The 115343-nt window shown below is 66.9% G+C and carries 105 protein-coding genes, 1 tRNA gene and 1 riboswitch (2 of these 107 cut by a window edge); of the genes, 58 read left to right on the plus strand and 48 right to left on the minus strand.

All coding sequences use genetic code 11. The annotated features are described in order from the left end of the window. On the plus strand, positions 1-208 hold the end of the coding sequence (locus IDF66_RS22630; protein ID WP_190268721.1) for a TPR repeat region-containing protein. It extends 2240 nt beyond the left edge of the window; only the last 208 of its 2448 coding nucleotides appear in the window; its start codon lies off the left edge, out of view; its stop codon occupies positions 206-208. After that, positions 205-1026 carry a hypothetical protein gene (locus IDF66_RS22635; protein ID WP_190268722.1) on the plus strand — a complete coding sequence of 274 codons (822 nt, stop codon included), beginning with the start codon at positions 205-207 and terminating at the stop codon, positions 1024-1026. Before IDF66_RS22630 ends, IDF66_RS22635 begins: the two co-directional genes overlap by 4 nt. A gap of 959 nt (positions 1027-1985) precedes the next feature. Here the strand turns inward: IDF66_RS22635 and IDF66_RS22640 are convergent. The 4 genes from IDF66_RS22640 to IDF66_RS22655 are packed head-to-tail and all read right to left on the minus strand — an operon-like array spanning position 1986 to position 4452. Next, a complete protein-coding gene (locus IDF66_RS22640) occupies positions 1986-2849 on the minus strand; it encodes a lipase family alpha/beta hydrolase (protein ID WP_190268723.1) in 864 nt (287 codons plus the stop codon). A 40-nt stretch (positions 2850-2889) separates the two neighbouring features. Further along, positions 2890-3321, minus strand: a complete 432-nt coding sequence (locus tag IDF66_RS22645; protein WP_164310456.1) for a VOC family protein — start codon at positions 3319-3321, stop codon at positions 2890-2892. Positions 3322-3381: 60 nt separating this feature from the next. Continuing rightward, complete coding sequence (locus IDF66_RS22650) at positions 3382-3837, minus strand: helix-turn-helix domain-containing protein (protein ID WP_190268724.1); 456 nt, start codon at positions 3835-3837, stop codon at positions 3382-3384. 18 nt (positions 3838-3855) lie between these two features. Then, positions 3856-4452 carry an ASCH domain-containing protein gene (locus tag IDF66_RS22655; protein ID WP_190268725.1) on the minus strand — a complete coding sequence of 199 codons (597 nt, stop codon included), beginning with the start codon at positions 4450-4452 and terminating at the stop codon, positions 3856-3858. A gap of 47 nt (positions 4453-4499) precedes the next feature. Here IDF66_RS22655 and IDF66_RS22660 point away from each other — a divergent pair, with 47 nt between their 5' ends. Further along, complete coding sequence (locus tag IDF66_RS22660) at positions 4500-5168, plus strand: VOC family protein (protein ID WP_190268726.1); 669 nt, start codon at positions 4500-4502, stop codon at positions 5166-5168. Between the two features lie 60 nt (positions 5169-5228). Here the strand turns inward: IDF66_RS22660 and IDF66_RS22665 are convergent, their stop codons facing one another. Next, positions 5229-6458 (minus strand): NAD(P)-dependent malic enzyme, encoded by a 1230-nt coding sequence (locus IDF66_RS22665; protein WP_317628822.1) that lies wholly within the window; start codon positions 6456-6458, stop codon positions 5229-5231. A 248-nt stretch (positions 6459-6706) separates the two neighbouring features. Between IDF66_RS22665 and IDF66_RS22670 the strand changes: the two genes are divergently transcribed. The 3 genes from IDF66_RS22670 (at position 6707) to IDF66_RS22680 (ending at position 10743) form a co-directional block, all read left to right on the plus strand. Further along, complete coding sequence (locus IDF66_RS22670) at positions 6707-7360, plus strand: GntR family transcriptional regulator (protein ID WP_164311097.1); 654 nt, start codon at positions 6707-6709, stop codon at positions 7358-7360. Further along, the gene (locus IDF66_RS22675) at positions 7357-8604 is read left to right on the plus strand and encodes an MFS transporter (protein ID WP_387998307.1); all 1248 of its coding nucleotides are present in this window, start codon (positions 7357-7359) and stop codon (positions 8602-8604) included. The genes IDF66_RS22670 and IDF66_RS22675 overlap by 4 nt, the downstream gene beginning before the upstream one ends. A gap of 72 nt (positions 8605-8676) precedes the next feature. Next, complete coding sequence (locus IDF66_RS22680; RefSeq protein WP_190268727.1) at positions 8677-10743, plus strand: DUF6541 family protein; 2067 nt, start codon at positions 8677-8679, stop codon at positions 10741-10743. Here IDF66_RS22680 and galE read toward each other — a convergent pair. Then, positions 10728-11747, minus strand: a complete 1020-nt coding sequence (galE, locus tag IDF66_RS22685; protein WP_190268728.1) for a UDP-glucose 4-epimerase GalE — start codon at positions 11745-11747, stop codon at positions 10728-10730. The two genes, IDF66_RS22680 and galE, sit on opposite strands and share 16 nt — an antisense overlap. A gap of 85 nt (positions 11748-11832) precedes the next feature. On the opposite strand from galE, the gene IDF66_RS22690 reads away from it, so the two are divergent. Further along, positions 11833-12747, plus strand: coding sequence for an alpha/beta hydrolase (locus IDF66_RS22690; protein ID WP_317628823.1), 915 nt, complete (start codon positions 11833-11835; stop codon positions 12745-12747). Here IDF66_RS22690 and rfbB read toward each other — a convergent pair. Then, positions 12737-13741: a dTDP-glucose 4,6-dehydratase gene (gene rfbB / locus IDF66_RS22695; RefSeq protein ID WP_190268730.1), complete on the minus strand. Its 1005-nt coding sequence runs from the start codon at positions 13739-13741 to the stop codon at positions 12737-12739. The genes IDF66_RS22690 and rfbB overlap by 11 nt on opposite strands. A gap of 54 nt (positions 13742-13795) precedes the next feature. Between rfbB and rfbA the strand changes: the two genes are divergently transcribed. Both rfbA and IDF66_RS22705 read left to right on the plus strand, forming a co-directional pair. Continuing rightward, positions 13796-14671 (plus strand): glucose-1-phosphate thymidylyltransferase RfbA, encoded by an 876-nt coding sequence (gene rfbA, locus IDF66_RS22700; protein ID WP_190268731.1) that lies wholly within the window; start codon positions 13796-13798, stop codon positions 14669-14671. Continuing rightward, positions 14672-15304 (plus strand): dTDP-4-dehydrorhamnose 3,5-epimerase family protein, encoded by a 633-nt coding sequence (locus IDF66_RS22705; RefSeq protein WP_190268732.1) that lies wholly within the window; start codon positions 14672-14674, stop codon positions 15302-15304. A 5-nt stretch (positions 15305-15309) separates the two neighbouring features. Here IDF66_RS22705 and IDF66_RS22710 read toward each other — a convergent pair whose 3' ends face one another. Both IDF66_RS22710 and IDF66_RS22715 read right to left on the minus strand, forming a co-directional pair. Next, complete coding sequence (locus IDF66_RS22710) at positions 15310-15651, minus strand: DUF2304 domain-containing protein (RefSeq protein ID WP_190268733.1); 342 nt, start codon at positions 15649-15651, stop codon at positions 15310-15312. A gap of 55 nt (positions 15652-15706) precedes the next feature. Next, a complete protein-coding gene (locus IDF66_RS22715) occupies positions 15707-16411 on the minus strand; it encodes a glycosyltransferase family 2 protein (RefSeq protein ID WP_190268734.1) in 705 nt (234 codons plus the stop codon). A gap of 51 nt (positions 16412-16462) precedes the next feature. Here IDF66_RS22715 and IDF66_RS22720 point away from each other — a divergent pair, with 51 nt between their 5' ends. Next, positions 16463-17335, plus strand: a complete 873-nt coding sequence (locus IDF66_RS22720) for a glycosyltransferase family 2 protein (protein WP_190268735.1) — start codon at positions 16463-16465, stop codon at positions 17333-17335. Here the strand turns inward: IDF66_RS22720 and IDF66_RS22725 are convergent. Both IDF66_RS22725 and IDF66_RS22730 read right to left on the minus strand, forming a co-directional pair. After that, positions 17278-18555 carry a lipopolysaccharide biosynthesis protein gene (locus tag IDF66_RS22725; protein WP_190268736.1) on the minus strand — a complete coding sequence of 426 codons (1278 nt, stop codon included), beginning with the start codon at positions 18553-18555 and terminating at the stop codon, positions 17278-17280. The genes IDF66_RS22720 and IDF66_RS22725 overlap by 58 nt on opposite strands. A 25-nt stretch (positions 18556-18580) precedes the next feature. Beyond that, positions 18581-19936 carry a M1 family metallopeptidase gene (locus IDF66_RS22730; RefSeq protein ID WP_190268737.1) on the minus strand — a complete coding sequence of 452 codons (1356 nt, stop codon included), beginning with the start codon at positions 19934-19936 and terminating at the stop codon, positions 18581-18583. 240 nt (positions 19937-20176) lie between these two features. Between IDF66_RS22730 and IDF66_RS22735 the strand changes: the two genes are divergently transcribed. Beyond that, positions 20177-20602, plus strand: a complete 426-nt coding sequence (locus tag IDF66_RS22735) for a DoxX family protein (protein WP_164310472.1) — start codon at positions 20177-20179, stop codon at positions 20600-20602. A gap of 55 nt (positions 20603-20657) precedes the next feature. On the opposite strand, the gene IDF66_RS22740 is transcribed toward IDF66_RS22735, so the two are convergent. Further along, positions 20658-24545 (minus strand): Pls/PosA family non-ribosomal peptide synthetase, encoded by a 3888-nt coding sequence (locus IDF66_RS22740; protein ID WP_190268738.1) that lies wholly within the window; start codon positions 24543-24545, stop codon positions 20658-20660. A 249-nt stretch (positions 24546-24794) separates the two neighbouring features. On the opposite strand from IDF66_RS22740, the gene IDF66_RS22745 reads away from it, so the two are divergent. From IDF66_RS22745 to IDF66_RS22760, 4 genes are read left to right on the plus strand one after another with little or no spacing between them, the layout of a single operon-like run. Beyond that, positions 24795-25769 carry an alpha/beta hydrolase gene (locus IDF66_RS22745; protein WP_190268739.1) on the plus strand — a complete coding sequence of 325 codons (975 nt, stop codon included), beginning with the start codon at positions 24795-24797 and terminating at the stop codon, positions 25767-25769. Then, a complete protein-coding gene (locus IDF66_RS22750; protein ID WP_190268740.1) occupies positions 25714-26127 on the plus strand; it encodes a YidH family protein in 414 nt (137 codons plus the stop codon). Before IDF66_RS22745 ends, IDF66_RS22750 begins: the two co-directional genes overlap by 56 nt. A gap of 15 nt (positions 26128-26142) precedes the next feature. After that, a complete protein-coding gene (locus IDF66_RS22755; protein WP_190268741.1) occupies positions 26143-26388 on the plus strand; it encodes a hypothetical protein in 246 nt (81 codons plus the stop codon). A 7-nt stretch (positions 26389-26395) separates the two neighbouring features. Further along, positions 26396-26857 carry a TIGR03668 family PPOX class F420-dependent oxidoreductase gene (locus IDF66_RS22760; protein ID WP_190268742.1) on the plus strand — a complete coding sequence of 154 codons (462 nt, stop codon included), beginning with the start codon at positions 26396-26398 and terminating at the stop codon, positions 26855-26857. Between the two features lie 44 nt (positions 26858-26901). Here IDF66_RS22760 and IDF66_RS22765 read toward each other — a convergent pair whose 3' ends face one another. Beyond that, positions 26902-28806 (minus strand): ABC transporter ATP-binding protein, encoded by a 1905-nt coding sequence (locus IDF66_RS22765; RefSeq protein ID WP_190268743.1) that lies wholly within the window; start codon positions 28804-28806, stop codon positions 26902-26904. 160 nt (positions 28807-28966) lie between these two features. On the opposite strand from IDF66_RS22765, the gene fgd reads away from it, so the two are divergent. Continuing rightward, positions 28967-29983, plus strand: coding sequence for a glucose-6-phosphate dehydrogenase (coenzyme-F420) (gene fgd, locus IDF66_RS22770; protein ID WP_164310477.1), 1017 nt, complete (start codon positions 28967-28969; stop codon positions 29981-29983). A gap of 6 nt (positions 29984-29989) precedes the next feature. Here fgd and IDF66_RS22775 read toward each other — a convergent pair whose 3' ends face one another. Next, on the minus strand, positions 29990-30868 hold the full coding sequence (locus IDF66_RS22775; RefSeq protein ID WP_190268744.1) for a LysR family transcriptional regulator: 879 nt from the start codon (positions 30866-30868) through the stop codon (positions 29990-29992). Between the two features lie 82 nt (positions 30869-30950). Between IDF66_RS22775 and IDF66_RS22780 the strand changes: the two genes are divergently transcribed. The 6 genes from IDF66_RS22780 (at position 30951) to IDF66_RS22805 (ending at position 38255) form a co-directional block, all read left to right on the plus strand. Then, positions 30951-31910, plus strand: a complete 960-nt coding sequence (locus tag IDF66_RS22780; protein WP_190268745.1) for a DMT family transporter — start codon at positions 30951-30953, stop codon at positions 31908-31910. A gap of 30 nt (positions 31911-31940) precedes the next feature. After that, the gene (locus IDF66_RS22785; protein WP_190268746.1) at positions 31941-32573 is read left to right on the plus strand and encodes a hypothetical protein; all 633 of its coding nucleotides are present in this window, start codon (positions 31941-31943) and stop codon (positions 32571-32573) included. A 54-nt stretch (positions 32574-32627) separates the two neighbouring features. Further along, the gene (locus IDF66_RS22790) at positions 32628-33176 is read left to right on the plus strand and encodes a TetR/AcrR family transcriptional regulator (protein ID WP_190268747.1); all 549 of its coding nucleotides are present in this window, start codon (positions 32628-32630) and stop codon (positions 33174-33176) included. Between the two features lie 91 nt (positions 33177-33267). Further along, positions 33268-34914 (plus strand): FAD-binding oxidoreductase, encoded by a 1647-nt coding sequence (locus IDF66_RS22795; protein ID WP_190268748.1) that lies wholly within the window; start codon positions 33268-33270, stop codon positions 34912-34914. Between the two features lie 28 nt (positions 34915-34942). Then, positions 34943-37048, plus strand: coding sequence for a phosphate acetyltransferase (gene pta / locus IDF66_RS22800; protein WP_190268749.1), 2106 nt, complete (start codon positions 34943-34945; stop codon positions 37046-37048). Then, positions 37041-38255, plus strand: coding sequence for an acetate kinase (locus tag IDF66_RS22805; protein ID WP_190268750.1), 1215 nt, complete (start codon positions 37041-37043; stop codon positions 38253-38255). The genes pta and IDF66_RS22805 overlap by 8 nt, the downstream gene beginning before the upstream one ends. A 21-nt stretch (positions 38256-38276) precedes the next feature. On the opposite strand, the gene IDF66_RS22810 is transcribed toward IDF66_RS22805, so the two are convergent. From IDF66_RS22810 to IDF66_RS22820, 3 genes are read right to left on the minus strand one after another with little or no spacing between them, the layout of a single operon-like run. Beyond that, complete coding sequence (locus tag IDF66_RS22810) at positions 38277-40901, minus strand: serine/threonine-protein kinase (RefSeq protein WP_190268751.1); 2625 nt, start codon at positions 40899-40901, stop codon at positions 38277-38279. Positions 40902-40920: 19 nt separating this feature from the next. Then, positions 40921-41952: a glutamate ABC transporter substrate-binding protein gene (locus IDF66_RS22815; protein ID WP_190268752.1), complete on the minus strand. Its 1032-nt coding sequence runs from the start codon at positions 41950-41952 to the stop codon at positions 40921-40923. After that, the gene (locus tag IDF66_RS22820; RefSeq protein WP_190268753.1) at positions 41949-43394 is read right to left on the minus strand and encodes a hypothetical protein; all 1446 of its coding nucleotides are present in this window, start codon (positions 43392-43394) and stop codon (positions 41949-41951) included. Before IDF66_RS22820 ends, IDF66_RS22815 begins: the two co-directional genes overlap by 4 nt. A 348-nt stretch (positions 43395-43742) precedes the next feature. On the opposite strand from IDF66_RS22820, the gene IDF66_RS22825 reads away from it, so the two are divergent. Beyond that, positions 43743-44225: an NUDIX hydrolase gene (locus IDF66_RS22825; RefSeq protein WP_164310488.1), complete on the plus strand. Its 483-nt coding sequence runs from the start codon at positions 43743-43745 to the stop codon at positions 44223-44225. Here the strand turns inward: IDF66_RS22825 and IDF66_RS22830 are convergent. Then, on the minus strand, positions 44200-44607 hold the full coding sequence (locus IDF66_RS22830; protein ID WP_190268754.1) for a hypothetical protein: 408 nt from the start codon (positions 44605-44607) through the stop codon (positions 44200-44202). The genes IDF66_RS22825 and IDF66_RS22830 overlap by 26 nt on opposite strands. A gap of 312 nt (positions 44608-44919) precedes the next feature. Next, the gene (gene thiE / locus IDF66_RS22835) at positions 44920-45600 is read right to left on the minus strand and encodes a thiamine phosphate synthase (protein ID WP_317628824.1); all 681 of its coding nucleotides are present in this window, start codon (positions 45598-45600) and stop codon (positions 44920-44922) included. Positions 45601-45619: 19 nt separating this feature from the next. Continuing rightward, a riboswitch (TPP riboswitch) is annotated at positions 45620-45733 on the plus strand. On the opposite strand from thiE, the gene thiO reads away from it, so the two are divergent. The 3 genes from thiO (at position 45702) to thiG (ending at position 47786) form a co-directional block, all read left to right on the plus strand. Then, positions 45702-46817 (plus strand): glycine oxidase ThiO, encoded by a 1116-nt coding sequence (gene thiO / locus IDF66_RS22840; protein WP_190268755.1) that lies wholly within the window; start codon positions 45702-45704, stop codon positions 46815-46817. It overlaps the preceding riboswitch by 32 nt. Further along, positions 46814-47011 (plus strand): sulfur carrier protein ThiS, encoded by a 198-nt coding sequence (thiS, locus tag IDF66_RS22845; RefSeq protein WP_164310492.1) that lies wholly within the window; start codon positions 46814-46816, stop codon positions 47009-47011. Before thiO ends, thiS begins: the two co-directional genes overlap by 4 nt. A 13-nt stretch (positions 47012-47024) precedes the next feature. After that, entirely contained in the window at positions 47025-47786 is a 762-nt protein-coding gene (gene thiG, locus IDF66_RS22850; protein WP_190268890.1) for a thiazole synthase, read from the plus strand. A gap of 22 nt (positions 47787-47808) precedes the next feature. On the opposite strand, the gene IDF66_RS22855 is transcribed toward thiG, so the two are convergent. Next, on the minus strand, positions 47809-48099 hold the full coding sequence (locus tag IDF66_RS22855) for a DUF1330 domain-containing protein (RefSeq protein ID WP_164310493.1): 291 nt from the start codon (positions 48097-48099) through the stop codon (positions 47809-47811). A 69-nt stretch (positions 48100-48168) separates the two neighbouring features. On the opposite strand from IDF66_RS22855, the gene IDF66_RS22860 reads away from it, so the two are divergent. The 6 genes from IDF66_RS22860 (at position 48169) to IDF66_RS22885 (ending at position 57837) form a co-directional block, all read left to right on the plus strand. Continuing rightward, positions 48169-49131, plus strand: a complete 963-nt coding sequence (locus IDF66_RS22860; RefSeq protein ID WP_190268756.1) for an ABC transporter ATP-binding protein — start codon at positions 48169-48171, stop codon at positions 49129-49131. Further along, positions 49128-49880 carry an ABC transporter permease gene (locus tag IDF66_RS22865; protein ID WP_190268757.1) on the plus strand — a complete coding sequence of 251 codons (753 nt, stop codon included), beginning with the start codon at positions 49128-49130 and terminating at the stop codon, positions 49878-49880. The genes IDF66_RS22860 and IDF66_RS22865 overlap by 4 nt, the downstream gene beginning before the upstream one ends. A gap of 49 nt (positions 49881-49929) precedes the next feature. Next, positions 49930-52545, plus strand: a complete 2616-nt coding sequence (locus IDF66_RS22870; protein ID WP_190268758.1) for a LuxR C-terminal-related transcriptional regulator — start codon at positions 49930-49932, stop codon at positions 52543-52545. A 113-nt stretch (positions 52546-52658) separates the two neighbouring features. Beyond that, entirely contained in the window at positions 52659-54908 is a 2250-nt protein-coding gene (locus tag IDF66_RS22875; protein WP_317628826.1) for a glycerol-3-phosphate 1-O-acyltransferase, read from the plus strand. Next, entirely contained in the window at positions 54905-56389 is a 1485-nt protein-coding gene (locus tag IDF66_RS22880) for an HAD-IB family hydrolase (RefSeq protein WP_190268759.1), read from the plus strand. Before IDF66_RS22875 ends, IDF66_RS22880 begins: the two co-directional genes overlap by 4 nt. 41 nt (positions 56390-56430) lie before the next feature. After that, positions 56431-57837 carry a wax ester/triacylglycerol synthase domain-containing protein gene (locus tag IDF66_RS22885; RefSeq protein WP_190268892.1) on the plus strand — a complete coding sequence of 469 codons (1407 nt, stop codon included), beginning with the start codon at positions 56431-56433 and terminating at the stop codon, positions 57835-57837. Here IDF66_RS22885 and IDF66_RS22890 read toward each other — a convergent pair. Both IDF66_RS22890 and IDF66_RS22895 read right to left on the minus strand, forming a co-directional pair. Next, positions 57830-58522: a phosphoribosyltransferase gene (locus IDF66_RS22890; RefSeq protein ID WP_190268760.1), complete on the minus strand. Its 693-nt coding sequence runs from the start codon at positions 58520-58522 to the stop codon at positions 57830-57832. The genes IDF66_RS22885 and IDF66_RS22890 overlap by 8 nt on opposite strands. Further along, positions 58522-58974 carry a nuclear transport factor 2 family protein gene (locus IDF66_RS22895; RefSeq protein ID WP_190268761.1) on the minus strand — a complete coding sequence of 151 codons (453 nt, stop codon included), beginning with the start codon at positions 58972-58974 and terminating at the stop codon, positions 58522-58524. The genes IDF66_RS22890 and IDF66_RS22895 overlap by 1 nt, the downstream gene beginning before the upstream one ends. 81 nt (positions 58975-59055) lie before the next feature. Between IDF66_RS22895 and IDF66_RS22900 the strand changes: the two genes are divergently transcribed. Then, positions 59056-59940: an SCO6745 family protein gene (locus tag IDF66_RS22900; RefSeq protein WP_190268762.1), complete on the plus strand. Its 885-nt coding sequence runs from the start codon at positions 59056-59058 to the stop codon at positions 59938-59940. Between the two features lie 20 nt (positions 59941-59960). Here IDF66_RS22900 and IDF66_RS22905 read toward each other — a convergent pair whose 3' ends face one another. Continuing rightward, positions 59961-61034, minus strand: coding sequence for an EamA/RhaT family transporter (locus tag IDF66_RS22905; protein ID WP_164310501.1), 1074 nt, complete (start codon positions 61032-61034; stop codon positions 59961-59963). Positions 61035-61267: 233 nt separating this feature from the next. Here IDF66_RS22905 and IDF66_RS22910 point away from each other — a divergent pair, with 233 nt between their 5' ends. Next, entirely contained in the window at positions 61268-62365 is a 1098-nt protein-coding gene (locus IDF66_RS22910; RefSeq protein ID WP_387999197.1) for an ATP-grasp domain-containing protein, read from the plus strand. 14 nt (positions 62366-62379) lie between these two features. On the opposite strand, the gene IDF66_RS22915 is transcribed toward IDF66_RS22910, so the two are convergent. Together IDF66_RS22915 and IDF66_RS22920 are read right to left on the minus strand one after the other, a co-directional pair. Further along, a complete protein-coding gene (locus IDF66_RS22915; RefSeq protein WP_190268763.1) occupies positions 62380-63789 on the minus strand; it encodes an amidohydrolase family protein in 1410 nt (469 codons plus the stop codon). A gap of 45 nt (positions 63790-63834) precedes the next feature. After that, positions 63835-65523, minus strand: coding sequence for a SulP family inorganic anion transporter (locus IDF66_RS22920; RefSeq protein WP_317628827.1), 1689 nt, complete (start codon positions 65521-65523; stop codon positions 63835-63837). Positions 65524-65675: 152 nt separating this feature from the next. Between IDF66_RS22920 and IDF66_RS22925 the strand changes: the two genes are divergently transcribed. Together IDF66_RS22925 and IDF66_RS22930 are read left to right on the plus strand one after the other, a co-directional pair. After that, entirely contained in the window at positions 65676-66329 is a 654-nt protein-coding gene (locus tag IDF66_RS22925) for a GAP family protein (protein ID WP_190268764.1), read from the plus strand. A 173-nt stretch (positions 66330-66502) separates the two neighbouring features. Then, positions 66503-67438 (plus strand): hypothetical protein, encoded by a 936-nt coding sequence (locus IDF66_RS22930; protein WP_190268765.1) that lies wholly within the window; start codon positions 66503-66505, stop codon positions 67436-67438. 55 nt (positions 67439-67493) lie between these two features. On the opposite strand, the gene IDF66_RS22935 is transcribed toward IDF66_RS22930, so the two are convergent. From IDF66_RS22935 to IDF66_RS22955, 5 genes are all read right to left on the minus strand, one after another. Then, a complete protein-coding gene (locus IDF66_RS22935; RefSeq protein ID WP_190268766.1) occupies positions 67494-69392 on the minus strand; it encodes an alkyl/aryl-sulfatase in 1899 nt (632 codons plus the stop codon). Between the two features lie 114 nt (positions 69393-69506). Continuing rightward, positions 69507-70508: a TIGR00341 family protein gene (locus IDF66_RS22940; protein ID WP_190268767.1), complete on the minus strand. Its 1002-nt coding sequence runs from the start codon at positions 70506-70508 to the stop codon at positions 69507-69509. A gap of 105 nt (positions 70509-70613) precedes the next feature. Beyond that, positions 70614-72536: a glycosyltransferase gene (locus IDF66_RS22945; protein ID WP_190268768.1), complete on the minus strand. Its 1923-nt coding sequence runs from the start codon at positions 72534-72536 to the stop codon at positions 70614-70616. Continuing rightward, a complete protein-coding gene (locus IDF66_RS22950) occupies positions 72533-74446 on the minus strand; it encodes a hypothetical protein (RefSeq protein ID WP_190268769.1) in 1914 nt (637 codons plus the stop codon). Before IDF66_RS22950 ends, IDF66_RS22945 begins: the two co-directional genes overlap by 4 nt. Then, positions 74443-75639, minus strand: coding sequence for an NAD-dependent epimerase/dehydratase family protein (locus tag IDF66_RS22955; RefSeq protein WP_190268770.1), 1197 nt, complete (start codon positions 75637-75639; stop codon positions 74443-74445). The genes IDF66_RS22950 and IDF66_RS22955 overlap by 4 nt, the downstream gene beginning before the upstream one ends. A 416-nt stretch (positions 75640-76055) precedes the next feature. Between IDF66_RS22955 and IDF66_RS22960 the strand changes: the two genes are divergently transcribed. The 5 genes from IDF66_RS22960 to IDF66_RS22980 all read left to right on the plus strand — a co-directional run bounded on the left by IDF66_RS22960 (position 76056) and on the right by IDF66_RS22980 (position 81786). Then, the gene (locus IDF66_RS22960) at positions 76056-77318 is read left to right on the plus strand and encodes an ABC transporter substrate-binding protein (RefSeq protein WP_190268771.1); all 1263 of its coding nucleotides are present in this window, start codon (positions 76056-76058) and stop codon (positions 77316-77318) included. Between the two features lie 111 nt (positions 77319-77429). Beyond that, a complete protein-coding gene (locus tag IDF66_RS22965; RefSeq protein WP_190268772.1) occupies positions 77430-79442 on the plus strand; it encodes an ABC transporter permease in 2013 nt (670 codons plus the stop codon). Next, a complete protein-coding gene (locus tag IDF66_RS22970; RefSeq protein WP_190268773.1) occupies positions 79435-80322 on the plus strand; it encodes an ABC transporter ATP-binding protein in 888 nt (295 codons plus the stop codon). The genes IDF66_RS22965 and IDF66_RS22970 overlap by 8 nt, the downstream gene beginning before the upstream one ends. After that, a complete protein-coding gene (locus IDF66_RS22975; protein ID WP_190268774.1) occupies positions 80319-81041 on the plus strand; it encodes an ABC transporter ATP-binding protein in 723 nt (240 codons plus the stop codon). The genes IDF66_RS22970 and IDF66_RS22975 overlap by 4 nt, the downstream gene beginning before the upstream one ends. 73 nt (positions 81042-81114) lie before the next feature. Continuing rightward, entirely contained in the window at positions 81115-81786 is a 672-nt protein-coding gene (locus IDF66_RS22980) for a TetR/AcrR family transcriptional regulator (RefSeq protein WP_190268775.1), read from the plus strand. Positions 81787-81795: 9 nt separating this feature from the next. On the opposite strand, the gene IDF66_RS22985 is transcribed toward IDF66_RS22980, so the two are convergent. From IDF66_RS22985 to IDF66_RS22995, 3 genes are read right to left on the minus strand one after another with little or no spacing between them, the layout of a single operon-like run. Then, positions 81796-82677, minus strand: coding sequence for an LLM class flavin-dependent oxidoreductase (locus IDF66_RS22985; protein ID WP_190268895.1), 882 nt, complete (start codon positions 82675-82677; stop codon positions 81796-81798). 27 nt (positions 82678-82704) lie between these two features. Then, on the minus strand, positions 82705-83910 hold the full coding sequence (locus tag IDF66_RS22990; RefSeq protein ID WP_190268776.1) for a DNA adenine methylase: 1206 nt from the start codon (positions 83908-83910) through the stop codon (positions 82705-82707). A gap of 40 nt (positions 83911-83950) precedes the next feature. Beyond that, positions 83951-85399 carry an MFS transporter gene (locus IDF66_RS22995; RefSeq protein ID WP_190268777.1) on the minus strand — a complete coding sequence of 483 codons (1449 nt, stop codon included), beginning with the start codon at positions 85397-85399 and terminating at the stop codon, positions 83951-83953. Between the two features lie 79 nt (positions 85400-85478). Here IDF66_RS22995 and IDF66_RS23000 point away from each other — a divergent pair, with 79 nt between their 5' ends. The 6 genes from IDF66_RS23000 (at position 85479) to IDF66_RS23025 (ending at position 89890) form a co-directional block, all read left to right on the plus strand. After that, complete coding sequence (locus IDF66_RS23000; protein ID WP_190268778.1) at positions 85479-86156, plus strand: TetR family transcriptional regulator; 678 nt, start codon at positions 85479-85481, stop codon at positions 86154-86156. A 250-nt stretch (positions 86157-86406) separates the two neighbouring features. Continuing rightward, positions 86407-86607, plus strand: coding sequence for a hypothetical protein (locus IDF66_RS23005; protein WP_164310523.1), 201 nt, complete (start codon positions 86407-86409; stop codon positions 86605-86607). Then, positions 86604-88019, plus strand: coding sequence for an amidase (locus IDF66_RS23010; RefSeq protein ID WP_190268779.1), 1416 nt, complete (start codon positions 86604-86606; stop codon positions 88017-88019). The genes IDF66_RS23005 and IDF66_RS23010 overlap by 4 nt, the downstream gene beginning before the upstream one ends. Positions 88020-88114: 95 nt before the next feature. Further along, entirely contained in the window at positions 88115-88867 is a 753-nt protein-coding gene (locus IDF66_RS23015; protein WP_190268780.1) for a GntR family transcriptional regulator, read from the plus strand. A 49-nt stretch (positions 88868-88916) separates the two neighbouring features. After that, positions 88917-89387 (plus strand): nuclear transport factor 2 family protein, encoded by a 471-nt coding sequence (locus tag IDF66_RS23020; protein WP_190268781.1) that lies wholly within the window; start codon positions 88917-88919, stop codon positions 89385-89387. Between the two features lie 17 nt (positions 89388-89404). Next, a complete protein-coding gene (locus IDF66_RS23025) occupies positions 89405-89890 on the plus strand; it encodes a DinB family protein (protein WP_190268782.1) in 486 nt (161 codons plus the stop codon). A gap of 18 nt (positions 89891-89908) precedes the next feature. Here IDF66_RS23025 and IDF66_RS23030 read toward each other — a convergent pair whose 3' ends face one another. The 6 genes from IDF66_RS23030 to IDF66_RS23055 form a co-directional block, all read right to left on the minus strand. After that, the gene (locus IDF66_RS23030; protein WP_190268783.1) at positions 89909-91510 is read right to left on the minus strand and encodes an FMN-binding glutamate synthase family protein; all 1602 of its coding nucleotides are present in this window, start codon (positions 91508-91510) and stop codon (positions 89909-89911) included. After that, on the minus strand, positions 91507-92547 hold the full coding sequence (locus tag IDF66_RS23035; RefSeq protein ID WP_190268784.1) for an NAD(P)-dependent alcohol dehydrogenase: 1041 nt from the start codon (positions 92545-92547) through the stop codon (positions 91507-91509). Before IDF66_RS23035 ends, IDF66_RS23030 begins: the two co-directional genes overlap by 4 nt. 143 nt (positions 92548-92690) lie before the next feature. Further along, complete coding sequence (locus tag IDF66_RS23040) at positions 92691-95339, minus strand: MFS transporter (RefSeq protein WP_190268785.1); 2649 nt, start codon at positions 95337-95339, stop codon at positions 92691-92693. Positions 95340-95353: 14 nt separating this feature from the next. Beyond that, positions 95354-96175 carry a YceI family protein gene (locus IDF66_RS23045; protein ID WP_190268786.1) on the minus strand — a complete coding sequence of 274 codons (822 nt, stop codon included), beginning with the start codon at positions 96173-96175 and terminating at the stop codon, positions 95354-95356. After that, a complete protein-coding gene (locus IDF66_RS23050; protein WP_164310532.1) occupies positions 96172-97008 on the minus strand; it encodes a carboxypeptidase-like regulatory domain-containing protein in 837 nt (278 codons plus the stop codon). Before IDF66_RS23050 ends, IDF66_RS23045 begins: the two co-directional genes overlap by 4 nt. After that, a complete protein-coding gene (locus tag IDF66_RS23055; protein WP_190268787.1) occupies positions 97008-97523 on the minus strand; it encodes a MarR family winged helix-turn-helix transcriptional regulator in 516 nt (171 codons plus the stop codon). The genes IDF66_RS23050 and IDF66_RS23055 overlap by 1 nt, the downstream gene beginning before the upstream one ends. A 264-nt stretch (positions 97524-97787) precedes the next feature. Between IDF66_RS23055 and IDF66_RS23060 the strand changes: the two genes are divergently transcribed. Together IDF66_RS23060 and IDF66_RS23065 are read left to right on the plus strand one after the other, a co-directional pair. After that, entirely contained in the window at positions 97788-98030 is a 243-nt protein-coding gene (locus IDF66_RS23060) for a three-helix bundle dimerization domain-containing protein (RefSeq protein WP_164310534.1), read from the plus strand. 35 nt (positions 98031-98065) lie between these two features. Continuing rightward, entirely contained in the window at positions 98066-98203 is a 138-nt protein-coding gene (locus IDF66_RS23065) for a hypothetical protein (RefSeq protein WP_190268788.1), read from the plus strand. 60 nt (positions 98204-98263) lie between these two features. Here the strand turns inward: IDF66_RS23065 and IDF66_RS23070 are convergent, their stop codons facing one another. Next, entirely contained in the window at positions 98264-99190 is a 927-nt protein-coding gene (locus IDF66_RS23070) for an NAD-dependent epimerase/dehydratase family protein (protein ID WP_190268789.1), read from the minus strand. 83 nt (positions 99191-99273) lie between these two features. Between IDF66_RS23070 and ppk2 the strand changes: the two genes are divergently transcribed. Further along, a complete protein-coding gene (ppk2, locus tag IDF66_RS23075) occupies positions 99274-100155 on the plus strand; it encodes a polyphosphate kinase 2 (RefSeq protein WP_396264280.1) in 882 nt (293 codons plus the stop codon). Between the two features lie 70 nt (positions 100156-100225). Here ppk2 and IDF66_RS23080 read toward each other — a convergent pair whose 3' ends face one another. The 3 genes from IDF66_RS23080 to IDF66_RS23090 form a co-directional block, all read right to left on the minus strand. After that, entirely contained in the window at positions 100226-100840 is a 615-nt protein-coding gene (locus tag IDF66_RS23080; RefSeq protein ID WP_190268790.1) for a pyridine nucleotide-disulfide oxidoreductase, read from the minus strand. Between the two features lie 134 nt (positions 100841-100974). Further along, complete coding sequence (locus IDF66_RS23085; protein ID WP_190268791.1) at positions 100975-101526, minus strand: pyridoxamine 5'-phosphate oxidase family protein; 552 nt, start codon at positions 101524-101526, stop codon at positions 100975-100977. Positions 101527-101606: 80 nt separating this feature from the next. Then, positions 101607-102776 carry an alpha-hydroxy-acid oxidizing protein gene (locus IDF66_RS23090; RefSeq protein WP_190268792.1) on the minus strand — a complete coding sequence of 390 codons (1170 nt, stop codon included), beginning with the start codon at positions 102774-102776 and terminating at the stop codon, positions 101607-101609. A gap of 211 nt (positions 102777-102987) precedes the next feature. Here IDF66_RS23090 and IDF66_RS23095 point away from each other — a divergent pair, with 211 nt between their 5' ends. After that, on the plus strand, positions 102988-103644 hold the full coding sequence (locus IDF66_RS23095; RefSeq protein WP_190268793.1) for a PadR family transcriptional regulator: 657 nt from the start codon (positions 102988-102990) through the stop codon (positions 103642-103644). Positions 103645-103800: 156 nt separating this feature from the next. Continuing rightward, positions 103801-104985: an FAD-dependent oxidoreductase gene (locus IDF66_RS23100; protein ID WP_190268794.1), complete on the plus strand. Its 1185-nt coding sequence runs from the start codon at positions 103801-103803 to the stop codon at positions 104983-104985. Positions 104986-105024: 39 nt separating this feature from the next. Here IDF66_RS23100 and IDF66_RS23105 read toward each other — a convergent pair whose 3' ends face one another. After that, the gene (locus IDF66_RS23105) at positions 105025-105549 is read right to left on the minus strand and encodes a DoxX family protein (RefSeq protein WP_164310539.1); all 525 of its coding nucleotides are present in this window, start codon (positions 105547-105549) and stop codon (positions 105025-105027) included. 185 nt (positions 105550-105734) lie between these two features. On the opposite strand from IDF66_RS23105, the gene IDF66_RS23110 reads away from it, so the two are divergent. Then, positions 105735-106208, plus strand: a complete 474-nt coding sequence (locus IDF66_RS23110; RefSeq protein WP_317628828.1) for a hypothetical protein — start codon at positions 105735-105737, stop codon at positions 106206-106208. A 63-nt stretch (positions 106209-106271) separates the two neighbouring features. Here IDF66_RS23110 and IDF66_RS23115 read toward each other — a convergent pair. Beyond that, a tRNA-Gly gene (locus IDF66_RS23115) sits at positions 106272-106345 on the minus strand. A 194-nt stretch (positions 106346-106539) separates the two neighbouring features. Here IDF66_RS23115 and IDF66_RS23120 point away from each other — a divergent pair. Next, a complete protein-coding gene (locus IDF66_RS23120) occupies positions 106540-107613 on the plus strand; it encodes a hypothetical protein (protein WP_190268795.1) in 1074 nt (357 codons plus the stop codon). A 23-nt stretch (positions 107614-107636) separates the two neighbouring features. On the opposite strand, the gene IDF66_RS23125 is transcribed toward IDF66_RS23120, so the two are convergent. Continuing rightward, a complete protein-coding gene (locus IDF66_RS23125) occupies positions 107637-109013 on the minus strand; it encodes a hypothetical protein (RefSeq protein WP_317628829.1) in 1377 nt (458 codons plus the stop codon). 249 nt (positions 109014-109262) lie between these two features. Between IDF66_RS23125 and dcd the strand changes: the two genes are divergently transcribed. The 3 genes from dcd (at position 109263) to IDF66_RS23140 (ending at position 112804) form a co-directional block, all read left to right on the plus strand. Then, the gene (gene dcd, locus IDF66_RS23130) at positions 109263-109838 is read left to right on the plus strand and encodes a dCTP deaminase (protein WP_164310543.1); all 576 of its coding nucleotides are present in this window, start codon (positions 109263-109265) and stop codon (positions 109836-109838) included. Between the two features lie 154 nt (positions 109839-109992). Then, on the plus strand, positions 109993-111408 hold the full coding sequence (locus IDF66_RS23135) for a UDP-glucose dehydrogenase family protein (RefSeq protein ID WP_190268796.1): 1416 nt from the start codon (positions 109993-109995) through the stop codon (positions 111406-111408). A 64-nt stretch (positions 111409-111472) separates the two neighbouring features. Continuing rightward, positions 111473-112804: a hypothetical protein gene (locus tag IDF66_RS23140; protein ID WP_190268797.1), complete on the plus strand. Its 1332-nt coding sequence runs from the start codon at positions 111473-111475 to the stop codon at positions 112802-112804. Position 112805: 1 nt separating this feature from the next. Here IDF66_RS23140 and IDF66_RS23145 read toward each other — a convergent pair whose 3' ends face one another. Both IDF66_RS23145 and IDF66_RS23150 read right to left on the minus strand, forming a co-directional pair. Further along, complete coding sequence (locus IDF66_RS23145) at positions 112806-113576, minus strand: MerR family transcriptional regulator (protein WP_164310546.1); 771 nt, start codon at positions 113574-113576, stop codon at positions 112806-112808. A 35-nt stretch (positions 113577-113611) separates the two neighbouring features. Next, a complete protein-coding gene (locus tag IDF66_RS23150) occupies positions 113612-114187 on the minus strand; it encodes a TetR/AcrR family transcriptional regulator (RefSeq protein ID WP_190268798.1) in 576 nt (191 codons plus the stop codon). Positions 114188-114280: 93 nt separating this feature from the next. Here IDF66_RS23150 and IDF66_RS23155 point away from each other — a divergent pair, with 93 nt between their 5' ends. Then, positions 114281-115343: the 5' portion of an MFS transporter gene (locus tag IDF66_RS23155; RefSeq protein ID WP_190268799.1), read on the plus strand. It continues 515 nt past the right edge of the window; only the first 1063 of its 1578 coding nucleotides appear in the window; it begins with the start codon at positions 114281-114283; the stop codon falls past the right edge of the window.

A 115343-nucleotide genomic window follows, 5' to 3' on the forward strand; every position in this document is an offset into this window, starting at 1 on the left:
GGGCGTGGTCCTCGACCAGAACAATCCAGACCATGGCGAGGGGTCGACTATCGGTAGTGATCAGCTGGCGGTCTACCTGAACGAGCAACTTAGGGCCGGAGGGCTCGAGCTGGGCGATTACGACTCGACGTACCTGGCGAGGGCCGGAAATGACAATGATGCTATCGACTACAATTCTTACAAGCGAGATCTGTTGGGTGACAAGTGAAGAAGATGCTTCATGTTTTTCTGTCAGCGGCGGCCTTGTTGGCGGCGTGTGGTACCGATGGCGGTGAAGAAGCTTCTGCGCCATCCTCGTCGGCATCTGCTGATTTGGTGTCGGACTACACTTTTCCACCCGGATTCGGTTCGATGACGACCGTGTGGCAGGCCGCGCCCGGGCTGGATCTTGCTGGTACGCAGGCCACTCTGGTGCGGGCGTATTTCGAGTCGCAGTTCATCGCGGAATGGAGCCGAGCGTCGGCGGCCTTTCCTGGTTTCGTTGAGTTTCAGGCGGCCAGTGGGCACAACATAGCCGAGAGCACGCCTGAGCGAGATCACTTGTGGGGAGGAACTCGACGGTTGTTGCTCAGGTCGGAATCCATATCGGGCGACGAGTTTCGCGCATCGATCTGTGACGATCGTGGGGGGCTCTATCTGAAGGACCGCGTCGGCAACGGTGAGGCATCGAGTGCCTCAAGTGACAAACCGGGCGAGACTCAGCGAACGTACATGCAGCCTGCAGCGTCATGGTACGTGGTGGTTCGACGTAACGGTGAGCCGTCGAAATGGCCGGCAAAGGTCGACATCGGCCAGGCGCGAGCGCCGAATTGGAACGTGTTCCACGGCTGGGGACTCGTGGAGCGGGGCTTCGACGCGCCGTGGAAGTCGGACACCGACTGTGGTCGATGGGCGCAGCAGAACTACCCGGGTGTAGTCGCCCCGGATAAGCCTCTGCAACGCATTTATCCCAACGGGTTCCCCGATCCCGACTTTCAGCCGACGCTCGAGCAGTCACCGGGATGGACGCGTGTTGGACAGCCGTGACCGAGGCAGTCATCCGGGATAGTCATCCCCACTGGGCACCGTCACTACGACGGGACGTATCGCGCGAACGCGGGGAATGACAACGACGCCCTGGATTACAACGCGTACAAGAAGGATCTGCTGGGTGAGGAATGAAGTGTAAGTCGCTGTTTCTCGTGGTTCTTGCTGTCATGTTGGCGGCGTGTGGCGGGCAGGACGAACGACGCCCATCAACGACGTCAGTGACAGTCGATCCCGTGTCCGGCTATAGGTTTCCATCGAGCCTAGGCTCGATGACGACACTGTGGCAGGCGGAGCCAGAGCTCAGCCTGACCGATAGAAATTCCACGGTGGTTCGGGCCTTCTTCGAGTCGCTGTTCATCGCGGAGTGGAGTCGCACGGTAGACGCCTTCCCGGGGTTCGCTGACCTCATTGCCGCAAGTGACACCCGGGTGTCCGAGACCGATCCGGACCGTGATCACCCTTGGAGCGGTACACGGCGGCTGCTCCTCAGGTCGGTGGCCGTGAGCGGCGACGAGGTGCGGGCCGTCGTGTGTGACGACCGTTCTGGCATGTATTTGCAGTCGCAGGCCCGTACGCCGAACGTTGTGCCTGACTCATCGTCATATCTGTACGGACCCGGTGGTCACCGCTATATGGAGAGCGCAATGACGTGGTACGTGGTCATGCGTAAGGCCGGCGACCCTGCCAAGTGGCCACGGAAGGTTGACGAGGGCTCGTCCCGGGCGCCGAATTGGAATGCTTTCGCGGGCTGGAAGTTGGTCGATCGGGGTTTCGACGCGCCGTGGCAACCCGGGACCACGTGTGACAAGTGGGCACAGCAGAATTATCCGGGCGTGATTGATCCAGGACCACCCGCCAAACGCATGTATCCCAACGGATTCCCTGACCCGGCCTTCCAGCCGACACTCGAGCAGTCTCCGGGGTGGACGCGTGTCGGACAGCCCTGACCGAGACCGTCAGCCCGGATAGTCATCCCCACAGGGGACCGTCACGCGGTGGGCTGGATCGAGACCGTTGCGGACCAGCGCTGCGACGGTGGGGGAGAAGGCCATCCCGAGATGCCCGATCTCGGATCTCGGGCACACGTCCTGGACCCGGGTGTTGGTGACGTTGGGTCCCGCGGTCATCAGCGAGTTCTGCCACGGCGTGACGATCTCGTCGTGGACGGTTGCCAGGTTGAGATAGTGGATGTTCGGGTGGCGCGGTCCCCAGTCGTTCTCGCCGGGTTGGCGCGCGGCGGCGGGCAGGCGGTCGGTGATGTTGCTGGTTCGGGAGTAGCCGCGGTTCGGGGCGGACAGGCCGATGATGGTGTCGATCTGTGCCGCCCTCCCGGGCAGCTGACTGACGAGTTGCGCGATCGCGCCGCCCTGAGAGTGCCCGACGAAGTCGACCCGGCGCGCGTGCGTCGCCGCCAGCACACGGTCGACGAGCGCGGCGACCTGTCGGGCGGACCGGTTCTTGTCGCCGAGCCCGCCGACGTTGCCGCTCCAACTCGTCAGGCCGTAGGTCATGCTGAACACGCAGTACCCGGCATTCGCCAGAGTCGGCGCGAGATAGGCGAGGTTGGCGTCCTGATTCAGTGCCGTGCCGTGCAGGAGGATCACCGGGTCGCGGCCCGAACGATCACGACAATCGAAGCGGTTCGAGCCGGCCGGCGAGGTGGTGGCAGGTCTGGTGAAACCGGTGGCGACGGCCTGATTGACGTCGGTGGTCACCGGAAACGGTGCGGCCGACGCAATCCCTCCGAATGCGGTGGTGAGAGCCGTCGCGATGACCGCGAGGCCGCCGAAGAGTCCGAACCGCGTGAGCGTGCGCTGCATGTGGTCATTCTGCCCCGGCGGGCCTCATCGGTGCGGCAGATCAGGCGGAGGCCAGATCCGGCGCGAGTTGGGTGAGCCGGACACTGTTGCCCGACGGATCACGGAAACCCGCGTCGATCCCATAGGGCCGCTGCTCCGGCGTCTCGGTGAACTCGACGCCTCGCGCAGCGAGCTCCTCATAGGAGGCCTGGCAGTCCTCGGTGGTGAGGAAGACGGTGCCGGCGAATCCCTTGGCGGTGAGTGCGGCGATCTCCTCCTGCGTACCCGCGTCGATCATGGGTGGACCGGGGATGGCCATCAGCACGATGGAGACGTCGTCCTGCCCGGGCGGTCCGACGGTGAGCCAACGGAAGTCGCCCATCTCCTCGAAGCTGACGTCCTGCCGGATCTCCATACCCACTCTGCGTGTCCAGAAATCGAGCGCCTGGTCTTGGTCGTGCACCCAAAGTTGGGCGCTGGCAACGCGAATCATGATGATCACCGTTCCTTGTCGGGGTTCTCGTGGATCGGGTGGTGTTCGGTGATCCTCACGTTATGAGCCCGCGTCCTCCGGGGTCTTCTTCCGGTGTGCTGTCTTCGGTCTGCGCGTCGTCGGTGCCGGCCTGCCGTAGATGCGCATCACACAGGTGGGCACCGGGACATGGGCCTTCGCGGGTGGGAACGATGACCGGTAGGCGGTTGGCGGTCTGCCGAAGGCCTTCGCGAAGCTGGTCGTGAAGGATCCGACGCTCGACAACCCGACCGACATGCAGATGTCGGCCACCGATCGGTCGGTGTTGCGCAGCATGGCGGCCGCGCGCTCGAGCCGACGGGTCTGGAGGTACGCGTGCGGAGATTCTCCGAACGTCGCAGCGAAGGCGCGTGTGAAGTGTGCCCGCGACAGGCCGGCCGCCGCGGCCATCGCGTCGACGGTCAGCGGCTCGGCGAAGCGGGCATCGACGAGATCCTTGGCCCGCAGCAGATGGCGAGCCGGAGGCGGGCTGGGCATGTGTCGATTATGCGCCGACTAGTGCCCGCGCACGTGAATTGTGTCGATGCGGTCCAACAGCGCCCGACCCCGTGGCGACAGCTCGTATCCGACATCGAGGCTGTTGGTCAGGCCGAGCTTCTTCAGCTTTCGCACGTCGAGTTTGAAATCAGGCCGCTCCCTGCCTAATTCGGTTGCCAGTTCGGTCGAGACGACGGCAGGCCGCCGTGCGATGACATCCAGGGTTGCACGCGTCCACGGCCCGTGCGACGACCGCGCGTCGAGCCGGGCCAGTCGGGTCAGCAGATCGTCGATGTCGTCGTCGGACAGGGCGTCGTCCTCGCGCAACGCGATGCGCGGATCGGGCCCCGCCCATCGCAGACCGACGCGGAAGATCGGATCGTCATTCGCTCGCAGCTTGCCGATGGCCTTCGCCGGCGAGTCGAATCCCGCGCGGCGCGCGTCGTCGTCGGTGATGTCGTCGGCGCGGATCTGCGCCACCGACACGATCTCGACGACGCCTGCCGAGCTGACAAACGTTGACCCGACCGTGACACGCGGGACTTTCCATCGCCGAAAGGCCAGGTCGATGGTGCCGTCTGCCACGCCTTGCGCCGTGGTGGCGGGAAGGAGCACGGTCACCAGGGTACCCAGGAGCGCGAACCGGTCGTAGTGTCGGAGACATGACCGGATCCAGTGGAACCCCAGTCAGTGCCGCGGCCGCAACCGAGGCGATCTCCGACCCGTGGCGGGTGCTGGCCGACACCCTGTACGCGGCGTACAAGACGGGCGGCATGGTCAAAGGTGGTGAGTTCGTCTCGGCGATCATCGATGCCGCCGAGGCGGTGCAGCATCATCCTGACGTCGAGTTACGTTATGGCTCAGTTCATCTCGCCTTGACGACGCACAGTGCGAACGCACTCACCGAGGCGGACGTCGCATTGGCGAACACGATCTCCGCGATCGCCGCCGACCTCGGCATCGAGCCGCTGTCTGCGCCGCCTGCCCGCTTCGAACTCGGCATCGACGTACTCGACATCTCGGCGGTCAAGCCGTTCTGGAAGGCTGTCCTCGGATACCGGGACGAACCCGAGGAGACGTCGGTCGACCTCGCCGACCCGGCGGGCATCCTGCCGGGCGTCTGGTTCCAGCAGATGGACGAGCCGCGGCCGCAGCGCAATCGCGTCCACGTGGACCTCTGGGTCCCGCACGACGTCGTCGAGGACCGCATCGCGGCCGCCATCGACGCGGGCGGGTCGCTCGTCACCGACGAGTTCGCCCCCGAGTGGTGGGTGCTCGCCGATCCGGAGGGCAACGAGATCTGCCTGTGCACCTGGCAGAACCGCGACTGACGCCGATTCCGTAGCAGTAACACGCGCCCACCGCGCATCACTGCTACGAAACCGGTTGGCTCAGGCGACGCCTTCGGCGTGCGCAGCGGCGGCCACCGCGGCCGCGACCGCCGGTGCGACCCGCTGATCGAGCGGGCTCGGGACGATCCGGTCCGGCCGGATGTCGTCTGCGGCGACCGAGAAGATCGCTTCTGCTGCAGCAAGTTTCATGCGTTCGGTGATACGTCGTGCGCCGGCGTCGAGCGCACCCGCGAACACGCCGGGGAAGGCGAGCACGTTGTTGATCTGATTCGGGAAGTCGCTGCGACCGGTCGCGACGATCGAGGCATGCTTCGCGGCCACGGTGGGATGGATCTCCGGGTCCGGGTTCGACAACGCGAACACGATCGCGTTGTCGGCCATCGAGGCGATCAGCGATTCGTCGATCTTGCCCGCCGAGACGCCGAGGAAGACGTCGGCGCCTGCCAATGCCTCCGCGGGGCCACCGCCGAGGCTTCGCGGGTTGGTGCGCTCGGCGAGTTCCTGCTTGATCTCGTTCAGGTCGTCGCGGTGGAAGCTGACGATGCCCTTGGAGTCCAGCACCACGACGTCGGTGACGCCCGCGTGGTCGAGGATGTTCGCACAGGCCACGCCCGCGGCGCCTGCGCCGGAGATGACCACCTTGAGGTCGCGGAGATCGCGGTTCTGCTGGGCCATCGCACCCTTGAGGGCGGCGAGTACGACGATCGCGGTGCCGTGCTGGTCGTCGTGCATGACCGGGCAGTCGAGGGCCTCGATGACGCGCCGTTCGATCTCGAAGCAGCGCGGCGCGGAGATGTCCTCGAGGTTGACCGCGCCGAAGCTCGGCCGCAGACGGATCAGGGTCTCGACGATTTCGTCGGGGTCCTTGGTGTCCAGCACGATCGGGATCGAGTTGAGGCCAGCGAACGTGCGGAAGAGTGCGGACTTGCCCTCCATCACCGGCAATGAGGCCCGCGGGCCGATGTCACCGAGGCCGAGCACCGCGGTGCCGTCGCTGACCACCGCCACGAGTCGGTCGGTCCAGGTGTACTTGTCCACCAGGTGGGCTTGGTTGTCGATGGCCCGTGACACCTGTGCCACGCCGGGTGTGTAGGCGATCGACAGATCCCGCTGGGTGTCGATCGGGGACCGCAACTCCACCGAGAGTTTGCCGCCGACATGAGCCATGAAGATCTCTTCGTCGGTGATGGGCACATCGTCGATCGACGGCTCGTTGAACGGAGCTTTGGTCTGCCGATCGGTCGGTGCGTTGTCTGCCGTGCTGGCCACTGTTCCTCCTGCGTAACCCGCGTCATCGATGAGGCGGGTAGACGGTGGCGCCACATCGGCGGGGCGCCCGAATAACCTCGTCGGTCTCGATCGCATCTGGCCGGTTGGCCCATCAGATGCCGCGACCGCCGCGTCCGGATAACGCAACAACCTGGGCGCGGAACCCGCTCAGTGTCCCACCGTCTCGACGACCGGATCAAGGTGCCCCCCGAATGATCGCTCGGGCCGATAAGATACAACTTGTGTCTATGTTGAATGCCACCCCTGAATCGGCTGCTGAGCGCGTATATCGCGAGGTCAAGGGTCAAATTCTCACAAACGAGATCGCCGGCGGTGAGCTCATCAGCGAGGGCGATGTGGCCTCTCGCTGCGCGGTGAGTCGTACTCCGGTCCGTGAGGCATTCCTGCGCCTGGAGGCCGAGGGATGGATGCGTCTGTACCCCAAGCGCGGCGCGCTCGTGATCCCCATCGGAGAGCGTGAAGCGCGCGACGTGGTGGAGGCGCGAACCCTCCTCGAGGGGCACGCCGTGCGGTCGGTCGTGGGAGATGATGCGGTTCGCGGTTCGCTCACGGCACGGCTCGCGGCGAATCTGGTCGCCCACCGTGCGGCGGACCCGGCCGACATCGCCGAGTTCTCCCGGCTCGACGCCGAGTTCCACCAGCTGATCGTGGCCGCGGGCGACAACCCCTTGCTCGCCGACTTCTTCGTCGGCCTCGGGGAGCGGCACCGGCGGATGACCACGGCGAGCGTGCACCGGGACACGGGCGTCGCCGCCCGGATCCTGTCCGACCACGGTGAACTGCTGGCCGCCATCGAAGCGGGTGACGCCGAGGCCTTCGCGACCGCCCTGGGCGCGCATCTGGCAGGCGTCCACGACATCAGGTCGGGGGAACGCTCATGAGTGTCGATGCCATCGATCGCCACACCACCGCGACTGCGATGAGAAGTGGTCGCTGGATGGCGGTCTCCGCGGCCGTGTTCGCCGCGGCGTGGGGCGGCAACGAGTTCACGCCGCTGCTGGTGATGTACCGGCAGAACGGGGGCCTGTCCGACGTCGCGGTGGACAGCCTGCTGTTCACCTATGTGCTCGGGATCGTGCCTGCCCTGGTGATCGGCGGTCCACTGTCGGACCGGCTCGGTCGCCGGCCGTTGATGTTGCCTGCGCCGATCTTCGCGGCGCTGGGCTCGGTGCTGCTGGCGATCGGTCCGCACTCGTTTGCGCTGCTGAGTGTCGGGCGGGTGGCCAGCGGCGTGGCGCTCGGCCTGTCGATGGCGGTCGGCGGCAGTTGGATCGCCGAGATCAGTGCCCGCGACGGATCGGGTGCGCCGGCAGGGGCACGCCGGGCGGCCATGAGTCTCACGGCGGGATTCGGTGTGGGTGCGGGGCTCGCCGGTGTGCTGGCCCAGTGGGGGCCGTGGCCGACGGTCACGCCGTACGCGGTCAACATCGCGGTCGCCGTCGCAGCCCTGCTGTGGTTGTCGGGCAGTCCAGAGACCCGCCCCCGCCAGGAGCACCCGGGCAGGCTGCTCGACGACCTGAAGATCCCCGGGATCGCCGACCGCCGATTACTGCTCGTGGTGCTGCCCGTCGCGCCCTGGGTGTTCGGCGCGTGCGCGTCGGCGTATGCGGTGATCCCGGCGCTGATGACCGCGCACACCTCCGGCGCGCCGATCGCCTTCGCTGCGCTCTGTTGCGTGCTGGGACTCGCGGCCGGCTTCGGTATCCAGTCCGTGGGCCGCCGCATCGACGACCCGCACGGGGTGCGCGGCGTGGTTCTCGCCTTGATGGTGCTCGCCGTTGGCATGGCACTGGCCGCGGCCGCCGCCGCGATGCTGACGATCTGGCTCTCGCTCCTGGCCGCCGCGGTGCTGGGTTGTGGGTACGGCATGGCGATGATCTCCGGGCTGCTCGAGGTCCAGCGGATTGCCGGTCCCGACAACCTCGCCGGACTCACGGCAGTGTTCTATGGCGTCACCTATCTCGGCTTCGCGGTGCCGGCCGTGCTCGCGTGGACGTCGCAGACCTTCGGGTCGGTCACCTACCCGATGATGTTCGGCGTCGGGGTGGTGGCGGCGGTGGCCTGCCTGGTGATCGTCGCTCTCGCGCATCGCGCCGATCGGGCACGCGACGTCGCGACGAGCTGATCCGCCGGGACCCACCTCATACACCGACCGGTAACCTCATCGTGGTTCTTCGGGCACGGGAGGTTGCGGGCGATGTTGCTGGGCGCGTGGGTCACCGTCGTGACAGCATTTGTGCTGGTGGTGCCCGGGGCGCTGGTCGGACGTCGGATGACGTTGCCGTGGCCGGTCGCGATCGCGGCGGGTCCGCCGATCACCTTCGCGATCGTCAGCCTCTTCACCGTCCTCTACTCGGCCATCGGGTTCGAATGGAACGCGGTGACGGCCCTGGTGGCGCTGGTGATCACCCTGCTCGTCGGTTGGGCGTACGCGGCGCTCCTGCGCACCCGACGGCTACGTGTTCTGGCACCGGCCGAGCCGTCCGGCGACGACCCGCCGCTGACCCGTCGAGCGACGCTGCCACTGATCGGCGGGGCCGTGATCGGCGGGGCGGTCATCGCGATCACCTGTATCCGTCCGCTCGTCAAGACCGCCTTCGCCGGTCTGGGCAACATCTCGCAGGTGTGGGACTCGCTGTGGCATGCGAGTTCGCTGCGGTGGATTCACGAGACCGGCGTCGGGTCGGCGCTGCGCATGGGCGAGTTGATGAACTACGACACCCATGGTTTCAACTACTACCCGAACACCTGGCATGCCCTCGGCGCCGTGCTCTTCCCGCTGACCGGGGCTGACCCGGTCGAGCTCTACAACACGTATTCGCCTGCGGCCCTGGCCATCACGGTGCCATTCGGGGTGGCTTCCCTCGCGTACTGGCTGGCCCGCCATCGTTTCGACACGAACCGTTCGGCGGTGCTCGCCGGCACCGCGGCCGCGGTCTCGGCGCTGTTCCCGTCGCTGCCCTACGTCGAGATCCAGTTGACCTCGGTGCCGAATGCGGTCGGGGTGTCGATCGCGCCGGTCGCCGCCATCCTGATCATCAGTGCGGTGCGTGACCGGCGGCGAGTGCTGCCGGCAGCACTCGCTCTCGCCGGGGTCACCGCGACCCATCCGTCCGGCCTCATCCTGGCGGTCGTCCTCGTCGTGCTCTGGTGGCTCTGTGAAGGACTGTGGCGACCCGCGTACGGGCGGTTGGCCGACCTGACGACCCTGGTGGCGACCGGACTCGTGACGCTGGTGGGCATCGCACCCGTGATGGCCGGCACGATCAAGGTGTCCGACACCAACGAACTGCCCTTCTTCGACTTCCGCGAGGAACACGTCAGTGTGTTCAACGCGCTCGGACAGGCGGCGTTCAACGGCACGATCCCGCTGCAGGATCACTACCCGATCTGGGGTCTGATCGTCCTCACGCTGATCGGACTCGGCGTGCTGGTGTGGATGCGGTGCTGGGCCGGACTCGCCGCCTGGCTGGTCTTCGTTCTGGTGACCGCCAACTCGGTGGTCGCACTCGGCCCGCTGACCTATCCGCTCGGCGCCATCGGCGGCTACTTCTACAACTCCCCGCACCGGTTGACCTTTGTGGTCGCGATGCTCTCGGCGGCCGCGGCGGGGATCGCCGTGGGTTCGATCGCGCTCGGGGCGGTCCGACTGGTGTCGCGGGGCCTCTCGCCCGCACCGACGTCGGTGCCGCCGCGATCAGCGCGCTGGCTGGCGCCCACCGCGGTGGTGGTGTTGTTGCTGGTCGTCGCCGGGGCCGGGGTGTGGCGATACCCGTCGGACGCGCAGATCGCGTCGAAGCAGCGGGACGGCAAGTACGTCGGGCCCGACGACCTCGTGGCGTATCACTGGCTCGAACGGCAACCGGGAGTCCGCGACACGCTGGTCATGAACAATCTCGACCAGGGGACCGGCTGGATCTATCCGGTCACGGGCCTCACGCCGATGTTCCCGTTCTACCGCGCCAACGAGTTCTCCCAGCGTCAGCGTGACCTGTATTGGGGGGTGTCCCAGATCGGTGCCGATCCGCATGTCGATCAGATCGTCCGGGACATGAACGTGCACTATCTGATCGACAGTCCGCCCAGCTACTGGCCGTTCCAGAACGGTGTGCCCGACCCGGAACACGGTGTGCAGGGCGACCCGTTCCTGGCATTGCGCGAGCACGGTGCGCCGGGTCTGACGCCGGTCTTCCGCCGCGGCAACGTGACGATCTACCGCGTGAACGACTCGGTGTTCGCGGGCGCCGGTCAGGCGTCCGGGTAACCGTTCGGGTTCTTCGACTGCCAGCGCCAGGTGTCGGCGCACATGTCATCGATGGTCTTGGTGGCATACCAGCCCAGCTCGGAGTTGGCCCTCGACGGATCGGCGTACGACGCGGCGATGTCACCTGCGCGCCGGGGCGCGATCTCGTATGGGATCGGCCTGCCGCTCGCACGTTCGAAGGCCTTGATCACCTCGAGGACCGAAACGCCCTGACCGGTACCGAGGTTCCAGATCGACATCGGCGTGGTGCCCGCGCTGATCCGATCCAGGGCGGCGACGTGCCCGGCGGCGAGATCATCGACGTGGATGTAGTCGCGGACCCCCGTGCCGTCGGGGGTGTCGTAGTCGTCGCCGAACACCGACAGTTTCTCCCGGCGTCCCACGGCGACCTGCGCGACGAACGGCATCAGGTTGTTCGGGATGCCGCTCGGGTCCTCCCCGATGTCGCCGCTGACGTGTGCACCGACCGGGTTGAAATAGCGCAGTGCGGCGATCCGCAACCGGTCGTCGCTCGCGGCGACGTCGGTGAGGACCTGCTCGATCATCACCTTGGTCCAGCCGTACGGGTTGGTCGCCGACGTCGGCAGGTCCTCGGTCATCGGGAGTCGCGGTTCGGCGCCGTACACGGTGGCCGACGACGAGAACACCAGCGTGCGCACATCGTGTCGTCGCATCGCGCGTAGCAGTGAGAACGTGCTGTCGAGGTTGTTCTGGTAGTAGTCGAGCGGCTTGGCCACCGACTCGCCGACCGCCTTGAAGCCGGCGAAATGGATGACCGCGTCGATCGTCTCGTTGGCGAACAGATGCTCGGTCTTGTCGACGTCGGTGAGGTCGAAGGAATGGACCGGGACCGATGTGCCGGTGAGGGCCTCCAGCCTGCCGACGACGGTGGGCTTGGCGTTGCTGAAGTCGTCGACGACGACCACATCGTGGCCTGCCTCGACGAGACGGATGACCGTGTGCGAGCCGATGTAGCCGGCGCCGCCGCTGACGAGTACGCGCATGGGACCACGGTATGCAATCGGCCTGGGCGTTCGCTCCGGGGATGCTGTGTTGTCGCGCTCATCGTCTCGGGATACCGTCGGCGTTGTGTCGCGGCGAGACGTGGAATTCAGATCGGGCGGCGTGGGGGATCTCTGCCGGGGATGGTTGTACCTGCCCGACGCGGCGACCCCTGCACCGGTCATCGTGATGGCGCACGGGCTCGGGGCGGTCAAGGAGATGCGACTCGACGCTTTTGCCGAACGGTTCACCGACGCCGGATATGCATGTCTCGTGTTCGACTACCGTCACTTCGGTGCCAGCGACGGTTCGCCGCGTCAACTGCTGTCGATCCGGCGCCAGCTGGCCGACTGGGCTGCGGCGATCGCCCACGCACGCTCGATCCCCGATGTCGACGGCCGGCGCGTGGTCCTGTGGGGCACGTCATTCGGCGGTGGTCATGCGATGGCGGCCGGCGCCCGGGACGGCGACGTGGCCGCGATCATCGCGCAATGCCCGTTCACCAGCGGTATCGCGTCGACGCTGGCTCTGCATCCCATCTCGGCGATCAAGGTGACCGCCCGCGGTGTCGTGGATCTGGCAGGGGCGATGATAGGTCGCGCGCCCGTGACTGTCGGGCTGGCGGGGGAGGCAGGCGACGCCGCATTGATGACTGCGCCGGATGTGATCCCCGGTTACCTCCCGCTGGTCCCGGATGGCCATCCGTTCAGCAACCGGGTCGCCGCCCGGGTCGGGCTCGCCATCGCTCTGCACCACCCGGGGAGATCGCTGGAGCGGATCACCTGCCCGGTTCTGGTCTGTGTGTGCGACGACGACACGGTCGCGCCGCCCCGCCCGACGGTGCGTTACGCCCGTCGCGGCCCGACCACACGGCTGATCCGTTACCCGGAAGGGCATTTCGACATCTATGTCGGGGATGCTTTCGAGGAGGTCGTCGCCGATCAGGTCGACTTCCTCGATCGGGTGGTGCCGCTCGATGCCTGGGACGCGTCTAGCCGATGACCTTCTCGGTGGCGGCGTAGCCCTGTTCGACGGCCTGTTTGTTCGGCTGCCACCAGTCGGCGTTGTCGCGGTACCAGTCGATGGTGGCGGAGATGCCCGCTGAGAAGTCCACATACTGTGGGCGCCAGCCGAGTTCGGTGCGCAGGCGGGTGGAGTCGATGGCGTAGCGGCGGTCGTGGCCTGGCCGATCGGTGACGAAGTCGAACGCGTCGGCGGGTTGCCCGAGCAGTTCCAGCACGGTCTCCACGACGGTGCGGTTGTTCACCTCGCCGTCGGCGCCGATCAGGTAGGTCTCGCCGATCTCACCCTTGTCGATGATGGTCCAGACGGCGTCGTTGTGGTCGTCGACGTGAATCCAGTCGCGCACGTTGAGTCCGTCGCCGTAGAGCTTGGGCCGCACGCCCGAGAGCACGTTGGTGATCTGGCGGGGGATGAACTTCTCGATGTGCTGATACGGGCCGTAGTTGTTCGAGCAGTTGGAGATCGTCGCGGCCAGCCCGAACGACCGGACCCAGGCCCGCACCAACAGATCGCTGCCCGCCTTGGTGGAGCTGTAGGGACTCGACGGGTTGTAGGCGGTGGTCTCGGTGAACCGGGTCGGATCGTCGAGGTCGAGATCGCCGTACACCTCGTCGGTGCTGATGTGGTGATACCTCACGCCGTGACGGCGGACTGCTTCGAGCAGGCTGTAGGTGCCGACCAGGTTGGTCTGGACGAATGCCGACGGGTCGGCGAGTGAGTTGTCGTTGTGGGATTCGGCGGCGAAGTGCACCACCAGATCGGTGGCCGCCACCAGGTCGTCGACCAGGTCGGCGTCGGCGATGTCGCCCTTGACGAGGTCGATGCGATCGGACACCGACGCCAGGGTGGCCGGGTTGGCGGCGTAGGTCAGCTTGTCGAGCACCGTGATCGCGGCGTCGGGGCGCTGCTCGAGGGTCCGCAGCACGAAATTGGCGCCGATGAATCCGGCACCCCCGGTGACCAGGACCCGCATGGACTACCCCTTTCGCTGACGCCGATCAGCCTACCGTCGCCTAGTCTGAGGGTCATGCGCGGAATCATTCTCGCCGGCGGTACCGGGACCCGTCTGCACCCGATCACGCAGGGCGTCAGCAAGCAGTTGGTGCCCGTCTACGACAAGCCGATGATCTACTACCCGCTGTCGACGCTCATGCTGGCCGGAATTCGCGACATCCTCATCATCACCACCCCGCAGGACAGCGACGCGTTCCACGGGTTGCTCGGCAATGGCGAACAGTTCGGCATCTCCATCAGCTATGTCACGCAGCCGTCGCCGGACGGACTCGCTCAGGCCTTCGTCCTCGGTGCCGATCACATCGGAGACGACTCGGTGGCACTCGTGCTGGGCGACAACATCTTCTACGGCCCAGGTCTGGGGAGCCAACTACAGGGCTTCGAGAACGTCGACGGTGGAGCGATTTTCGCCTACTGGGTGGCAGATCCGACCGCATACGGCGTCGTCGACTTCGACTCCGGCGGCCGAGCGGTCGCCTTGCAGGAGAAACCCGAACATCCGCGGTCCAATTACGCCGTGCCCGGACTGTACTTCTACGACAACGACGTCGTGGAGATCGCCCGCAACCTGAAGCCCAGTGCCCGTGGGGAATACGAGATCACCGACATCAACGCGCACTACCTCGATCGCGGTGCGCTCGCGGTGAAGGTGCTGCCGCGCGGGACCGCGTGGCTCGACACCGGTACGTTCGACTCGCTGCTCGACGCCGGCAACTTCGTCCGCACCGTCGAGCAGCGGCAGGGACTCAAGATCGCCGTGCCCGAGGAGATCGCCTGGCGTCGGGGATTCATCGACGACGAGGATCTGCGTGCGCGTGCGGAGAAGCTCCGCAAGTCGGGTTACGGAAATTACCTGCTCGAACTGCTGGACCGTGGAAAGGGATTCTGAATGAAGCTGCGGCCACTGTCCATCGACGGTGCATGGGAACTCACACCTGTCCAGCACGGTGACGCCCGGGGGCTGTTCGCGGAGGTGTTCAAGGGTGATCTGCTCGAGGAGGCCATCGGTCACCGGCTCGACCTCGCACAGGTGAACCTCTCGGTGTCGGCGGCGGGCGTGCTGCGCGGTGTCCATTTCGCCGATGTGCCGCCCGGGCAGGCCAAGTACGTCACCTGCGCATCGGGTGCCATCCTCGACGTCATCGTCGACATCCGGGTCGGGTCACCCACGTTCGGCACCTACGACGCCGTGCTGCTCGACGACGTGGACCGTCGCGCGGTGTACCTGTCCGAGGGGCTCGGCCACGCATTCTGCTCGCTCGCCGACGGTTCCACCGTCACCTACCTCTGCTCGACCGGTTACAACCCGGCCGGTGAGCATGGCATCAACCCGCTCGATCCGGAACTCGGCATCGAGTGGCCGACCGCCGCACGCGACGGTTCGCGGCTGAATTACGAACTGTCCGAGAAGGACACGGCCGCGCCGGGTCTCTCGGCCGCCCGTGAGGGCGGGCTGCTGCCGGAATATGCCGACGTGACCGCCTATCTGCGGTCGTTGGCTACCGATCCGTCGCTCGGGTAGTCGCCTCAGGCGTCGTTCTGCTTCTCCGCGTTCTGCAACGCGATCGCCCGGGCGAGCCGTGCGTACCGGATCTCCAACTCGCGGAACCGGAGGTAGGTGGCCACCGTCGTGAACGCGAACGCGATCACCAGGCAGTACAACACGAGGTCGGTGCCGCGGCCGACGCCCACCCAGCCGGCCACGGCCGTGATGTCGTTGGGTCGCAGCATCGCGTAGATCCCGAACACCACGAACGCCACGAAGAGCAGCTTCACACCTGCCGAGGCGCGGGCGTTGCCACGGTTGGTGATGAAGTACCAGACCAGGCCCAGGGCGGCGGCCACCAAGAGTATCTGGATGATGATCATCGGTTGTCTCCCAACGGTTCTCGGCGCTCCAGTTGTCTCCGGTGCCGCAGTTGTCTCAGCGCCGCATGCGGCCGTGCAGCAGGCCGTCGGCCACGATGTTCACGCCGTTGATCAGGGACTGTCCCTTCGCGCGCGAATAGTCGGTGTAGAGGATGGTGACCGGTTGCTCGGTGACCCGCCAGTTGTAGTGGTCGATGAGGGCGACGAACTCGGATGCGTGACTCATCCCGCCCATCATCAGGTCGAGCTGGTCGGCCACGGTCCGGTTGAATGCCCGTAATCCGTTGTGGGCATCGGTGAGTCCGAGACGTCGAGTACGCGGGCTGAGGAACACGATGGTGCGCAACGCCATTCGCCGAAGGGGCGGGACCGATTCGCTGCGTCCCTCGGCGAATCGGGTACCGACGACGATGTCGACCGGCTCGGTGCGGAGACGTTCGATCATGGCGACCACGTCGTCGACCCGGTGCTGTCCGTCGGCGTCGAAGGTGACGAAGAAGCGCGCGCCCGGCTGCACACGCGCGTACTCGACGCCGGTCTGGATCGCGGCGCCCTGGCCGAGGTTGACCGGATGCCGCACCAGACGGGCGCCTGCAGCGACGATCTCGTCGGCGGAGTCGTCCTTGCTGCCGTCGTCGACACAGACGATGTTGGGAAAGACCCGCGCGGCGTCGGCCGCCACCTTCCGGATCACCTGCGCCTCGTTGTAGACGGGTATCACCAGCCACACGTCATCGTTGCTGGTGGAACCGGAGGCCATGTGGGTAACCCTAGCCGAGGTGTGGGCGCATCCCGGCACTAGTCTGGTCGCGTGCCGATCGACGTGATGATGCCCTTCTACGGCGACGTCGCGCAGTTTCGGCAGGCCGTCACCAGCGTCCTGGACCAGCGTGCCGGCGATCTCCGGCTGGTGGTGATCGACGACTGTTACCCGGATCCCGAGCCGCGTGAATGGTTGACGTCACTGGCGGATCCACGGGTCCAGTACCTGCGCAATGAGACCAATCTCGGAGTGAACGGCAACTTTCGCCGCTGCGTCGAGTTGGTGGAGGCCGATCACTTCGTGGTGATGGGTTGCGACGACGTGATGCTGCCCGACTATCTCGGCACCGTGCGCGCGCTCGCCGACGACCACCCCGATGCCGCGGTGGTGGCGCCCGGGGTCGAGGTGATCGACGACCGCGGCGAGGTGGTGCGCCCGCTCGGCGACCGGATCAAGGGGTTTCTCACGCCCAGGGCCGCCGCGGACGGGTCGGCGAGGGTGCTGGCCGGCGAGGCCATGGCGACCAGCCTCTATCACGGCAACTGGACCTATTTCCCTTCTCTGCTGTGGCGCACCGAACCGGTGCGCGACGTCGGGTTCCGTCCCGGACTGGAGATCGTCCTCGACCTCGCACTATTGGTGGATCTGGCCGCGACCGGTGGTTCGCTGGTCCACGACTCGACGGTGGTGTTCCGCTACCGGCGCCACGAGGCCTCGGTGAGTTCCCTGCAGGCGGTCGACGGGAGGCGGTTCGCCGAGGAGAACGCCTTCTTCGCCGCCGAGGCACGACGATGCGCCGAGCTCGGGTGGCAGCGCGCCGCACGTGCCGCACGTCTCCATGCGACGTCGCGGCTGAATCACCTTCAGTCGCGCGTGCTGGCCGCCGCCGGGACGCTGCGCCGGGCGAATGCGACACCGTGAACCAGCATCCCCACGACGGGACCGCCGACCAGGGCGATCGCGACCCGGCCCTCGACCCCGAGCGGTAACAGCAGCAGTCCGATCGACGCCAGGGTGGCGACCCACCACCCGGCCGCGTACCAGCGGTGTGAGCCGACCGCGATGGCCGCAGCGCCGGTCACCGTGAGCAGGGCGAGCGCGGTCGCGCCGAGTGTGAACGCGGCCAGCGTGGCGCCCGACAGCTGGAAATCCGCACCGAACACGGTGGTCAACAGCCACGGTCCGAGCAGCCATGCGGCTGCCGACCCCACCACGCCGATTGCTGCGACCACCGCGGCAGGCGTGCGCAGGGCGGCCATCAGGTGCCCTCGGCCGTCGACGAACCGGGTGATCAGCACGCCCTGAAAGCTGTTCAGCGGCACCAGGAGGGGCGCCCTGGTGAGTGTCACGGCCAGCACCACCGCACCCACGGTGGCGGTGTCGGCGTCGTCGCGGCCGGTGGCGTTGATCAGGACGGGGAAACCCATCACCAGCACGGCGCTCGCGGCGGCGGCCGCCATCGCGGTGAGCGTGTTGGTGGTGAAGCGCCCGGGCGCGACGTCGCCGCGCAGGCCTACCGCGCGTCGGGCCGCGGGAGAGGTGAGCAGGACGACCATCCACGACACGGACCCGATCACCGTGATCACCAGGAACGCCGTGACGTCGCCGCCGAGGGTCACCGCGACGACCGCGCCGACCAGCCGGACCAGTGCATCGACGGAGAGCAGCACCGCGAACGGCCCCCAGGCGAGTGCTCCCGAGAGTGCACCCGCGAGATGTGCGTAGACCGCGAACGACGCGACCCCGACGGAGAGCAGGAGCACCGATGGCCAGCGCTCCTCGGTGAAGACCTGACCACTCCACAGCGGGGATGTCGCGGCGACGGCAGCCGCCAGGACGAGCCCGACCATGGTGTTGATCAGCCACGGGCGGGCGCGGAGCGCGCCGTCGTCGGCGGTGTGGCCGCGGTGGGAATCGAGGGCAGCCCGCACGGTACGGGTCGTCTCCTGCAACTGGCCGTTCTGGGTGCCGGTGACCATGCCGTAGGCCGCCCAGAAGACCGCGAAGACGGCGTAGCCCGCGGCGCCGAGGTGGCGGGCGGCGAGCAGCAACACCAGATATCCGGAGGCCGCGGCGATCAGCGTGGCGATGGTGACCCGCCCGATGGTGCCGCGCACCGCCTGCTGTTCTACGTCGGACATGGGGGTTCCACGGGCGGTCTCCGTTTCAGGACGGCCCGGGAAAGGCCGGGAGCGCAGCGGTGAACAGCCACTCGTCCCAGAGCGGCCCGAGCGACATCGTCGAGTAGTTCGCGGCCAGCGCGATGAAGTCCTCGGTGGTCGCCGACCCATACCGGTACTTGTCGGTCCAGCGGCGCAGGAGCGCGAAGAAATTGCCGTCGCCGATGCTCAGGCGCAGTGCGTGCAACGTCAGTGCGCCGCGTTTGTAGACCCAGTCGTCGAACATGTGGCGCGGGCCGGGGTCGGCGAGGGTCGCCCGGACCGGGTGCGCGGCGAGTTTGTCGTAGTAGATCCGTGCCCACTCGGCGGCACTCCGGCCGCCGGACCGCTGACTCCAGAGCCACTCGGCATAACAGGCGAATCCCTCGTGCAGCCAGATGTCGCGCCATCGCGTCAGGGTCACCGAGTTCCCGAACCACTGATGGGCGAGCTCGTGTGCGACCAGTCGCTCGGCGTGGCGGCTGCCGTCGCAGTGGTTGGCGCCGAAGATCGAGAAGCTCTGCGCCTCGATGGGGATGTCGAGCTCGTCGTCGGTGATCACCACGGTGTAGACGGGAAACGGGTAGGGCCCGAACATCTCGACGAATGCCTCGACCATCTCGATCTGGCGGCCGAAGTCGACCTCGAGGTTTCGCATCAGTCGCGGCGGCAGAACTGCCTCGACCGGAACGGGCTTGGTGGCCAGCGTCTTCTTCTTGTACATCCCGATCTGGACGGATGCGAGATACGTCGCCATCGGTTCCACCTGCTGGTAGACCCAGGTGGTCTGTGCTGCGCGGCTCCGCTTGGACTCGAGGACGCCGTTGGCGAGCGCGAAGTAGGGGCTGTCGGTGGTGATCGAGAACCGGTACGGCGCCTTGGCGTTGGGATGGTCGTCGCAGGGAAACCACGACCCGGCGCCATTGGGCTGATTGGCGCACAGAGCACCGTCGGTGAGCTCCTCCCAGCCGACCTCGCCCCATGGTCCGCGGATGGGCCGCGGCGATCCGGAGTAGCGGATCACGATGGTCAACGCTCCGCCGGGCGGGATCGGGGACTCGGGAGTGATCGTGAGTTTCCGATTCCGGTGACTGTGGCGCGCGCGCTTCCCGTCGATCGTCACACGCGACACCGACATCGACGACGCGAGGTCGAGGGTGAACCTACGCAGGTGGATGAACGAGGTCGCGGTGAGTGTCGCGATGCCTGCCAGGCGGTTCGGCGACACCTTGTACTCGAGTTCGAGGTCGTAGCGCGAGATCCGGTAACCGAGGTTGCCGTTGTCGGGCAGATAGGGGTCGAGGGCATCGAGTGGAGCGCCGAGGAGGGGTTGTCGCGGACCCTTGCTCGACTTACCCGGCACTGACGCTCCTGCCTGATCGATACACACCCCGGGCACGCGTTCACCTGAGATGATCCGGTGGATGGATGCGCCGCACGATGTGCGAGTTGCGGCGCGTATGTCCCGCGTCGGCGGTGAGCCGTCGCGGACACTTAGGTTACCTGTCGCACCCGAGGTACACGCGGCGGTGGCGATCGTGAGAAGGTTGGCTGCACAAGCGGACTAGAGTCCGGTTGCCTGGGTCGGGACGAAAGGGAGATCATGTTCGGCGTACGTAGTGTGACGTTCTTCTTGGCACGGCTGATTCTCGGCTACATCTTCATCATGCACGGCTGGCAGAAGCTCCACACCAACGGAATCAGCAATGTGGAGAAGAGCTTCGACGGGATGGGCATCCCGGCTCCCGACCTCGCCGCGCAGTACGCGACCTGGGTCGAATTCGTCGGTGGCATCCTGCTCATCCTGGGTCTGCTGCTGCCGTTGGTGTCGATCCTGCTGATCGCTGACATGATCGGTGCGATCGCGTACGCACACTGGGACCACGGCTTCTGGAGCACCGACGGTGGGTACGAGCTGCCGCTCGCGCTGATCGCCGCTCTCCTCGCCGTCGGGTTTGCCCAGTCGGGTCATGCCGCGGCCGATCACTATGTGTTCCGGCGACGTCGCCGGGCTGCCGTCGTCGACTGATCGTCCCCGTTGATCGAGTAGGCACCGAGCGCGGCGAGGCGCCGTATCGAGATCCCTAACCGCTCCACGGCGCGATCGGATTCCCCTGCCAGCGGGTGTGGGCCGGGACCACGTCGCCGCGCATCACGAGCGAGGCGGGGCCGACGGTGGCGGCCTCGCCGAGGCCTGCCGCCGGCAGTGCGACGCAATGCGGGCCCAACGTCGAGCCCGCTTCCAGGGTGACCCGGTCGATGGCCATCACCCGATCGTGGAAGAGATGGGTCTGCACCACGCAGCCGCGCTGCACGGTCGCGCCGTCGCCGAGCGTCACGAGATCGGCTTCGGGCAGCCAGTAGGTCTCACACCAGACCCCCTTGCCGATGCGTGCGCCCAGCATGCGCAGCCACAGATTGAGGATCGGGGTTCCGGTGGCGGCGTTGGCGAACCAGGGCGCCGCGACCGTCTCAACGAAGGCGTCGGAGAGTTCGTTACGCCACACGAACGAGCTCCAGAGTGGGTGCTCGGACACCCGAATGCGTCCGACGACCAGCCACTTCGCCGCAGCCGCGATGCAGCAGGCGGCCGCGCCGGCCACCAGCAGCAGCAACCCGCTCACGAGAGCGGCCACCCAGTAGTGAGTGTGCTGGGCGACGTATTGCAGGCCGAGCAGCATGAACAGTCCGAGGCCGAACGACACCATCACCGGGATGATGCGCAATGTCTCGACCACCGCACGCGCGACCTTGAGCCGGCTCGACGGATCGAATGTGCGCGAGGTGTCGGTGGAGGCCGCCGTGCGCCGTAGCCGGACCGGCGGGCTGCCCAGCCAGCTCGACCCCGACTTCGCGCGGTCCGGGGTGGCCGAGAGCACCGCGACGAGACTGTTCTTCGGCACCTTGCGGCCGGGGCCGGTCATCCCCGAGTTGCCCAGGAACGACCGCTTGCCGATCTTGGCCTCGTCGATGTGCATCCAGCCGCCGCCGAGTTCGTAGGACGCCACCATGGTGTCGTCGGCGAGGAACGCGCCGTCGCCGATGGTGGTGAACTTCGGCAGCACCAGTGCGGTGGAGATCTCGGTGCCCGCGCCGACCGTGACACCGAGGAGCCGGAACCACCACGGCGTCAACAGGCTCGCGTAGAGCGGGAACAGGTAGGTGCGTGCGGCATCGAGGAGACGCTCGGTCATCCACACCTGCCAGCCGACGCGCGAGCGGACCGGGTGATAGCCCTTCGACAGGCCGATCGACAGCAGCCGGACGAGCACGGCGGTGATCACCGCGAACACCAGCAGGCTGGTCACGGTCGCCGCCGGCAACAGGATCAGGCAGCGCAGTCCGACGTCGTGCAGCCGGTCGGCGTGGATGGCCCAGGAGCCCATCACCGCGAGTCCGGCCGCGAGCGCGATCAGGGGGATCGCGGCCAGCAGCAGCGACGACACCCCGTAGATGGAGACCCACGCACTCCCGCGCGGTGGCCGGTGATCCGGCCACGGGTGATCGGCCTTGCGGACCTTTACCGCGGGTGAGCCCGCCCAATGTTGGCCGGCCTTGACCCGGCCGCGGACCGCCGACCCGGGCGCGACCTCGGCGTCGCGGCCGATCACCGCACCGGGCAACAGCGTCGACCGTGCGCCCACCGATGCACCACGCTTGATGACGATCTCCCCGATGTGCACGACATCACCGTCGATCCACCATCCGGTGATGTCGACCTCCGGTTCGACCGACGCGCCCTCTCCGATGGTGAGAAAACCGGTCACCGGCGGAATGGTGTGCATGTCGACGCCGTGTCCGATCTTCGCCCCGAGTGCTCGGGCCAGGTAGATCATCCAGGGCGCACCCGACAGGTTCGACGCGCCGCTCGCCTCGAGCAGCCGTTCGGCGACCCACAGTCGGAGATGGGTGCTGCCACCGCGCGGGTAGCTGCCCGGGGCGACCCCGGCGAGCAGTAGCCGGGCACCGGTCGCGGCGATCACCATGCGTCCGGGCGGGGTGATGAACAGCAGGAAGGCGACCAGCAGCACCCACCAGTTCACGTGAACCATCCACGGGACATAGCGGTCGGTGCGGTCGACCACCTCGACGGCAATGTTGTTCACCACGCCCAACCAGGTCGCCCACTGCAGGCCGGTCAGGGTGGTCAGCGGCACCGACAGGGCGATCTGCGCGAGACCGGCGCTGCGCGGGGTCGGCGTGACGTCTCGCGGCGTGACCACGGTCGACGGTTTGCGCCCGTCGAGCATCTCGGCGAGCGACCCCAGCCGGGGATGGTCATAGAGATCGGCGACGGTGATGTCGGGGTAGCGGGTCCGCAGCGCGGTGACCAGCTGTGCGGCAGCGAGTGAACCACCACCCTCGGTGAAGAAGTCGGCCTGCGGGTTGTTCACCACCACGCCGAGTACGTCGGTCCAGCATTTCGCGACCCACTCTTCGGTCTCGCTGAGTTCCTCGGCGTCGTCGGGCGACTCGGTGCCGGGCAGCGGCCACGGGAGTGCGTTTCGGTCGACCTTGCCCGAGGTGCGCGTCGGCAACTCGGGCACGAGTGCGAGCCGCGGGACCATCGGCGCTGGCAGCTGTTCGGCGAGCGTGGCATGTGCAGTGGCGACATCGAAGTCCGGATTCGGGGACACCAGATAGCCGACCAGGAGACTGTTGCCCGCGGCCGACTTCCGGACCGCCGCCGCGGCGCCGCTCACCCCCGGGAGTTGTTGCAGCGCATTGTCGATCTCGCCCAGCTCGATGCGACGGCCACCGACCTTGACCTGATCGTCGGCGCGTCCCATGAACAAGAGGCCTGCCGGATCGAGACGGACGAGGTCGCCGCTGCGGTAGGCGCGGTCCCAGCCGAGAGTCGGCATGGGAGCGTACTTCTCGGCGTCCTTGGCCGCATCGAGATAGCGCGCGAGGCCCACACCGCCGATGACGAGTTCACCGACGGCCCCCTCGGCGACGGGTTGTCCATCGGTATCGACCACCGCGAGATCCCAACCCGGGAGCGGCAACCCGATCCGGACGGGCCCCGCGCCGTCCAGCGGTGCCGCGCACGCGACGACGGTTGCCTCGGTGGGCCCGTACGTGTTCCACACCTCCCGGCCCTCGACGGCGAGCCGTTCGGCCAGTTCCGGCGGACATGCCTCACCACCGAAGATCAACAGCCGCACCGCTTCCAGGGCGACCGGCGGCCACAGCGACGCGAGCGTCGGAACCGTCGACACCACGTTGATGTCGTGCTGTACGAGCCACGGTCCGAGGTCCATGCCGCTGCGTACCAACGATCGCGGTGCCGGGACGAGACAGGCGCCGTGGCGCCACGCCAGCCACATCTCCTCGCAGGACGCGTCGAACGCGACCGACAGCCCGGCCAGCACGCGGTCGCCTGGACCCAGTGGCTCGTCGACGAGGAACATGCGCGCCTCGGCGTCCACGAATGCCGCGGCATTGCGATGGGTCACCGCGACACCCTTGGGCGTTCCGGTGGAACCCGAGGTGAAGATGATCCAGGCGTCGTCGGTCACCGTCGGGCGCGATGCCAGCGGGGACGGCTCGATTCGGGCGTCCGCGGGTCCCTCGAGCGCCCGGATTCCGGCCGCACCGACGATCGCGTCCACGTGTGCCTCGCCGAACACCAATTCCGCTCGCTCGTCCGGATCGTCGGCATCGACAGGGACATAGGCCGCCCCGGCATACAGGGTGGCCAGGATGGTCACGTACAGATCTCGGCTTCCCGACGGCATGCGGATCCCGACACGCCCGCCTCGTCGGACACCTGCCGCGTACAGACGCTCGGCTCCGCGTCGCACGACCGCGAGGAGCTGGGAGTAGGTGAGAGACAGCTCACCGTCGTCGATCGCGGCGGCGTCGGGGAAGTCCCTGGCAGTCTGATCCAGGACATCACAGAGGGTGCGCGGTGCGCTGGCCTGCGAAGACAGCAGGAACTGGGACGGGATCACCACTGCTACCACCATCGTTTCGGCACGAAGCGAGAAATATACTCGATCGACACGACCGCTGTCTGTGACCTGAGTGAACAATCGGTGGCGCGCATCTCGGTGTCTCCGCACGGTGAGGTTGCCCGCGAATCCCCGCGAATTGCAGGCCACACCCGAGCTGACGGGTGTAGTTTTCGCACTGATGTATCTCAGCACGTTCCGAGTTCCGGTGTGTCGAGCATCCGCCTCCGCATGTTCAGCGTCACTGGCCGAGGAGGCACGAGCATGCCGATAGTTCACCACCGCAAACCCAGCCTCCTGTCGTATCCGCTCTGGATCGGCGCGCGGACCCTGCTCCGACCCACGTTGTCGTTGTGGCCGCTCAACACGGCGGGAATGGCGGGACTGTTCCTGATCGACCGCGCGATCGCGGTCGGGCCGAAGCCCCGAGGTGTGGTCCGCGAGCAGATGACCCTCGCGGACCGGCCGGTCGAGCTGATCATGCCGTCCGGGCCATCAGGCCGCGACTCCGAGACCGCGATCCTCTACCTGCACGGTGGCGCCTTCCTGGTGTGCGGACTCGGTACCCATCGGTCGATCGCGAGCCGGCTGTCGAGCGCCTGCGAACTCCCCGTCTTCTCCGTCGAGTACCGCCAGCTGCCATCGGTCGGCGTGGGGACGTCGGTGTCGGATGCGCTGGAGGCCTACCGCGAACTCGTCGGCGAGCGCGGATATCGGCGTGTGATCGTCGCCGGTGACTCCGCGGGAGGTTTTCTCGCCGGGAAGGTGGTCGAGGCCGCGGCGCGCGAGGGGCTGCCCCGACCGACCGCGTTCATCGGTGTCTCGCCGCTGCTCGACCTCGACGTCGGGACCAATCCCGATCGTTCCAGCCGCTCCGACGCGTACATCCCGAAGAGCAAGATGGCGCAGCTCGCGCAACTGTTCGGCCGTGGGCCGATCCCGTTCTCGGGCATTCGTCGCATCCCGGCGATCGCCGACTCGGAATTCCCGCCGACCGCGATCATCACCGCCGAGGGCGAGATGCTCGAGGCCGATGTGATCGAGTTGATCGAGAAGCTCGACGACGCGGGTGTCGACGCCGTCGGCCACAGCTATTCTTGGCAGGTGCATGCGTTTCCGGTGCTCACCACACGTCATCCGGAGACGGTGCACGCGATCGAGGTGATCTCCGCATTCGTTGCCCATGCAATCCGAGAGGCCAAGGACGCTGACCACCGAAAGGACCAACGGGCCGGCTGAGTCCGAGTCCGACGAACCGCCGGCCACGCCCGGAGCGATCGACGCCCGGTTCTCGCTGGCCGCCGAACGCACGGTGCTGGCCTGGGTACGCACGTCCCTGGGTTTCATGGCCGCCGGGGTCGCCGTCGTCTATGTCTCCGACGACATCGCGCATCCGCTGGTGGAGGCCGCGCTCGGACTCGTGATGGTTGGCCTGGGTTGCGCGATCGCCCTGTTGGGTGCCTGGCGGTGGCGCCGCACGATGGCTGTTCTCCGCGACGGGGGCGAGATGCCGGGGCCGTCGCATGTGGTGTTCCTCGTCGTTGCGATAGTGGTGATTGCCGTGGCGATCGCCGTGGTGATCCTGATTCAGACCTGACGTGAGTGAGCTGCGATGATCAACAATGACTTCCAACGAGGGGCCCTGGGCTTCTCCCGCGGGATGACCATCGTCGGCTCGGTGATCCTGATGGTCTGCGTGGCTCTGCTGACCGTGAACTGGTGGCGTGAAGGTCGCTGGCTGTGGGTGGTGATCGGGATTGCGATCGTGGTGGTCAACATCGGCTTGATCTACTTGCAGTTCCGCCGCCGCAAGCTGACACCGCCCGCGCGGCCGAACGCCACCGATCCCGACGACTGAACGTTCGGTGAGCTCCGCTCGGGAACGGTTCGGCGCGGCCCGGGTGGCCCGGCTGGCCACCGTGGGTGAGGCGGCCGAGGGAACCGGGGCTGATACATCAGGGTCAGGGGCAACAGGGACCGCGCCGCATCTGGTACCCATCGTCTTCGCGCTCGCTCCCGACGCCGATGTCGTCTACTCGTGCGTCGACCACAAGCCGAAACGGACCCGCCGTCTGCGCAGGCTCGCGAACATCACCGCGAATCCCGCGGTCTCGCTGCTCGTGGATCACTACGCAGACGACTGGACCGCGCTGTGGTGGGTCCGCGTCGACGGGCTGGCCGACGTGGTCGATGCCGATACGGCGACGGGGGTAGCCGCGATCGACCTTCTCTCCGAGAAGTATCCGCAATATCGCACCCGGCGACCGGACGGCCCGGTCATCGTGGTTCGTGACCTGGTGTGGCACGAATGGGCCGCCCGGCCCTGAAGGGTTCTGTCCTGAAAAGTTCTGCCCTGAAGAGTTCTCGGCGATCAGGCCGTCAATTCCTCGTCACAGACGTTCAGTTGGGGCTTTTCGGCGAACTGCGTGCGGTAGAGCTCGGCGTAGCGACCGTTGCGCGCAAGCAGGGTCGCGTGGTCGCCGCGTTCGACGATCCGGCCGTGCTCCAGGACGGCGATCTCGTCGGCGGCGCGGATGGTCGACAGCCGATGCGCGATGACGAGGGACGTACGCCCGACCAACGCCTCGGAGAGTGCTTCCTGCACAGCTGCTTCCGACGTCGAGTCGAGATGGGCGGTCGCCTCGTCGAGGATCACCACCGACGGCTGGGCCAGCAGGAGCCGGGCGATGGTCAGACGCTGCCGTTCGCCGCCGGACAGCCGATATCCCCGCTCCCCGACGACGGTCTCGAGGCCGTCCGGCAGTGACGCGACCAGATCGTCGAGACGCGCCCGTCGCAGCGCGTCCCAGATCCGTTCCTCGGATGCCGCTGGATCGGCGAGCGCCAGGTTGGCCCGCACCGTGTCGTGGAACAGATGTCCGTCCTGCGTCACGAGTCCGACTGTCCGATGGACCGAGGCGCTCTGGAGATCACGGAGATCGACACCGTTCAGCGCGATGGCGCCTGCGTCGACGTCGTAGAGGCGGGTGGCCAGGTTGGCGATGGTCGACTTGCCGGCACCCGAACTGCCGACGAGCGCCGTCATCGTCCCGGCCGGGACCTCGAGGTCGATGTTGTGCAGGACCGTCGAACCGCCCCGGTTGTCCAGTTGCGCAACCTCTTCCAGCGATGCCAGCGACACCTTGTCCGCAGATGGGTAGGCGAAGGACACGTCGTCGAAGCGGACGGTGACCGGGCCGTTCGGAACGGGCCGCGCATCCGGCTTGTCGGCGATCAGTGGTTCGAGGTCGAGCACCTCGAAGACACGCTCGAAACTGACCAGGGCACTCATGATCTCGAGGCGCGCGTTGGCCAGCGCGGTCAGTGGCGCGTACATCCGCGTGAGCAGGAGGGCCAGCGAGACGACGGCACCGGCGGACAGGTGACCGCCGACCGCGAGCCACCCGCCGAGCCCGTAGACGAGCGCCAGCGCGAGGGCCGACACGAGCGTGAGAGCCGTCATGAAGTAGGCCTGCAGCATCGCACGGCGAACCCCGATGTCGCGCACGCGATCCGCGCGGTCGGCGAACTCGGTCGATTCGATGTCGGGGCGACCGAAGAGCTTGACCAGGGTGGCGCCCGGTGCCGAGAACCGCTCGGTCATCTGCGTCGACATCCGCGCGTTGTACTCCGCGGCCTCGCGGGAGAGGGACGCCATCCGCTTGCCCATCCGGCGCGCCGGGATCACGAACACCGGTAGCAGTACCAGGGCGAGCAGTGTCACCTGCCAGCTGATCGCGATCATCACGCCCAGCGTCAGGACCAGTGTCACCGCATTCGACACCACGCCGGACAGCGTGTCGCTGAATGCCCGCTGCGCTCCGATCACGTCGTTGTTGAGACGGCTCACCAGTGCGCCGGTCCGCGTTCGGGTGAAGAACGCGACCGGCATCTTCTGCACGTGGTCGAACACGGAGCGGCGCAGATCGAGGATCAGCCCTTCGCCGATGTTGGCGGAGAACCAGCGCGTCCCGATGCCCGCCGCCGCCTCGATGACGGCGATGAGCGCGATGACCAATGCGAGTCCCGCGATCGCACCACCGCTGCCGCCGCCGGTGATGAGGTTGACCACCCGTCCGGCCAGCAGTGGCGTCACCACCGTCAACAATGCGGTCAGCACCGACAGTCCGAGGAATACCGCGATCCGGCGCCGATGGGGCCTCGCGAACCTGGCGATGCGTCGCAGCGTGGTGCCCCGCTCGCCCCGCAGGTTCCGTGCCTCCGGCGCGTTCATCGATTTGTACATGGTGTCCCAGCCCACCGATTCCATGCTCATGACGACCACAGTAGAACCTCAAGTTCACTTGAAGTCCAATCGATGCTCACACGACCGGTGGCAGCGCGACCCACCGCGCTGAGTACGTTGGAACAGAGTGATCGATCGGTGAGGAGTCCGCGCGCTCGACAAGCCGCGGCCGTCAGGAGCGAGGTAACACGTGGCAGCAGAACTCAAGCTCGGTTTCAAGGCGTCGGCGGAGCAGTTCGATCCGCGTGAGCTGGTGGAGATCGCGGTGGCCGCCGAGGAGCACGGCATGGACTCGGTCGCGGTGAGCGATCATTTCCAGCCGTGGCGGCACAACGGCGGGCACGCCCCGTTCTCGCTGGCCTGGATGGCGGCGGTGGGGGAGCGGACCAAGCGGGTGCAGATCGGGACGTCGGTGATGACCCCGACGTTCCGCTACAACCCGGCGGTGATCGCGCAGGCCTTCGCCTCGATGGGCTGCCTGTATCCGGGACGCATCATGCTGGGCGTCGGCACGGGGGAGGCCCTCAACGAATACGCGACCGGCTTCCAGGGCGAATGGCCAGAGTTCAAGGAGCGCTTCGCCCGGCTGCGTGAGTCGATCAAGCTCATGCGCGAACTGTGGACCGGCGAGGAGGTCGACTTCGACGGCGAGTACTACAAGACGCAGGGCGCGTACATGTACGACGTGCCCGAGAAGCCGATCCCGGTCTACGTCGCCGCGGGTGGTCCGGTGGTGGCGCGGTACGCCGGACGAGCCGGGGACGGTTTCATCTGCACCTCGGGCAAGGGCGCCGATCTCTATCAGGAGAAGCTGATCCCGGCGGTCAAGGAGGGTGCCGAGAAGGCCGAACGCGACTTCGACGCCATCGACCGGATGATCGAGATCAAGATCTCCTATGATCCGAATCCCGAACTGGCGCTGGAGAACACCCGGTTCTGGGCGCCGCTGTCGCTGACCGCAGAGCAGAAGCACAGCGTCAATTCGTCAACCGAGATGGAACGACTGGCCGACGAACTGCCCATCGAGCAGGTCGCCAAACGCTGGATCGTTGCGTCCGATCCCGACGAGGCGGTGGAGAAGGTGAAGTTCTACACCGATTGCGGCCTCAACCACCTGGTGTTCCATGCGCCCGGCCACGATCAGCGCCGCTTCCTGGAGAACTTCGAGAAGGACCTCGCGCCCCGACTGCGCAAACTGTCGGCCTGAGCGGGCTCAGACGGCCGACCGCAGCAGTCCGACGACGCGGTCGGCCGCCTGACTACCCGCGACCCGATGATGACGCCGCATCCAGATCGCGCGGGTCGGGGTGGGGTCTTCGATCGGCAGCGCGACCACCTCGTCAGGCAATCCGACGAGGGCGAGCTCCGGCACGACTGTGAGCCCGACGCCCGCCGCGACGAAACGGATCGCGGTCGGATAGTCCTGCGTCTGCACGCCGAAGTCGGGGGTGAAGCCGATGGCGGTGCATGCATCGAGCAGCGCCTGCCGGCACGGCCCGCGGGCGATGTCGTTGTCCACCCACGACCGCGTGGCGAGCTCGCCGAGGGTGACCCGGCCGGCGGCGGCGAGTGGCGAATCCGAGTGCACCACAGCGTAGTACGGCTCGGTGACGAGGTGCTCACACTCGTAGCCGCCCAACGTCGAGCTCGCCGCGCCGTCCACATACACCTCGACGTCGGGTCCGGGCGGGGAGTCCTCCGCGAGTTCGACGAGACGCAGGTCGAGTCGGATGTCGGGGAACTCCCGGGTGATGGTGGCGACGATCGGGGGAATCCACGTGGTCCCCGCCGACGCGAAGTAGCTCACCGAGAGGCGCCCCGCCCGCCCCTGACGGAGGTCACCGACGATTCCGTCGAGTCGTGCGAGGTGGTCGAACACGGCTGCGGATTCCTCGGCGAGGATCAGCCCGTCTTGCGTCGGCAGCACCCCGCGACCATCGCGTTCCACCAGTGCCAGGCCGGTCTCGCGCTGCAATGCCGAGATGTGCTGGCTCACCGCAGACGACGTGTACCCCAGTGCCCGGGCCGCGCCGCCGATCGACCCCTCGGCGACGACGGCCCGGAAGACGCGGAGACGGTGAGGATCGACCATGGGTAGAAGCTACAGCAGCGCTTAACTGTCCACAACGAATAGTCGCTTGTGCTAATTACTTCATCCGGCGATGCTGGTCTTCATGCTGACGCGCACCTCCGATCCGATTCATCGATCGGCAATCGCCGCAACCGTCACAGTGGTGCTGTGGGCATCGGCCTTCGTGGTGATCCGCGACCTCGGGCCGGCCTTCTCGCCTGGCTCGATGGCGTTCTTACGTCTGCTGTTCGGTGTCGTGGCGCTGACGGTCGTACTCGTCGTCGCGCGGCGTCGGCCTGCGAGTCGGGCCCGGACCGGACCCCGATGGCCACGCGGCCGGGCCCTACGGCTCGTCATCGCCTACGGTGTCGCGTGGTTCGGCGCCTACAGCGTGGTGCTGAACTGGGCCGAGCAACACCTCGACGCAGGCACCGCGGCCCTTCTCGTCAACCTCGCGCCGATCATCGTCGCCGTGTACGCCGGATTCTTCCTCGGGGAGGGGTTCTCGCGGACGTTGGTGATCGGGATCGTCATCTCGTTCAGCGGGGTCGTGCTGATCACCGTCGGCGGCGACGGTGCCCATGCCGACTGGCTCGGACTGGCGTTGGGGGTCGTCACCGCCGTCCTCTACGCCGCAGGCGTCCTGTTGCAGAAGGTGGCCCTGCGCGCCGTCGACGCCGTGACCGCCACCTGGCTGGGTGCGGTGGCCGGCCTGGTCGCCACGCTGCCCTTCGCCCCGACCGCGATGCGCGAGCTGGCCGCGGCCGATCCCGGGCAGGTCGGGGCGATCATCTACCTCGGCGTCGGGCCGACCGCGATCGCCTTCACCACCTGGGCCTACGCGCTGGCGCGCACCGACGCGGGCAGGCTCGCGGCAACGACACTCGCGGTGCCGGCGATCGTGATCCTGATGTCGTGGTGGTTCCTCGGCGAACTCCCGCCCGCCATCCGGATCGTCGGGGGCGTCCTGTGTCTGGCCGGGGTGGCCATCGGTCGGGGACTGGTGCGTTTTCGGCCGCGGACCTCCGACGACGAGGTGCAGGCACCTGCCCGAACGGGCTAGTGTTGACCCACGTCGTCGAGGAGCGAACGTATGCGAAAACTTGTCGTGCTGATCACCGCAGGCGGACTCGTCGCCGCGGGTGGTGGCCTCACCATGCTCATCGTGGACCCGTCGCCCTCGTCGGCCGCTCCAACCGTCACCAGGTCCTCGTGCGGACCGTTCCAGGGCTCCGGGCCCGCACCCGACTGTGGCGTCCGTGTATCCGACCGCACGGTGCATGTCGACTTGCGCAACAACGGGATTCGTCCGGTGCCGGTGATCTGCACGCTGGGTCGCGTCGGGCCGCAACCACCCACCGCCGCCACCACACTGGGGCCGGGACAGCGCGGCGTGCTGAGCGCAACGTCGGCGGTGCCGGGTGCACAGTCCTATGTGGTGGACTGCCAGAGCGCGGTGCCCGTCGGCAGAGAGGTCGCGCGTCGCGCCGTCGTCACCGCGACCTTCGCCTCACCCGATCGCGCGATACCCAAGCGGTCGACCTCCACACGACCGCGACCGTCGGTACGTCCCCGATCGACCGTGACGCCCACGGCGACGTCGAAGCGGATCCCGACCGTCACCCGGTCGCGTCCTGTCCTGCCCCGTCCCCTCCTGCCCCGTCCGCACACGCCGACCACCACCACTCCGACCACCACCACCACCACGCCTCCGCCGGCCGGCTGATCGGGGCGTGCGGCAGGCCGTGCCTGCTCCGTACGTCGGATACCGTTGACAGCCATGGATCGTGACCGGATGGTGGACGTCGGGGTGGCCGTGGTGTCACGCTTCGGTGCCAAGGCGCTGAGCCTGACGTCGGTGGCCCGACAGGCAGGCGTGGCACGGGCAACCGCCTACCGGATGTTCGGCGGCAAGGACGCCCTCATCGCGGCGATCGTCGAGCGTGAGGTGGCCACCCTGCGCGTCAAGTTGCGTGACTGGGCCGGCGCCGAACCCGATGCGGCCGGCAAGGTGCGGGCGCAGATCCTCAACGTGCTGCCCTACATCCGCGAACACGAAGCGCTGCAGTATGTGCTGCGCAACGAGCCCGAAGAGATCGTGCGCGCCCTGGTGGCCACGAAGGACGCGGGTGGGCCGACCCTGATCCACCAGATCGTCGCGGAAACCCTCCCCGACCTCCAACCGGAGATCGGCGATCAGCTGTACCCGAACCCTGCGGGAGCGGCCGAGTTCCTCGTGCGCACCATCTATTCGTTGATGCTCATCCCGGACAGTGCTCTGTCCGATGAGGAGATCGCGGCCCTCGTCGTGCGTGCGATCGTCAGGTGAGTCGGCCGGCGGCCTGCCATCAGTGCAGTGCCAGTCACCGCCCAGTGACAGTTAGGGTGAATGTGTAACGATCCCGAGGAGGGCGGCCGCCATGAAGATCCACGCCGATTCACCACGTACCGACGAGACCGCCCTGCCGGTCGTGCATCTGCGCAGGCCACGGTGGGGTGACCCGGAGACGCCTGGCGAATTGCCTACGGCCGCGGCGGCCCTGGTCGGCGCCGAGGGCAGCGAGCAGGGGGAAGACCAGCAGCGGGGAGTGGCGCCCGACGACGTCGTGCTCGCCGAGCCGGTGATCCCGGCGGCAGCCCGCTCGGCTCTCGTGGAGGCCCTCGGCGTCCACCGTGTGACCGACGATCACCGGGCCCGCATCGACCACACCCGTGGCTACTCGACTCCCGACATCCTGGCGCTGCGCAGTGGCGACGCCGGCGATGCGCCCGATCTCGTCGTCAGCCCGGGATCGCACGACGACGTACTCCGCATCCTCGAGATCTGCGCGGTCCATCACGTCGCGGTGGTGCCGTTCACCGGCGGCACATCGGTGGTCGGTGGACTCGCACCGGATCGCACCGGGTTCGCCGGCGTCGTCAGTGTGGATCTCACCCGGCTCGACGGTCTGGTCGAGATCGACGAGATCTCTCGCACCGCGACGCTGCAGGCTGGGCTGCGCGGGGTCCGTGCGGAGGAGTTGTTGCGCGCCAAGGGATACACGCTCGGTCACTTTCCGCAGTCCTACGCCGGTGCCGGGATCGGTGGCTACGCGGCGACCCGGTCGGCCGGTCAGTCCTCGGCCGGATACGGCCGATTCGACGAGATCGTCGAGGGGCTGACGCTGGCCACACCACGCGGGACCGTGACGGTCGGCACAGCCCCCAGATCGGCCGCCGGTCCTGATCTGCGCCAGCTCTTCCTCGGCTCCGAGGGGGCGTTCGGCATCATCACCGAGGTCACCGTGCGCGTCCGGCCCGCTCCCGAACACCGGGTGTTCGAGGGTTGGCGGTTCGACGACTTCGACTCGGGCTCCGACGCCTTGCGCGCGCTCGCACAGGACGGGCCGATGCCCACCGTGCTTCGGCTGTCCGACGAGACGGAGACCGCGATCAACCTCGCCGACCCGGATGGTGCGGGCGCCGATGACGATGCGACTGCTCAGGGTGGCTGCCTGGTGGTGGTCGGATACGAGGGGCACCGGGAAGAGGTGGAGGCTCGGCGAACCACGACCGGACGGGTGCTTGCACAGGCCGGCGGCCTGGCCCTGGGCACCGGCCCCGGGGAGGCGTGGCGCACCGGCCGCTTCCGGGCCCCCTACCTGCGCGATCCGCTCCTCGACGCAGGCGTCCTGGTGGAGACCCTCGAGACCGTCACCTACTGGTCGCGACTGACCGACCTCAAGGCCGCCGTCACCGCCGCGCTGACCGACACCCTCACCGAGGCGGGGACACCGCCGCTGGTGATGTGCCACATCAGCCACGTCTATCCGGCCGGGGCATCGCTGTACTTCACGGTGGTCTGCCCGCAGGCCGACGATCCCATCGCCCAGTGGTCGGCGGCGAAGATCGCGGCCAACGATGCGATCCGGACCACCGGTGCGAGCATCACTCACCATCACGCGGTGGGCCGCAACCATCGTGCGGCCTACCACGACGAGATCGGTGAGCTCGCGCTCGCGGCACTGCGTGCGGTCAAGCAGACGCTCGATCCGGAGGGTGTCTGCAATCCCGGCATCCTGCTCTGAATCGCCGGCGGCCGATAGGCTGGCGGACATGGGTGCAGACACCGGCACGTCGAACAGCATCTACATCGCGTCCGCGGAGGGCGACACGGGCAAGTCCACGATCGCACTGGGCCTGCTGGCCCTGCTGTCGGCGACCGGCGGGCGCGTCGGGGTCTTCCGCCCCATCTCGCGGGCTGCCGCGGGCGAACGCGATTACATCCTCGACCTCCTGATCGACCATGCCTCGGTCGATCTGCCGTACGAGGACTGCATCGGCGTGACCTACGAACAGGTTCACGCGGATCCGGAAGCCGCCATCGGTGAGATCGTCGCGCGCTTCCACGCCGTCGAGGCCCGCTGTGACACGGTCCTGGTGATCGGGTCGGACTACACCGACGTCGGCAACCCTTCCGAGCTGAGTTTCAATGCGCGCATCGCGGCCAACCTGTCGGCGCCGATCATCCTGGCCATCAAGGCAACCGGGCGGAGCGCGACCGAACTCCATGGACTCGCGGATCTGCTCCTCACCGAGATCTCGGCAGTGCACGCCACCACGGCCGCCATCGTCGTCAACCGGTGTGAGCCCGAGTTGATGGTGGTGATCGGCAAGGAGGTGGAGAAGACGGGCACGCCGACCTGGTGTCTGCCGGAGGCCCCGGTCCTGTTCGCGCCGACCATGGCCGAGCTGAAGGATGCGCTCGGCGCCGAGATGTACAGCGGCGACGAGGAACTCCTCGAGCGGGAGGCACTCAAGGTCATGGTCGGCGGTATGACGGTCGAGCACATCCTCGAGCGTCTGACCGACGGGACGGTGGTCATCACCCCGGCCGATCGCTCCGACGTGCTGCTCGCGTTGGTCAATGCCAATACCGCGCAGGGTTTTCCCCGGCTGTCAGGAATCATCCTCAATGGTGGACTGCGCCCGCATCCGATGATCCAGGCACTGGTGAGCGGACTGAGGCCGACGTTGCCGATCATCTCGTGCGAGCAGGGTACCTACGAGACGGCCCGAACCGCGGCCCACACCCGCGGTCGGGTCGCGGTCGGGTCGGCACGCAAGATCGAGGCCGCGCTCGCATTGATGGAAGAACACATCGCACCCGAGGCGGTGATGAAGGTCCTCGACGTCCGTTCTCCGTCGGTGGTCACCCCGCAGATGTTCGAATACAGCCTGGTGGCGCAGGCCCGCGCGGAGCGCAAACACATCGTGCTCCCGGAGGGGGAGGAGGATCGTATCCTGCGGGCGGCAGGCAGACTGCTGCGCCGCGGGGTCGCGCGCCTCACACTGCTCGGTGACGAGGACGTCGTGCGCACGCGCGCACAGGAACTCGCGCTCGACATCGAGGGCGTGGACGTGATCGACCCGGCGAGCTCCGATCGGCTCGACGAGTTCGCCGCGATCTACACCGACCTGCGCAAGCACAAGGGGATGGACCTCGAGCGTGCCGTCGAGACCATGCGCGACGTCTCGTATTTCGGCACCATGATGGTGCACACCGGACTCGCCGACGGGATGGTCTCCGGTGCGGTGCACACCACCGCGCACACCATCCGCCCGTCCTTCGAGATCATCAAGACCAGCCCCGGGGTATCGACGGTGTCGAGCGTCTTCTTCATGTGTCTCGCCGATCAGGTGCTGGCCTACGGCGACTGTGCCGTGGTCCCCGACCCCACCGCCGAGCAGTTGGCCGACATCGCGATCTCGTCCGCGCAGACCGCCGAGCAGTTCGGCATCGACGCCCGGGTGGCGATGCTGTCCTATTCGACGGGGCAGTCCGGCTCCGGCGCCGACGTCGACAAGGTGCGCGTCGCCACCGATCTGGTTCGTGAACGGTCGCCGGAGATCTTGGTGGAAGGGCCGATTCAGTACGACGCGGCCGTCGAGCCGAGCGTCGCTGCCACCAAGATGCCGGATTCGCCGGTGGCCGGCAAGGCGACGGTGCTGATCTTTCCCGACCTCAACACCGGCAACAACACCTACAAGGCCGTGCAGCGCAGCGCGAACGCGATCGCGATCGGACCGGTCCTGCAGGGACTCAACAAACCGATCAACGATCTGTCGCGGGGTGCGCTGGTCTCCGACATCGTCAACACGGTCGCGATCACCGCCATCCAGGCCCAACAGACGCCGACGCCCGGGAGCAACGATGAGTGATCCGAAGTCTGCCGAAGGTGCGGTGCTGGCTCTCAACGCCGGCTCGTCGTCACTCAAATACCAACTGCTGCATCCGGATACCGAAGACGTGCTGGCGGACGGCATCGCGGAGCGGATCGGTGAGCACGACTCGTCGATCACCCACGAACAGGGCGGCGAATCGGTGACCGAGGTGCGGGCGTTGCCCGACCATCGGGCGGCGGTGGAGTCGGCGATGGCATTCTTCGCCGACCGCGGAACGGATCTCGCCACGGTCGGCCTGCGTGCCGTCGGTCATCGCGTCGTCCACGGCGGACGGATCTTTCATCAGCCGACCCTGGTCACCACCGAGGTGATCTCGGAGATCCGTCGGATCTCGACCCTTGCGCCGCTGCACAATCCGGCGAATCTGATCGGCATCGAGGCGGTGCGGGCGTTGCTTCCCGAGGTCCCCTCGGTGGCCGTGTTCGACACCGCGTTCTTCCACTCGCTGCCCGATGCCGCGGCCACCTACGCGATCGACCGCGGCGTCGCCAGCATGCATGCCATCCGCCGCTACGGTTTTCACGGCACCAGTCACGAGTTCGTGTCCGGTCAGGTCGCGGAGTTCCTCGGGCGCCCGGTCGGCGAGGTCAACCAGATCGTGCTCCACCTCGGCAACGGCGCCTCGGCTTCGGCCATCGCCGGCGGCAGGCCCGTCGACACCTCGATGGGTATGACCCCGTTGGAGGGGCTCGTGATGGGCACCCGCAGTGGTGACATCGATCCCGGCATCGTGATGCATCTGAACCGGGTGGCGAAACTCGGTGTGGACCAGATCGATACGTTGTTGAACAAGCAGTCGGGGCTCAAAGGACTGTGCGGTGAGAACGACTTCCGGACGATCACGGAGAAGATCGAGGCAGGCGATGCCGGGGCACGCAAGGCCTACGATGTCTACATCCACCGGCTGCGCCGCTACATCGGCGCCTACATGATCGAACTCGGCCGGGTCGACGCGATCACGTTCACGGCGGGGGTTGGGGAGAACGCCGCGGGCGTGCGGGCGGACGCGCTGGCGAATCTCCAGAACTACGGCATCGTCATCGATGATGAGCGAAACGCGCTGCGTGGCAGGTATGCCCGCCGGATCTCCGCCGACGAGAGCACGATTGACGTGCTCGTGGTGCCGACCAACGAGGAGCTGGCGATCGCGCGGCAGTCGGCGGAGGTCGTCGCGCAGCTCTAGTCCCGACCACCCGTCTGCCGATCAGAAAAGCGTGTCGGGCCGTACGTAATTCGCCAGATCGATCAGCATGAACCGATGATCCCGGTTGACACGCGTCTGCCTCGCCAGCCCGCGTAGGCAGCGTTCGGTACCGGCGCGCAATCCCGGCTCGGTGAACGGGTACCCGAGCAGCACGGTCGGCTGCAGGTCCGGGTCCATGTCCGGGTTCTCGTGGACCCAGCCGAGTGCGGTGCCGAGCACGATGAGCAGCAGGCGCTGTTTGCGGGGCTCGCTGTCGGGCATCACCCCGACCCGTCGGGCCGCCTCGACGATGTGTTCGCGGGTGATGGTACTCATCGGCCTTCCGTGGACCAGCGCGAGTACCGCTGTTGCGCGGGCGGTGTTGAAATGCCTGCTCGTCGGAGGTACCTCGTCCAGGGGCTCGATCGCCTCGTCCACCTTGCCCGCGGCGACCGCCAGGCGGGCGAGACCGAATGCAGCGGTGACGATCGCGTGATCGGTCAGCCACAGGTCGTGGTAGTGGTGCGCGGCGATGTCGAACAACTCGGTGATTCGCCTGCCGTGCTGGTCCGACGACGAGTTCTCGTCGGAGAACCATCGTCCGATGAGTTCGGCCGTCCCCGCGACGGCGAGCTTGGGTGCCACCTCGCCGGGCATCGCCTGCAGTACATCGCTGAATCGTTCGTAGGCCAGCTCGGGCTCGTCGTTCATCAGCGCACAGATCGCCATGTACCACTGCATGCGCCACGAATCGCCGTGGTGTGCCGAGACATCACGCAGCAACTCGAGTGCGGTGTCGACGTCGTCGAGCTCGAGATGGGCGCGCGCCTCGGCGAGGTCGATCTCCAGTGACGGATGAGGATTCTCGGTCGGCCTGCCAAGGAGTGAGGTGAAGCCGTCGGCGCGTGCCGCATGGATCGAGTCGAGAGTCTGGCGCGGATCCGACAGCGCGGCCGAGGTCAGCAGTCCGGCAGCAGGATCGAGCGGATTCACCAGTGGTAGTGGAAGGGCACGTGCGATGTCGACGGGATCGTAGAACGCGGCCTGATCGGGATCGAAGAAACCGTCGACGGGCGCCAGCATCAGGTCGGTGCCGAAAGTGGATCGCTGCGGGGTGAACACCGTCGAGAGGGACGGGCGGGGGACGCCGGTGTGCACTGCGACGATCTCGCGGAGGACGTTGAGGACCTGCGTGGTCATCTCATCCGTCGAGGCGAAGCGCTCGGCCGGATCGGTGGCCGTGGCCCGTTGCAGCAGAAGATAATACGACGGGTTGTCGGCCAGCACCGCGCTGTCCTCCGGTGACGGCAGACCGTCGAGGTAGCGGCCGTCGGCCTTGGGCAGGTCAAGCGTGAGGGCGGCCAGGGTGCGGCCGATGCTGTAGATGTCGGTGGCGATCTGTGGGCCGGTCTTGACGATCTCGGGTGCCTGGAACCCGGGTGTGCCGTAGAGGTGGCCATAGCCGTTGATGGGGGAGACCGCGCCCAGGTCGATGAGTTTCACCTCGTCGCTGCCGACCATGATGTTCTCCGGCTTGACGTCGTTGTAGACCAGTCCGACCGAATGCAGATATCCCACGGCGGGCAGGACTTCCAGCATGTAGGCCATGGCGATCTCGACGGGCAGCAGGTGGTCGTCGTCATTCTCGCCGCCGGGCGACACCTCGGCGACGTGGTCGGTGTCCGTCGGCCCGCTCGTCGGCCCGCTGAAGCGGCGCTGCGATGCGCTGATGCTCCGGGAACTGCCCTCGTCGGTGGTCATCTGCTTGAGCGTCTGGCCGCCGATGTACTCCATCACGATGTAGCCGAAGCGATCCCCGTACTCGTTCACATGCTCGACGAAGTTGTAGATCTTGACGATGCCGGGGTGGTTCACCGACGCCAGGAACTGCCGTTCGGCGACGGCCACCGCCTGGGCCTCGGAATCCGATGAGTTCAACAGGCCCTTGAGGACCACCGGTCGGTCCGAGACGTTGCGGTCGACGGCGAGGTAGATCCAGCCGAGTCCACCGTGCGCGATCGCGCCGGTGATCTCGTACTGGTCGGCAACCAGGGTTCCGCGGGCGAGTCCCGGGACGAAGGAATAGCGCGAACCGCAATGCGGGCACTCCCCGGTGAGGTCGCCCTTGCCCGGTCCTGCACTGCGCCCCACCGGCTTTCCGCACCGCCAGCAGAATCGTTTGCGTTCGGCGATGACCGGATGGGTGAGCACCGCGTCGGCGGGCTCGATGTCGGTGATCTTGGGCAGTTCGACGAGACCGCTGCCGAGCCGGCGGTCGTGCACCATCGACCGGTTGCGGGGGATGAGGCGCCGGGACGAACCGAACGCCGCGATCCCCTCGTCGGGCATGGTCGGTCTCGACGGTCCGGAGACCCGATCGGTCGGGGTGTTGCCCGAGTCCGGCGCCGCCGCCTGCGTGCCGACGTCGAGGTCGGCGAGGTCGGCGGCCTGGGTCCCGACATCGAGGTCGTCGCGAGAGGCGGCCACCGTGCCGACGTCGAGCTCGTCGCGGCTCGCGGCCTGGGTCCCCACGTCGAGATCGTCGTCGAGCAGCTCGTCGCGACCGACCGCCTGCGTGCCCAGGTCGACCTCTCCCGCCTCGTCGGCGGGAGTTGCTGTGTAGGTGCGCTTCTGGTGCTCGCTCATCTCGCAGTCACTCGTCGGGTCAGTCGCGGTACACGGGTTGAGGCGGTCCGTTGCCCGGACCCAGGATGGACAGCCAGTGATCGTACATCTGCTGCCAGCGACCGCTGACGCGCAGTTCGTTCAACACACCGTTGACGAAGCGCACCATGTCGTCCTGGCCTTTGGGGATGCCGACGCCGTAGTACTCCTCGCCGAGGCTCGGGCCGACCAGTTGCACCCACGGGTCCTGTTCGGCGAGACCGGCGAGGATGGCGTCGTCGGTCGTGGTCGCGTCCACCTGACCCTGCTGCATCATCACCAGGCAGTCCGCCCAGGTCGTGGTTGTGACCATCCTGGCTCGGGGCTGGATTGCCTGGATACGGCCGATCGAGGTGGCCCCGCGCGCGGAGCAGACCCGTTTGCCCGCCAGCGCGGCCGGACCGTCGATGCCGGACGTCCGGGTGGACAGAATGCGTTGGGAGGCAATGTAGTACGGGCTGGAGAACGCGACGTCGTCGACCCGGTCACAGGTGATGCTCATGGTTTTCACCACCACGTCGACGCTGTGGTCGATGAGGGCCTGGGTGCGCTCTGCGGAGCTCAGCACGCGGTACTCGATCGTGTTGGGATCGTCGAAGATCGCCTGGGCAATCGCCCGGGCGATGTCGACGTCGAATCCCTGCACGTCACCGGTGAGCGGATCGCGGAAACTGAAAAGGTTGCTCCCGATGTCGAGTCCGACGATCAGGCGTCCACGACCGAGGATGTCGGCCATGGTGGTGCGCTGGGGCATCTGCGCCGGTACCGGCATCGGACCGGGCCGCAGGCTGGCCGTCGCATCGCAGGTCTCGGAGTTCGGTGCGGGCTCGCGGGCGGCATCGGTCTCCGCGCCGGGCGGAGTCGGTTGCACACCGAAGGCGACCGGTGGCGGCGACGGAGGCGCCGGAAAGCGCACACAGCCGGTGGCGGCGACGCAGACGAACAACACGACCACCACGGCCCGCACCCATCGCACGCGATATCTGCCGATCGCGTCGGCGTGGCGGTTCGCGGGTGCGCCCCGGCACGTCATCGGTACTCCCGGATACGTGGGATGAGTCCGACGATCACGGCGACTCCGGCGAACAGGGTCAGCAGCAGGATGCCGGTGCCGGTGTATCCGAGCACCCGCTGTGCGGTGTTGATGTCGTCGCGGAAGGAGAGCCGCGTGGTGGTGATCGTGTCGACCAGCGCCCGATCCAGATCGCCGTAGGCCTGGGCCGTCGAATTGGGTCCGTCGCCCACGGTCATCACGCGGGCGCGGGCGAAATTGCCTGAACTCATCTGCGAGCGGACCTGCGCGTCGAGTTCCTTCCAACGGGCCAGGACGTAGTTGGCGTTGTAGAGCTGCCCCGCCGATACCGCGCTCGAGTCGTCGCGATCCTTGCCCAACTGGTCGAGGGTGCGCCCGATGTTCGTGGTCGCGTCGGTGAAGGTGCGGTCCAGATCGTCCTGATCGCCACGTCGCACCAGCGACAGGGTTTCCGCGGATCTGGCCTGCTGGGTCATGATGCGTGCCGACGTGAGGTCGCGCAGGGGATCGGCGCCGTCGATGCGCGCGTTGTTGGTCGCGGCGACCGACATGAGACCCGACGCCAACAACCAGACCGTGCCCACGATCACCGCGATGAGGGCGGCGAGTACCCCGATGTTGAATCGGCGACGGGTCCGTCTCTGGAGGTAGCGGCTGGTCGCGACGAGTCCGACGATGAGCACGATGAGCGCGGCGTACACACCCCACGGCGGGACGGTCAGTGTGCTCTGCGGATCGGCAATCGACCGGGAGCGGCGTTCGTAGAGTCGCTGCGCGGCGGGCAGGATCTTGTCCTGCATCATCGTCGAGGCCTGCCCCAGATAGGAGGAGCCCACCGGGTTGCCGAGCCGGTTGTTGGTACGCGCGGTCTCGATGAGTCCGCTGTATGCCGGGATGTTGATGGCCAGGGTCCTCAGGTCCGTGTTGGACTCCCGCTGGACGGTGGCGCTCTCGGAATCGGCGAGGTCGTGGGTGGTGCCTGCGGCCGTTATCAACGACGACGACGCCGTGGCCAGCGCATCGGAGTAGCGCGTGCGGAGTTCGGGGGATTCCAGCCCGCCCGAGATGAACGCCGAGTTCGCTGCGGCGTCGGCGATCGACAGCGAGCTGTAGAGGACCTGCGAGGCCTCCGCGAGCGGCTCGGTGCGGTCGATCATCTCCTGCAGCGTCTGGGTGCGCTTCTCCAAGGTGTTGGATGCGTACAGTCCGGCGGTCAGACAGGCGAGGGCCAGGATCACCAGGATCAGGATGAGCTTGCCGGGGCTGGTGACCGCATAGTGTCGCAAAGTGGTCAGCGGCGACTGCGCGCGCTGACGCGCGGCGGCGACCAGATCCCGTCGGTCTGCGAGGACCTGCCGTATCGGTGGGGCAGAAGAAGTGGGTCGGATGGTCCGGCCCGCGCGGGTGAGCGCGGTCCGCATGTGCGAGACGTCGCCGGTCACCTCACGGTCCTTCCGAATTCTCCACGATTCCGGCGTCGCTTTCCGCTAGTGCCGGGCATGCCGGCGTTGGGCTCACAGTCTCCACCTTGTGTGTCGCACCGGGCAGCGCACGCGTTTCAGGTACCGGGATTCCCGGTATCGGCGACGATTCCCTCCCGGTCGGGATCGGTGTTCCTCACCGGTTTCAACCCTAGTCCTCGTCGTCGCGCCCGGCTCGACTTGAGCGGCCGTGTCCCGAGGTCGTCGAGATGCCGATCCGCGCCGGCTTTCCCTGGCCTGTGTCGCGCAACTCACATACCGTGGGGAGGGTCTGGGTCACTGGGCGGGAAACCGACGGCAGGAGGCAGGGTGCGCGGAGACGGCGACGGATGGGTGATCGATCCGGACGGTTCGCGCTACTGGGGGCGCCACGGGGCGGCCGGATTGCTGTTGCGGGCACCTCTGCCCGACGGTTCCACGGCGATCCTGCTGCAGCACCGCGCGGTGTGGTCCCATCAGGGCGGGACGTGGGGGCTCCCCGGCGGCGCGCGTGATTCGCACGAGAGCGCGATCGACACGGCCGTCCGCGAGGCGCATGAGGAGGCCGGTGTGGGCGGAGACGACCTGCACGTGGTCGCCGCACTCGTCACCCATCAGGCGCCGAGTGGCTGGACATACACCACGGTCATCGCGGATATCGACGAGCCGGTGCGAACCGTGGCCAATTTCGAGTCCGCCGAATTGCGCTGGGTTCCCGAGAACGACGTGGCGGAACTGCCGCTGCACCCGGCGTTCGGGAACGCGTGGCCGGGACTGCGAGAACGTATCAGCGCTCTCGACCCCCAGAGCTGACACCTCCAGAGCTGATCGGGTCCCGCAGCCGGTTGGCCCCGGCGATCAGAGCGTTCACGTTGGCCTCGTCACCCGTGTTGCCGTCGCCGTAGGCCCAGCACTGCCGGTCGTCGGACTCACACAGCAGGAATGTCGTCACCGTGCCGCCGACCTCGCGTTGGTGGAGGCTGACGATCTGGATCGGCGCTCCGATGTCGTGGAGCATCGACGTCATCGCACCGATCGGTCCGACCGCGCTGGCCTGCAGCGACATGATCCGGCCGGCCAAGGCGATGGTCGCGTGACAGGTGACCATGTCATCACGTCCGGTCTCGATGCGCAGCGAGCCCAGCCGGATGGCGCCGGTGGGTGCGTATCGGTCGGAGAAACCTTGCCACGTCATGTCGGCTGCCTCCTCACGCATGCCTCGGGGCAGGGCGCATCCGAATCGGCGAGCGAACGGGTCGGGCGCGAACGGATCGACTGCCTCACACGAACAGGGTTGCTGAGAAAGATGAAGGCTGTGCATCTCGTGTCTACGTTTCGGTCGAAGGAAAAGTGACCGACGAGCAGAGAGCGCAACGACCCCGCAGCGGGGGGTCGGTCGATCAGACCCCGCTGCGGCGGGTTACGAGAATGCTCTTCATGCACACCATGATGTCGACCACGATAGACCCGCCCGCCGGGGCGCGGCAACCGGCTTTCGGGTCGTTCGTCAGCGGGTGAGCGTGGTCCGGAGCTGCGCCGCAGCGTCCCGGGCGTCGTCGGCGGCGGTGATCGCACGGACGACCACGACGCGATCCGCGCCGGCCGCCCGGACCTCGGACAGTCGAGCGGTGTCGATGCCGCCGATCGCGAACCACGGTTTGGGTGGATCGACGTCCGCCGCTGCCCGAACGAGATCGAGTCCGGGTGCGGCCCGGCCCGGTTTGGTCGGCGTCGGCCAGCACGGCCCGACACAGAAATAGTCGACGTCGTCGTCGACGACCGCGGCCCGCATCTGGGCGTCGTCGTGGCTGGACAGCCCGACGACGACGTCGGGGCCGACGATCTGTCTGGCGCGGGCGGCGGGCAGATCGCCCTGACCGACGTGCAGCACGTCGGCATCGGCGAGGGTGGCGACGTCGGCGCGATCGTTGACGGCGAGCAGCGCGTCGTGCCGACGTGTCAGCTCGCGGAGCCGGGCGAGGATCTCGAGTTCCTCGCGGGCCTCCAGCGTGCCGAACCGCGCCGCACCGGGCGATCCCTTGTCGCGGAGCTGCACGATGTCGACACCGCCGGCCAGGGCTGCGGAGACGAACTCGATCAGATCGCCACGTTCGCGCCGGGCGTCGGTGCACAGATACACCCGGGCCGATGACAGGCGGTCGGATCTCGGGCCTCGAGTCGGTGTCACGGACGCAACGGTAGGCTAGGCGTCGAGACACGGGAGCCCGGGGTACGACGGGCTGAGAGTGCGGGCCGAACCCCCGCTGACCGTTTGACCTGATCCGGGTAATGCCGGCGAAGGAAGGATGTCACCCTGTGAGTATCGCCCGACCTCGCCCGACCCTCGCCGTCGTCGGTGGCGGCGTCATCGGGCTGACGAGTGCGCTCGCCGCGGTCGACGCAGGCCACCGGGTCACGGTCCACGATGCGGGCACCGCCGATCGCGCGGCCTGGGTGGCTGCAGGCATGCTCGGCTCCCTCGGCGAGGGTCACCCCGGCGAGGACGACCTGCTCGCTCTGTCTGCGGCATCGGTGAGGCGCTGGCCGGATCTGGTGGCACGTCTGGGCGATCCGACGGTGATGGCCGCCACCGAGTCGTTGTTCGTGGCGGCGTCGTCGGCAGATGCCGAGTATCTCGCGAACCTCGCCGAGTTCGTCTGGTCTCGCGCGCCCCGCTCGCAGGATGATCTGCGGCGGGTCGACCTCGCCGAGATCCGTCGACGCGAACCGGGACTGAGCTCACGCCTGCACAGCGGATACCTGGTGGTCGGGGAGGGCGCGGTGGACAATCGCAGGCTGCTGACCCGACTTCGCGACGCCCTCGTCGGGGCGGGAGTGCATTTCGTCGACGAGCGAGTGGGCGATCTCGACGACGTCGACGCCGACCAGATCCTCGTGGCCGCAGGCCTGGGCACACGCTCGCTGGTCCCCGACGTGGCACTCCACGCCGCGAAGGGCGAGATCCTGCGGCTGCGTCGGACACGATGGTCGGTGGCCCAGCCCGCCCGTGTGATCCGCGCCCGGATGCATGGTCGGCAGGTCTATCTCGTACCCCGCGACGACGGGATCGTCGTCGGCGCAACCCAATACGAGCCGCTCGACGAGAGTGATGCGGCGCCCGAGGTCGGTGGTGTGAGCGACCTGCTCGCCGATGCCGTCGACCTGATGCCCGGTTTGCGCACCTACCGACTCGTCGAGGCCGCCGCGGGTCTGCGGCCCGGTACCGCCGACGGGCTGCCGATCATCCGGCGCGTCGACGACCGGGTGGTCGTGGCGACCGGGCACGGTCGCAACGGAATCCTGTTGGCGCCCTATACCGCCGACAAGGTTCTCGAGCTGCTGACGGACGGATGGGTCGCTGCAGGCGAACTCAGCAGCACCACGGAAGGAGTGGAGCCATCATGACGATTGTCGTCAACGGCGAGGCGACCGATCTCGCACCCGACGCATCGATCGGGGATCTGGTCGCGAAACTGGGTCTCCCCGATCGCGGGATCGCGGTCGCGATCGACGGCGAGGTGGTTCCTCGTGGACGGTGGGATCAGACGCTGCACGACGAGGCGAGCGTGGAGATCGTGACGGCGGTGCAGGGTGGATAGCCCGATCGCCGCCATGGCCGATGCCCCGTTGCGGATCGCCGACCGCGAGTTGACGTCACGCCTGATCATGGGGACCGGCGGGGCCGCCAATCTCGCTGTGCTGGAGCGGGCTCTGGTGGCATCGGGGACCGAGTTGACCACCGTGGCCCTGCGGCGGGTGAGTCCCGAATCCCGGACCGGGATGGTCGAGATGCTCCGACGTCTGGACATCGCGATCCTGCCCAACACCGCCGGCTGTCACACGACCGCCGAGGCGGTGCTGACCGCGCAACTCGCGCGGGAGGCCGTCGAAACGCATTGGGTGAAGCTCGAAGTGGTGGCCGACGAGCGCACACTGCTGCCCGATCCGATCGAATTGATCGATGCGGCAAGGGCTCTCGTCGACGACGGGTTCGCAGTGCTGGCCTACACCAACGATGACCCGGTCCTCGCCGCGCGACTGCAGGATCTCGGGGTGGCCGCCGTCATGCCGCTGGGCTCGCCGATCGGAACCGGCCTCGGCATCGCGAATCCCCACAACATCGAGATGATCGTCGAGGCGGCGCAGGTTCCGGTGGTACTCGACGCCGGTATCGGCACCGCGAGCGACGCCGCACTGGCGATGGAACTCGGTTGTGACGCCGTGCTCCTCGCGTCGGCGGTCACCCGCGCCGACGACCCGGAGCGGATGGCAGCCGCGATGCGGCATGCGGTGATCGCCGGACGGTATGCCGCCGGTGCGGGCCGGATGCCCAAGCGGTTCTGGGCGCAGGCGTCCTCGCCGGCGCGGATGTAGCTCGTCGATCGCGCCCGGGGCGTCAGGCGGACTCGACCCGCCACATCTGCGTTCGCGCGACGCACCTGTCGCGACGCCGGGCCATCGCCTGCCGGCGTGAATCCTGCATGTAGGAGTCGAATGCCGCCTCGTCGGCGAACTCGATGATCTGCGTCTCGAGCGGATGGTCGGCATCCCCGTCGACGTTGCGTAGGCGGGTGAGCACGCGACCCCGGTGCTCGTCGACCAATCGCAGGACATCGTCCTCGTAGGCGTGCAATTCCGACTCGTGGCCGGTGACCGGCCAGAGCAGCACTGTGAACGTCGTCGGCATGGGCACACCCTATGACGACAGGCGGTGTGGAGTGCGCCCGGTGAGTGCGGAGATGTCTATGGTCGAGGTGTGCTGACAGTCGAGAAGCTGACCAAGGACTTCGGGCGGACGCGTGCCGTCGACGATCTGTCCTTCCACGTCCGGCCCGGGGTGGTGACAGGGTTCCTCGGCCCGAACGGGGCGGGCAAATCCACGACGATGCGCATGATGCTCGGACTGGATCGACCGACCTCGGGGACCGCGACCATCGATGGTCGCCCGTATCGCGAACTCGACCATCCGCTGCGACAGGTCGGTGCGCTGCTCGACGCCGGATGGGTGCACCCCAATCGCAGCGCCAGGTCGCATCTGCGCTGGATGGCGGCCTCCAGCAGCATCCCGGCGCGCCGGGTCGACGAGGTGATCGAGATGGTCGGCCTCACATCGGTCGCCACCAAACGCGCGGGCGGATTCTCGCTCGGGATGAAGCAACGGCTCGGACTCGCCGGTGCCCTGCTCGGCGACCCGCACACACTGCTGTTCGACGAGCCGGTCAACGGATTGGATCCGGAGGGCATCGTCTGGATTCGCAACTTCATGCGGCATCTGGCCGGGCAGGGCCGCACCGTCCTGGTGTCGAGCCACCTCCTCACCGAGATGTCGCTGACCGCCGACCATCTGGTGGTGATCGGCCAGGGACGACTGATCGCCGACTGCTCGGTCGGCGAGTTCACCAGCCGTGCGTCGAGCAGTGTGCGGGTACGAAGCCCTCGACTGCCGGACCTGCACCGGGTGCTCGCCGAGGCAGGTCTGAACGTCGTGCCCCTCACCGCATCCGACGGCCGCCCGGCGCTGACCGTCGCCGATGTCACCACCGACCAGGTGGGTGATCTCGCGGGTCAGGCCGGGATCGCGTTGCACGAGCTCACCGGCACGAGTGCATCGCTCGAAGAGGTCTTCATGTCGATGACCGCCGGCGCGGTCCAGTATCAGGGCGGCGGCCCTCCCGCCGGGCCCGGAATCGACCCGCGAACCCAGGGAGGCCCGCGATGATCGCCGCGATGAACGCCGAACGCATCAAGCTGACGTCGACGCGGTCGCCGTACTGGTGCATCGCCGTGGTCGTCGTGCTCGCGGTCGCCGTCGCCGCGCTCACCGGGGCGACCTCGACGGCGCCGTTGGGACCGTCGCCGGGCGAGTCCGCATGGACCGCGCTGATCGGCCTGAACGCCTTCGGCGTGCTCGTGCTGATGATCATGGCCGTGCTGGCGGTGACCAGCGAGTACCGGTTCGGCACCATCCGGACCACCTTCCAGGCGATCCCGAAGCGATCCACCGTCCTGCTCGCCAAGGCCGGTGTGTTCGGTGCGCTCGCCGTGGCGGTCACGCTGGTGCTCGCGGTTGTCGGCATCTTCTTGGTGCGTGGCCTCGCCGGTTCGTCGAGCGGCATCGAACTCGGCGATCCCGGCGTGGTGCGGCAGATCTGGGGTACCCCGGTGATCGCCGCGCTCTATGTCCTGATCGGACTCGGGGTCGGCGCCATCGTCCGGCACACGGCAGGGGCGATCGTGATCGTGCTGATCTGGAATCTGGCCCTCGAGTCGATCCTGTCCATCCTGCCCAAGGTGGGTGAGCACATCGCGCCGTTCCTGCCGTTCGCCAACGGTTCCCGCTTCCTGAACGAGGGCGCCGGTGACACCCAATACCACTGGAACATCTACGGATCGCTGATCTACTTCGCCGTCTTCGCGGTCATCGTCTTCATGATCGGCATCGTGATGACCGAGCGCCGCGACGCATAGCGATCGAATCGCGGTGTCGTCGACCGGGCAATGCGACTAAAATCCCCACATGTCCTCGAACTGGCCTCTGGTCGAGCGCGAGAAAGAGTTCCGCATCATCGAATCCGCGCTACGCGGTGAGACGACTGCGTGCGGAGTCGTGCTCACCGGCGATTCGGGGGTCGGCAAGACGACGCTGGCACGTCACGTCACGGCCGCACTCGACGGCGGCGTGCGGTGGGTCGCGGGGACCGAGTCGGCCAGGAGCATCCCGCTCGGGGTGTTCGCACACCTGGTGGGACCGGCGACGACCAGCGATCCGGTGACGTATCTGGCCGCGGCGCGGGAATCCCTGCTCGCCGACGGGAACGTCGTGATCGGTGTGGACGACGCCCACCTCCTCGACGAGCTGTCGGCGACCCTGCTGCACCAGCTCGCCATCGACCGCGCGGTGCACATCGTCGCGACGGTCCGCAGCGGCGAGGCGGTGCCGGATGCGGTGACCTCGCTGTGGAAGGACAACCACCTCACGCGGATCACGTTGTCGCCATTCACCAAACAGCAGAGCGTCGAGCTCATCGAATCGGTTCTGGGCGGGCAGCTCGAGGGGCTGTCGGCTGACCTCATGTGGGAGGCGTCGGGTGGTAACGCGCTGTTCCTGCGGCATCTCGTCGAGGGTGCCCGGCAGGCCGACACGCTCCGCCAGGTGAACGGTGTGTGGCAGTTGCGCGGCCGGGCCGCGATCACCTCGGAGCTCGCGTCGTTACTGGAGAGCCGCATCGAACAGCTCGACGACGAGGTGCTGAATGTGCTGAAGTACCTTGCCCTCTGCGAACCGCTGGACATCGAGATCCTCTCCGAGCTGGCCGGTGAGGAGGCCGTCGAGGAGTCCGAGATCGCCGGTCTGGTCCGTATCGCGCGGGATGGCCGCAGCCTGCAGGTCCGCTACAACCATCCGCTGTTCGGCGAGGTCATCCGGCACCGGCTCGGGCTGGTGTCGTCGCGACGACTGCGCGGGCGACTGGTCAAGGCCCTGCGTGCGAAGGGTGCGGAGAGTCCCGCGGAACGCATCCGGCTCGCCGACCTCGCCCTGGAAAGCGACGTTGGCGTCGATCCGGAACTGATGAGCGCGGCCGCGCGCGACGCCCTCGGATTCGCCAACGCCCCGCTCGGCGAGCGGTTCGCACGTGCCGCTGCGGCCGAGGGGAAGGGAGGTGTCGGGGCGGCCGAACCGCTCGCCCGGGCACTGATGTGGCAGGGGTATGCCGAAGAGGCGGAAGAGGTGCTGGCCGCCTTCCGCCCGACGGAGCTCAGCGAGTTGGAGCTGGTGCTCTGGGGCGGAATGCGATTCGGCAATCTCTTCTGGGCACTCGGTGATGCCGATCGCGCCGATCCGGTGCTGGACATGTTGCGCGAGAAGGTGACCGACCCCAATCTTTCGCTGGTGGTCAAGGGATATGCCTCGGCGCGTGCGGTGTTCGGCAATCGAATCGACGATGCGATCGCACTGTCCGACGACGTCCTCGGTTCGCCGAACCCATCCCCATGGGCGGTGGAGTGGGCGGTCTTCGGCGGGGGTCTCTCGCGCGCACTGTCGGGTCGCGGTGACGAGGTCGCCGAACTCGCCGCGCGGGCGCGTACCGCGGAGACGACGACCGACGGATTGCTCAGGTTCCCAACCGGTTTGGGCGAGATCCTGGCACTGACGCTCACCGGCCGGCTGGACGAGGCCGATGCCCGGGCGCAGCGGTATGTCGCGTTCTCGAACGTCGGTCAGTATCTGGGCTGGGGGATGGCGGGCATCCTGGTGTCGGTGGTGGAACTGGCGCGCGGCGACAGCCGCGCGGTGGCCCGGCGTATGGAGCAGACCCTGGCGACCCTCGACAGCGGCCGCGCCGCCGAATCCTGGAACTATCCGGCACAGTTCTATCTCGTCCAGGCGCTCAGCGCAGCCGGTCGCATCGAGCGGGCCGAACGCGCATTACGTAGGGCGCAGGACAGATTCGGCCGGCACATCGCGGTGTTCGGCCCGATGCTCGCCATCGCGAAGTCGTGGCAGGAGGCGGCCGCGGGCACGGTGTCGGTGGCGGCGCAGACCGCGGCCGGGGCGGCCGCCTCGGCGCAGGAGTCCGGGCAATACGCGATCGAGGCCGAGGCACTCCACTCGGCAGCCCGTTTCGGTGACTCCTCGGGTGCGCAACGTCTGCGGGAGCTGGCCGACCAGATCGACGGGCAGCTCACCGGGCTCTATGCGCGGCATGCGGAGGCACTGGCATCCGGCGACGCCGTCGAACTCGATCTCTGCGCAACCGAACTCGAAGAGGCCGGTATGCGGCTGTCGGCGGCCGACGCGGCCGCCCAGGCGAGTGTCCTGCACGAGGCAGCCGGTCACCGCGCGGCGACGGTCGCCTCGGCGGCGGTGGCCAATCGCCTCGCCGCGGAGTGTGGCGGTCTGCGGACGCCCGCGCTGGTCGAGGCGGCGCAGCCACTTCCGTTGACCACCCGCGAGCGCGAGATCGCCAATCTGGTGGCCGCGGGACTGTCCAACAAGGAGATCGCCGGGCGCCTGACGGTATCGGTGCGGACGGTCGAGGGACACATCTATCGGGCCTGCACGAAACTCGACGTCGCCGACCGGTCCGAGATCGCCGCCCTGCTGCTCAAGGCGAATGCGGGCACCACCTGAGCACGGTCTGGGCTCTGTCTCGTCGAACCCGTCATGGGTGGGTCGATCTGGGGCCACAATGAGCGCAACCGGTCCGGATCGTCGGGCTCGGGAGGCGCGAGAGGTGGTAAGTCGTGGGCGACTCGTTGGTGCTCGCGGAGGTGCGCACGGCATGTGAGCTGCAGGCGGTGCGGGAATGGGCGGCGACCACCCATCCCGACGCCCCCGTGCGGGCACTGCGTGAGGTGGTCGCCGACGACCTGGACCCCGACACCGAGCTGATCCCCGCGCGTGCTGTCTGGCTGCCCGCGGTGCGGCAGGGGGAGCGTCGGGTGTCACTGGCGGACGTGCTGGTGCTCTCCAACCCTCGGCGGCCCATGGCGCTGCGGCAGAAGACCATCAAGAACAGGCGACCCGATCGGCTGCGCGTGGTGCAGGGGGAACCGGCGACGGTTGCCGAACTGCGTGCGCGCTACGTCAACGAGTTGGCCGAGGGGGAACCGTTCACCGCGTTCGTGTCGGTGCAGGCGTCGCTGTCGGCCGAGCGCGCCGAGCGTCAGATCGTCGGTGACCGGTACAAGGTGCCGAGGCTGGTCGCCGAACAGATCAGCTCGTCGGCTCGCTTCCAGGCCAAGGCTGCCAAACTCGCGGCCGAACTCGGTCGCCCGGCCGCGGCGGTGGTGCAGGAGGCGACCGACAAGATGTCGAACTTCGTCGCCACCCAGAGTCGTCTGATGGACGACGTCTTCTCGTCGGTCTTCAGCAACCTGCATGAACGGACCTGGACGGTGTCGGTCGACCTCGACACGTTGAACCGCCTGCGCACCATGAACAAGTCGCACGGTCTCGTGTTCCTGCCGTCGCACCGCTCCTACGTCGACCCACTGGTGCTCGCCGAGGTCCTGCGCGGTCACGACTTCCCGCCGAATCTCGTCCTGGGCGGCAACAACCTGTCGTTCTGGCCGGTCGGGCCCATCGCCCGCCGGGCGGGGATGATCTTCATCCGTCGCAAGTTCGGCGGCGATCCCGTCTACAAGTTCGCGATGCGGTCCTACCTGTCGTTCATCGTGGAGAAACGGTTCAACCTCGAGTGGTACATCGAGGGGGGCCGCAGCCGGACGGGAAAGCTCCGCAAACCGATGCTCGGTCTGCTCGCGTACGTGGTGGATGCGGTCGAGCAACTCGAGGACTCCGACGTGATGGTGGTGCCGACCTCGATCGTCTACGACCAGCTGCACGAGATCGGCGCAATGGCGGCCGAATCCGCGGGCGGCACCAAGAAGCCGGAGGGCATCACCTGGCTGCTGAAGTACGCGAAGGCACAGCGCAGTTACCTCGGGGAGGCGCGGGTCCGCTTCGGAGAACCGTTCTCGCTGCGGCAGGCGCTGCGCGAGGCAGGCGAGGGCCGGGCCAGACTGGACAAGGTCGCGTTCAAGGTGATGGACGAGATCAATGCCGCCACACCGATCTCGGCGACCTCGCTCGCCGGCTTCGCGATCCTCGGTGCACGCGATCGCGCGTACACCGCGGCGGAGATCGAGGCGATCCTCGCGCCGTTGCTGGACTACATCGATCAGCGGGAGCTGCCCGGACCGGATCCGGCGCTGTGCCGCGGCGTCGGTCTGCGGCGCACGCTACGGGAGCTCACCGACGCCGGGGTGCTGACCGCCTATGACGGCGGCACCGACACGGTCTGGTCGATCGCCCCCGGCAACCATGCCGTCGCCGCCTACTACCGGAACGGGGCGCTGCATCATTTCGTCGATCGGGCGATCGTCGAGCTGGGATTGCTGGCCACTGCCGAAGGGGACCTCAATGTCGGCGAGGGTGGATTGCTGCCGGCCGCTCAGCAGGAGGCCCTGCGGATCCGGGATCTGCTGAAGTTCGAGTTCTTCTTCCCGACCAAGGACGTCTTCCTGCATCGGCTCGGAGCCGAGCTCGATCTGGTCGCGCCCGGGTGGCGTGAGGTGTCGCCGACGCCGGAATGGACCGATCGGGTGCTGCACGACCATGCCGGCGCCCTGTTCGCGCGCCGCACCCTGCAGCCGTTCTTCGACGCCCAGCTGGTGGTGGCCGAACGGCTCGTCTGCCTCGGCGATGCATCGCTCGGCAAGGATCAGGTGCTCGCCGACTGCCTCGGCCTCGGCAGGCAACTGTCGCTGCAGGGCATCGTGCGCAGCAAGGACTCGGTCTCGACGGAGCTGTATGACGCGGCATATCAGCTGGCCGACAACCGGGGACTCGTCCCCGACGACGGCACCGGTCCCGGTGACACCGACCTCGCGACCGCTCGGCAGAAGTGGCTCGACGAGGTGCGCTCGATGCGCGAACGGTTGCGGCGGATCGCGTGGATCGAGGCCGAGCAGGCGGGATTGCTGAGATGAGCACGGTCGCGGACCGGCTGCGGGAGATCCGAGCGGCGCCGACCGGGAAGACGATCGGTGCGTTCTTCGATTACGACGGCACCCTCATCGATGGCTTCTCCGCGAGCGCGATCACGCGGGCCCGGGTGAAGAGTCTCGAATTCGGCCTCGGCGAACTCGGCAGCTTCCTGCTGATCGCGCTGCGCGGGGTGAAGTCCGAGCAGGACTATGCCGAAGTGCTGGAGGCGACCAGACCGACGTTCGCAGGCAAGACCTATGCCGAGATGCTCGCGTTCGGTGACGATCTGTTCCGACACGAGACCGCCTCGCATCTGCGTCCGCAGATGTGGCAGTTGCTGCGGGCGCATCGCGAGATGGGCCATCGGATCGTCATCGCGTCCTCGGCCACCCGCTTCCAGATCGACCCGATCGCCCGTGAGATCGAGGCCGACCACGCACTGGCGACCGACGTCGAGGTGGTCGACGGGGTGCTCACCGGCGAGATCCTCGGGCGGCCGCTGTGGGGCCCTGGTAAGGCCGCCGCCGTGCGTGCATTGGCGCGCGAACACCAGATGGACCTCGACGCGTCGTTCGCCTACAGCGACGGCAACGAGGACATCCCCTACCTGGAGTCGGTCGGTCATCCGGCGGCGGTGTCACCCCGGTACGGCCTGCGCGCGGAGGCCCAGGCGCGGGGCTGGCCGATTCTCGACCTGCGCAACCCGAGCCACAACCGGTTGGCGATGGCGGCGCGGACGGGCGCGTTCTACGGCTCCTTCATCGGGTCGGCGGCGCTCGGAGCCGCGGGCGGCCTCGTTCGCCGGGATCCGAATGTGCTCGTGGAGACGGCCATCCCGGCCGGGAACGATCTCGGACTGCGCATTGCCGGCGTCGGTGTGCGCATCCTGGACGGCGCCGAGTACCTGACGTCGAACCGCCCGTGCGTGTTCGTGTTCAACCATCAGTCCAAACTCGACCTGCCCGTGATCATCCATCTGGTCCGCCGTGACGCGACGGGTGTCGCCAAGAAAGAGGTCAAGCGGGTGCCGGTGCTGGGGCAGATCCTCGACGCGGCGGGCCTGGTCTTCATCGACCGGGCCGACGCAGGCAAGGCGATCGAGCAGATGCAGCCCGCGGTCCGCAAACTCCGCGACGAGGGTGTGTCGCTGGTGGTCGCGCCGGAGGGCACCCGGTCGTCGACGCCGCGGATCGGGCCGTTCAAGAAGGGGCCGTTCCACATCGCGATGCAGGCGGGTGTGCCGGTGGTGCCGGTGGTGCTGCGCAACACCGGTGAATTGATGTGGCGGGGTTCGCAATTGATCAAACCCGGCACGGTGGAGGTCAAGGTGTTGCCGCCGGTCGACACGTCGCAGTGGCGGCCGGAGGACGCAGGCGAGCATGCCGATGAGGTCCGGCAGATGTTCGTCGCGGCGCTGGCCGACTGGCCGGTCGAATCGTTCGAGGACGGTCGGATGACCCGAGCCGCGGGAGTGTGGGAGTGAGCAGCAGCGACCAGCCACTGGACTGGGCCAACGAGCCACACATGAGCCCGGTCGATGCCCTGATGTGGCGGGGGGACACCGATCGTCGTCTGCGCGGCACCATCAGCATGCTGGAAATCTATGACTGCGTACCGGATTGGGAGCGGTTGCTCGCCGCGCACGAGTGGGGCAGTCGGATGGCACCGCGCTTTCGGCAGCGCGTCGTCGACTCTCCGCTGCGCACCGGCACCCCGAGTTGGGCGGTGGACCCCGACTTCGACTTGCACTACCACCTCCGGCATATCCGCCTCGCAGGCGACGGCTCGATGCGCGAGCTCCTCTCGGCGTGTGAGCAGCTGGCGATGACCGCACTCGACCCGGCCCGCCCGCCATGGGAGGGCACGCTGATCGAGGGGCTGCCCGACGGGCGGTCGGCCTACTTCCTCAAGGCCCATCACGCACTCACCGACGGCCTGGGGGCGATCCTCGGTCTGGCACAGTTGCATTCGACGTCGCGCGATCCGATCCCCGGCAAGCCGCAGCCGCCCAGTCCCGAGCCGGTGAACATCTCGGCGCTCGACGTGGTCGGCCGCCAGCTCGGCGAGGAGGTGCAACGACTCCCGCACAGAGTCGACACCGCCATGCGCGGGATGCGTGCGCTGACCCGACCGACGAAGGCGCTGAGCGACGTCCTGCGGTACGGACGATCGGTGCCGCGAGTGGCCGGCCTGGTGTCTCCGCCGGGGTCGCCGCTGCTCGCCGCGCGGAGTATCTCGTGGAGGTTCAGTGCCTTCGAGGTCCCGTTCGCCGACCTGAAAGCCGCAGGCGCGACCGCTCGGGCGTCGGTCAACGACGTCTATCTCGCCGGGCTGATCGGCGGTTTCCGGCTCTATCACGAGAAGCTGGGTCAGCCGGTCGATGCGATCCCGGTGGCCATCCCGATCTCAGTACGCAGGCCCGAGGATCCGGCAGGCGGGAACCGGATCGCCGTCGGACGCATGGCCGGTCCGGTGGGTATCGCCGATCCGTTCGAGCGGGTGCTCACCATCCGCGAACAGGTCCGCGCCGCGCGGACCGAACCCGCCGTGGACATCTTCAACACGCTCGGGTCGGTCCTCGCCTGGCTGCCGGGCCAGGTCCTCGCTCAGTTCAGCGGTGCGACAACACAAAACGACCTGCAGGCCAGCAACGTGCCGGGCATTCCCTGGGACACCTACGTCGCCGGGGCGAAGGTGGAACGCATGTTCCCGTTCGGGCCGCTGCCCGGGTGCGCGGTGATGGCCACCATGATCACCCACAACGGCACGGCCTGCCTGGGGCTCAATCACGATGCCGCCTCGATCACCGAGCCGGAGCTCTTCGCCGAGTGCCTCGTCGACGGGTTCAACGAGGTCATCGCTCTCGGCGCGGAAAAAGATTCCGGTGCAACAGAATCGGTTGATCCAGTGCTGATGCGGCGCGTCATCTGAGCCGGAGGCAGCGCGTGACCTCGTCGTCGCCGACCTGATGGAAATCGCGATACGACAACCCGACGGCGTGAAAGGGTTCCGGAGAGCTCACACACACCACGGCGTCGACGGCCGGGTCGGCGGTGAAGCGCCGGATCGCGTCGTCGGGTGCCGTCGGCACCGCGATGACGACGGCACCGGCACCTGACGCGCCCACGGCACGTAGAGCCACCGCCATCGTCGATCCGGTCGCCATCCCGTCGTCGACGAGGATCACCGTCTTACCCTCGACGACCACGGGTTCGGCACCTTCGCGATAGCGATGCTCGCGGTCGATGCGGATGGCCTCCTCGCGGTCGACCACCTCCTGGAACTGTTCGGGTGAGACACCGAGTCGGCGGGGGACATCGTCGTTGACGATGACCTGCCCCGCCGCCAGGGCGCCCATCGCGAACTCGGGCTGACCGGGCGCGCCGAGTTTGCGGACCACCAGCGCGTCGAGTGAGGCACCGAGGGCATCGGCCACCACCCGGGCCACCGGCACACCGCCGCGTGCCAGACCCAGCACGACGATGCGGTCGTGTGGCTGGCCCTCGTTCGAACCGGACGGGATAGGTGCAGTCGGTATCGGCGCGCTGTGAAGTCGTTCGACGAGAGCTCGACCGGCGGCCTGCCGATCGGCGAAGACCTCTGCGCGCCGTGACATCAGTCGATCCGGATCGCGGGGCCGACGTCCAGAGCGAAGCTCGGAACGTCGTCGAGGCTCATCTTGGCCTCGTAGGTGCGGTCATAGCCGGTCCCGCAGATCCGCCAGCCCTCATCGGTGCGGCGGTAGCGGTCGTCGTAGAACGCGGCGCCGATGAGCATGAACTTGAAATCCGGCACGATGACCCGGTCCTGCAGGTACCAGCGTCCGGTGGCCTCGTCGCCCTCCACGTCGATCTCGGGGTGGGCGACGCGGTGCTCGGTGATCACCGCGGGTCCTACCGATTCGCGCATGAAGCCGACCAGCTCATCACGGGTGGTGAACTTGAGGCTGCTGCCGTAGTCGCCGGTGACATCGGGTGTGAGGGTGCCTTCGAACACCTCCCAGTTCTTCGTGTCCAGTGCACGGAGGTAGCGGTACTTGAGCTGCTTGATCGCCTCGAGATCATCCATGGTTCAACATCTACCCGACTTGCCGCCCAAGACCTACTGAATCGGTTGACAGGGGTACTCAGTGGCCGCGAGTGTGGACCGATGACCTCGATCGCCGATGAGACCGCCAACCAGACCGCCCGCAAGGCCTACGAGAGCATCGAGCCGTTTCACGTTCTCGCGTACTTCAACCGCGGCCTGCGCGCGGCGCAGGAGGACACCGGCCTCGACGGCCACGGCTTCTACGTCGGCGCCCGCGCCGCTCCGATGGGCGAGTGCCATGCGTCGGTCGTGACGTCGTCGTTCTACAACTTCGCATCCGACCTGATCACCACGAGTTGGGATGCCGCCCGCGCGGTCGGACTCGAGAAGGTCGCGGCGCGGCGCGTGCAGATGCTCGACGAGCAGCTGCGCGCGATCCTGGGTGATCGGATCGGCGACGCCGAGATCGTCGAGCTGACCAACCGCTATCGCGAACTCGCCGACGGGCTGCCGTTCGGTGGCCGTCCGCTGGCATCCGCCTGGGCCGCGGCCACTCCGCCCGACGAGCCGCATGTCGCGCTGTGGCACGCGATCGCCGTTCTCCGGGAATGGCGCGGCGACAACCACATCGCGGTGCTGGTCAACCACGACCTCGATGCCCTGGACGCGGTGATCTTCCATGAGGCCGAGCTGCCGGACCCGACGATCCGTCGGCGGACGCTCGGCCGCAAGCTCATCCAGCTGACTCGCGGGTGGTCGGACGACGACTGGGATGCCTCCGTGGACCGGCTGATCGGACGTGGCCTGGCGACCCGGGTGGAATCGGGCGAGCGACTGACCGACGCCGGCCTCGACGTCTATCGCGCGATCGAGGACGAGACCGATGCCATCACCGCCCAGGCCTGGGCGAAGCCCGGTGTCGACGAACTCCTGCAACGGACGCGACCGTATGTGAAGGCCGTGATCGACGCGGGAGTGCTACCGGGTACCCGCAAGAAGGACTGAGGTCGCCACGGCGGCAGCCGTCAGTGTGACGCGTCCTCCGACGGCCCCTCGGAGTCGTCGGAGGATCGGCTGCGGCGACTCGACCGCGACGTCGACGACCATCCGAACAGATCGGACCCGTAGAACCCGGTGTCGATCTCGCCGGTGTCGGCGCCGGACGAATCGATGCGTCCGCGCCGCCATCCGCCCTTCAGCGGTGGCGCCTCGCCGAAATGATCGGGGTCGCCGGAGCCGTACCAGGCGACGAGCACCGCTCCGATGACGGCGCCGATGAAGCCGACGATGGCCAGCCACCCGAGTCCGGGCTTGGCCGTGTCGTTGAGGAACAGCACACCGACGAGGCTCGGGCCGGCCGTCTCGCCGACGACCAGGACTGCCGTCACCCCGTTCACCGCACCCACCTGCAAAGCGACCGTCTGGACGAAGAAGCCGACGGCGCCTGCGACCGCGATGGTCCAGGCGGCCGGGTCGGTGAGCAGCGTCACGAGATGGAACGGTGCGACGCCGTCGAGGACGCGGACCGCGATCGCGATCATGCCGAACAGTAGTCCCGCGGTGGCGCCGCCGACGATGGCCGCGTGCCTGCCGAGCCGGTACACGCCGAACAGTGCGATCGCGCAGAGTCCCAGGGTCGCGACGAACAGTTCCCAATGGAAGACGGCGCTCTCGCCGCCGCCCGTGTGGTGCTCGGCCGACATGCCGAGCAGGCACAGCGACAGCACGACCAGCCAGATGGCGATCCAGTCGCGGGTGTGCAGCGCGATGTTCAGCATGATGGTGCCGAGCAGGGCGGTGATCACGAGATTTGCCGACACGATGGTCTGGGAGAGGAACAGCGGGAGGAATCGCGCGGCCAGCGCGCCACCGGCGAATCCGATGATCACCATCATCGTGCCGAGGATGAAGGAGGGATCGACGAAGGTGGACATCGTCGATTGCAGTGAGGGACCGCCGACCGCGTTGGTCTGGTTCTCCTCGGTGCCCTCGTCACGGGCGGTCGTCGCCACCCGGCGCGCGCCCAGCGCGCGTAGTACCGTGGACATCCCGTAGGCGACAGCGGCGAGGCAAGCGGCGATGATGCCGATCACGAACATCAGAAAACCCCGCCTCTCTCGCCTGTCTCTTCGGGTCAACCCGGCGTAACAGCATTCTGCAACGTTTGCCGACGACCGACTATTCCTTTTCGGCAGGTCTCGTCCGGGCCGATGGATCAGCCTATCGGCCCTCTCCTAGACTCGATGCGGTGGGCACTGTGGGGACTTCCGGACAAAAGCACGTTCTGATCACTTTCGGGCGGTCGTTCCTGACTCTCGAGCTGACCCGGCTGATGTCCGCGGCGGGACATCGGGTGACCATCGTCGACAGCATCCCGGTGGGTGTGACCAGGTTCTCTCACGGGGCGGACGCCTTTCACCGCGTGCCTGCACCCAAGTTCGAGCCGCGGGCGTACTGCCACGCACTCGCGCAGATCGTCGTCGACGAAAAGGTTGACATGGTCATCCCGATCCACGAGGAGACCGACATCCTCTCGATGATGGTCGACATCTTCCCGCCCGATTGCGAATTGTTCCTGTCCGATTTCGAGACCGAGAACAGCCTCCACAACAAGTTCGAGTTCCAGGAGCTTCTCGTCGCCCGCGGGATTCCGGCGCTGAAATACGCTCAGGTCCGCGGTCCCGACGACCTCGCGGCGCTCGATTTCGACGCACCGTTCGCCCTCAAGGAGTGCTACTCGCGGGGATCGCAGAAGGTCCACAAGGTCACCCCGGGTGACCCGATGGACTGGGTCGAGTTCGACCCGATCAACCCGTGGCTGGCGCAGGAATGGCTCTCCGGAACCAACTACTGCACCTACTCGATCTGCCGTGACGGCCAGATCAACGCCCACGCCACCTATCCGGTGGATTATGCGATCGGTGGGAGTTCGTGCCTGAACTTCAAGTCGGTTCAGCATGATGCGATCTTCGATTGGATCTCGAAGTTCGTGCGGGACATGAACTTCACCGGTCAGGTCGGGTTCGACTTCATCGAGGATCCGGAACGTGGGCTGTTCTGCATCGAGTGCAACCCACGGGCGACCAGCGGCATCATGATGTTCGGTCCGGAGGACGGCGTCGACCGCGCATTCTTCGGGACCAACGACGAGATCATCACCCCGGGAGCCGATGTCGACAAGATGATCGGCCTCGGCATGCTGCTCTACGGGTGGCGCAAGGATTCGCGCCGAGGGCGCAGCATGCGGCAGTTCGTGCGCGCCTTCCGGTCGTCGAGCGATGTGATCAGTTGTCCGGGGGACCAGCGGCCCGCGATCCTTCTCCCGTTCGCCTATCTCGGCATCCTGCGCAGTTGCTACAAGTACAAGGTCGGGCTCGCCGAGGGATTCATGCACGACCACGAGTGGGACGGTCTGCGGATCTCGGAGTGACCCGCGCGGCGCGGTCAGCTGCTGACGCGGCGCCCGCGAACATAGACCTCGGCGATCGCGGGTTCGCGCAGGCCCATCAGTAGCGCGAACAGGGTCTGGTCGCGTGCAGTGATCGGATTGTCGGACCGGATTCCTTGTCGCAGTACCGATTCCAGTGGCGGCCATCGTTCGGGGTCGATGACCAGGAAGTCGGCTTCCTTACCGACGTCGAAGTTGCCGAACCGGTCCTCCATGTCGAGAGCACGTGCACCGGCCAGCGTTCCGGTGAACAGCATCTCGGCGGGGTGCATGGCCACGCCTGCGGGGCCGGGCTCGGTGAGGTGAACCTTGAAGGCGTCGGACAACACCCGCGAGATCAACCATTCGTCGCCCGCGCCGATGTCGGTACCTGCCGCGATGGTGATCCCGGCCGCCACGGTCCGTCGCCACGGCATGGTTCCCGAGCCCAGGAACAGCTGGGACACCGGGCAATGCGCGATCGACGTCCCGGTCTCGCCCATCCGGGCGAGTTCGCGGTCGGTGCAGTGCACCGCGTGCGCCATCACGGTCCGGCGACCGAGCAACCCGGCCCCACCGGTCCTGCTGCCCGGCAGGAACCGGCCATCGTAGGTGTCCAGGTAGGAATCGACCTCGAAACTGCGCTTGACGAGGTCGATCTCACCGTCGCCGGGCCGATTGTTCTCGTTGAGGTGGGTGTGCACGTAGACACCCCGATCGCGCACGTCGTCGTAGAGCTCGCCGAGACCGGCCAGGGTCTGGGTGGTCACCGAGAGCGAGAATCGCGGCACGATCGCCACGTGCAGCAGTGCCGAGGAGACATCGCCGGAATCGGCTGCGTGCCAGCGGTCGATCTCGTCGGCCGTGAGGTCGATCGCCTGCTGCTCGGAGGTGAGCAGCGGACTCGCCGACGGGCCGCCCGTGGTCTGGATGCCACGGCCACTCACCAGCCGGAGGCCGGCACGGCGGGTCTCCTCGAACAACGCGTCCTGAGCGTGCGGGAAAGCCGAGCCGAACACCATGGCGGCGGTGGTCCCGGCAGTGATGCGGCGCTGCGTGAAGTCGCGTGCGATCTGTTGGGCGAAACCGGGATCGGCGAGCCGCGCCTCGGCCGGGAAGATGCATGTCTCCAGCCACTCCAGCAACTGCCCACCGCCGTAGGCATCGACCGAGTAGGTCTGCGGGAAGTGGATGTGCGCATCGACGAAGCCGGGGATGAGGTATCCGTCCCCGTGGTCGTGGATCTCCTCGACGGCGTCTGGGGAGTCCATCGCCGGTCGGCTGTCACGCTGACCGCAGTAGACGATGCCGCCCGTGTCATCGAGGACCAGCGCACCGTCGGGTATCCAGGTCAGGGCGTCGGCCGCCTCGGTGACGGCGGGGCGGCCGGCCACGTGGAAGATCTGGCCGAGATGGGTCGTGGTCACCCGAACACGAAAGCACAGGACGACGGCGTAGGCCGGGTGAGCGCGTCAGGACGGTGCGGCATCGAGCCACCGCTTGGCCTCGGCATAGGCGTCGTCGACGGATTCGAACACCCGGTCGGTGGCCTCGAAGATGTTGTCGCGACCGATGGCATCGACGAGACCGGCGCTCTCGATGCCCTTCATCAGCGGCGGTCGCACGCCCGCGAGCATGAACCTGCCGCCCTTGGCCTGTAGCTCGTCGGCGTGGGCGCGCAACAGTTTCTGCAAGGTCGACGACGGGACGTCGGGCAGAGTACGCACACTGAGGATCAGTGCGCTGCGCCCGTTGTCGTCACTGACGGTCGGCCATGTCTCGGCGATGCGCGGTACCTCGGCGAACAGCGCGACACCCGAGTAGTCCAGGACGGTGATCCCGTCGGCGGGCAGGGTCTGCGGGGTGTCGACGACCCGCCAGCCACCATCGTCCGGCACGAGGGCGACCAACCGCGCCGCGCGCGCGGCCTGAACGCAGTACAGGACCAACGAGATCGCGGCACCCACGAGGATGGCGTCCTGCAGGGGGATCTGGGTGGTGGCGACGAAGGTGACGAGCAAGGCGACGGCGCTCAACCTCGCGGTGCGGAACACCAGCACGATGTCGGCCCACCGGCCCTGGATGAGTTCGAAGCCGATCACGAACAGAAGGCCACCGATGACCGCCATGGGAATGATCTGCGCGGCCGAGCCGGCGATCAGGACCAGCAGGATCAGCCAGATGCCTGCGAACATCCCGGCCCACCGCGTCTGTGCGCCTGCCGACACCGCAACGCCCGTGCGCGACAACGAGCCGCCCGTGGGCAGCGACCCGAAGAAGCCGCCGACCAGATTGGCCGCGCCCTGCGCGGAGAAGTCGCCGGAGGCGCTCGGCCGCGATTTGTCGGGGTTGGGGACGGCCGCCGAGATGCCGGCCGCCTGGGCCAGCGCCACCAGGGCTATCGCGAAGGCGCCGAGCAGCAGATCCGGGAATGCGGAGAGATCCGGGACGGTGAACGGCGGGAGACTGTTCGGCACCTCGGCGATGTCGCCGACGGTCTCGACATCGGTTCCGATGACGGCGGTGACGCCTGTGACCACCACCAACGCGATCAGGGTCGCGTAGGACTCGAGCGGTTTGATGAAGCGGAACACCGCCCAGACGGCGACCGTGGCCAGGGCGACGATCACGGCGTGTATCGACCATTGCGAGATGTGCGCGAAGGCATCGACGAACTTCAGCACCGTGTTGTGGGCATCGGGTGTGTATCCGGTGACGTCCTTGATGACGCCTGCGACGATCTGAACGGCGATACCGACGGTGAAGCCGGTCATCACCGCACCCGAGACGAAGTCCATGATCGCGCCGATACGGAGCAGACCGAACAGAAGCATCACCGCACCGACGGCCACCGTCAGCATCGCGATGTTCCCGATGTCGTGGGGGTCGAGGCCTGCCTGTGCGAGCACACTCTGCGCGGACAGTGCGATCGCACTGGTCAGCGTCGTCACCATGAGCACGGTGCGGGAGAAGACGGAACCGACCAGGGTCGAGACCATTCCCGAGTAGAGGCCGCTGACCGGGTTGAAGCCACCGATGCTGGCGTAGGCCATCCCCTCGGGGATCGAGAACAACGCGGTCACGAGCCCGGAGATCGCGTCTGAAGGACGCGGGCGCGAGACACGGATGGTGGGACGTCTGAACCGGTTCACGACAGACACTCGGTCAGCCTATGCGCCCGAAGGCATATACACGTGTTCAACGACTGCGAATTCTCAGAACGTCACGGGGCTCGAGTAGGCGCGCACGTCGTCCGTCGTTCTGGGATACGGTCACCGAGACGACTGTCGCCGTGCACGGCCGAGGAGGTTTTGTGGGATCGGTATTGGGTGATCTGTTGCCGCTGGCGGTCGGGGTCGCCATCTCACCGATTCCCATCATCGGCGCGATCCTGATGCTCCTCGGGAAGCACGCGCGCACCACCAGCATCGGGTTCGCGATCGGATGGTTGGCCGGGATCGTCATCGCCACCACGATTTTCGTGCTGGTCGGTGGTGCCGCCGATGATTCGGAGTCGAAGACGAGTGCCTGGATCAAGCTCGCTCTGGGTGTGCTCCTGCTGGTCGAGGGAATCCGCGAATGGCGAGCGCGCAGTGGTGATCATTCGACACCGAAATGGATGGCGGCGATCGACGAGATGAAACCGTTCACCGCACTGGGTCTCGGATTCGCTCTCTCCGCGATCAATCCGAAGAACCTGATGATGTGCATCGCCGCAGGCGTGACGATCGGCGGCGCCGCCTTGTCCACCGGCTCGAATATCGTGGCGGTGGTGGTGTTCTCGTTGCTGGCTGCGACCACCGTGGTGATTCCTGTTCTCGCGTATCAGGTGGCGGCCGACCGTCTACGAGATCCGTTGGACCGGCTCAAGGTCTGGCTGCAGGAGAACAACAAGACCGTCATGGCGACCCTGATCCTGGTGATCGGCATCGTGCTGATCGGTAAGGGGATCTCGGGGCTGGGGTGAGCCACTCCCGGATCCTGTCGGGCCGGGAACATGCTGCAGACCGGGACATGACATATCGCCACCAACTGGATTGAACCCCGGTAACGTCACCAAAGCGCGCCTTCACTGTCTGAAAGATTGTTTCTCGCCGGCATTGTTAGGGGTTTGAGGTGGTAGGGAAGCAGCGTCTGATCGTGGCCGCGCTCGTGCTGGTCGCCGTCGTGACAGCCGCTTTGGCGCGCGCGGACGCTGCCCCGTCGGCATCGTCGGTGCCCGCCCCTCGCTGGATCATGGTCTCCGGGTCGGTACCCGGTCTGGTCGATGCCGGACTGCCCCAATCGGAGCTCGACGATCTCAACGATCCGTCGACACTGCTGCTCGTCCAGCACGTCTACACCAACAGTTACCTGCCGAACGGCACCCCTACCTTCAACTTCCGCAGCGCCGCCGACCTGGCGCGTGCGCTGCGGGCCGGTGAGGTTCCGGACTCGATGCACTGGGTCCTGCTGGATCTCGAGGCGTCGTCGTTGACTCCGCCACGTGACCAGCGTGACCCGATCGGTGCGTTGCGTCGTGCCGAGGATCTGGCCCATCGGTATGGCAAGGCCGTGATCTTCGCGCCGGCCATCGATTTGATGAATGTGCTTGAGCCGGGGTTGTCGGGGGATGCGCTGTATCAGGCGTTCATCGATCGGTTGGTCACGCCGGGTGCTGCGATTGCCGACGGTTTCGAGATCCAGTCGCAGCGCACCGAGGCGACCGAGTATGCGACCTCGTTCGTCAAGGAAGCGGTGCAGGCTGCCTACGCCGCCAACCCGAGTGGCGCACCTGTGCTGGCGGGGGTGAGTACCAATCCGAATGGCCGGCAGGTCACCGCCGACGACATGGTCGAGGTCTACAACGCCGCCAAGACCGCTGGTGCCACCGGGTACTGGCTCAACATTCCCGGCGGTGGCGCCGAATGCCCCAACTGCGGAACACCCCGATACGACGTCGCCGTCGAGTTCCTGAACAAGATCTCCTCGACACCGACCCCACCGACCGAAACCGGTTTTCCGACGGAGATCCCGACCGAGACAGGCCTGCCGACCGGCCCGGTGATCCCGACCGGCGGAGCGTTCTCCAGCTGATGCGCGAAGGGCGCGCCCCGGAAACGGAGCACGCCCTTCGGCCATGTGCGTTGAATCAAGGTGTGACGATCGCGAAATCCGGGTCCGGCTCGTCGAGATGACCCGCGAGTTCTGCGAATCGTGAAACATCGCCTTCGGCGGACACCGAGCCGTCGGAGATCGCTCCCTCCAGGTCGACGCCGCCCAACAGCACACCCAGCAGTGCCGTCTTCGTCAGAGTGAAGGTGGCGTCGGCGGATCCGGGCGCCCCGTCAGGGACGTCGAAATGGACGAGGAGGCCGTTGCGCAGTTGCGCGCGATGCCGCCGATTGTCATCGCTGATGACCCAATCGAGAGTGATGTTCGCATCCCAGCTGCCCGGACCATCAACTCGTAGTGCAATGGCATCGAACAGCTGTTCCACCGACATCGCCGAGATGATATCGGGTGCGGCTGCGGTGGTGGGGGTGCCGACCGGTCCGTTGCGCAATTCGTAGGCGCCCATCAGGAAGAAGTTGCGCCACGTGCCGTTCTCTGCGCCGTAACCCAGCTGTTCAAGGGTGTCGGCCTGCAGTTCCTGCGCCACGGAGTTGTCTGGGTCGGTGAACAGAACGTAGTTGAGAACTGTTGCGGTGAAGCGGAAATCGCCGTCGGCGAAAGTCTTGCGTGCCTTTTCGATGACCGCATCGATGCCACCCATGAACTCCACATGACGTTTGGCCGACTCCACCGGGGGATGCTCCCAGAGATGGGCCGGATTGCCGTCGAACCATCCCATGTAGCGCTGATAGATCGCCTTGACGTTGTGACTGACCGATCCGTAATAGCCGTGGGTGTGCCAGGCATTCTCCAGCGCCGGCGGCAGTTTGATGTCCTCGGCGATCTCCAGCCCGGTCTTGCCCTGATTGAGGGCACGGAGCGTTTGATCGTGCAGATATCCGTACAGGTCACGCTGCACCGCGAGGAATTCGGTGAGTTCCTCGGTGCCCCAGGTCGGCCAGTGGTGGGAGGCGAACACGACATCCGAGCGCCCGGCGAACATGGTGATGGCTTCGGTCAGGTACTTCGACCACACGTGCGGATCGCGCACCAGCGCACCGCGCAGGGTGAGCAGGTTATGCAGGGTGTGGGTGGCGTTCTCGGCCATACACAGTGCGCGCATCTGCGGGAAGTAGAAATTCATCTCCGCGGGTGCTTCGGTGCCCGGGGTCATCTGGAACTCGATGGTGACGCCGTCGATCGTCTCGGTGTGTCCGGTTTCGGAGATGTCGAGGGTCGGCAGGATCAGCCCGGCATGTCCGGTCGAGGTCGACTGACCGAGTCCGGCACCGACCGCACCCTGCGGACCACGCGGTAGTGCTGCGCCGTACATGTAGGCGGCCCGCCGTCCCATCGCCGTTCCGGCGTAGACGTTCTCGGCCACCGCGTGTTCCACGAGCCCGGACGGCGCGACGATTGCGCATTCTCCGGCATCGACGGCTTCCTGTGTGGTGACCCCTTTGACGCCGCCGAAGTGGTCGATGTGGCAGTGGGTGTAGATGACGGCGGTGACCGGCCGGTCACCGCGCTGGCCCCGGTACAGCTTCAGGCCCGCGGCCGCGGTTTCCGCCGAGATCAGCGGATCGATGACGATCACGCCGGTGTCGCCCTCGACGATCGTCATGTTCGACAGATCGAATCCGCGGATTTGATAGATGCGGTCGGTGACCTCGAAGAGACCATGGCGTGCCACGAGTTCGGACTGGCGCCACAGACTGGGGTTGGCCGTCGGCGGGCAGTCGTCGGTGAGGAAGCCGAACTCCTCGCAGTCCCACACCGCGTTACCGTCTGCTCCAGCGATCACCGGAGACTCGAGTGCCGCGACGAAACCGCGTCCGGCGGCATCGAGATCGCGAGTGTCACTGAACGGAAGGGTGGACTGGGCCGCAGAGTTGGCATCTGCCACGGACGGAGTTGCCTCTTGGGGGCTACCCATGAAAAATCACCTCTGTCTTTCGTTGTGGTCGGCAGTGGTGGTGCCGACGATCTACATCTTCCTCTGATGAAGGTCCGGATTCATCGCTTTCGTGGGTGACGCGTTGTGGTGGGCTCACTCCGCGGCCTGCCGACCTCCGACGGTATGCACGACCACCACCTCAGGGTCCCACGGAACGAGGTCGTCGACAGTGTGTTGGAGGTCATCGACCGGGGGGAGTTGTTGCGGTCCGAGAACGCTCACGGTGACCGTGCCGCCGGTCCACGACACCCCGGTCACCTCGGCCGAACTCATCCCGGCGTCGTCGAGCCACGAATCCGCGGCGGTGGCGATCTGGCGTGACCACAGCGACGACAACGAGTTGAGCACCATCGGTATCGCCACCACGATGAGTGCGAGCGCGAGCACCACGTACGCGCGGCTGTGCCTGCGAGCCGGTGCGGATCCGGTCTCGGCAGCCTGCTCGTCGGCGGCCTCCCTGCCGTAGGAGCCGATCGTCAACACGACGACGCTGGTGATGATCATCGCGATCACGTTGGAGGCGAACAGGACGAACGCTCCGAGCGCAAGCGAGGGAGCACCCGACCCGAGGCAGACTCCGACGACGCCGAGTGGCGGCACCAGCGAGATGGCAATGGCGACACCGGGGAGCACGTCGCCGACGTCGCGTCGCGTGATCGCGACCGCACCGACGACGCCGGTGGCCAGGGCCGCGAGCAGGTCGACCAGAGTGGGTGACGTGCGGCCGAGGACCTGCGAATTGGCCAATACGTTCGTGGGATTCGGCAACAGCTGGGAGAGGATCACGCCGAGCGCCGTCACCAGCACGACGCCGGCGAGGACGTAGCCGACACTGGCCAGGATGAGTTTGCCGCGGGCCGTCACGATGCCCAGTCCGATGCCGAGGATCGGTGTCGACAGCGGAGCGACGATCATCGCGCCGATCACGGTGGCGGTGCTGTCGGCGACCACGCCGGAGACGGCGATGATCCCCGACAACGTGAGCATGATCCAGAACGCGGACTGTTTCGAGGTGCGGTCGCCCGTCGAGAGATCGAGTCTCTCGACGAGTTCGTCAAGTGTTCGTCGCTGGGAATCGGGAATGAGTCTGAGCACGGCGACGGCGCCCCTTTCGTACCGGAGACGGCGACGGCATCGGCCGCTTTCCGCTCATCGAGACCTCAGCATGGGAAATCTAGCACCGTACTGACGGTTTCGGTGTCATTCGGGCTGGGTGATGTCGGGCGGCACCAAGGGGTCCGGGTCCGGTTCCTGTAGTTCATCGAGGTGGCGCTGATGTCTGGCTCGCGGTCCGTTCAGCCGAAGCGAGGCAAGCGTGGGTACCCGTGGGTGCATCGGCGGGTAGATGAGGCTCAGTGCCGACGCCAACGTGAAATAGCTACGCAACACGCGGAATCCCAGATACAGCGGGATGAACCGCACGGAACTCGGCCGCCAGAGCAGGCAGACGGCCACGGTCATGATCATCGACATGCCCAGCAGGGTCGCCACGATGGGCTGCCATCGCATGGTGGTGAATGTCGCGTGGAAGACGAAACCCGTCAATGCCGCATACATGAGCAGTGGGAGCAGCATGGCGCGGCGTGCGGCGTTGACGAGGTTGAACGGCAACACGAAGGTGCCCACCATCGTTCGGCGATCCAGCAGGATGGCGCGGTTGCGTGCGGTCAGATGGTAGATGCTGCGGAACCATCGAGTCCTCTGCTCACGGAGGTGGGCGTACGAGGCCGGCGTCTCGCTGTAGTACACGGCATGTGGGTCGGCGACACTGTGATAGCCCGCCGAGGTGAGTCGCATGCAGATGTCGGTGTCCTCACCGTTCATGCCCTGGACCATGCCGCCCACCTCGATCAACTGGCTGCGCCGGTAGACGGCGAACATTCCGGGAATACCCATCACCCCTTGGTAGCCGTCGAGGGACACCTGAAAGAACCCGTGCCGCATATAGACCTCGACGAGTCGGCACTTGTCGATCCAGGTCTTCTCCTCGAGCGGCAGGGGTAGCCCGCCGACGCACCCGACGTCGGGGTTGGCGAAATGACGCATCGCCGTCTCCAGGCATCCCGGACCGATCACCGTGTCGGCGTCGATGCGCACGATGAACTCTTCCTTGATCTCCTCGACACCCATGTTCAACGCGATCGCCTTGCCCGGCGTGGGACATTCGAGCACTTCTCCGGTGATGAACCGGCAGTCGGCGATGGTCTCCGTGGCGACCTCCTGGGTGGTGTCCGACGACGCATTGTTCACCACGTAGAGATGGACCTTGCCGGGGTAGGTCTCCGCGGCATCGTCGACCGCCTCGATTGTGGCGGCGATGCTGTGCGCCTCGTTGTGCGCGGGCACCAGAATCGCCACGCGTGGCGCGAATTCATGGCTCCGCGACTTCTTCAGCGCCCGCAGTCCCAGGAGCGCCGTGGACACGGCGAGGATCTGCTGCATCAAGAACACCCCGGCGCCGATGCCGCCGAGGATGGCCCAGTTCTTCAACACGTCGACGAGGTCGTAGAGGACGTGGATCGCGATGGCGGCACCGGCGATGGCCAGCAGCAGGCATCCCAGCCAGGTGAGGAATGGCCGGAGAGGCAAGTTGGGGAGCACCGACGGCATCGGACCCTGAGGCGGGAGCTGGGCCTGCCGCATGATGGTGTGCGGGAAGATCGCCAGGGCGGCAAGACCGGAGATCAACTGGGCGCCGAAGACGGAGATGTCGATGATCCCGGCGTCATGGAGCAGCCATGCGGTGATGTCGACGGCGAAGCAGAACACCAGGAATTTTCCCAGCAAGGAGATCCCGATGAACAGTCGCCGCCACACATTCGAGTAGGCGAAGGCCGCGTAGGAGATGAAGAAGAGGACCAGGAACATGCGTAACGGGAACACGACGTTGCCGTGCAGCTTGGCGAAAAGCACGGGGTCACGCGGCACTTGGACAAAATCGGTGTGCGCGAGAACCATTCGGGCGCACAGGAACACCAACGACAGCCCGACGAACGTGACGAGAAAGCCGTTGACACCACTCGATGGACGGTCGACGGCGTAATCGGCTGGTGCGCTGTCGACCGACCGGAAGTGATCGGTGATCGCTTCCTCGGCATGCGGATTCGGAACGGATGTGGTCATCCGGGCGAGTCCGAATCCGACGGGCCGTCGACGACCTTCCCGTCGGGGCCGACCGCGAAGCTCGCCTGCGAGGTCACGACCTCTGCGGGCTCGCGGCCGAACGCTGGGAGTCGCATCCGGCCGGGTGCGCCGACATAGGTGATCGCGAGTCCGCCCGCGCGGCTCGTGCTGGTGGCGGTCTGCAGGACCATCCCGTTGTCGAACGAGGAGATGTCGAGGGCCGACGAGCCGGGGCCTGCAACGAGACGACCGTCCTGCAGGCGGACCAGCGTGTTGACCTCAGGGCTCTGCCCGACCAGGATGAACGGCTTGGCCGGCGCCGGCTGGGCGTTCCACTCGAAGCTGGGTTGTGCCCCGTCGGGGATGAATTTCGTGAGTGCCGGGACCACTGCATTCAGTTCGTCGACGGCGTTCGACTTGGCCGCGTCGGGCCAGTAGACAGCCGACCCGGGAGTGAGAATCCGGGGGAGCGAGGTGAAGCCCGCGCCCGGATCGTTGCCGAGCACCAGTGCCGAACTCGACTCGAGTTGAATCGGGTAATTCGTCACCCGCACGTCGCATCCGCCGATGTTCCGGTCGCGCTGCACGGTGAACGTCACGGTGTTGTCCATGAGCTGAGCCGTTGCGGGCATCGGGATCGTGGCTTGCGTTGTGGGAGTCTTCGGCAGCCGTCGGCTGTCGATGAGCTGTCCGTTGAGTTCGGTGTTGAGGATCCAGGTGAGGTCGTCTGGTGATGCGGGCAGCTGCAACGCGACTCGTACCGCCTGCGGTAGCCGGCCGTCCGGAAGATCGGCGAGCGAGTACGCCGCACGCCACTTGTGGTTGTCGCCGATCTGGGTCACCGACGTGTCTGCGCCGAGTCGCTCGAGTCCGACCTCGTTCCCGGTCGCCGCGACCACCGGAAGTGTCTGCGGATCATTCTGGTCCGAGTCGGCCGTGGTCACCGATGTGCTGGTCAGGAAGCTCGAGATGAGGTCGCCCCGTGGTGTGACGATTCCGACCACGGGAGTGTTGTTCGCCGTGCCCATCACGATGCTGTCGTTGGATGAGTCGGTGGCCGACCAGCCCAGATCGCCGAGTTTCTGCACGGGCCCGACGACGATCGAGTTCTGCACATCCGAGTCGGGCACAGTGTCGGCGAAGGTGACCCGATGCCCGGCTCGGGTCAACGCAATTCCCAACTGCGCTGCCGCGGTGCGCCATTCGTCGGTCTGGTCGGCGATGACGACAGTGACGTCACGATTCCAGGACACCACGGCGTCGCGCACCGTGTGCACGCGTTCGGTGAGAGCGGCTTCGACGACGGTTCCCGGATCCAGGTGGACCTGCATGCCTGTCGAGTGGTCGGCGACACACGTCTGATTGCTGAGGCTGCCGGTGAGCATCACCTGGACGCGGACGTGCCCGTCGTCGGCGATCTGGTCGGGGACGTCCACGAAGGTGTCGACGTCGTGTTCGCCATGCGGCAGCTCGCTCTTGTAGACCTGCTGCCCGTCCATCTTCACGGTCATGAACACCACGCTGTCCGCGGCCACCTGGGAGGTGCCCGACAGATGCAGACGCGTCTCGTCGCGCGCTGAATCTGCAGGGAACGTCACGAGGTAGCTCGTCGACGGTGAATCGTCGGTGAGCCAGACGCCGTCCGCATAGCCGGCACCCTCCAGCGTCTTGGTGAAATGACGGTCGGCAGGGACGTCGAGGCTGGTGTCGTCGGCGTCGTGGGTGAACCATTTCGGCTGTACGAACACGAACACCAGGAGGATCACCAGAGCGACGGCCAGCACCAGCCACGCTGCGCGCGGCACGGTTCGGCCGCGTTCCCCGGTGAAATACTCCTTCTTTGTGGTGTCATCTTCTTCGGCACCCGATTCTGGCTTCGGCGAGGGGTCTACTGGCTTCTCGTCGCTCACTTGTCGTGCTCCTGTGCCGCGGCACGGCGAGTCTCGGTCCAGTACGACGTACACGGGATATGTTGCCGGTCAACACGTTCGGCATACTTCCGGGCGATCTCGATCTCGGCCCTCAGGAGTTCCGAGTCCAAACGGATCGGATCCAGCCCGAGCCCGAGGAGCCGGTCGTTGCGGACCGCGAGTAGATTCTCGTCAGCCTCGGCGCGCGGATTGGCCACCTCGGCGACTGACCCGCCGGCGAGGTCCGCGACGAGTCGCGCGAGATCGGCGACCCGGTGGGTCTCGGTCATCTGGTTCATCACCCGGACCTGTTCGTTGACCTCCGAACCGGACTCGACGGCCAGCCGGATACACCTGATCGAGTCGCGAATGTTGATGAACGCCCTTGTCTGTCCACCGGTCCCGTGCACGGTCAGCGGATAGCCGATGGACGCCTCGACGAGGAATCTGTTCAGTACCGTCCCGAAGTCTCCGTCGTAATCGAAACGGTTGATGAGTCGGGGGTCCCGTTCGGTCTCGTCGGTCTGCGTACCCCAGACGATGCCCTGATGCAGGTCGGTGATCCGTATGCCGTCGTTACGGGCGTAGAACTGGAACAGCAACTGGTCCAACGACTTCGTGAGGTGATAGACACTTCCGGGCTGGGTCGGGTAGAGGATGTCGCGCGAGTGCATCTCGCCGTTTCGATCCGGATAGCTGACCGTGAGGTATCCCTCGGGCAAGTCCACCGGGACGGTCTCGTAGCCGTAGACCCCCATCGTGCCGAGGTGGACGACGTGGATGTCGCGGCCTGTCTCGACGATCGCAGCGAGCAGATTGTGCGTGCCGTTGAGGTTGTTGTTCACGGTGAAGCGCTTGTGCGCAGGTGATTTCATCGAATACGGGGCGGCGCGCTGCTCGGCGAAATGGATGACCGCATCGGGTGTCGACGCGACCAGCAGCGCCACCAATTCCGCGTAGTCATGGGCGACGTCGAGGGTGACCACGTCGATTTCTCGCCCGGATACCTCACGCCACGCATCCACGCGCTCGGTCAGGGTATGGATCGGCGTCAGCGACCGCACGCCGAGTTCGTCGTCGATCGCACGCCTGATCAAGCTGTCGACGATCGTGACGTCATGGCCGACGGCCGACAAGTGCAAGGCACTCGGCCATCCGCAGAAGCCGTCGCCGCCCAGGACCAGAATTCGCATCCGTACGCCCCTCTGCACCGGTCACCGTTCGAATGTCCGCTACGCGTGCCGGTACTGGTGATGAGGAGGCGGACATCGGTCGAACAACGGCCACGTCGGACAAGAATAAGTTGTTCCAACCTGGATTTCCGGTGTTCGGTGACGCACGGACGAGAATCTTTCGGATGGCGAAGGACCGGCATCCTGGACGTTCGACCCACCCCGAATTCGGGAGTGATTCGTGCGCAATGCGTTTGGCCTGCAGAAACAGCTTGACACCCGTGTAAGGCAAGGGCTAATTTGCGAGTGGCCCAGATCACAATTACCCGGATCGGGTCCACTGGCCGCCGCCGGCGATCCAGTGCAGAAAACCCCGCAGACGATGGCCCTCCGGGCTGATCCGTCATGCCCGGGGTCTGGGGGAAAGGCGTGTGGGAATGCGTAGGAGAACAGGTCGGGTCGTCGCGGCCGCCATCGCCGCGGCGTGTGTTTTCTCGGTCGTGTCGTGCAGCAGCGACGACGACAGCTCGGGCGGGTCGACATCTGCGGCGGGCGAGAGTGGTGTGAAAGCCGCCGGCCAGGCGATCAAGGTCGGGCTCTTCAATCCGTCGAAGGGGCCGGCGACGCAGGCCGGTGTCAGTTCTGGCAAGACCGCAGCGCTCGATTACGTCAACAACCAGATCGGCGGCATCAACGGTCGCCCGATCGACATCGTCGACTGCGGGATCGACCAGACCGCCCCGGAATCGACGATCGCCTGCGCCAACCAGTTCGTCCAGGCCGGTGTGGTCGCGGCGGTCGACGGATATGATTCGGAATCGCTTGCCGCGGTGCCGATCCTGACCGCCGCAGGCATCCCCCTGGTCGGGCAGATCCCGTTCAACACCGCGACCGGCGCCAAGGCGGACAATCGCGTGTACTTCGGTCCGCCCCCGGCGGCATTCCTGGTCGGCTTCATGCAGAGCCTCAAGGCTGCGGGCAAGACGTCGCTGACGCTGGCCAATGCCGATCTGCCGCAGGCCCACCAGGTCTTCGACGGATTGCTGGCCCCGTTGGGCAAACAGCTGGGCATCGAGGTCAAGAGTGTCTACTACCCGCCGACCGGTCCCAACTTCACTGCTCTCGCCACAACGCTCGCCGACGGTAATCCGGACGCGGCGGGCCTGATGACCGCGCCGAACGACAACACCTGCACCAAGCTGTCGCAATCGCTGCGGTCGGTCGGTTACAAGGGCACGATGTTCATGGCCGCCTGCACCGAGTTCATCGACACGATGGGATCGCAGGCCGTCGGTGCGCAGACCTACTCACCCGGCTGGCAGCCGCCTGCCATCGATTCGGCACCGGAGCCTGCCAAGTCCAATCTGAAGGTCGCCGAGCAGTACATCGACGCGGCAGGTGGGACCGGCGGCTTCTACGCGTACGGGACCTTCGCCACCTTCGTCGACTTCGTCAATGGTCTGAACCAGGCCAAGGTCACCGACTTCACCGGCGCCAACGTGCTGAACGGGCTCAAGGGACTCACCGATTTCCAGAGCTTCCTCGGACCCAAACTGACGTGCGGCAAGCCGACCACCCCGAACTGCACCACCGAGATGTTGCTGTTCGAGGTCACCGGTGACAAGACGACGAAGCCGGTGGGCGGCGGTTTCATCACCCCGAGCCCGCAGGTGCTCAAGCTCATCCCGGGCGCCGCATAGCGCCGACGACGAGGTAATCAACGGGCGGGTGGGCGCTGAGCCCAGCGCCCACCCGCCCGCCACCGCTGTTCACCATCGCGCCATCGGCGCATTATTCGTTGGGATAACCGCATGGGTCAGTTCCTGCAGTTCGTGTTCCTGGGTCTTTCGACCGGCGCCGTGTATGCGGTGATGGCGACGTCGTTGGTCGGGGTGTACGCGGCCACCGGGATCATCAACTTCGCACAAGGCGCCATGGGCCTCTGGGCGGTCTACGCCGTGGCTGCGCTGCGCACCGACGGCAGCCTCGTCCTGCCGATCGGCTCCATTCACCTCGGCAGTGCGGACGATCCCATGTCGATGTGGCCTGCCATCGTGATCGGCGTCGGATCGGCGGTGGTGTGGGCCGTCGTCGCACACCTGCTCGTCTTCCGGCCGCTCCGGCAGGCGCCGGTGCTCGCCCAGGTGGTCGCGTCGGTCGGGCTCATGCTGTTCATCCAGGCCCTCGTGCAACTGCGCTTCGACACCGAGAACCTGCTCGCGCTGGCGGTGCTGCCGGACAAGACATTCGAGTTCGCAGGCGCCGTGGTGAACGTGTCGGACGTGATCCTCGCAGGCATCGCGATCGCGATCGCGGCAATCTTGTGGGCCTACTTTCGTCTCACCAGGCTCGGCGTGGCCACGCGTGCGGGTGCCGAGGACGAGCTGGCCGCTCGATTGGTCGGCTATTCGCCGGATCGTCTCGCCGCGATCATCTGGGTGCTCACCGGTGCCGCGACCGGGCTGATCGTGATCCTGGCGGCGTTCACGATCGGATTGAACGTCACGAGTTACACCTTCTTCGTCATCCCGGCTCTCGCGGTGGCACTCCTCGGGCGCCTCACCTCGTTCGGGATCGCCTGTGGAGCAGGACTTCTACTGGGCAGCTTCCAAGCCGTCATCACCTGGCTGACCACCAAGGACTGGTGGCCCGAATGGGCGCAGGCCGGCCTCGGTGAGGCGTTGCCGTTCATCGTCATCGTCGTCGCACTGTTCCTGCTCGGCGGGCGAATCCCGTCGCGCGGGTCGTTGGGTGACGTGCAGATGCCTGCCGTTCGGATACCGCGCATCCGTCTGATCCCCACGGTCGGGGTCCTCGCAGTGGTCGTCGCCGCGATCCTGCTGACCTCCGGAACCTGGCGATTCGGGGTGGTGACGTCGGTGATCCTCTCGCTCATCGCCCTCTCGCTGGTCTTGCTGACCGGCTACCTGGGCCAGATCTCGTTGGCGTCGATGGCATTTGCCGGTACCGCCGGGTTCGCGCTGTCGAAGCTCACCGTCAACTGGAACGTGCCCTTTCCGTTCAGCATCCTGCTGGCGGCTCTCATCGCGACCGCGCTCGGAATCCTCGTCGGTATCCCGGCCCTGCGCATCCGCGGTGCGCAGCTGGCCGTGGTCACCCTTGCCGCAGCCATCGCGATCCAGAGCTTCGTCTTCAACAATCCCGAGATCACCGCCTACGAGGGCAACATGATCACCGATCCGACCTTGTTCGGTCTCGACCTCGGGGTCCGCGACGGGACGAACCTCGTGACGGTCCGTTTCGCGCTGATGGTCCTGCTGGTGGTGGCGGTGGCGACGCTCGTCGTGATGCGGTTGATGGCCGGCTCCACCGGTCGGTCGTTCCTGGCGGTCCGGTCGAACGAGCGCGCGGCCGCCTCGGTGGGCATCAACGTCGCCGCGACCAAGTTGCTGGGTTTCGCGCTGTCGGCGTTCCTCGCCGGCGTCGGTGGATGTCTCATCGGCTACAGCCGAGGGCAGTTGTCGGCCGGGTCTTTCACGGTGATGGTCGGATTGACGCTGCTCGCCATGACCTACGTCGGTGGGATCACATCGGTGTCGGGTGCGTTCATCGCCGGCGTGATCGGCCCGTTGGGCGTCGGATACGTGTTCCTCAACCAGACCCTCGACCTCGGTGAGTACTACGAGATCATCGCGGCAGGCGGGCTCCTGCTGATGGCGGTGCTCAACCCGGTCGGTGTGTCGGGCGCGATCGCGGATCTGGGGGACCGGCTCAATCGCGCACACCGCGCCCGCAAGACACCGAAAGCGCCGACAGTTGTTGTCGCATCATCGAACTCGGAATCGGGAGCAGCTCATGTCTGACGTCATCGAGATTGCCGCGACCACCACGTTGCTCTCCACCCGTGGCCTGTCGGTCCACTACGGCGGCGTGACCGCCAACGCCGACATCGATCTCACCGTCGATGCGGGCGAGATCGTCGGGCTGATCGGGCCGAACGGCGCAGGCAAGACGACGTTCGTCGATGCGGTGACCGGCTTCGCCAAATCGTCCGGCGAGGTGCGACTCGACGGCGAGCGTGTCGACCGCATCGCCGCCAATCGTCGGCGGACCGCAGGGATGGCCCGCACCTGGCAGGCCGGTGAGCTGTTCGCCGACCTCACCGTCGCGCAGAACCTCGCGGTCGCGGTTCAACGGGTCGGCCTGCGCGCGTTGATCTCCGACGTGTTCACCGGATCGAGGCCGCCCGCAGGCATCATCGACGAGGCATTGGCCATGGTCGGGCTGCTCGGCGTCGCCGACCGGCGGCCGGGAGAGCTGACACTCGGCCAACAGAAACTGGTCGGCGTGGCACGTGCCCTGGTCGGCGGCACCCGGTTGGTGTTGCTCGACGAGCCGGCCGCAGGCCTCGACACCCACGAGAGCCGGGAGTTCGGCGCGGAACTACGCCGGATCGCGGCGACCGGCGTCGGCATCCTGCTGATCGACCACGACATGTCGCTGGTGCTCGACGTGTGCGATCGCCTCTACGTGCTCGACTTCGGGCGGGTCATCGCCGCCGGATCGCCGACGGAGATCCAGGACGACCCGGCCGTGGTGGCCGCGTACCTCGGAAGCCCTGAGGTGCAGGCGGACTCACTCGATGACGGATCGGCCGCAGAAAGATCGGCCGCAGAAAGATCGGCCACAGAAAGATCGGCCACAGACGGACCGGCCGACGAACCAGGAGGGGGTGCGCGATGAGCGCGGTGCTGGAATTCGACGGGGTCACCGTCGGTCATGGCGGAGTTCCGGCCGTCCGCGACCTCTCCGCGGCGGTCCGCCCGGGCGAGATCCTCGCGCTCCTCGGGCCGAACGGGGCAGGCAAGACCACCACACTGCTCGCCGCGGTCGGGGCGCTACCGGTGATGTCGGGCAGCATCACTGCACTCGGCGAATCGGTGGACGGTCGGGTGGAGCGCAACGCACGGCGCGGCGTCACGCTGGTCCCCGACAACCGCGGCCTGTTCCACCGGCTCTCCGTCAGCGACAATCTCAGGCTGGCAAAACGTAAGAGCGGCGGCAGCATCGACGCCGTCTACGAGCATTTCCCCAAGTTGAAGGGGCTGCGTGGCCGTCGATGCGGAAATCTGTCCGGTGGTGAGCAGCAGATGCTGGCCCTCGCCAAGGCGCTGCTGACACGTCCGTCGGTGCTGCTGATCGATGAGCTCAGTCTCGGCCTCTCGCCGATCGCGGTCCAGGATCTGCTCCCACGTCTTCGCGCGATCGCCGATGACCAGCAAATGGCGGTGGTCCTGGTGGAGCAGCACATCGATCTCGCACTCGGTATCGCCGACTCCGCGGTCGTCCTGCACCACGGGCGGGTCGCGCTGCGGGGCTCGGCGCGCGAACTCCGGGAGCACCGCGATACCGTCGAGGCTGCCTACTTCGGCAGGCTGGGCAGATCGGACGTCGCCGGCTGAGGTGCGTCGGTGGTGGCATCGATCGATTCCGGTATCGCCTTGCCGGCCCACGACGCGAGCTCAGGAGATCAGCGTGACCAAGTCCGGACGAGCAGAGAGCCCGCGACGCCGCACGCGAGGACGCAGTACGCGCAACCGGCCGACCGACAAAGAGTTGCTCGATGCCGCGCGGTCGGTGATCGCCGAGGTCGGTGCGGAACGATCCACGATGGACATGATCGCCGAACGGGGCGGCACCACCAGGGTCACCCTGTATGCGCATTTCGGTTCGCGGGATGCGCTGGTGGGCATGGTGCTCGACCGCGAACTCGGTGAGTTCACCGACTGGATGTACGCCGCGTACGACGACTCCGAACACATGGCCTACGGCGCGCGGGCACGGCATTCGGTGGAGGCGACCTTCGAGTACGCGCGTCGCAACCCCGATGGTTTCCGCATCCTGCTCGGGCACCGCGACGAGGCCGAGGATCCCGGCCGCCGTCTGTACAAAGCGCTCGAACCGCGGGTCGCCGCGCGGCTGCGCAGCAACTACGGCACGCAGGGTGCGAAGATCGCCGCCAGCGCCGACACCCTGGCATCGCTGTTGATCGGCATCAGCCTCGACGTCGCCTATCGGGCTCTGATCGTGGATGACGCCGACATCGATGTGGCCTGTGATCTCGCGGTGACGGCGACGATGGCGGTCCTGCGGGATGTGCGTCCCGAGCAGCTCTTGGCCATCGACGCGTCGATGGCCGGTCGATGACGTCCGCGCTCAGGCGAATTCGGCCGCGACCTCGGTTGCGCGACGCAGCTGATCGGGATCCGAACTCGTCGGGATGAGCTGGACCTCGTCGGTCCCGATCTCGGCGAAGCGCCGGAGCACCGCGGCCAGCTCGTCTTCGGTACCGGCCCAGCCGGTGGTGGGGGCGATCGCGTCGACGAAATCTGCCGGGATCCAGTTCATGTAGTGGCGCAGGTGACGATGCACCTGCTCGCGCGGGCCGTCGCCGGTTCCGAGCGCGAACCAGAACGACGTCGCGAGGTGAGGTGCGGGCTTTCCGGCATCGGCCCACGCCGTGCGCGCGACGTCGAAGAGTTCCTGCTGCCTGACCAGGTCGAGGTCGAGCGTGACCCCCGCGACGCCCGAGGCCCACGCCGAGGCGCTGCGGATGGTCTTCGGTCCGGTGGTGCCGACGTGGAGTTCGGGACCACCGCTCCGATGCGGTCGCGGCCCCACCGGGAGCACCGATTCGGTGATCTTCTCGCCTGCCCACACCCGACGCATGATGTCGACCCGCTCGGCCATCCCGCGCATCGTCTGGGCGGATGTGTCGGCACCGACCGCGTGATAGTCCTCGTGTCGTCCGCCGATACCCAGGCCGACCGTCAGTCGACCACCGCACAGCATGTCTCCGGTGGCCAGAGCCTTGGCCAGCATCACCGGATCGTGGAGTTGCGGCACCACGACGGTGGTGACCAGTCGCACTCGGTCGGTCCACGCCGACAACGCGCCGAGCAGGGTGAGACAGTCCGGGTTGTCGAACGCGATCCGTTCGCCCCAGCACAGTGAGGAGTACGGGCCGTCGTCGATCGCGGTCGCCCAGGCCTTCAGGACGTTGGTGTCGAGGTCCGGTTCCATCACCGGCATGGTCATTCCGATGTGCACGAGTGGATTCTCGCATCACCCCTTCTCGACCACGAACAGGTGCTCGGTGACATGGGTGCGGCGGGCCCGGAGATTCCGGCTGCCCCGGAAGGTGTTGTACCGGGACCGGAACTCGGTGACGGCCCCGACCGAGGCCAGCATCTCGACCATCTCGGCTGGGGTGATGTAGCCCTCGTCATTGAAGGACACGATCAGGAATCGGGCATCGAGGGATGCCACGAGGTCGTGCAGCAAGGTCGCCGAATCCCTCCGCACGTTGTACCGCGATCGGTTCCAGTCGACGGGGATGCCGGAGATCGGGCTGATCTCCGTCGGTCGCGTGTAGTCCACGAGGAGATTGAGCATGAAGTAGTTCGAACCGTACGGATGCTGGTTGTAGGGCGGATCGAGGTAGGCGAGGTCGACCGGACCCACGTTGCCGGGGAGGGCGTTGGCGTCCATCTGCAGGACCTGCCTCTGCGCGGAGTACCTGCTGAGGACCGGCGGCGACAGGCGGATGGTCCGGAGGATGCGCACCAGCGCGTCCCGGCCGGACCCGCCGAATCTGCCGATGCCGGTGCGCCGGTCCTTGTGGAATCCCTTGAACACGCCGGAGGTGTTGGCGTGGACCGATGCGAGCGACAGCAACGGCGCCAGCAGGTACGGCTGCACCCGCTCGTCGAGCTGATGGATCAACGTTGCGTAGGCATCCAGACGCCGCGCGTTGTCACGGGTGTAGAAGACCCGTTCGCCGGGGCGGATGTGCTCATCGTCGTCGGGAGCGTAGAGCTCCTCGATGAATCCGTCGACCGAGAGTCCTTGGTCGACTTGGGTGTTGATGATCTCCACCAGTGACCCGATCTCGTCGGGGTCCACGTCGGCACGATTGGAGAGATAACACTCGCTCATCACCCGCGCATACGATTCAAGGTCGTTGGCGATCACGCGGCCGGCGCGCGCCTTGAACAATCGGGACACGGCTCCGCTCCCCGAGAACGCGTCGAGCACCACCAGCCGGTGACCCAGCCGCGTCTGCACCTGTTCGGCGGCCGCATCGATCACGGGCAGCAGCGACCGTTTGTTGCCGATGTAGGTGAGGAGTTGCTCGGAGAGGTAGCGCGGGTCCTCCACGATCGCAGCCGACGGAGCGAAGGACGCGTGATCAAGGCTCACCGCGTTGCCACCTCGTATCGAGATCTGGGGATCGACGTCAGGGGGATCGAGTCGGGCCGGTCCCGACATCGTCTCACCTGAAGGCGTCGGTGCGGGTGGGATTGCCGGATCAGGAGATGGCGACGGACGGCACCGCGGGGACCGCCGCTGCGGTGTCTTCGACCCGCGTCGGGCGCAGGGCGTACCAGGCGACGACGCCGCCCGCTGCGACGAGCAGGCCCGCGACGAGCACCGCCAGATGGAATCCGTCCAGGAAGGCCTCTGGCGCAAGGTTTCCGACTCGCAAGGAGGCCTGCTGGCGTGCGGTCAGGATCGCACCGAGCACGGTGATACCCAGCAATGCCGCGACCTCCCGGCTGGCATTGAACACACCTGAGCCGACACCGGCCTGCTCGGTGGGCATGTGCGACAGCACAGTTGCCGTCAGCGAGATCGTCAGGCCACCACCGATCCCGATGATCACGAAGCTCGGCATCAGCCCCGCGAACCCGGTATTCGCACCGAGGAGGAATACCGAGGCGATGCCCGCACCCATCAGCACCAGCGCGGCCGACACCGTGTGGTGTGCGCCGAAGCGTTCGGCCATCCTGTCCGACAACGCGGCGCCGACGACCATGCACAGCGCCATCGGCAGGAATGCGACGCCTGCCTTGGTCGGTGAGAAGCCCAATACCCCTTGCACATACAGCGAAGTGAAGAAGTAGATGCCGAAGAGTCCGAACGCGAACAGCATCAGGGCGATCAGGCCGCCGGTGAACGCACGGCTGCGGAACAAACCGAGATCGACCATCGGTGCGCTGCTGCGGCGTTCGACCTGAACGAACAGCGCGACCGCACCGGCGGCGATGCCGAAGGACACCACGATCGGCCATGCCGTCCATCCGAGTTCATGGCCCTGGATCAGCGCGAAGGTCAGTGCCGTGAGGCCCACGACGGACAACGACAGTCCGGCGATGTCGAGACCGTCGGAGGTGGGGGCCCGTGACTCGTCGACGGCCACCAATGTCAGGACGACGGTGACGATCCCGACCGGGATGTTGACGAAGAAGATCCAGCCCCACGACATGTACTGGCTGAACACACCGCCGAGCAGCGGACCCAACGCCACCGACACCGCCCCGACCGACCCCCATACGGCCACCGCCGCGTTGCGCGCCCGCGTGTCGGTGAAGGTCGCGGAGATGATCGCAAGGGTGGTGGGCGTGATCATCGCCGCGCCTACTCCCTGCACCGCGCGTGCGGCGATGAGGATCTCGCCCGAGCCGGCCAGACCGGCGACCAGCGACGAGGCGCCGAACACCACCAGCCCACCGAGGAGCATCCGACGGCGGCCCAGGAGATCGGCGAGGCGCCCACCCATCAGCATGAGCGCGGAGAACGTCAGGATGTATGCGCTGACAACCCATTCCAGTCCGGCGGTGTCGAGCTGCAGATCCCGTTGGATGTCCGGGATGGCGACATTGACGATGTTGTTGTCGAGATAGGTCATGAAGGTCGCGAGCGAGACGGCCACCAAGGCCAGACGCCGGCGACCGGTCACGGTCGGACGGTCGGTCATCGGGAACTCCTATACGCTGGACATGTACGCCGTATATGTACGCCATAAAGGAAACTCATACGGTGTATAGTTGTCAAGCGTGAGTGCGAAAACTGCAGGCAGAAAGGCCGACGAAGCCCGCCTGAACCGCGATGCCGTTGTCGACCGGGCGCTGGAAATCGCCGACGCCGAGGGTCTCGATGCCGTGAGTATCCGCCGGATGGCGCAAGAGTTCGGCGTCACGCCGATGGCCTTGTACTGGCACTTCAAGAACAAGGACGAGATGCGTGCGGCCCTCGGCGATCGGCTCGTCGAGACCGTCGTCGCCCCCGACGAGTCCCTGCCGGGTGAGGAGTTCATCCGGCAGACCCTCTCGGCGCTCATCGAATCGCTTCGCAGGCATCCGGCGGCCGCGGCGTTGGTGCCCGGTCGGATTCTGCAGTGCGAGAGCGGACGTGATCTCACCGAGAAGGTGCTGTCCGGCCTCCTGCGCGACGGCTATTCGGCGTCGGCGGCAACCGCCGTGGCGCGCAACGCGTTGCAGACGGCGGTCACACTGGTGGTTGGTGTCCCCGGCGCCGAGCTCCTGGTCCCGGAGGACGAGCGCGACGAGACGCGCAGGCACAAGCTGGCGACCTTGCTGGCACTGCCGGACGACCGCTTCCCGAACCTCAAGAGCGTTGCCGACGAGATGGTGCGCTGCGACGACCCCGACCAGTATTTCCAGGTCGGTGTGGATCTGTTCATCGACGGCGTCGTCGGGATGCGTGGACGCTGATCCGGTCAGGCCATGCGCCGCGCAGTGGCCGGCGCAAGGCCGAGCGGCGGTGCCCGGGCGACGCCGCGCCGGTCGTGTCGATCCGCGGAACCGGAGCATCGACCCGGGGACTACCCAGGTCGGACTCGCCTGTCGGCCGCGAAACCTGATCGTTCCATCGAAGTGGTAGCCGCGTAACAGGTTCCGTGGCCACGGTTGTCCCAGTTCGCCTGCACCTCCGACGGTGGACGAATCAGAAGGGAAACCACGAATGCCCGACATCCATCAACGACGCCATCACGAATCACTCCAGCGCTTGTCGGGACTGCCCGGCAGCGATCCGGAACTCATCCGGCTGGCGGAGTCCGCAGCCGGATTCCGGGCGATGGCCGACATGCTGCACGCCTGCCCGGACGCGCGATACGAAGTGCCGGCGTTCACCGTCGACCCGCGGATCGGGGGTGCGGTATGAGCACGGTGTCGACGATCGCGGAGGCGGCCGCCGCGCTGCGCGACGGCTCGGTGACCTCGCTGGCGCTCACCGAGCGCGCACTCGCATGCAGCGAGCAACACGACAGCGCGGTGGGCAGCTACGTCCGGATGTTCGCCGAGACCGCCCTCGCTGCGGCTGCGACCGCGGACAAAGAGCTCGCGGCAGGCCGTGACCGTGGCCCGCTGCACGGTATCCCGTTGGGCGTCAAGGACATCATCAGCACCGAGGAGTCTCCTACGACGGCGCAGAGCCTGGTGCACGACTCCGCGTGGCACCCCGGTGATGCGGTTGTGGTGCAGCGTCTCCGGGCGGCAGGCGCGGTGATCACCGGCAAGCTCACCACGATGGAGTTCGCGATCGGCGGGCCCGACGCAAGCAAGCCTTTCCCGATCCCGCGCAACCCGTGGAACCTCGACCACTGGGCGGGCGGGTCGAGCTCGGGCTCGGGGAGTGCGGTCGCCACCGGCATGGTCCTCGGCGCACTGGGGACCGATACCGCGGGCAGTATCCGTATCCCATCCGCGTTCTGCGGTATCACCGGTCTGATGCCCACCTTCGGGCGCGTCCCGAAATCGGGTTGTGTACCACTGGGTTACACGCTGGACCACATCGGTCCGATGACACGTAGCGCCGAGGACTGTGCGCTCATGCTGAACGCCATGGCCGGATACGACAGGTCCGATCCGACCTGTCTCGACGTGCCCGTCGAGGACTACCTCGCCGGGCTGACCGGTGACCTCGACGGTGTCACCGTGGGGGTGGCATCACTGGTCGGCGCATCCGGACCTCTCGCCGACCCGTCTGTGGACGAGGTGTTCGTGGCCGCAGTGGAGGCGCTGACCTCACGGGGTGCGCGGGTCGTGGAGGTCGAACTGCCTCTCTACGAGGAGATGCGGGCCGCGAACATGGTGATCATGCTGTCGGAGGCGTTGGCCTACCACCAGGGCGACCTGGCCTCTCGATGGTCGGAATACTTCGCGACCACCCGCGCTCTGGTATCCGGCGCGTTGTCCTTCACCGGTGCGGATTATGTCCAGGCGCAACGGGTTCGGCGAGTCGCGCAGCAACGGATGGCCGACGTCTTCGCTCAGGTGGACCTGGTGGTCACGCCGACCTGTGCCGCGGGTGCGACGTCACTGGAGGCGAGCGATCTCGCCGACCCGGACGCGATGCGGACGATCCACACGCAGTACTGGGACTGCATCGGCAATCCGGCGGTGTCGGTGCCGATGGGATTCACCTCCGACGGACTGCCGCTCGGCCTTCAGGTCGCGGCGCGACCCCTGGCCGAGGCTCTCGCCCTCCGTGCGGCGGACGCCTATCAGCACGCCACGGACTGGCATCGCCGCGTTCCGCCCATGGTCGCCGAGCCGGACCTGTCGGCCGCGTGACCGGGTGTCGCCGCGGGTCCCAGGTGCGTTCTCGTTCAACGTGGCGGTAACACAACGGTGTTCGCCGCGAAACCTGGACTGCCAACAATCGTGTGATGACCGTGAATCTTGCCCCGTCCCGGGATCTGACGGTACATCGACTCCACGATCTGCTCCGGGTGGCGATCCTGGACCGCGGCGACATCGTCGAGCACGATCGGCTGCTCGACGAGGCGACGCTCATGCGTCGGTTCGATGTGCCGCGAGACGTCCTCCGTGAAGCACTCGCCATCCTCGCCGCCGAGGGACTGATCGTCCGTCGACGTGGACTCGGCACGCTGGTGGTCGGGTCGTCGTTCACCGTCGAGGGCCATCTGCCCAGCCGGACGGGCGATCTGACGGATCAGTTCACCGCGGGCGGGGTCCTGACGTTCCGGATGCTGCACTGGCGCCTCGAATCCGCGCCGACCGTCGTCGGGGATCACCTCGATGCGGTCGGCGAACACGATCGGTGCCTGTGCATGGAGTATGTGATGGTGCTCGACGACCGGCCGGTGGGGCTCATCACCAACTACCTGCGTGCGCGTGAGGCGGCCGGGATGCGGCCCGAGGACTTTCGCGGAGACTTCTACCAGCTCCTCGACTCCCATGGCGTGGACATGGCCGACTACGACATCGAGTTCACGCCCCAGTGTGCCGACCGGCGGACGGCGGAGCTGATCGAGGTGGCCGACGGAGATCCGATCCAGCTGTTCGAACAGACCATCCGCGACTCCGCCGGTGCGGCCATCGACTTCGCGATCGGTCGGATGCGTCGGGAGGTCCGGTTCAAGGTGACCGGCATCGGGAGGGTGGGTGCGGCACGCTGAGGTGTGGACAACCACCCGGCCCGGGCAGATGGTGTCGCACAATGGGGACGTGCAGCCCTCAGACCTCGATCAGTGGCTCGATTCCCAGCGAATCGTGCGCCTTGTGACCACGTACTTTCGCCTGCTCGACGAACAGGATTTCGACGAGTGGCGGTTCCACGAGATCTTCCATGACGATGCGACGATCGTTCGTCCGGATGGCTCGGAGACGATCGGCCCGCACCACATCGCGGCCAGCCACGCGCGCAACTTCGCACGTTTCGAGAGCAGTCAGCACCTGTTGACCGGTCACGATGTGCAGGTGACCGGCGACATCGCCGATCTCCGGTTCAATCTCGTCGCGATCCACCTGTGGAAGGACCGACCCGAGGCCGCCGACTTGAACGACCGAGCCTTCACGGCCGGTGGCGTGGTGACGGCACGCCTGACCCGGCTCCCGGAAGGCTGGCGCATCACCCAATTGCAGAACCGGGTGGTGTGGCGGACGGGATACTTCGGCGACATGAAGCCGTCGCAGTAGACGTGGTCGTCACTGTCATGACAGAACAGCTCGGTCCCGAACGCGCGATCCTCGAATCCGTTCTCGATGCCAACCGTTTCGCATTGATCGACAGGGTTTCCGGGCTCTCCGACGCCCAGGCCCGAATGCGTCTCGTTCCATCTCTCACGACTCCGTTGTCGTTGGTCAAACACTGCGCGGCAGCAGAACGTGTCTGGTTTCAACGCACCCTCGCCGCGCTTCCCCCGAGCCGGTGTGACGGCTACGCGACCGGCGACGACCACAGCTGGCTGACATCCGATTCCGAGACCGTGGGTGACGTCGTCGCCGAGTATCAGCGCGCCTGTGCGCGCTCCCGTGAGATCGCAGGACACCATGACCTGGACGAGGTTGCCGAACACTACCGTCGCGGCGCGGTGACCCTCCGCTGGATCTTCACACACATGATCGAAGAACTCGCCCGGCATGCCGGACATGCCGACATCCTCGTCGAGCAGATCTCGGCCGGCGCACAGAGCGTGTAGCAGGTCTGAGCGTCTCGGTCACCCGCGGACGCGTGTCCCGTCGGGCGCGAATGAATCCGGATCGGCGCGTGTCCAGTCGTCGACCCAGGTCTGTGGGGCCTCGTGGACGAGTTGGCCCGGCCGGAGCCACTCGTAGATCTCCGCGTAGGAGCGCTGGGAGGTGGCCGACACCCGTTTGCGTAGCAGGTGGGGTGACAGTTGCGACGGGTCCGAGACGCCCATCGAGGCCATCAGTCGCATGGCCTCGTCGACGGTGGCCTGGTGGTACCGATAGGCGCGGTCGCTTTTGTCGTCCACGTCGAGTGCACGGGCCCGTCGGGGATCCTGGGTGGCCACACCCACCGGGCAGTGGTTGGTATGACAGCGCTGCGACTGGATGCAACCGACGGCCATCATCATCGCGCGTGCGGCGTTGGTGTAGTCGGCGCCCTGAATCAGGCGTTTGACGATGTCGTTGCCGGAGGCGACCTTGCCGCTGGCGCCGATCCTGATCCGGTCCCGTAGGCCGGTGCCCACGAGCGCGTTGTGCACCGTCATCAATCCGTCGGTGAGTGGGAGGCCGACGTGGTCCTCGTACTCGAGGGGCGCTGCGGCGGTTCCGCCTTCTGCGCCGTCGACGACGATGAAGTCAGGGGTGATCTGCTCGGCGAGCATCGCCTTGCAGATGGCGAGCACATCCACTCTGGACCCGATGCAGAGCTTCACCCCGATCGGCTTGCCGTCACTGAGTTCGCGAAGCCGTGCGACGAAGGCGATGAGCTCGCGAGGTGTGGAGAACTCGGAGTGGCTCGCCGGGCTGACGCACTTCTCGCCGGCCGGCACACCGCGATAGCGGGCGATCTCCGCGCTGACCTTGGCGGCGGGCAGAACCCCTCCGACACCGGGCTTGGCCCCTTGGCTCAGCTTCAGTGAGATCGCCTTGACGCGATCGTCGGCGGACTTGTCGGCGAACTGCTCCGGATCGAAATCTCCGTCTTCGGTTCGCGTTCCGAAATAGCCCGAGCCGATCTCCCAGATGACGTCGGCCCCGCCCAAATGGTACGGCGTCAGCCCGCCCTCCCCGGTGTCGTGTGCGAACCCGCCTCGCCGGGCGCCGTTGTTCAACGCTCGCAACGCATTTCCGGAGAGTGCGCCGAAGCTCATGGACGACACGTTGAGCAGGGACATCTCGTAGGGTTGTCGGCAGTCGGGGCCGCCGACCCGCACACGGAACGGCTCCGGCGGACGTTCGATCGGTGCGACCGAGTGGACCAGGTACTCGTAACCGTCGGCGTCGATGTCGCGTTCGGTCCCGTACGACAGTTCTGCCGCGGTGCCTTTGGCGCGCTCGTAGATCAGCGACCGGATGTCGCGGTCGTAGGGCCTCCCATCGAAGTTGCGCTCGATGAAGTACTGCTGCAGTTCTGGTCGTAGCGACTCCAGCAGGAACCGCAGGTGGCCGACCACCGGATAGTTCCGCAGCACCGAGTGGCGGCGCTGAGCGAGGTCATAGACCCCGACGCCGGCGGTCGCGGTCAGTACGACGGCCGCGATCCACCAGCCCCACGAGCTCAGCGATGCGATGAGAATGGCCGCGAGGGCGACCACCACCAGCGAGACGACGCTCGCGACACGGATCACGGGACGACGACGGCGCGTCCACGCAGGTCATTGGCCGCGAGCTTGCGATACGCATCGACTCCGTCGTCGAGACCGAAGGTCTGTACAGCCACGTCGAGCGCGCCGTCGCGGGCGAGATCCAGCACCTCGATCAGCTCGCTCCGCGATCCCCAGTACGGTGCCCGGACCGACACCTCATAGGGCTGCGCCCAGATCCCGACCTTGGCCGCCGCCTGTCCGTCGCCGAGGCCCACGATCGTCACATCGCCCATCGTGCCGACCGCACCCATCGCTGTGTCGATGGTGGGCTGATATCCCACGAAGTCGAAAACGGCTGTGGCCCCGTCCTTACCGGTGATCTTGCGAATGTTGGCCACGGCGTCGGCGTCACTGAGCACCGTCTCGTGAGCCCCGACCTCCTTGGCGAAGTCCAGTTTCTCCGGGGTCACGTCGAGTGCGATCACCCGAGACGGGGTGAGGTGACGCAGCAGCTGGATCGCCACATGGCCGAGTCCGCCGGTCCCGATGACGACAGCGGTGGTGCCACCCACCAGCTTGGGCAGCGACGGTTTGATGGCGTGATACGGCGTGAGTCCGGCGTCGGTGAGGGGCACGGTGGTGACCGGGTCCAGGTCGCCGATGGGTACCAGGTGACGCGGGTCGTCGACGATCATGAACTCGGCCATGGCGCCGGGGGCACCGAGGCCGGGCGGCGCGATCTGCAGTTCGGCCGCGTTGCTGCAGTAGTTCTCGAGCCCGCGGGAACAGAAGTGGCACACGCCGCAGCCCCACGGTCCGTAGACCGCGACCGCAGTGCCCTCGGTCAACGTGGTCACGCCGCTTCCGAGCTCCGCGACCACGCCGACACCTTCGTGACCGAGTGTCAGCGGCAGCGGGTACGGAAAGCCCTCGGGCGGCAGGTTGAGGACGAAGTCGTCGGAGTGACAGGCGCCTGCGGCGGTCACCTTCAGCAGGACCTCCCCGGGACCGGGGGAGGGTTTGTCCACCTCACGGAGTTCCGGCTCGCTGCCCGGCTTGACCATCTGGATCGCCTTCACGGCTCCTCCTCATCGAGTTCTCGCAGTCCCCTCCGTTCTACTCCTCGCCGACGAGAACGGCCCGTGTGTTCCCTCATCGGGATCACACGGGCCGAACACGTTGTGACGCTGGGTCTTCTAGAACACGTGCTTATGACACGGCGCTAGGAGACACTGGTCTGGTTGCCGGAACCCAGGGCGATGTCCGCCGTGTTCCGTTGGCCGGTGGCCACATTCACCTGAACGGCGGCCGGCTCGTACATGTTGGCCACGATGGTGAACTGCGCGTCGGTCAGACCCTCGATCCGATAGCGCCCGTCGGCGTCGGTGATCACCGACGCGACGATCGTCTGTTCGGGGCCGATCGCCGAGACGGTGGCACCCACCAGCGGCGATCCGTCCACCGCACGCACCGAACCCTGCACACCGCCGGTCGCGACCAGGACGATCTCGATCTCGGCACGCATCGTCGCATCGACGGTGACCAGCTGGCTGGTCGGCTGGTAGCCGGGAACCGATGCGGTGACCGCGACGGTGTCGCCTTCCGACAATCCGTGGATGGCGAAGCGTCCATCGGAATCGGCGTGCGCCTGGGTGACCACAGCACCCGACTGATCGGTGACGATCAGGTTGGCGGGCAGCGGACGCTGATCGTCACGCACCGAGCCCTGGAGCACCGACCCGCCGGTGAGGGCGAAGTCGCGGCGAAACACCAGGTCACCGACCACGGACACGGTGAGCGCCTTGGGAGAGCGTCCCGGGGCCGTCGCGATGACGGTGTACGTACCGTCGGCCAGATCGTGCACCGCATACGATCCGTCCTCGTGTACCGCGGTCGCGCCGGCCTGGTGGCCGCGGATGTCGGTGACGGTCACGGCGGAGTTGCCCAGCGGCAGTCCGTCGGAGGCGGTGATCCGACCCGCAATCCGTGGCCGTTCGACCTCGGACTGTGCACTGCCTGCCGAGGTCAGCAGATGTCGTGGCCCGGTGGCGCGCGGCTCGTCGATCAGTTCCGACGGAGCGGCTACCGAGGCATCGGCGGCGACTGCCGCCAGCTCGGCACCCACGGTCTCCGGCGACTCCACCGGCGACTTCGACCCACCGGTGAACAGCGACGCGATCGCACCCAGCACGCAGCAGATCAGCGCGAAGGTGAAGGCCGCGGTCAGGCCGTCGGAGAACGGATCGCTGATCAGGTGCGGGAAGAAGTCCAGACCGGTCAGGTGGTCGACACTCGACTGCGGCAGTCCCTGCAGCGCCTGGCCGCCGATCTCCCGGATCGGGTTGTAGCCGAGGAAGGCCGCGAACAAGATGCCGACCGTCGGGAGGTGTGCGATGCCGTTGGCCGGAGCCTGCGGCATACCGCCCGCCGTCAGACCGCTGAACATCGCATCCGGCAGATGCGCACTCAGACCGGCGATCATCAGCGAGAAGAACAGGCCGATCGAGAGCACCATGGCGGCGTTCTGGAACGTCGTCATCATGCCCGCACCGGAGCCACGCGAGGTGATCGGGAGACTGTTCATCACCTCGGCGCGGTTCGGCGACGCGAACAGGCCCATGCCGATGCCGTTGATCAGCATGATCACGGCGAACACCCAGTAGGTGAAGTCGACCGGGATCGCGATCAGCGCGGCGAAGGTGCCCGCGGTGATCAGCATGCCGATGCTGGTGAACCACTTGGTGCCCAGCCGATCGGAGAGGAACCCGGAGACCGGTGCACTGAGCAGGAAGCCGATCGTCATCGGCACCATGTAGATGCCTGCCCACAGCGGCGTACGCGAGTAGTCGAAGCCGTGCTGCGGGAGCCAGATGCCCTGCAGCCAGATGATCAGGATGAACTGCAGACCGCCACGGCCGATCGACGCCATCAGGTTGGCGACGTTGCCGAACGCGAACGAGCGGTTCTTGAACAGCGACAGTTCGAACAGCGGGCTGTCGACCTTGGTCTCGATGAACACGAAGACGGCGAGCACGATCACACCGCCGATGAGGCCGGTGAGGACCCAGGGGTTGCCCCAACCCATGTTCGACGAGCCGTAGGGCTGGATGCCGTAGGTGATGGCGATGAGGATCGCGATGAGGCCGACGGCGAAGGTGATGTTGCCCCACCAGTCCATCTTGGCCTTGCGGCGTTCCCCGGTGTCGTGCAGTTTCAGGTACGCCCAGATCGTGCCGATCACGCCGAACGGCACCGACACCAGGAAGATGTAATGCCACTGGATCGGGGCGAGGACGCCGCCGATCAGCAGACCGAGGAACGAGCCGGCGATCGCGGCCACACCGTTGATGCCCATCGCGAGTCCGCGCTGGTTGGCGGGGAAGGCGTCGGTCAGGATCGCCGACGAGTTCGCCATGAGGAACGCGCCGCCGACGCCCTGGATGATGCGCCAGAAGATCAGCCAGATGGCCGCCTCACTGCCGTCGAACCAGGTGATGGCCAAGAAGATCGACGAGATCGTGAAGATCGCGAAGCCCATGTTGTACATGCGGGCGCGACCGAACATGTCGCCGAGGCGTCCGAAGCTCACCACCAGCACGGCGGTGACCACCAGGAAGCCCATCATCATCCACAGCAGGTAGCTGGTGTTCTGGGGTTCGAGGGGGTTGAGATGGATGCCCTTGAAGATGTCGGGCAGGGCGATCAGGACGATCGAGCTGTTGATCGTCGCGATCAGCATGCCCAAGGTGGTGTTGGAGAGCGCGATCCACTTGTAGTTCGGACCGAGTTCCTCGAGGGATCTCTGGCGGGAGGGGCGAGGGGACTCCGCCGTCGCGGCCCCGCCTCTCTCGGCCACTGTGTGATTCGACATGTGTGCCTTTCGGATCAATCAGAAATATGTGTGCTGCTGCGGACGGCCTGGATGTCGAGGACGACCTTCGCCGTGCTGCCGATCTGAGCCACGCCGCTGATCAGCTTGTCGTCGAAGCTGATGCCGAAGTCGTTGCGCTGCAGCGTTCCCGTCGCGCGGAAGCCGGCGCGTTGTCCGCCCCAGGGGTCCTCGACCTCGCCGAGATAGGCCAAGTCGAGCGTCACCGGGACCGCCGTGCCGCGCAGGGACAACGTGCCCGAGAGCGTCCACGTCTCGTCGGTGGCCGGACGTACCTGCCCGGCCCGGAACTCGGCGACCGGATGCTGCTCGGTGTCGAAGAAGGCATCCGAACGCAGATGGTCGTCGCGCGTCTTGTTGTCGGTGTCGATGCTCGCGGTCTTGATCTCGGCCACCACCGACGACTTCTCGATGTCATCGGCGACCTCGATCTGTCCGGTGAAATCGGTGAAACGGCCCTTGATGCTGGCGATCCCGAAGTGACGCACGCTGATCTCGATCGCGGAGTGGCCCGGGTCGATGTCCCACCGGCCAGGCACCGGGACCGGTGCACCACCGGCACGGGCCGCGGCGATCTCGCCGAGACTCACCGGACTGGATCCGGTCACCACCGCCACGCGGGCGGTCGGCTGGTAGCCCTCGGCGGTGATCACCACCGTGTAGGTGCCGGTGTCGAGGTCGGCCACGCTGACCGCACCGTCCCCGTCAGTGCGGGCAATCGCTTGCTGCTCGCCTGCCTGGGACATGACCGTCATGACCGCGCCGTCCAGTGGACGACCGCTCGAGGTCGCCACCCGTGCCGTGATTGTTGCACTCATGCCTGCCCCCTTGCGCCGAGGACGAATTCGTGGCTGACGAACCGCCCGGCCTCGATGTCGATGGTGGCCGCGACCGGCGAGTAACCGTTGGCGATGACCGTGTAGTCGCCGGGTGTGAGGTTCGCGAACAGATACCGTCCGTCGTCGTCGGTCAGGGCACTCGCAGCCATCTCACCCCTGTCGTTGAGCAGGGCGACCTGGCTGTGCGCCACCGGAGCGCCGTCGGCGCCGGTGCCGTCGGTGATCGTGCCACCGAGTTCCGCCGCCGTGCGCAGTACCACATCGACAGCGGGAGAGGCTGTTCCGCTGATCATCACGGTCTCCGCGACCGGATCGCATCCGGCGGCCGTGACGATGACGGTGTAGGTCCCGTTTGCGAGGCCGGCGACACTCCACCGTCCGTCGACACCCGTCACGGAGGTCGCGGTGACATGGCCGGAATGATCGGCGACGGCCACCGTCGCCTGGGCCACGGCCTCACCGGTCGCAGAGGTGGTGACGCTCCCGGAGAGCGCGGCCATCGAGGTGAGCACCACCTCGACGTCGATCGGAGTGGAGCCGACCGTGACGGTCACGGCGGAGGGTTCGTGGCCCGCCGCCGAGACGACGAGGACGTAGTGACCGCCACCCGGGACCGCGATCCCGAACGTGCCGTCGGCATCGCCCACTGTGCGGGCGGCCTGGCGTCCGTTCGGGTCGATCACGGTGATCGTCGCGTCGGCGATCGTGGCGCCGTCTCCGCGGCGGATCTCACCACGGATTGCTCCGCCGGCGATGGTGTGTGACGGCTCGATCCCGTCCTCATCCCGGTGGCCATTGACGTTGGGCTGCATCAGGATCCCCCTTCTACTGTGGCGCTGTCTGCGGTATCTGGGCAGTCTGCGGTCGGCGAGGCCAGGCCGCACATGGTGTCGGCGAGTATGCGCATCGATCGCTCAACGGCCGCGCGATCGTCGTCGGCGAGCTGGTCGAGAGCCATCTCGAAGAGCTCGGAGTTCCGCGATGACGCGCCCTGGATGTGCTCCATCCCCTCTGCCGATGGAGCCAGCAGGCTGACCCGTCCATCGCGCGGATCGGTGGTGCGCATGACCATCCCGTGTCGTTCGAGTGAGGCCACGACGCGCGACATCGTCGGCGCGGCGACGCCCTCCCGTTCGGCCAGTTCGGTCGCCCGGATCGGCGCGTTCTGGGCGATGGTCCACAATGCGGACATCTGGCCTGCGGAAAGCTCCCCGCCGCCGGACCTGGCGCGGATCGCGCGCCCTATCCGGATGAGGTCACGATGAATGGTGGCGGCATCACTCAAGGTTGCGGCGGACGACAGGCCGACCGATGCGCCCACGCCCATAGACAGACTTCCCTCCGCGGACAACTTGCTTCGTAAAGCTAAATGAAAATTACTTAGCCAGACTAAAGTAGTTACCCGCGCGAGTGCGCATCGAGATGGTGTGAGTTGGGCTACATATGTGCCGAAAAGAAGGGCAAATCAGCCTAATTCGGACATTTTTGCGGTATGGGGGTCCAGTGGTCGGCGCATGAGGAGACGTGAACAGTGGGTGACAATCGCGCCCGGCATGGGGCGGCTGCACAGACCTGGTCGTAGCGTGGGGCAATGGCCGGGGACGATGACGAACGCAAACAGATCACGGAGGTCCGCACGCGCTTGACGGCGGCATACGCGGGCGTTCCGCCGGACGATGTCGCCGCCGCTGTCGATGACGCATACCGTCGTTTCGACGGCACGCGTGTCCGTGATTTCGTGCCGTTGCTGGTCGAGAGGCGGGCCAATCAGGAACTGGGCGGGTCGGCCGTCATGGCCGATCCGGCGAAGGTTCCGCCGCATCTCGGCGAGTAGTCGACGACAGGTCGTATTGCGTCTGTAGGAGCCGGATGAGGGCGCGGGCCTCGTACAGTTCGCTGCGCCGACGGTTCGCGCTCGACGGATGCATCGATGTCGACTCCAGCTCGGCGACGATCCTGTCGGTCACTCGTTCGAGATCTGCGATCAAGGACCGGGCCTGGGCGTGAGACGGATCCTCTGCACCAACGGTCACCGGGGGATCGTAAGGCACGGATGGCGTCGGGCGCTCACTGTCCCGCACGCAGCCTGTCGGCCATCGCCGGGTAGCCCTCGCGGACACTCGGGTAGCGCGGTCGCCAGTCGGTGGTCGTCCGGAATCGTGAATTGCTCACGCGGAGTGAATGGGTCATCGACGCGGCGCGGTCGCCCAGCAGGAGTGCGATCCGACCCGGAACACTGAGCCAGGTCGTGCTGCCGACGGCATCTGCCATCGCACGTACGTTCTCCCGTGCCGTCACCGGTTCGTCGTCGACGATGTTGTAGGTGCCACCGGGGCAGTCGAGTGCGGCGACCACCGCCTGCGCGGCATCGGAGAGATGGATCGAGGACACGTAGCTGTCGGGGCGGCCGGCGCTGAACCCGATGTGTCGCTGCGCTGTTCGCATGATCTGTTCGCTCTGCGCTGCGCCCGGACCGTAGAAGAGGCCGAATCTGAGGATCACCGCGCTGCCGTGGCTCTGGCCGAACCGGCGGGCGTTCGCCTCGGCCACGTGGCTTGCCTCTGCGATGTCGTAGTGGTCGACGGGTGACTCCTCGTCGATCCAATCGTCGCCACCGCGATACAGCATGGCGATGGACTCCTGCACCAGGCGCGGTACGCCTGCGTGGCCCGCGGCGCCCGCGACCGTTGCGGATCCCTGCGTGCGGATGCGCATGCATTCCGCCCACGCGGACTTCATCAGAAATCGTTCGGGTGAGGGGAGCGACGTTGCGAGATTGACCACCGCGTCGCAGCCTCGGAAGGCTTCGGTCAGGCCGTCGAGATCGAACAGCGACACCACGACCGGGTGGGCGCCCTGTTCACGCAGGACGTCTGCCTTGGCGGCGTTGCGGGCCAACGCCGAGACCGTGAGTCCGGCGTCCACCAGGGCTGGAACGGCATAGCCGCCGATCGCCCCGGTGCCGCCGGTGACGAACACGTGTCGTGACTCCATGTTCTCGAGTGTGCACCCGCGTAGGATTCCCCGAAGCCTTGTCGGGGTGATCGGCCGGGCATCGTGATCGAGGAGGACAGCTCGTGGGTAAGAAGAAATCCAAGAAGAAGTCGCACGGAAAGAAGCACGCGACCCACGAAAGGTCCTCGGCACCCAGCCGCGCCGACGTGCGCGAATCAGGGTCGGCACCAACGTCTCCGATGAAGAACAAGGAGTTCCGGGAGTTGGTCAAGCCGCTCCACGCCGAACTCGTCGCCATGCAGGAGTGGGTGCGCGCCACCGGCGCCAAGGTCTGCGTGATCTTCGAGGGGCGGGACACCGCGGGCAAGGGCGGCGTCATCAAGGCGATCACCGAGCGGGTCAGCCCGCGGGTGTTCCGAGTGGTCGCGCTGCCGACCCCCACCGAGCGGGAGAAATCCCAGATGTTCTTGCAGCGGTATGTTCCCCATCTGCCGGCGGCGGGCGAGATGGTGATCTTCGACCGCAGTTGGTACAACCGTGCGGGCGTGGAGCGGGTGATGGGTTTCTGCACCGAGGAGCAGTCCACGCAGTTCCTTGCCGACGTCCCCGAGTTCGAGCGTGCCGTGGTCCGGTCCGGGGTTCTGCTGATCAAGTACTGGCTCGAGGTCAGCGAAGACGAGCAGACCCTTCGCCTGCAGAGCCGGATCGACGATCCGCGCAAGTACTGGAAACTGTCCCCGATGGACGTGAAGTCGTATACCCACTGGGACGACTACTCGCAGGCCCGCGACGACATGTTCCGTTACAGCGACACCGGTTGGGCCCCGTGGTACGTCGCGAACACCGACGACAAGAAGCGCGGACGGCTCAACATCATCAGCCACCTGCTCGACCAGGTGCCGTACACGCCCCTCGCTGCGCCGGACATCGAACTCCCCGAACGAGTCCGCAGCGGGTACACCAGTCCTCACCTGGCCGTGACCGAGGTTCCGGTGCGGTACTGAGCACAGGGATCGGGGAGGCGCGGGCTCAGGCGTCTGGCCGTGCGCCTCGCCCGTGGGTGTGCACGGGGTGTCAGGCCGTCTCGATTGCGCGAAGGCAGTATCCCAGCGAATTCGGCTGGGAGAACTTCCACTTCGTCTGGTCCTCGGTGCAGGTCACCGACTCGTCTGCACGCGACACCGCTGCGGCGATGACCGTCGTCGGTGCGGGCGTGGCCGAGCAGTCGCTCTCTCGGTAGTCGACCAGTTGCCCACCGGACATCGGAATCTGGTAGCACTGGCCGTTGACGAAATTGGGTGTCATGCAGAGCTTCTGAGGATCACCGGCAAACGAGAGGCTGGCGCTGTTCTCGCCGGCGCAGGCAACATCGGTCGGGACCGTCGAGGCGGCGTAGAAGGTGAGTCCGTCGGAGTCGCAAGCGATCTTGGTGGCGCGCACCTTTCCGTCGTCGTCGGCCTTGTCCGCGATCTGCAGACACTCGCCGGCAGCGATGTCGGAGGTCTTCTCGACCGGCGTCTCGCTGTCGGTACTGAAGGACACACTGCACGCGGCGAGCAGGGTGAAGCCCGAGCAGGCGACCAACAGGCCTGCGTGGCGGGCGAGTTGCCATCGCCGGCGCGGCGCCGGTCGCTCGGCGTCGTCGATGTAGGTGATGGCCGGGCGCGGAGAGGAATCGTGGAATGTCATCGGAGGGCCTTTCGGTTGCTTGTCGTGCGACGAGCATCTCGATCGGCTCTTGTGACGGACTTGAGGTCGGCTTGAGGCGCGTGCAACTTGTCATCTGCGTGGATGACGGGGGTTCGGTTGGCCGCAGCGCGGCTTCATCTGAAGGTGAAGCGCGTGCAGTCGGTGGGGAACGCCGACCACGCGAAGCCGCGTCGCGGCGTGATCGTCCGCAGACCGCCACCGTCGACCGGGGACTGCCACGAGTCCGCTTCGGGTTGGTAGCCCTGGTCGGCATACTTTCCGAATGCCTCGGCGAGCCGGGCGCCGAGACCGCCGGGCTGGGCGCACACTGCGAGTGAGATTCCTTCGATGATCACCACGTCTGACCCGCTCTCGAGGGTGAGCGTGCAGGCCGGGTTGGCTTCCACGTTGCGTGTGTGCCGGGTCGTCGGGGCGCCGTCGTAGAAGAATCGGCCATCGACCCAGACACCCCAGCGGGGGACGGCGTGGGGAGTGCCGTCCGGTCGCACCGACGTCAACCAGTAGTGCGTCGATTCCACGAGCCGTGTCTCGACCGACGCCCATGAGCGCGTCCCCTCGAGGCTCTCGCTGATGCCGTAGCCATCCGGGAAACGGGGTCGGTCGACGAGTGGTTCGGACGGCGCCGGCAGTGTGTCCGCTCGGGACAGGGTGTGGTTCTCGGTCATGGGCCAACGCTACGAGCTTGCGGTGGGTTGCGGCTTGACCGTTCTTGCTGTTTGCCTGACCAGCGGACACGGCGGCACCGCTACATCGCGCGCTGCACGGCCCCGTCGGCGCGTAGGTCGGCAATCGTCGGATAGCCGTTGATCGCCATCAGCAGGTCGGCCTCGGCCAGGATCGACCGGAGATGATGGACCAGGCCGTCCTCGCCGCCGACGGCCAGCGCGTAGGCATAGGAGCGCCCGATGCCGACCGCGGTCGCGCCGAGTGCGAGGGCTGCGACGACGTCGCTGCCGCTGCGCACCCCTGAGTCGAACAGGACCGGCGTGTCACCTGCCGCGGCCACCACGTCGGGTAGATGCTGCAATGCCGAGAGCCCACCGTTGGCTTGGCGCCCACCATGATTCGAGCAGTAGATGGCGTCCGCGCCGACGTCGACGGCGCGGCGGACGTCGTCGGGATGGCAGATCCCCTTCGGGATGACGGGCAGATCGGTCACCTCACGGATCCAGGCGAGATCGTCCCAGGTGACCGGCTGGCCGAAGTTCACAGCCCACTGAAGGATGGCCGCCGGCAGGTCCTCCTCCGGACTCTTGGCGAGCTGGCCGAGGAAGTTGGGGTCGGTGAAGTAGTTGGACACGCACATGCCGCGGAGCTGCGGAAAGTTGGACGTGTTGAGATCCCGTGGGCGCCAACCTGGTGTCCAGGTGTCCAGGGTGACGGCGATTCCCTGGTAGCCGGCCTGCTCCGCACGGTGAATGAAACTCAGTGCGAGGTCACGATCCTTGGGCATGTAGAGCTGGAAGAACCCCGGCGTCTGCTGGTGGATCGCGCCGGTCTCCTCGACCGGGTCCATGGACAAGGTGGACTGTACGGCGGGTACCCCGGTGCGTTCGGCGGCGCGCGCGACGGCGAGGTCGCCATGGAAGTCCTGGGCGCAGATTCCGATCACGCCGATCGGCGCCATGAAGACCGGTGACGGCAGCGTGGTGCCGAACAACTCGACCGAGAGGTCGCGTTCGGTCGCTCCGACTCCCATTCGGGGCACGATGCCCCACTTGTCGAATGCGTCGACATTCGCGCGCTGGGTGCGCTCATTTCCGCAACCACCGGTGACGTACGACCAGATCCAGGGTGGCAGCACCTCCTGCGCCTTGCGCTCGAGGGACTCGGAGTCGACCGGGTACCGGGGTAGCACGCCTTGCGTACCGGCCAGGTAGATCTCCAGTTGAAAGGCCCCGTAGTCCGGTGTCATGTCGGTGTTTCTCCTTTGCGTCGATCCGCCATCCGCGAGTCCCACCGACTGGCGCGGGTTCCCGTGCTGCCCAGTCTGTGGTGACTCCCGAAATGTACGACATCGCACTTGACCCACGGTCTCGGATGCACGGGAACGGTGGCGCGAGAACTCTCTTGAATCCAAATACTCGTACACGTATATTCGTCTACGAGTATTAGGGAGGAACGCGATGCCGCGTCGACGTAAGGTGACCAATCTCGTGGGTCTGGCGGTCCTCGCCGCCCTGGTCGAGCGGCCGATGCATCGGTACGAGATCGCCACCGTGCTGCGCGAACGCGGCAAGGATCGGGATATGGCGATCAAATGGGGGTCGCTCTACACGGTCGTCGACAACCTCACCAAGCATTCCCTCGTCGAGGTGACCGGTGTGGATCGCGATGGAGCGCGCCCCGAGCGCACGATTTACGCGATCACCGACGCAGGTCGCTCGGAGCTCGTCGACTGGACACGTGAGCTGATCTCGACGCCCGGTCCACAGGCCCAGCCGTTTGTTGCCGGGCTCTCGGTCGCCGCGATACTTCCGCCCGAGGTCGTGGTGGCCGCCCTCGACGACCGGCTCGATGCCCTCGCGTCGGCGATCGACAGTGCGGAAGTCGATCTGGCCGCCCAGGTCGAACGGATTCCCCGGCTGTTCACGGTGGAAGCCGAATACTCGCTCGCGATGCTGCGGGCCGAAGCGGAATGGGTCCGAGGGTTTCGGGTGGAGATCGACGACGGCTCGTTCCCTGGCATCGACGTCTGGCGTCGTCTGCACGAATTCGGCCTGTCCGCCGAACACATCGCCGACCTCGTCGAGAAGGGAGAGTTCACACCCGGGCCACCCTGAGTCAGACCCGACGCAGGTGCGGCAACACCTGGCGCCGGGCCCGACCTTCCCAACCGAAACACCAACCGTGCACTCACGAGCGGCGAATCCAGTTGCGGCAACCACAGGATAACGCGAGCACCCGTGCGGGCACATAGATCTCCGAGGAGTTCAGCCATGTCCGCAATCAGTTCGGCCCTCGTCATCGGCGGCGGTATCGCCGGCCCGGTCACCGCTGTTGCGCTGCGTAAAGCGGGAATCGACGCCCGCGTCTACGAGGCATACCCGACCCCCGCCCACAACATCGGCAGCGAGCTCGGCTTCGCGCCCAACGGTCTCGCCGCGCTCGACAACATCGGCGCAGGCGACCTCGTCCGCGGGGTGTCGTTGCCGTTGACCCACATGCGAATGTCGATCGGCGACAAGATGATCGACATGCCGTCGTCGGCCGGCGAGCCTATGCACGTCGTCGCACGCGGTGACCTCCACCGGGTCCTCCATGATCACGCGATCGCCGAAGGCGTCGCCGTCGAGTACTCCAAACGGCTGATCGGCGTCGATGAGACGGTCCACGGCGTCACCGCTCGATTCTCGGACGGCACCTCCGCTTGCGCCGACATCCTCATCGGCTGCGATGGGGTGAAGTCGTCGGTGCGCACGATCATCGATCCGGCAGCGCCGGACGCGGATTACACCGGAATGCTCGGATTCGGCGGCTACGCCACGATATCGACGCCCGTTCCCGCCGGGACGCAGACCTTTGCCTTCGGGCACAAGGCCTACTACCTCTACTGGCCGACGCGTGACGGTCGCGTCGCTTGGGGCGCCAACCTGCCTCACGCACGCCACCTGACCCTCGCGCAGGCCCGCGCGACGTCGAACGAGGAGTGGCTCGCGATTCTGAGTGACACCTACGCAGCTGATCGTCCAGGCGCAGAACTGATCGCCAACACAGCGCCGGACGACTTCGTCGCAGTCGGCGGACTCCACATCATGCCGCCGGTACCTCATTGGTCGCGCGACCGGCTGGTGCTGGTGGGCGACGCTGTGCACGCACCGTCGAACAGCACTGGACAGGGGGCATCGCTGGCTGTCGAATCGGGTATTGAGTTGGCGCGGTGTCTGCGCGATTTCGACGATGTACCAACAGCTTTCGCCACGTATGAGTCCCTGCGTCGACCGCGTGTCGAGGAGATCGCGAAACGCGGTGCAAAGACCAATCATGCCAAGACGTTCGGGCCGGTGATGCGTCGCCTGATGCCGCTGATCATGCCGATGATGTTTCGATCGACCAAAGTTCGCGACACGCTGAGCGCCGAACAGTCCTACCGGATCGACTGGGCGGGGACCGCGGTTCGGTGACGGCTCGCCGACGAGCGACGTGTGATCGCGCCGACGAGCTCAGGCGGCGGCCGTGACCTTCTTGCGGCGGTACAACACGGCTACTGCGCCCGCCGTTGCGGCGGCGAGTGCGGCCACCCCGACTCCGTCACGCTCGAGGCGGTGTCCCATCTTGCCGTCCAGGGAGTAGCGGCCCGGTCCGGTCAGGGCCAGTGCTGCCGAGGCGACGCCCAGGATTGCCGGGTACTCCAGTCCGCCATTCTGCGCGAAGAAGCCATTCGGGCGGTGCACATCGGCGGCCGCGATCATGGCTGCGGCGCCTGCTGCCGAGGCGACCCGGGTGCCCGCGCCCAACGCCACCAGACCGCCGGCAGCTTCGCTGACCCCGGCGGTGACCGCGGACAGCTTGGCCGGCTTGAAGCCCATCTGATTCATGCCGGATGCAGTTGCCTCGATCCCGGGCCCACCGAACCAGCCGGTGAGTTTCTGCGCGCCATGGGCGAACAACGTCGCACCCACCGCAGTGCGCAGCGTCAGCAGCCCCAGATCGAGCGCCTTCGCTCGCGATGAAACATCAGTAGACATCGTGTCGTTCCTCCATGCGTTTGTGGCGTCCAGCTAAAGCGAACTCTAGTCCGCTTAGCTGAGAGGTCACTCAGGGGGCCACGCGGCTCCGACGAAAGGCCGCAAAGGTCATCGAGCTGCGAATGATTGATCTCACTCTGTTCTGGGTATTGCTCTTCGACCATCGTCTTCCGAGGAGTAGAACCGTGGATACTGCAATCTGGGTCATCATCGCCATCGTTGTCGTGATCATCCTGCTCGTGGCATTGCTGCTGTTCCTGCGACAGCGCAGGCAGCACCGCCGGGTCAAGGCGCAGGACATTCGGCAGAACGCTTCCGAGCAGGTGTCGGACGTACGTCACCGCGAAGCGATCGCCGAGGAGTCCGAGGCGCGGGCACGCAAGGCCAAAGCCGAGGCCGACCAGAAGGCTGCCGAGGCCAAGCGTCTCAACGAGCATGCGCGCACACATCAGGACCGTGCGGCCGAGTCCCGGCAAGAGGTCGACAGCGAGTTCGCCCGCGCCGACAAGCTCGACCCCGACGTCGGGCGGGACGGAGTCCGTCGCGAGCCGGAGCCCCTCCAGCAGGGCGACCAGCCGCCGCGCCACGGGCAAGGCCCCGATCAGGGATACGATCCGCGCCACGTGCAGGACCCCCGAGAGGCGCCCGGAAGTCGTTGATTTGTCACGTGAAAAACGCGGACAGTCGATTCTGGCGTGGCACCGCTCTACGTGCGGTGATGATGGAGCCGATGACGGGAATCGAACCCGCGTATTCAGCTTGGGAAGCTGATGTTCTGCCATTGAACTACATCGGCGTGCGAGGCGCTGACCTCGCGATCGACAGAGTAGCAAACGCCGCGCTCGAGCCCGTGCGCGGACACCCACATTCCGCCGGCCCACCATGAGCGGGTCAGGCACTTTCGAATCGGACGTCGTGGTGCGAGACGTGTTAGCTTGATGCCTTGAATGTCCGTGAGCGCGCTCGGGGGTCGTGAACATCGTGGAGTCCATGCGCTCGGCCGAGATCGGCGACCGCCAACTCGCTTCCGGAGTACCCACCGATCAGCCGTTTCTGCTGGTCGACGTCGCCGACGACGGCCTGCTGATCTCCGCAGTCGACCCGGCGGCCGGCACGACCCTCGACCAACGTGTGCTGTGGTCGGTGCATCCGATCGCCCTCGACCAGGCGCTCGCGGAGCATCTGGTCCGTGCCGGTCGCGTGCCGACGCCCCGGACCGACGACTGGTGGAATGAGCTGCGGGAACTCGCCGGGCGCGGACGTGAACGCCTGTCGACATCCGACGGGACGTTCGTCATGGGACACCGCGACGTGCGGTTCTTCCGTGTCAGTCGGCGAGACCTCGACGAGGCGACCGCCTCGCTCGCCACCGAGGTGTCCAGCATGGTGCGCGAGATGGGCCAAGAGTTCGGCGCCACCTCGGTGGTGATCGGCCGCGGAGGCGATGACTGGCCGGGCCTCGATGCGGTTCTGCAGCGTCAGCAGCTGCCCGTGATCACCGCAGCGCCGCCCGTCGACGGGAACCGTGATGTCGGTGTCCCAGAGGGCGTCTCGGCCGTATGGCCCGCACCGATGCCGACGCCCGAGCCGGCGCCTCCAAAGCCGGCCCATCCAGAGCCCACTGTTCTGGAGCCGGTGGCGCCGCACGATCCGCAGCAGTCCGTGGCGTCGGCCTCGGTCTCTGCCCAGTCCGCCCGATACCCGGGCAAGCGCATCGTCATCGCCATGGCCGCGGTCGTCGCCGTCATCGGTGTAGGGACGGTGACTGCGCTCGTGGCCACCGGCAGCGACTCGCCGCACCGGCCGCCGTCCAGTCTTGAATTCCCTTCGAGCACACCGTCACCGACGTCGAGCTACGCCGATCCCGCCGAACTCGTGGCTGCGCGGGAACCAGCGGTCGATTACACGCCACCGCCCCCTCCGCCGGCGGCCACCGACGACGGTTCCTCCAACGGCACGCCGCAGTCGCCGGGTCAACCGAACCGGCCGCGATCCGCACCGCCGCGGGTGGTCATTCCGATTCCGGGGCTGCCGCCGATCGTGCTGCCACGGTTACCCGGCTGAACTTCGACGGCGCGGTAGCGCTCTCACCACCGTGCCGCGGACACCGGGACGCGCTTGCCCGAGCTGGGAGCCGGGGTGGGACGCTTGTCCTCCGCGAGGCACATCGACCGAAGTACGTTGTGGTACACGACGAGTCCGTATAGGTTCGGCGCCCCGACGATACCAGTCGATTTGGGCAGCATGTCGGTGGTGATCCCGAGGCCGGGGAACAAATCGTTGGCCAGTGCGGCCGTCGGATCGGTGCCGCCCTCCTGCCAGGCCAGCTCCACCATGTGCGCGGCCAGCGCGTAGGCGTAGTAGGCCGCGGTGAGCGACTTGGTCACCGTCAGGTCCGACATCGGTACGGTCGCAGCAAAATCCTGCTTGTCGTTGCGGTTGTGGCTGAGTCCGATGACCACGTCGAGCGGGGCGCCGCCGACGTACGGGATCAGCGTCCCGACCTGAGAGAGGATGTACTCCGGCGTGTTGAAGTCGGCGGGGTCGGCAGGGATCAGATTCTGATGAACCCGCGTGGTGCGGAGATACTCCTGCAGTCGGGTCGTCATCCCGGCGATCTGTCGATCGGTGGCGCGATTCGCGGTGATCGACTGGAGATAGTTCGAGGTGCGCGTCACGATCCGCGTCAGCGGCAGATCACCGATCGGCTTACAGGTGTCGGCGTCGGCCACCGCGACCTGCCCGGCGATGTCCCGGACGATCCCGGGCACCGCGTAGGCGAAGCGGAGATCCTTCACCGATTTCCCGGCGTTCGCCTTCTGCGATCGCGTGACGGAGACGACGCACGAGTCGACCAGCTTCTCGCTGATCGACTTGTACAGCTGGGTCGCGGCGAACACGCCGAGAAGGATCGGCAGGGTGATGAGCGTGCCGATGGTGATCGGTCCTGCCAGCGGACCGAAGCTCGGCAGCGTGCGCCGCAGGACGGTGAGCGGAACCATGACCGTCACATAGAGGTAGAGCCAGACGCTCTCGACCGCCTGTGCCAACGTGAGGTTCTCGACGGGGATGGCCTCCCCGGCCCGGCCGTCGCGAACGGCGACCAGCTGAGTGACGACCCACTGCGAGATCGGGTCCCGGTACTTCATGATGGGGTCCTTGTCGTCGGCCCCCAGGTCGTACGGATGATTCGACACCGCCAGCGAGGAGATCCGCAGTCGTGACATATCGCGGTGGGCGCCTGCCTTGATCGACGCCGACTTCTGCTGGACCTCTTGTGGCAGATAGGGCTTCAGCGAATCGAAGACGGCGTCGTAGATCGCGCCGAAGGTGGCGAATCGCGATCCGACGCATTCCTTCGGTTCGGTGCTCCTCGACGTGGTGCGCGAGTCGGAGTGGGGTGCGATCGGAGCTGCCGAGGCCACCGCGCCGAGGCCGTTCTCCCCGCCGAACGACAGCGTCACGCACGTCACGATCGCCACCGCGATCATCGACACAGACAGCCTCTGACTCCACATACCCCACGCACCCCCGACTCGTTCCGACCCGCCGGATCTCGTCGCAGTCACACGGCGATCACACAAGAATCACGGCCCCGGGACACTCTAAGAGATTCCTGAGTGTCTTGACCATCGTTCGAATCAACTCGCATCTGGCTCGACGGTGACCGTCCATCCGACGTTCATCTGAGGCGGTCGGTTAACCTCACACGTGTGCTGCTCTCCGATCGCGACATCCGCTCCGAGATAGCCGCTGGGCGGTTGGCGCTCGAACCGTTCGATCCGACGCTCGTGCAGCCGTCGAGTGTCGACGTGCGTCTAGACCGGCTGTTCCGCGTCTTCAACAACACGCGCTACACGCATATCGACCCCGCGCAGCGCCAGGACGAGCTGACCAGCCTCGTCGAACCCCCCGAGGGGGAACCATTCGTCCTGCATCCGGGGGAGTTCGTGCTCGGCTCGACCCTCGAGGTCTGCTCACTGCCCGACGACCTGGCAGGGCGGCTGGAGGGCAAATCCTCGCTGGGCAGGCTCGGCCTGCTCACCCATTCGACGGCAGGCTTCATCGATCCGGGGTTCTCCGGGCACATCACTCTCGAGTTGTCGAATGTCGCGAACCTGCCGATCACGCTGTGGCCGGGAATGAAGATCGGACAGTTGTGTCTGATCCGGCTGTCGAGCCCGGCGGAGCATCCGTACGGCAGTGCGAGCGTCGGATCGAAGTACCAGGGCCAGCGCGGGCCGACCCCGTCGAAGGCCTATCTGAACTTCACCAAGCCGGCGGACTGACCGCCCGGACCGGCACGCCCCCAGGCCGACGTCGCCGGGACGGGTCCGCGTTGGGGTGCAGTTCATCTTGGCCGTTGGGTGTTCACCAGCCCGATCGGGACGGGTCATGTCGCGGATGCGTCGCCGCAGGAAACCGCGCGTACTCACTGAAGACATGAAGCTGACAGTCATCGGTTGTGGGTACCTCGGGGCCACTCATGCGGCGTGCATGGCAGAACTCGGGCACGAGGTGCTCGGCGTGGATGTCGACGCGGACAAGGTCGCGCGCCTGCAGGCAGGGGATGTGCCGTTCTTCGAGCCCGGGCTCGGTGACGTGTTGCGCCGCAACCTCGATGCCGGCCGCCTGCGTTTCACCACTGATCACCGCGACGCGGCGACCTTTGCGTCCGTGCACTTCCTCGGCGTGGGGACGCCCCAGCAGCGCCGCGGCTACGGCGTCGACCTCACGCATGTGGAATCGGCGGTCGACGCCCTCGCCCCCCTGCTGCGAGGTGACCACCTGATCATCGGCAAGTCCACGGTCCCGGTCGGAACGGCAGCCGCTCTTGCGCAACGGATGTCGGTCCTCACCGCGCCGGGCTCCCGGATCGAGCTGGCCTGGAGCCCGGAGTTCCTTCGGGAGGGGTTCGCGGTCGAGGACACTCTCGAACCCGACCGCATCGTGCTGGGCACAGGTCCCGACGACCACGCCACCGACGCCGCCGCGCAGGTGACCGCCGAGATCTACCGGGAGATCCTGGAGACCGGCGTGCCCTTCATCCGGACCGATTGGGCGACTGCGGAACTGGTGAAGGTCTCGGCCAATGCGTTTCTGGCGACCAAGATCTCGTTCATCAACGCCATCAGCGAGATCTGCGAGGTGGTCGGCGCCGATGTGTCGACGCTCGCCGATGCGATCGGGTACGACGGGCGGATCGGTCGCCGATTCCTCAACGCGGGACTCGGTTTCGGCGGGGGATGCCTCCCCAAGGACATCCGTGGGTTCATGGCACGCGCCGAGGAGGTGGGCGCCGGAGAGGCGCTGCGATTCCTGCGGGAGGTCGACGCGATCAACAACCGCCGTCGCACGGCGATGGTCGAGCTGGTCGCCGAAGCGGTCGGTGGCGACGTCCTCGGCGCGAATGTCGCCGTGCTGGGCGCGGCCTTCAAGCCCGAGAGTGACGACGTCCGGGATTCGCCTGCCCTGAACGTGGCCGGGCAGCTGGCGTTGCGTGGGGCGTCGGTGAGTGTCTTCGACCCGAAGGCCACCGCGACGTCCCGGCGGATGTACCCGATGCTGACCTATGCGGGCAGTGCTGTGGAGGCGTGCGAGGAGGCGGATGCGGTGGTCGTGGCCACCGAGTGGGCCGAGTTCGTCCACATGGGGCCCGAGGAGTTGTCCGGGGTGGTGCGATCGCGCGTCATCGTCGACGGCCGGCGCTGCCTGGATGCCGGTGCATGGCGCTCGGCGGGCTGGCGTTTCCATGCCATCGGTGGGCCGATGCGCTCGGTCCCCGCGCCGAGGGCAACGGGAATGGGCGGTCGGGCGTTGCCGCAGGTCGCGGCCTCCGTTCCCCCGCATTCTCCCTAGTCGCATGTTACTGTCGTGAATTCCGGATATCAGATGGGTTCATCGACGCAGGGCAACAGATCGGATGACAGACGAGGCGACGACCATTGGTCGTGGGGCGCTGGCCACCACGACCGACGTTCACGCGCATCCGGTCAGCCATGAACTCCTCGGCGATGTGGCCGCCCGGCAGCTGGCCAGGGGGATTCCCGCCGACCTGCCGTTCTTGCTGGTCGACGTCACCGAGGAAGGACTGAGGGTCACCACGGTGGACCCGCGTCTGGATGCCTCGGTCGGTGCGCTGATGGCTCCCGCCATCCGCCCGGCGTCGCTCGACCAGCTCCTGGCGGCACATCTGGTCCGGGTCGGGCGGGTGGCGCCGCCGAGCAGCGAGGAGTGGTCGGTCGAACTGCTCGACCTCGCATGTCGAGGGCGGACCCGTCTCGCCACGGCGGACAGCACCTTCATCGTCGGCCGTGACCACGTGGAGTACTTCCGCGTCGCGCAGGGCGATCTCGACGAGGCCACTGCCGAGTTCGCGGACGGGGTCGGCCTGCTCTGTGAAGAGGCGGCCGCCGATGCCCCCGGCCGTATCACCTCCCTGGTCCTTGCCGGCGGGCATGAGGCTTGGCCCGGCCTCCCCGCGATGCTCGGACACCGTGCGCCGGTTCCGGTGATCGCGTTGAGATCGGCAAGCGCTCCCGATGCCGACCTCTCCGATCGACGGCACGACGACGGTGTGCCACTCGGGTCCCGGCCGCCTGCATCGTTCGCCTTGACCTCGGATCTGTTTGTGTCCGAGCATGTTCCGCCGAGTGAACCGGAACCGCCCCCGCCGCCCCCACCGCCACCGCCGGTTCGGCAGACCGTCTCTCGCGGTGGCGCCGAACCGGGCGGATGGGACATCGAGCCGGACGCAGGAAAGCCGCGACCGGCGTCCCGCGCGATGGTGTGGCGACAGCGCCTGACGGGCAGGCGTGCACTCATCGGCATCGCCGCCGTCTGCGCCATCATCGCGATCGGAACCGCGACCGCCGTGGCGGTGACCGGCGGAGGGGGCTCCGATCGGTCATCGGCCATGGGCGACGACACGACGGCGACAACGCAGAACGACTCGTCCTATGCCGACCCGGCGGACCTCACCGAAGCGCGCGTACCGGCCGTCAGCTACATACCGCCACCCCCACCACCTCCGGAAACGACCAGCGAGGGGTCGTCGTCCGACGAGACGACCACGGGTAGGCAGCGCACCGGGGAGCCGCGACAGCCGGCGCCGCGCCCGCAACCCCGACCCCGACCGCGACAGAACGCGCCTGCACCTGCGCCGCCACCGGCACCCGCGCCGCCACCCCTGCCACGGCAGCGCGTCATCCCCAATCCGATCCCGGGTTTGCCGCCGATCGTCCTGCCGGGATAGGTCAGTCTCCCGACGGGTTCTCCGCACCGGAGTGGCGCGCCCGGCCGAGGTAGTCGTTGAGCTGGCGTGCGAGGTCTCGATCGAGGGCACGGTCGAGTGCGTTGTGCGCCGAGATCGAGCCGGTTCGCCGCATCTCGCCGAGAAGTTCTTTCGCCCACTCGGATTCGGCAGGTGTACGAGGCAACCAGCCGTCCTCATGACCTTCGGTGATTGCGCGACGTCCGGCGGAGATCACCACCTTTGCGACCGCTGCCATCTCCTGATCGAGCCGGCCGTGGACGTCGAGGATGCCGCTCAGGGGCAACCCGAGTTTCACGAGGCGACCGTAGGCGGAAACGGTTTCCTGATCGAGAATCGTGTACTGCTTGGGGTGCGCTTCGTCGCCTTTCGGAGCGATGAGGCCGAACTCCGCGAGACGCTCGAAATGCGCGGGGTTTCCGGAGTTGAGCAGGTCCTTGAGGTCCTCGGCCGCCATCGTCGTCGACGTCGCGGTCGACCACGGCTCGGACACCACCTCTTCGAGGCCCAGCACCTCGGCAAGGTTGTCGCCGCGCTGGATCCCGGAGAGGAAATCGCCGATGTGGCGGATGGTGAAACCGCGTTTGAGCAGATCGTTGATCACCCGCAGCCGCGCGAGGTGGGCATCGGTGTAGATGGCGATGCGCCCACGCCGCAACGGGCGCGGGAGCAAACCGCGGTCCTGGTAGCCACGGACGTTGCGGGTGGTGGTGCCCGCAGCCCGTGCCAGATCGTCGATCCGGTATTCGGTCACCGCGACATTGTCCCAGATCGGGTCCGCCGCTTGGCTCAGGCCGCGACTCCTCGTGCGATGAGGTCGAGGACCTCCTCGTATGAGTCGGACGCGTCGATGAACGGCGGATACACCGACCCGAGCTCCAACGACACGGCGCCGTGTACGCATGCCCAGATCTGCGCGGCCAGTTGCGCCGGGTCGCCCGGGCGGATCACTCCGGCCACCTGGCCGTAGCCGACGATGTCCGCCAACGCCCCGAACGCGCGGGCGGCCACCTCGTCGTCGGCCGTGCACTCCGCCGAGAACATCAATCCGTAGAGAATCGGGTTGGCGATGGCGAACTCCCGGTAGTTGCGGCCGCTGTTGCGCAGCCGTGTCGCGGCGTCCGGCTCGTGCGCGGCGACTCTGGTGGCGAACTCGGCGAAACCATCCGTCACCACAGCGTCCAGCAGGCCGTCCTTGCCGTCGAAGTGGTTGTAGACGCCCATCGGCGCCACGCCGGCCTCGGTGGCCACGGCACGCACGGTCAGCGCGGCCGCGCCCTCTCGTTCCAGGAGCCGTCGTCCGGCGGACACGAGGTTCGCGCGCACTTCGGTTGCGGGAGTTCGAGCAGATTTCTGCGACGGCATGTTGACAGCCTACTAGAACAGTGTTCTTCTTGAGTAGAACAACGTGCTACAAAGATGTGACGACGTTCTATTCACGCACTCCGAGGAGAGGTCATGAGAACTCGTTGGCTCGCCCTGGCGGCCCTGTGCTTTGCCGAACTACTCGTGATGGTCGACAACACGATCGTCAACGTCGCGCTGCCCACCATGGCGCGCGATCTCGATGCCGGGATCTCCGGGCTCCAGTGGATTGTGGATGCCTACACGCTCGTGTTCGCCGGACTGTTGCTCACCGGTGGCTATCTCGGCGATCGATTCGGCCACCGCCGCATGCTGCTGACCGGCATCGCCGGATTCGCCGTGGTGTCGGTGCTGGCGGCGTCCTCGCAGACCCTTGGGCAATTGATCGCGAGCCGCGGCGGCCTCGGATTGTTCGCCGCCCTGGTGTTCCCGGCGACTCTGGCGATCATCACGTCGATCTTCACCGAGCCCAAGCAACGCGCTGCGGCCGTGGGCATCTGGGCCGCGACATCGGGCATCGCCGTGGCCGTCGGTCCGGTGCTCGGCGGCTGGCTGCTCGAGCACTATTCGTGGTCGTCGGTGTTCTGGGTCAATCTGCCGATGGCGGTGGTGGCCGCGGCGGCGATCGTGCTGGTGGTGCCGGGTACGCGTCCGGAATCCGTATCCCGTTTCGACGCAATCGGTCTGGTGCTCTCGATCATGGGTCTCGGATTGCTGACCTACTCGGTGATCGAGGGGCCGCACTTCGGCTGGACCGATCCGCGAACCATCGGCGGACTCGTTGTCGCCGGAATCGCTCTGGGTCTCTTCGCATGGCGGGAACTGGCCATCGAGCATCCGATCCTGAACATTCGGCTGTTCGCCAACCGCCGATTCGCCGCCGCCGCCGGCATGATCAGTGTCGCGTTCTTCGCACTCTTCGGCTTCATCTTCCTGATCACCCAGTTCTTCCAGGCGGTCAAGGGTTATGGCCCTTTCGAAGCCGGGCTGCGCACCCTGCCGTTCGCACTGGTGATGGCGGTCTTCTCACCGGTCGCGATGGCGCTGGCGCACCGATTCGGACCGCGGATGGTCTCCGTGGTCGGTGCGTTGCTGATGTCGGGCGGCTTCGCGCTCGTCGAGGTGTCGTCGCGGATGTCGGGCTACTGGGAGCTGA

The organism is Gordonia hankookensis, from assembly GCF_014673215.1.
In the GTDB taxonomy this organism is placed as follows: Bacteria; Actinomycetota; Actinomycetes; order Mycobacteriales; family Mycobacteriaceae; genus Gordonia; species Gordonia hankookensis.

What these genes read in the sequence shown, in the direction of transcription:
- IDF66_RS22855 (WP_164310493.1), bottom strand. Translation starts at nt 48,099, where the DNA reads ATGCCGACGACGTTCACAGTGCTGCTCTGGCCGGTCACCGGCCACGAG.
- IDF66_RS22965 (WP_190268772.1), top strand. Translation starts at nt 77,430, where the DNA reads ATGGGTCAGTTCCTGCAGTTCGTGTTCCTGGGTCTTTCGACCGGCGCC.
- IDF66_RS22955 (WP_190268770.1), bottom strand. Translation starts at nt 75,639, where the DNA reads ATGCGAATTCTGGTCCTGGGCGGCGACGGCTTCTGCGGATGGCCGAGT.
- IDF66_RS22715 (WP_190268734.1), bottom strand. Translation starts at nt 16,411, where the DNA reads ATGGCCTCCGGTTCCACCAGCAACGATGACGTGTGGCTGGTGATACCC.
- IDF66_RS22970 (WP_190268773.1), top strand. Translation starts at nt 79,435, where the DNA reads ATGTCTGACGTCATCGAGATTGCCGCGACCACCACGTTGCTCTCCACC.
- IDF66_RS23060 (WP_164310534.1), top strand. Translation starts at nt 97,788, where the DNA reads ATGGCCGGGGACGATGACGAACGCAAACAGATCACGGAGGTCCGCACG.
- IDF66_RS22890 (WP_190268760.1), bottom strand. Translation starts at nt 58,522, where the DNA reads ATGTCACGGCGCGCAGAGGTCTTCGCCGATCGGCAGGCCGCCGGTCGA.
- IDF66_RS22830 (WP_190268754.1), bottom strand. Translation starts at nt 44,607, where the DNA reads ATGACGTGGCAAGGTTTCTCCGACCGATACGCACCCACCGGCGCCATC.
- IDF66_RS22880 (WP_190268759.1), top strand. Translation starts at nt 54,905, where the DNA reads ATGAGCACGGTCGCGGACCGGCTGCGGGAGATCCGAGCGGCGCCGACC.
- IDF66_RS22905 (WP_164310501.1), bottom strand. Translation starts at nt 61,034, where the DNA reads ATGTTCGTGATCGGCATCATCGCCGCTTGCCTCGCCGCTGTCGCCTAC.
- IDF66_RS22810 (WP_190268751.1), bottom strand. Translation starts at nt 40,901, where the DNA reads ATGAGCGAGCACCAGAAGCGCACCTACACAGCAACTCCCGCCGACGAG.
- IDF66_RS23010 (WP_190268779.1), top strand. Translation starts at nt 86,604, where the DNA reads ATGAGCACGGTGTCGACGATCGCGGAGGCGGCCGCCGCGCTGCGCGAC.
- IDF66_RS22910 (WP_387999197.1), top strand. Translation starts at nt 61,268, where the DNA reads ATGTCCGCGGCGGGACATCGGGTGACCATCGTCGACAGCATCCCGGTG.
- IDF66_RS22775 (WP_190268744.1), bottom strand. Translation starts at nt 30,868, where the DNA reads ATGGTCGATCCTCACCGTCTCCGCGTCTTCCGGGCCGTCGTCGCCGAG.
- thiO (WP_190268755.1), top strand. Translation starts at nt 45,702, where the DNA reads ATGCCGGCGAAGGAAGGATGTCACCCTGTGAGTATCGCCCGACCTCGC.
- IDF66_RS23055 (WP_190268787.1), bottom strand. Translation starts at nt 97,523, where the DNA reads ATGGGCGTGGGCGCATCGGTCGGCCTGTCGTCCGCCGCAACCTTGAGT.
- IDF66_RS22735 (WP_164310472.1), top strand. Translation starts at nt 20,177, where the DNA reads ATGTTCGGCGTACGTAGTGTGACGTTCTTCTTGGCACGGCTGATTCTC.
- IDF66_RS23070 (WP_190268789.1), bottom strand. Translation starts at nt 99,190, where the DNA reads ATGGAGTCACGACACGTGTTCGTCACCGGCGGCACCGGGGCGATCGGC.
- pta (WP_190268749.1), top strand. Translation starts at nt 34,943, where the DNA reads ATGGGTGCAGACACCGGCACGTCGAACAGCATCTACATCGCGTCCGCG.
- IDF66_RS22985 (WP_190268895.1), bottom strand. Translation starts at nt 82,677, where the DNA reads ATGACCATGCCGGTGATGGAACCGGACCTCGACACCAACGTCCTGAAG.
- IDF66_RS23100 (WP_190268794.1), top strand. Translation starts at nt 103,801, where the DNA reads ATGTCCGCAATCAGTTCGGCCCTCGTCATCGGCGGCGGTATCGCCGGC.
- IDF66_RS23105 (WP_164310539.1), bottom strand. Translation starts at nt 105,549, where the DNA reads ATGTCTACTGATGTTTCATCGCGAGCGAAGGCGCTCGATCTGGGGCTG.
- IDF66_RS22885 (WP_190268892.1), top strand. Translation starts at nt 56,431, where the DNA reads ATGAGCCCGGTCGATGCCCTGATGTGGCGGGGGGACACCGATCGTCGT.
- rfbB (WP_190268730.1), bottom strand. Translation starts at nt 13,741, where the DNA reads ATGCGGGTCCTGGTCACCGGGGGTGCCGGATTCATCGGCGCCAATTTC.
- rfbA (WP_190268731.1), top strand. Translation starts at nt 13,796, where the DNA reads ATGCGCGGAATCATTCTCGCCGGCGGTACCGGGACCCGTCTGCACCCG.
- thiS (WP_164310492.1), top strand. Translation starts at nt 46,814, where the DNA reads ATGACGATTGTCGTCAACGGCGAGGCGACCGATCTCGCACCCGACGCA.
- IDF66_RS23080 (WP_190268790.1), bottom strand. Translation starts at nt 100,840, where the DNA reads ATGACATTCCACGATTCCTCTCCGCGCCCGGCCATCACCTACATCGAC.
- IDF66_RS22755 (WP_190268741.1), top strand. Translation starts at nt 26,143, where the DNA reads ATGATCAACAATGACTTCCAACGAGGGGCCCTGGGCTTCTCCCGCGGG.
- IDF66_RS22705 (WP_190268732.1), top strand. Translation starts at nt 14,672, where the DNA reads ATGAAGCTGCGGCCACTGTCCATCGACGGTGCATGGGAACTCACACCT.
- IDF66_RS22790 (WP_190268747.1), top strand. Translation starts at nt 32,628, where the DNA reads ATGGATCGTGACCGGATGGTGGACGTCGGGGTGGCCGTGGTGTCACGC.
- IDF66_RS22895 (WP_190268761.1), bottom strand. Translation starts at nt 58,974, where the DNA reads ATGGATGATCTCGAGGCGATCAAGCAGCTCAAGTACCGCTACCTCCGT.
- IDF66_RS23140 (WP_190268797.1), top strand. Translation starts at nt 111,473, where the DNA reads ATGACAGACGAGGCGACGACCATTGGTCGTGGGGCGCTGGCCACCACG.
- IDF66_RS23090 (WP_190268792.1), bottom strand. Translation starts at nt 102,776, where the DNA reads ATGACACCGGACTACGGGGCCTTTCAACTGGAGATCTACCTGGCCGGT.
- IDF66_RS22780 (WP_190268745.1), top strand. Translation starts at nt 30,951, where the DNA reads ATGCTGACGCGCACCTCCGATCCGATTCATCGATCGGCAATCGCCGCA.
- IDF66_RS22740 (WP_190268738.1), bottom strand. Translation starts at nt 24,545, where the DNA reads ATGGTGGTAGCAGTGGTGATCCCGTCCCAGTTCCTGCTGTCTTCGCAG.
- IDF66_RS22785 (WP_190268746.1), top strand. Translation starts at nt 31,941, where the DNA reads ATGCGAAAACTTGTCGTGCTGATCACCGCAGGCGGACTCGTCGCCGCG.
- IDF66_RS23065 (WP_190268788.1), top strand. Translation starts at nt 98,066, where the DNA reads ATGAGGGCGCGGGCCTCGTACAGTTCGCTGCGCCGACGGTTCGCGCTC.
- IDF66_RS23085 (WP_190268791.1), bottom strand. Translation starts at nt 101,526, where the DNA reads ATGACCGAGAACCACACCCTGTCCCGAGCGGACACACTGCCGGCGCCG.
- IDF66_RS23040 (WP_190268785.1), bottom strand. Translation starts at nt 95,339, where the DNA reads ATGTCGAATCACACAGTGGCCGAGAGAGGCGGGGCCGCGACGGCGGAG.
- IDF66_RS22900 (WP_190268762.1), top strand. Translation starts at nt 59,056, where the DNA reads ATGACCTCGATCGCCGATGAGACCGCCAACCAGACCGCCCGCAAGGCC.
- IDF66_RS23120 (WP_190268795.1), top strand. Translation starts at nt 106,540, where the DNA reads ATGCGCTCGGCCGAGATCGGCGACCGCCAACTCGCTTCCGGAGTACCC.
- IDF66_RS22805 (WP_190268750.1), top strand. Translation starts at nt 37,041, where the DNA reads ATGAGTGATCCGAAGTCTGCCGAAGGTGCGGTGCTGGCTCTCAACGCC.
- IDF66_RS23150 (WP_190268798.1), bottom strand. Translation starts at nt 114,187, where the DNA reads ATGCCGTCGCAGAAATCTGCTCGAACTCCCGCAACCGAAGTGCGCGCG.
- IDF66_RS22815 (WP_190268752.1), bottom strand. Translation starts at nt 41,952, where the DNA reads ATGACGTGCCGGGGCGCACCCGCGAACCGCCACGCCGACGCGATCGGC.
- IDF66_RS22870 (WP_190268758.1), top strand. Translation starts at nt 49,930, where the DNA reads ATGTCCTCGAACTGGCCTCTGGTCGAGCGCGAGAAAGAGTTCCGCATC.
- IDF66_RS22795 (WP_190268748.1), top strand. Translation starts at nt 33,268, where the DNA reads ATGAAGATCCACGCCGATTCACCACGTACCGACGAGACCGCCCTGCCG.
- IDF66_RS23050 (WP_164310532.1), bottom strand. Translation starts at nt 97,008, where the DNA reads ATGCAGCCCAACGTCAATGGCCACCGGGATGAGGACGGGATCGAGCCG.
- IDF66_RS22710 (WP_190268733.1), bottom strand. Translation starts at nt 15,651, where the DNA reads ATGATCATCATCCAGATACTCTTGGTGGCCGCCGCCCTGGGCCTGGTC.
- IDF66_RS22645 (WP_164310456.1), bottom strand. Translation starts at nt 3,321, where the DNA reads ATGATTCGCGTTGCCAGCGCCCAACTTTGGGTGCACGACCAAGACCAG.
- IDF66_RS22935 (WP_190268766.1), bottom strand. Translation starts at nt 69,392, where the DNA reads ATGGGTAGCCCCCAAGAGGCAACTCCGTCCGTGGCAGATGCCAACTCT.
- IDF66_RS22640 (WP_190268723.1), bottom strand. Translation starts at nt 2,849, where the DNA reads ATGCAGCGCACGCTCACGCGGTTCGGACTCTTCGGCGGCCTCGCGGTC.
- IDF66_RS23045 (WP_190268786.1), bottom strand. Translation starts at nt 96,175, where the DNA reads ATGAGTGCAACAATCACGGCACGGGTGGCGACCTCGAGCGGTCGTCCA.
- IDF66_RS22745 (WP_190268739.1), top strand. Translation starts at nt 24,795, where the DNA reads ATGCCGATAGTTCACCACCGCAAACCCAGCCTCCTGTCGTATCCGCTC.
- galE (WP_190268728.1), bottom strand. Translation starts at nt 11,747, where the DNA reads ATGCGCGTACTCGTCAGCGGCGGCGCCGGCTACATCGGCTCGCACACG.
- IDF66_RS22960 (WP_190268771.1), top strand. Translation starts at nt 76,056, where the DNA reads ATGCGTAGGAGAACAGGTCGGGTCGTCGCGGCCGCCATCGCCGCGGCG.
- IDF66_RS23015 (WP_190268780.1), top strand. Translation starts at nt 88,115, where the DNA reads ATGACCGTGAATCTTGCCCCGTCCCGGGATCTGACGGTACATCGACTC.
- IDF66_RS22750 (WP_190268740.1), top strand. Translation starts at nt 25,714, where the DNA reads ATGCAATCCGAGAGGCCAAGGACGCTGACCACCGAAAGGACCAACGGG.
- IDF66_RS22945 (WP_190268768.1), bottom strand. Translation starts at nt 72,536, where the DNA reads ATGACCACATCCGTTCCGAATCCGCATGCCGAGGAAGCGATCACCGAT.
- IDF66_RS23005 (WP_164310523.1), top strand. Translation starts at nt 86,407, where the DNA reads ATGCCCGACATCCATCAACGACGCCATCACGAATCACTCCAGCGCTTG.
- IDF66_RS22675 (WP_387998307.1), top strand. Translation starts at nt 7,357, where the DNA reads ATGAGTGTCGATGCCATCGATCGCCACACCACCGCGACTGCGATGAGA.
- IDF66_RS22865 (WP_190268757.1), top strand. Translation starts at nt 49,128, where the DNA reads ATGATCGCCGCGATGAACGCCGAACGCATCAAGCTGACGTCGACGCGG.
- IDF66_RS22670 (WP_164311097.1), top strand. Translation starts at nt 6,707, where the DNA reads ATGTTGAATGCCACCCCTGAATCGGCTGCTGAGCGCGTATATCGCGAG.
- IDF66_RS22725 (WP_190268736.1), bottom strand. Translation starts at nt 18,555, where the DNA reads ATGTCCGACGTAGAACAGCAGGCGGTGCGCGGCACCATCGGGCGGGTC.
- IDF66_RS22650 (WP_190268724.1), bottom strand. Translation starts at nt 3,837, where the DNA reads ATGCCCAGCCCGCCTCCGGCTCGCCATCTGCTGCGGGCCAAGGATCTC.
- IDF66_RS22975 (WP_190268774.1), top strand. Translation starts at nt 80,319, where the DNA reads ATGAGCGCGGTGCTGGAATTCGACGGGGTCACCGTCGGTCATGGCGGA.
- IDF66_RS22765 (WP_190268743.1), bottom strand. Translation starts at nt 28,806, where the DNA reads ATGAGCATGGAATCGGTGGGCTGGGACACCATGTACAAATCGATGAAC.
- IDF66_RS22660 (WP_190268726.1), top strand. Translation starts at nt 4,500, where the DNA reads ATGACCGGATCCAGTGGAACCCCAGTCAGTGCCGCGGCCGCAACCGAG.
- thiG (WP_190268890.1), top strand. Translation starts at nt 47,025, where the DNA reads ATGGCCGATGCCCCGTTGCGGATCGCCGACCGCGAGTTGACGTCACGC.
- IDF66_RS22990 (WP_190268776.1), bottom strand. Translation starts at nt 83,910, where the DNA reads ATGTCGGGACCGGCCCGACTCGATCCCCCTGACGTCGATCCCCAGATC.
- IDF66_RS23135 (WP_190268796.1), top strand. Translation starts at nt 109,993, where the DNA reads ATGAAGCTGACAGTCATCGGTTGTGGGTACCTCGGGGCCACTCATGCG.
- IDF66_RS23025 (WP_190268782.1), top strand. Translation starts at nt 89,405, where the DNA reads ATGACAGAACAGCTCGGTCCCGAACGCGCGATCCTCGAATCCGTTCTC.
- IDF66_RS23095 (WP_190268793.1), top strand. Translation starts at nt 102,988, where the DNA reads ATGCCGCGTCGACGTAAGGTGACCAATCTCGTGGGTCTGGCGGTCCTC.
- IDF66_RS22680 (WP_190268727.1), top strand. Translation starts at nt 8,677, where the DNA reads ATGTTGCTGGGCGCGTGGGTCACCGTCGTGACAGCATTTGTGCTGGTG.
- IDF66_RS22995 (WP_190268777.1), bottom strand. Translation starts at nt 85,399, where the DNA reads ATGACCGACCGTCCGACCGTGACCGGTCGCCGGCGTCTGGCCTTGGTG.